Source organism: Rhizobium sp. AAP116, from assembly GCF_001295785.1.
In the GTDB taxonomy this organism is placed as follows: Bacteria; Pseudomonadota; Alphaproteobacteria; order Rhizobiales; family Rhizobiaceae; genus Allorhizobium.
Genome location: NZ_LJIB01000003.1, coordinates 1 through 114,221 on the forward strand (window position 1 = coordinate 1; position 114,221 = coordinate 114,221).

Annotated in this window: 107 protein-coding genes and 2 pseudogenes (1 of these 109 running past the window's edge); 65 read left to right on the forward strand and 44 right to left on the reverse strand. The window is 60.8% G+C overall.

Annotated elements, in window-relative coordinates; translation table 11 throughout:
- The first annotated feature begins 247 nt into the window (after window positions 1–247).
- The 12 genes from tsf (at window position 248) to lpxB (ending at window position 12,448) form a co-directional block, all read left to right on the forward strand.
- Window positions 248–1,174 carry a translation elongation factor Ts gene (gene tsf / locus IP85_RS02075; RefSeq protein WP_054148018.1) on the forward strand — a complete coding sequence of 309 codons (927 nt, stop codon included), beginning with the start codon at window positions 248–250 and terminating at the stop codon, window positions 1,172–1,174.
- A 95-nt stretch (window positions 1,175–1,269) separates the two neighbouring features.
- Window positions 1,270–1,992, forward strand: coding sequence for a UMP kinase (pyrH, locus tag IP85_RS02080; protein WP_054148019.1), 723 nt, complete (start codon window positions 1,270–1,272; stop codon window positions 1,990–1,992).
- 59 nt (window positions 1,993–2,051) lie between these two features.
- Entirely contained in the window at window positions 2,052–2,612 is a 561-nt protein-coding gene (gene frr, locus IP85_RS02085; RefSeq protein WP_054148129.1) for a ribosome recycling factor, read from the forward strand.
- 50 nt (window positions 2,613–2,662) lie between these two features.
- A complete protein-coding gene (locus IP85_RS02090; RefSeq protein WP_054148020.1) occupies window positions 2,663–3,406 on the forward strand; it encodes an isoprenyl transferase in 744 nt (247 codons plus the stop codon).
- Between the two features lie 8 nt (window positions 3,407–3,414).
- Window positions 3,415–4,248: a phosphatidate cytidylyltransferase gene (locus IP85_RS02095; RefSeq protein ID WP_054148130.1), complete on the forward strand. Its 834-nt coding sequence runs from the start codon at window positions 3,415–3,417 to the stop codon at window positions 4,246–4,248.
- 65 nt (window positions 4,249–4,313) lie between these two features.
- On the forward strand, window positions 4,314–5,447 hold the full coding sequence (rseP, locus tag IP85_RS02100) for an RIP metalloprotease RseP (RefSeq protein ID WP_054148021.1): 1,134 nt from the start codon (window positions 4,314–4,316) through the stop codon (window positions 5,445–5,447).
- A 193-nt stretch (window positions 5,448–5,640) separates the two neighbouring features.
- Window positions 5,641–7,995 carry an outer membrane protein assembly factor BamA gene (gene bamA, locus IP85_RS02105; protein ID WP_054148022.1) on the forward strand — a complete coding sequence of 785 codons (2,355 nt, stop codon included), beginning with the start codon at window positions 5,641–5,643 and terminating at the stop codon, window positions 7,993–7,995.
- Between the two features lie 50 nt (window positions 7,996–8,045).
- Complete coding sequence (gene lpxD / locus IP85_RS02110) at window positions 8,046–9,110, forward strand: UDP-3-O-(3-hydroxymyristoyl)glucosamine N-acyltransferase (RefSeq protein ID WP_054148023.1); 1,065 nt, start codon at window positions 8,046–8,048, stop codon at window positions 9,108–9,110.
- A complete protein-coding gene (gene fabZ, locus IP85_RS02115; protein ID WP_006728455.1) occupies window positions 9,103–9,570 on the forward strand; it encodes a 3-hydroxyacyl-ACP dehydratase FabZ in 468 nt (155 codons plus the stop codon). Before lpxD ends, fabZ begins: the two co-directional genes overlap by 8 nt.
- The gene (gene lpxA / locus IP85_RS02120) at window positions 9,567–10,382 is read left to right on the forward strand and encodes an acyl-ACP--UDP-N-acetylglucosamine O-acyltransferase (protein WP_054148024.1); all 816 of its coding nucleotides are present in this window, start codon (window positions 9,567–9,569) and stop codon (window positions 10,380–10,382) included. The genes fabZ and lpxA overlap by 4 nt, the downstream gene beginning before the upstream one ends.
- Before the next feature lie 3 nt (window positions 10,383–10,385).
- Entirely contained in the window at window positions 10,386–11,267 is an 882-nt protein-coding gene (locus IP85_RS02125; protein WP_054148025.1) for an LpxI family protein, read from the forward strand.
- A 5-nt stretch (window positions 11,268–11,272) separates the two neighbouring features.
- Window positions 11,273–12,448: a lipid-A-disaccharide synthase gene (gene lpxB / locus IP85_RS02130; protein ID WP_054148026.1), complete on the forward strand. Its 1,176-nt coding sequence runs from the start codon at window positions 11,273–11,275 to the stop codon at window positions 12,446–12,448.
- A 1-nt stretch (window position 12,449) separates the two neighbouring features.
- On the opposite strand, the gene IP85_RS02135 is transcribed toward lpxB, so the two are convergent.
- A complete protein-coding gene (locus tag IP85_RS02135; protein ID WP_054148027.1) occupies window positions 12,450–13,640 on the reverse strand; it encodes a GTP-binding protein in 1,191 nt (396 codons plus the stop codon).
- A 92-nt stretch (window positions 13,641–13,732) separates the two neighbouring features.
- Window positions 13,733–14,800 (reverse strand): zinc ABC transporter substrate-binding protein ZnuA, encoded by a 1,068-nt coding sequence (gene znuA, locus IP85_RS02140; protein WP_153762134.1) that lies wholly within the window; start codon window positions 14,798–14,800, stop codon window positions 13,733–13,735.
- A 100-nt stretch (window positions 14,801–14,900) separates the two neighbouring features.
- Here znuA and znuC point away from each other — a divergent pair, with 100 nt between their 5' ends.
- The 3 genes from znuC to IP85_RS02155 are packed head-to-tail and all read left to right on the forward strand — an operon-like array spanning window position 14,901 to window position 17,050.
- A complete protein-coding gene (gene znuC / locus IP85_RS02145) occupies window positions 14,901–15,833 on the forward strand; it encodes a zinc ABC transporter ATP-binding protein ZnuC (RefSeq protein ID WP_054148028.1) in 933 nt (310 codons plus the stop codon).
- On the forward strand, window positions 15,826–16,641 hold the full coding sequence (znuB, locus tag IP85_RS02150; RefSeq protein WP_054148029.1) for a zinc ABC transporter permease subunit ZnuB: 816 nt from the start codon (window positions 15,826–15,828) through the stop codon (window positions 16,639–16,641). The genes znuC and znuB overlap by 8 nt, the downstream gene beginning before the upstream one ends.
- 1 nt (window position 16,642) lies before the next feature.
- Window positions 16,643–17,050 carry a Fur family transcriptional regulator gene (locus tag IP85_RS02155; protein WP_054148030.1) on the forward strand — a complete coding sequence of 136 codons (408 nt, stop codon included), beginning with the start codon at window positions 16,643–16,645 and terminating at the stop codon, window positions 17,048–17,050.
- 10 nt (window positions 17,051–17,060) lie between these two features.
- On the opposite strand, the gene IP85_RS02160 is transcribed toward IP85_RS02155, so the two are convergent.
- From IP85_RS02160 to IP85_RS02185, 6 genes are all read right to left on the reverse strand, one after another.
- Window positions 17,061–17,588: a gamma carbonic anhydrase family protein gene (locus tag IP85_RS02160; protein WP_054148031.1), complete on the reverse strand. Its 528-nt coding sequence runs from the start codon at window positions 17,586–17,588 to the stop codon at window positions 17,061–17,063.
- Window positions 17,589–17,604: 16 nt separating this feature from the next.
- On the reverse strand, window positions 17,605–17,877 hold the full coding sequence (locus IP85_RS02165; protein ID WP_054148032.1) for a hypothetical protein: 273 nt from the start codon (window positions 17,875–17,877) through the stop codon (window positions 17,605–17,607).
- Window positions 17,878–17,925: 48 nt separating this feature from the next.
- Window positions 17,926–19,308 carry a D-alanyl-D-alanine carboxypeptidase gene (locus IP85_RS02170; protein ID WP_236759351.1) on the reverse strand — a complete coding sequence of 461 codons (1,383 nt, stop codon included), beginning with the start codon at window positions 19,306–19,308 and terminating at the stop codon, window positions 17,926–17,928.
- A 173-nt stretch (window positions 19,309–19,481) separates the two neighbouring features.
- Window positions 19,482–20,276 (reverse strand): hypothetical protein, encoded by a 795-nt coding sequence (locus tag IP85_RS02175; RefSeq protein WP_054148033.1) that lies wholly within the window; start codon window positions 20,274–20,276, stop codon window positions 19,482–19,484.
- Between the two features lie 207 nt (window positions 20,277–20,483).
- Window positions 20,484–21,092 carry a transglutaminase-like cysteine peptidase gene (locus IP85_RS02180; RefSeq protein WP_054148034.1) on the reverse strand — a complete coding sequence of 203 codons (609 nt, stop codon included), beginning with the start codon at window positions 21,090–21,092 and terminating at the stop codon, window positions 20,484–20,486.
- Window positions 21,093–21,577: 485 nt separating this feature from the next.
- Window positions 21,578–22,189, reverse strand: coding sequence for a PilZ domain-containing protein (locus IP85_RS02185; protein ID WP_054148035.1), 612 nt, complete (start codon window positions 22,187–22,189; stop codon window positions 21,578–21,580).
- A 313-nt stretch (window positions 22,190–22,502) separates the two neighbouring features.
- On the opposite strand from IP85_RS02185, the gene IP85_RS02190 reads away from it, so the two are divergent.
- Window positions 22,503–23,279, forward strand: a complete 777-nt coding sequence (locus IP85_RS02190; protein ID WP_082347555.1) for a rhomboid family intramembrane serine protease — start codon at window positions 22,503–22,505, stop codon at window positions 23,277–23,279.
- Between the two features lie 102 nt (window positions 23,280–23,381).
- On the forward strand, window positions 23,382–23,816 hold the full coding sequence (locus tag IP85_RS02195) for a CBS domain-containing protein (protein ID WP_054148036.1): 435 nt from the start codon (window positions 23,382–23,384) through the stop codon (window positions 23,814–23,816).
- Between the two features lie 48 nt (window positions 23,817–23,864).
- Here the strand turns inward: IP85_RS02195 and IP85_RS02200 are convergent, their stop codons facing one another.
- The 3 genes from IP85_RS02200 to folE all read right to left on the reverse strand — a co-directional run bounded on the left by IP85_RS02200 (window position 23,865) and on the right by folE (window position 25,975).
- On the reverse strand, window positions 23,865–24,821 hold the full coding sequence (locus tag IP85_RS02200; protein ID WP_054148037.1) for a patatin-like phospholipase family protein: 957 nt from the start codon (window positions 24,819–24,821) through the stop codon (window positions 23,865–23,867).
- A gap of 81 nt (window positions 24,822–24,902) precedes the next feature.
- A complete protein-coding gene (gene hisI / locus IP85_RS02205) occupies window positions 24,903–25,355 on the reverse strand; it encodes a phosphoribosyl-AMP cyclohydrolase (protein WP_054148038.1) in 453 nt (150 codons plus the stop codon).
- A gap of 14 nt (window positions 25,356–25,369) precedes the next feature.
- Window positions 25,370–25,975, reverse strand: coding sequence for a GTP cyclohydrolase I FolE (gene folE / locus IP85_RS02210; RefSeq protein WP_054148039.1), 606 nt, complete (start codon window positions 25,973–25,975; stop codon window positions 25,370–25,372).
- Window positions 25,976–26,245: 270 nt separating this feature from the next.
- Here folE and IP85_RS02215 point away from each other — a divergent pair, with 270 nt between their 5' ends.
- The 5 genes from IP85_RS02215 to IP85_RS02235 all read left to right on the forward strand — a co-directional run bounded on the left by IP85_RS02215 (window position 26,246) and on the right by IP85_RS02235 (window position 30,613).
- Window positions 26,246–26,692, forward strand: coding sequence for an iron-sulfur cluster assembly scaffold protein (locus IP85_RS02215; protein WP_054148040.1), 447 nt, complete (start codon window positions 26,246–26,248; stop codon window positions 26,690–26,692).
- Window position 26,693: 1 nt separating this feature from the next.
- On the forward strand, window positions 26,694–27,062 hold the full coding sequence (gene yidD, locus IP85_RS02220) for a membrane protein insertion efficiency factor YidD (protein ID WP_054148041.1): 369 nt from the start codon (window positions 26,694–26,696) through the stop codon (window positions 27,060–27,062).
- A gap of 66 nt (window positions 27,063–27,128) precedes the next feature.
- Window positions 27,129–27,557: a DUF2267 domain-containing protein gene (locus IP85_RS02225; RefSeq protein WP_054148042.1), complete on the forward strand. Its 429-nt coding sequence runs from the start codon at window positions 27,129–27,131 to the stop codon at window positions 27,555–27,557.
- Window positions 27,558–27,673: 116 nt separating this feature from the next.
- Window positions 27,674–29,671: a threonine--tRNA ligase gene (thrS, locus tag IP85_RS02230; RefSeq protein ID WP_054148043.1), complete on the forward strand. Its 1,998-nt coding sequence runs from the start codon at window positions 27,674–27,676 to the stop codon at window positions 29,669–29,671.
- Between the two features lie 102 nt (window positions 29,672–29,773).
- Window positions 29,774–30,613: a lysophospholipid acyltransferase family protein gene (locus IP85_RS02235; protein ID WP_054148044.1), complete on the forward strand. Its 840-nt coding sequence runs from the start codon at window positions 29,774–29,776 to the stop codon at window positions 30,611–30,613.
- Window positions 30,614–30,617: 4 nt separating this feature from the next.
- Here IP85_RS02235 and IP85_RS02240 read toward each other — a convergent pair whose 3' ends face one another.
- Window positions 30,618–31,571, reverse strand: coding sequence for a hypothetical protein (locus tag IP85_RS02240; protein ID WP_054148045.1), 954 nt, complete (start codon window positions 31,569–31,571; stop codon window positions 30,618–30,620).
- Between the two features lie 110 nt (window positions 31,572–31,681).
- Here IP85_RS02240 and IP85_RS02245 point away from each other — a divergent pair, with 110 nt between their 5' ends.
- From IP85_RS02245 to IP85_RS02255, 3 genes are all read left to right on the forward strand, one after another.
- Window positions 31,682–32,266, forward strand: coding sequence for a nitroreductase (locus IP85_RS02245; protein ID WP_054148134.1), 585 nt, complete (start codon window positions 31,682–31,684; stop codon window positions 32,264–32,266).
- Window positions 32,266–32,874: a flavin reductase family protein gene (locus IP85_RS02250; protein WP_054148046.1), complete on the forward strand. Its 609-nt coding sequence runs from the start codon at window positions 32,266–32,268 to the stop codon at window positions 32,872–32,874. The genes IP85_RS02245 and IP85_RS02250 overlap by 1 nt, the downstream gene beginning before the upstream one ends.
- A 146-nt stretch (window positions 32,875–33,020) precedes the next feature.
- Complete coding sequence (locus tag IP85_RS02255; protein ID WP_054148135.1) at window positions 33,021–34,160, forward strand: DUF2336 domain-containing protein; 1,140 nt, start codon at window positions 33,021–33,023, stop codon at window positions 34,158–34,160.
- Window positions 34,161–34,164: 4 nt separating this feature from the next.
- Here the strand turns inward: IP85_RS02255 and IP85_RS02260 are convergent, their stop codons facing one another.
- The 3 genes from IP85_RS02260 to parE form a co-directional block, all read right to left on the reverse strand.
- Entirely contained in the window at window positions 34,165–34,575 is a 411-nt protein-coding gene (locus IP85_RS02260) for a hypothetical protein (RefSeq protein ID WP_054148047.1), read from the reverse strand.
- Between the two features lie 140 nt (window positions 34,576–34,715).
- Window positions 34,716–35,921 (reverse strand): AI-2E family transporter, encoded by a 1,206-nt coding sequence (locus tag IP85_RS02265; RefSeq protein ID WP_054148048.1) that lies wholly within the window; start codon window positions 35,919–35,921, stop codon window positions 34,716–34,718.
- 91 nt (window positions 35,922–36,012) lie between these two features.
- Window positions 36,013–38,067, reverse strand: a complete 2,055-nt coding sequence (gene parE / locus IP85_RS02270; RefSeq protein WP_054148136.1) for a DNA topoisomerase IV subunit B — start codon at window positions 38,065–38,067, stop codon at window positions 36,013–36,015.
- Between the two features lie 223 nt (window positions 38,068–38,290).
- Between parE and IP85_RS02275 the strand changes: the two genes are divergently transcribed.
- The 4 genes from IP85_RS02275 (at window position 38,291) to IP85_RS02290 (ending at window position 42,340) form a co-directional block, all read left to right on the forward strand.
- Window positions 38,291–39,166 (forward strand): alpha/beta fold hydrolase, encoded by an 876-nt coding sequence (locus IP85_RS02275; protein WP_054148137.1) that lies wholly within the window; start codon window positions 38,291–38,293, stop codon window positions 39,164–39,166.
- Between the two features lie 143 nt (window positions 39,167–39,309).
- Complete coding sequence (gene tpiA, locus IP85_RS02280) at window positions 39,310–40,080, forward strand: triose-phosphate isomerase (protein ID WP_054148049.1); 771 nt, start codon at window positions 39,310–39,312, stop codon at window positions 40,078–40,080.
- Window positions 40,081–40,188: 108 nt separating this feature from the next.
- Entirely contained in the window at window positions 40,189–40,569 is a 381-nt protein-coding gene (gene secG / locus IP85_RS02285; protein ID WP_054148050.1) for a preprotein translocase subunit SecG, read from the forward strand.
- A gap of 133 nt (window positions 40,570–40,702) precedes the next feature.
- A complete protein-coding gene (locus IP85_RS02290) occupies window positions 40,703–42,340 on the forward strand; it encodes a CTP synthase (RefSeq protein WP_082347556.1) in 1,638 nt (545 codons plus the stop codon).
- 87 nt (window positions 42,341–42,427) lie between these two features.
- On the opposite strand, the gene glp is transcribed toward IP85_RS02290, so the two are convergent.
- The 6 genes from glp to gltA all read right to left on the reverse strand — a co-directional run bounded on the left by glp (window position 42,428) and on the right by gltA (window position 49,409).
- A complete protein-coding gene (gene glp / locus IP85_RS02295) occupies window positions 42,428–43,642 on the reverse strand; it encodes a gephyrin-like molybdotransferase Glp (protein WP_054148052.1) in 1,215 nt (404 codons plus the stop codon).
- Window positions 43,642–44,139, reverse strand: a complete 498-nt coding sequence (gene moaC, locus IP85_RS02300) for a cyclic pyranopterin monophosphate synthase MoaC (RefSeq protein ID WP_054148053.1) — start codon at window positions 44,137–44,139, stop codon at window positions 43,642–43,644. The genes glp and moaC overlap by 1 nt, the downstream gene beginning before the upstream one ends.
- Window positions 44,136–44,951 carry an indole-3-glycerol phosphate synthase TrpC gene (gene trpC, locus IP85_RS02305; protein WP_054148054.1) on the reverse strand — a complete coding sequence of 272 codons (816 nt, stop codon included), beginning with the start codon at window positions 44,949–44,951 and terminating at the stop codon, window positions 44,136–44,138. The genes moaC and trpC overlap by 4 nt, the downstream gene beginning before the upstream one ends.
- 10 nt (window positions 44,952–44,961) lie before the next feature.
- The gene (trpD, locus tag IP85_RS02310; RefSeq protein ID WP_054148055.1) at window positions 44,962–45,984 is read right to left on the reverse strand and encodes an anthranilate phosphoribosyltransferase; all 1,023 of its coding nucleotides are present in this window, start codon (window positions 45,982–45,984) and stop codon (window positions 44,962–44,964) included.
- 25 nt (window positions 45,985–46,009) lie between these two features.
- Complete coding sequence (locus tag IP85_RS02315; RefSeq protein ID WP_054148056.1) at window positions 46,010–47,899, reverse strand: peptidylprolyl isomerase; 1,890 nt, start codon at window positions 47,897–47,899, stop codon at window positions 46,010–46,012.
- A 220-nt stretch (window positions 47,900–48,119) separates the two neighbouring features.
- A complete protein-coding gene (gltA, locus tag IP85_RS02320) occupies window positions 48,120–49,409 on the reverse strand; it encodes a citrate synthase (protein ID WP_054148057.1) in 1,290 nt (429 codons plus the stop codon).
- Window positions 49,410–49,770: 361 nt separating this feature from the next.
- Between gltA and IP85_RS02325 the strand changes: the two genes are divergently transcribed.
- Complete coding sequence (locus tag IP85_RS02325) at window positions 49,771–52,143, forward strand: ComEC/Rec2 family competence protein (protein WP_197277977.1); 2,373 nt, start codon at window positions 49,771–49,773, stop codon at window positions 52,141–52,143.
- Here IP85_RS02325 and lexA read toward each other — a convergent pair.
- Window positions 52,137–52,853 (reverse strand): transcriptional repressor LexA, encoded by a 717-nt coding sequence (gene lexA / locus IP85_RS02330; protein WP_054148058.1) that lies wholly within the window; start codon window positions 52,851–52,853, stop codon window positions 52,137–52,139. The two genes, IP85_RS02325 and lexA, sit on opposite strands and share 7 nt — an antisense overlap.
- A 209-nt stretch (window positions 52,854–53,062) precedes the next feature.
- Here lexA and IP85_RS02335 point away from each other — a divergent pair, with 209 nt between their 5' ends.
- From IP85_RS02335 to IP85_RS02410, 17 genes and pseudogenes are all read left to right on the forward strand, one after another.
- The gene (locus tag IP85_RS02335) at window positions 53,063–53,611 is read left to right on the forward strand and encodes a DUF1003 domain-containing protein (RefSeq protein WP_054148059.1); all 549 of its coding nucleotides are present in this window, start codon (window positions 53,063–53,065) and stop codon (window positions 53,609–53,611) included.
- Between the two features lie 20 nt (window positions 53,612–53,631).
- A complete protein-coding gene (locus IP85_RS02340) occupies window positions 53,632–54,525 on the forward strand; it encodes a VOC family protein (protein ID WP_054148060.1) in 894 nt (297 codons plus the stop codon).
- Complete coding sequence (gene kdsA, locus IP85_RS02345; protein ID WP_054148061.1) at window positions 54,522–55,370, forward strand: 3-deoxy-8-phosphooctulonate synthase; 849 nt, start codon at window positions 54,522–54,524, stop codon at window positions 55,368–55,370. The genes IP85_RS02340 and kdsA overlap by 4 nt, the downstream gene beginning before the upstream one ends.
- A gap of 214 nt (window positions 55,371–55,584) precedes the next feature.
- Entirely contained in the window at window positions 55,585–56,859 is a 1,275-nt protein-coding gene (gene eno, locus IP85_RS02350; protein ID WP_054148062.1) for a phosphopyruvate hydratase, read from the forward strand.
- Window positions 56,860–56,998: 139 nt separating this feature from the next.
- Window positions 56,999–57,316, forward strand: a complete 318-nt coding sequence (locus tag IP85_RS02355) for a septum formation initiator family protein (RefSeq protein WP_054148063.1) — start codon at window positions 56,999–57,001, stop codon at window positions 57,314–57,316.
- Window positions 57,317–57,465: 149 nt separating this feature from the next.
- A complete protein-coding gene (gene pdhA, locus IP85_RS02360) occupies window positions 57,466–58,512 on the forward strand; it encodes a pyruvate dehydrogenase (acetyl-transferring) E1 component subunit alpha (protein ID WP_054148064.1) in 1,047 nt (348 codons plus the stop codon).
- 15 nt (window positions 58,513–58,527) lie between these two features.
- Window positions 58,528–59,904, forward strand: coding sequence for a pyruvate dehydrogenase complex E1 component subunit beta (locus tag IP85_RS02365; RefSeq protein ID WP_054148065.1), 1,377 nt, complete (start codon window positions 58,528–58,530; stop codon window positions 59,902–59,904).
- 13 nt (window positions 59,905–59,917) lie between these two features.
- Window positions 59,918–61,261 carry a pyruvate dehydrogenase complex dihydrolipoamide acetyltransferase gene (locus IP85_RS02370; RefSeq protein ID WP_054148066.1) on the forward strand — a complete coding sequence of 448 codons (1,344 nt, stop codon included), beginning with the start codon at window positions 59,918–59,920 and terminating at the stop codon, window positions 61,259–61,261.
- A gap of 16 nt (window positions 61,262–61,277) precedes the next feature.
- Window positions 61,278–61,916: an SGNH/GDSL hydrolase family protein gene (locus IP85_RS02375; RefSeq protein WP_054148067.1), complete on the forward strand. Its 639-nt coding sequence runs from the start codon at window positions 61,278–61,280 to the stop codon at window positions 61,914–61,916.
- 111 nt (window positions 61,917–62,027) lie between these two features.
- A complete protein-coding gene (locus IP85_RS02380) occupies window positions 62,028–62,294 on the forward strand; it encodes a YdcH family protein (protein WP_054148068.1) in 267 nt (88 codons plus the stop codon).
- Between the two features lie 75 nt (window positions 62,295–62,369).
- Window positions 62,370–63,815 carry a dihydrolipoyl dehydrogenase gene (lpdA, locus tag IP85_RS02385; RefSeq protein WP_054148069.1) on the forward strand — a complete coding sequence of 482 codons (1,446 nt, stop codon included), beginning with the start codon at window positions 62,370–62,372 and terminating at the stop codon, window positions 63,813–63,815.
- A gap of 76 nt (window positions 63,816–63,891) precedes the next feature.
- Window positions 63,892–64,146 (forward strand): GlsB/YeaQ/YmgE family stress response membrane protein, encoded by a 255-nt coding sequence (locus IP85_RS02390; RefSeq protein WP_054148070.1) that lies wholly within the window; start codon window positions 63,892–63,894, stop codon window positions 64,144–64,146.
- Window positions 64,147–64,186: 40 nt separating this feature from the next.
- Complete coding sequence (gene lipA / locus IP85_RS02395; protein WP_054148071.1) at window positions 64,187–65,182, forward strand: lipoyl synthase; 996 nt, start codon at window positions 64,187–64,189, stop codon at window positions 65,180–65,182.
- A 27-nt stretch (window positions 65,183–65,209) separates the two neighbouring features.
- Window positions 65,210–65,490, forward strand: a pseudogene (locus tag IP85_RS21830) (type II toxin-antitoxin system RelE/ParE family toxin).
- 8 nt (window positions 65,491–65,498) lie between these two features.
- Window positions 65,499–65,795 carry a HigA family addiction module antitoxin gene (locus IP85_RS02400; protein WP_054148072.1) on the forward strand — a complete coding sequence of 99 codons (297 nt, stop codon included), beginning with the start codon at window positions 65,499–65,501 and terminating at the stop codon, window positions 65,793–65,795.
- Window positions 65,796–65,808: 13 nt separating this feature from the next.
- Window positions 65,809–66,378: pseudogene (locus tag IP85_RS22475) on the forward strand (AAA family ATPase).
- Window positions 66,379–66,387: 9 nt separating this feature from the next.
- A complete protein-coding gene (locus IP85_RS02410) occupies window positions 66,388–66,840 on the forward strand; it encodes a type II toxin-antitoxin system RatA family toxin (protein WP_054148073.1) in 453 nt (150 codons plus the stop codon).
- Here the strand turns inward: IP85_RS02410 and IP85_RS02415 are convergent.
- Window positions 66,825–67,331: a CinA family protein gene (locus IP85_RS02415; RefSeq protein ID WP_054148074.1), complete on the reverse strand. Its 507-nt coding sequence runs from the start codon at window positions 67,329–67,331 to the stop codon at window positions 66,825–66,827. The genes IP85_RS02410 and IP85_RS02415 overlap by 16 nt on opposite strands.
- Window positions 67,331–68,539, reverse strand: a complete 1,209-nt coding sequence (locus tag IP85_RS02420; protein WP_156322710.1) for a bifunctional 2-C-methyl-D-erythritol 4-phosphate cytidylyltransferase/2-C-methyl-D-erythritol 2,4-cyclodiphosphate synthase — start codon at window positions 68,537–68,539, stop codon at window positions 67,331–67,333. Before IP85_RS02420 ends, IP85_RS02415 begins: the two co-directional genes overlap by 1 nt.
- Before the next feature lie 173 nt (window positions 68,540–68,712).
- Here IP85_RS02420 and dusB point away from each other — a divergent pair, with 173 nt between their 5' ends.
- From dusB to bchJ, 11 genes are all read left to right on the forward strand, one after another.
- On the forward strand, window positions 68,713–69,714 hold the full coding sequence (gene dusB, locus IP85_RS02425) for a tRNA dihydrouridine synthase DusB (protein ID WP_054148076.1): 1,002 nt from the start codon (window positions 68,713–68,715) through the stop codon (window positions 69,712–69,714).
- Complete coding sequence (locus tag IP85_RS02430) at window positions 69,711–70,844, forward strand: nitrogen regulation protein NR(II) (protein ID WP_006728392.1); 1,134 nt, start codon at window positions 69,711–69,713, stop codon at window positions 70,842–70,844. The genes dusB and IP85_RS02430 overlap by 4 nt, the downstream gene beginning before the upstream one ends.
- Window positions 70,844–72,295 (forward strand): nitrogen regulation protein NR(I), encoded by a 1,452-nt coding sequence (gene ntrC, locus IP85_RS02435; protein WP_054148077.1) that lies wholly within the window; start codon window positions 70,844–70,846, stop codon window positions 72,293–72,295. The genes IP85_RS02430 and ntrC overlap by 1 nt, the downstream gene beginning before the upstream one ends.
- Before the next feature lie 181 nt (window positions 72,296–72,476).
- A complete protein-coding gene (locus IP85_RS02440; RefSeq protein ID WP_156322712.1) occupies window positions 72,477–74,744 on the forward strand; it encodes a PAS domain-containing sensor histidine kinase in 2,268 nt (755 codons plus the stop codon).
- The gene (locus IP85_RS02445; protein WP_054148079.1) at window positions 74,734–76,098 is read left to right on the forward strand and encodes a sigma-54 dependent transcriptional regulator; all 1,365 of its coding nucleotides are present in this window, start codon (window positions 74,734–74,736) and stop codon (window positions 76,096–76,098) included. The genes IP85_RS02440 and IP85_RS02445 overlap by 11 nt, the downstream gene beginning before the upstream one ends.
- Before the next feature lie 49 nt (window positions 76,099–76,147).
- Complete coding sequence (gene trkA, locus IP85_RS02450; RefSeq protein ID WP_054148080.1) at window positions 76,148–77,524, forward strand: Trk system potassium transporter TrkA; 1,377 nt, start codon at window positions 76,148–76,150, stop codon at window positions 77,522–77,524.
- A gap of 13 nt (window positions 77,525–77,537) precedes the next feature.
- The gene (locus tag IP85_RS02455) at window positions 77,538–78,401 is read left to right on the forward strand and encodes a D-amino-acid transaminase (RefSeq protein ID WP_054148081.1); all 864 of its coding nucleotides are present in this window, start codon (window positions 77,538–77,540) and stop codon (window positions 78,399–78,401) included.
- Between the two features lie 112 nt (window positions 78,402–78,513).
- Entirely contained in the window at window positions 78,514–78,765 is a 252-nt protein-coding gene (hfq, locus tag IP85_RS02460) for an RNA chaperone Hfq (RefSeq protein WP_006728386.1), read from the forward strand.
- 67 nt (window positions 78,766–78,832) lie between these two features.
- A complete protein-coding gene (gene hflX / locus IP85_RS02465; RefSeq protein ID WP_054148082.1) occupies window positions 78,833–80,167 on the forward strand; it encodes a GTPase HflX in 1,335 nt (444 codons plus the stop codon).
- An 83-nt stretch (window positions 80,168–80,250) separates the two neighbouring features.
- Window positions 80,251–81,876, forward strand: coding sequence for a magnesium-protoporphyrin IX monomethyl ester anaerobic oxidative cyclase (gene bchE, locus IP85_RS02470; RefSeq protein WP_054148083.1), 1,626 nt, complete (start codon window positions 80,251–80,253; stop codon window positions 81,874–81,876).
- Window positions 81,863–82,600, forward strand: coding sequence for a bacteriochlorophyll 4-vinyl reductase (bchJ, locus tag IP85_RS21835; RefSeq protein ID WP_082347558.1), 738 nt, complete (start codon window positions 81,863–81,865; stop codon window positions 82,598–82,600). Before bchE ends, bchJ begins: the two co-directional genes overlap by 14 nt.
- Here bchJ and IP85_RS02480 read toward each other — a convergent pair.
- The 3 genes from IP85_RS02480 to IP85_RS02490 are packed head-to-tail and all read right to left on the reverse strand — an operon-like array spanning window position 82,500 to window position 85,165.
- Complete coding sequence (locus IP85_RS02480; protein ID WP_054148085.1) at window positions 82,500–83,717, reverse strand: NAD(P)/FAD-dependent oxidoreductase; 1,218 nt, start codon at window positions 83,715–83,717, stop codon at window positions 82,500–82,502. The two genes, bchJ and IP85_RS02480, sit on opposite strands and share 101 nt — an antisense overlap.
- Window positions 83,718–83,723: 6 nt before the next feature.
- Entirely contained in the window at window positions 83,724–84,557 is an 834-nt protein-coding gene (gene mazG / locus IP85_RS02485; protein ID WP_054148086.1) for a nucleoside triphosphate pyrophosphohydrolase, read from the reverse strand.
- Between the two features lie 20 nt (window positions 84,558–84,577).
- Complete coding sequence (locus IP85_RS02490; protein ID WP_054148138.1) at window positions 84,578–85,165, reverse strand: nucleoside deaminase; 588 nt, start codon at window positions 85,163–85,165, stop codon at window positions 84,578–84,580.
- Window positions 85,166–85,433: 268 nt separating this feature from the next.
- Here IP85_RS02490 and cysG point away from each other — a divergent pair, with 268 nt between their 5' ends.
- From cysG to IP85_RS02515, 5 genes are all read left to right on the forward strand, one after another.
- Complete coding sequence (cysG, locus tag IP85_RS02495; RefSeq protein WP_054148087.1) at window positions 85,434–86,876, forward strand: siroheme synthase CysG; 1,443 nt, start codon at window positions 85,434–85,436, stop codon at window positions 86,874–86,876.
- Between the two features lies 1 nt (window position 86,877).
- Window positions 86,878–87,192, forward strand: coding sequence for a DUF2849 domain-containing protein (locus IP85_RS02500; RefSeq protein WP_054148088.1), 315 nt, complete (start codon window positions 86,878–86,880; stop codon window positions 87,190–87,192).
- Window positions 87,193–87,207: 15 nt separating this feature from the next.
- Window positions 87,208–88,881 (forward strand): nitrite/sulfite reductase, encoded by a 1,674-nt coding sequence (locus tag IP85_RS02505; protein ID WP_054148089.1) that lies wholly within the window; start codon window positions 87,208–87,210, stop codon window positions 88,879–88,881.
- Between the two features lie 13 nt (window positions 88,882–88,894).
- Window positions 88,895–89,407 carry a DUF934 domain-containing protein gene (locus IP85_RS02510; RefSeq protein WP_054148139.1) on the forward strand — a complete coding sequence of 171 codons (513 nt, stop codon included), beginning with the start codon at window positions 88,895–88,897 and terminating at the stop codon, window positions 89,405–89,407.
- Between the two features lie 171 nt (window positions 89,408–89,578).
- Window positions 89,579–90,391 carry a ferredoxin--NADP reductase gene (locus tag IP85_RS02515; protein ID WP_054148090.1) on the forward strand — a complete coding sequence of 271 codons (813 nt, stop codon included), beginning with the start codon at window positions 89,579–89,581 and terminating at the stop codon, window positions 90,389–90,391.
- A 48-nt stretch (window positions 90,392–90,439) separates the two neighbouring features.
- Here the strand turns inward: IP85_RS02515 and IP85_RS02520 are convergent, their stop codons facing one another.
- The 5 genes from IP85_RS02520 to IP85_RS02540 form a co-directional block, all read right to left on the reverse strand.
- Window positions 90,440–91,216, reverse strand: coding sequence for a hypothetical protein (locus IP85_RS02520; RefSeq protein ID WP_054148091.1), 777 nt, complete (start codon window positions 91,214–91,216; stop codon window positions 90,440–90,442).
- Between the two features lie 297 nt (window positions 91,217–91,513).
- Window positions 91,514–92,533 carry a betaine--homocysteine S-methyltransferase gene (bmt, locus tag IP85_RS02525; protein WP_054148140.1) on the reverse strand — a complete coding sequence of 340 codons (1,020 nt, stop codon included), beginning with the start codon at window positions 92,531–92,533 and terminating at the stop codon, window positions 91,514–91,516.
- 124 nt (window positions 92,534–92,657) lie between these two features.
- Window positions 92,658–93,710 carry a glycine betaine/L-proline ABC transporter ATP-binding protein gene (locus tag IP85_RS02530; protein ID WP_054148092.1) on the reverse strand — a complete coding sequence of 351 codons (1,053 nt, stop codon included), beginning with the start codon at window positions 93,708–93,710 and terminating at the stop codon, window positions 92,658–92,660.
- Window positions 93,703–94,617, reverse strand: a complete 915-nt coding sequence (locus IP85_RS02535) for a proline/glycine betaine ABC transporter permease (RefSeq protein WP_054148093.1) — start codon at window positions 94,615–94,617, stop codon at window positions 93,703–93,705. Before IP85_RS02535 ends, IP85_RS02530 begins: the two co-directional genes overlap by 8 nt.
- Window positions 94,618–94,837: 220 nt before the next feature.
- Window positions 94,838–95,836 carry an ABC transporter substrate-binding protein gene (locus tag IP85_RS02540; RefSeq protein ID WP_054148094.1) on the reverse strand — a complete coding sequence of 333 codons (999 nt, stop codon included), beginning with the start codon at window positions 95,834–95,836 and terminating at the stop codon, window positions 94,838–94,840.
- A 998-nt stretch (window positions 95,837–96,834) separates the two neighbouring features.
- On the opposite strand from IP85_RS02540, the gene IP85_RS02545 reads away from it, so the two are divergent.
- A complete protein-coding gene (locus tag IP85_RS02545; RefSeq protein ID WP_054148095.1) occupies window positions 96,835–98,289 on the forward strand; it encodes a cobyric acid synthase in 1,455 nt (484 codons plus the stop codon).
- A gap of 42 nt (window positions 98,290–98,331) precedes the next feature.
- Here the strand turns inward: IP85_RS02545 and IP85_RS22605 are convergent, their stop codons facing one another.
- The 12 genes from IP85_RS22605 to IP85_RS02595 all read right to left on the reverse strand — a co-directional run bounded on the left by IP85_RS22605 (window position 98,332) and on the right by IP85_RS02595 (window position 112,983).
- Window positions 98,332–98,457: a hypothetical protein gene (locus IP85_RS22605; RefSeq protein ID WP_256367281.1), complete on the reverse strand. Its 126-nt coding sequence runs from the start codon at window positions 98,455–98,457 to the stop codon at window positions 98,332–98,334.
- 136 nt (window positions 98,458–98,593) lie between these two features.
- Window positions 98,594–98,716 (reverse strand): hypothetical protein, encoded by a 123-nt coding sequence (locus IP85_RS22610; RefSeq protein ID WP_280949597.1) that lies wholly within the window; start codon window positions 98,714–98,716, stop codon window positions 98,594–98,596.
- A 770-nt stretch (window positions 98,717–99,486) separates the two neighbouring features.
- Entirely contained in the window at window positions 99,487–100,134 is a 648-nt protein-coding gene (locus tag IP85_RS02550) for a carbon monoxide dehydrogenase subunit G (RefSeq protein ID WP_054148096.1), read from the reverse strand.
- A 13-nt stretch (window positions 100,135–100,147) separates the two neighbouring features.
- Window positions 100,148–100,966: an XdhC/CoxI family protein gene (locus tag IP85_RS02555; protein ID WP_054148097.1), complete on the reverse strand. Its 819-nt coding sequence runs from the start codon at window positions 100,964–100,966 to the stop codon at window positions 100,148–100,150.
- Window positions 100,967–100,968: 2 nt separating this feature from the next.
- Window positions 100,969–102,156, reverse strand: coding sequence for a VWA domain-containing protein (locus tag IP85_RS02560; protein WP_054148098.1), 1,188 nt, complete (start codon window positions 102,154–102,156; stop codon window positions 100,969–100,971).
- A 1-nt stretch (window position 102,157) separates the two neighbouring features.
- Window positions 102,158–103,039, reverse strand: a complete 882-nt coding sequence (locus IP85_RS02565; protein ID WP_054148099.1) for a MoxR family ATPase — start codon at window positions 103,037–103,039, stop codon at window positions 102,158–102,160.
- A 14-nt stretch (window positions 103,040–103,053) separates the two neighbouring features.
- Window positions 103,054–105,483 (reverse strand): aerobic carbon-monoxide dehydrogenase large subunit, encoded by a 2,430-nt coding sequence (locus IP85_RS02570; protein WP_054148100.1) that lies wholly within the window; start codon window positions 105,481–105,483, stop codon window positions 103,054–103,056.
- Window positions 105,480–105,980 carry a (2Fe-2S)-binding protein gene (locus IP85_RS02575; RefSeq protein WP_054148101.1) on the reverse strand — a complete coding sequence of 167 codons (501 nt, stop codon included), beginning with the start codon at window positions 105,978–105,980 and terminating at the stop codon, window positions 105,480–105,482. Before IP85_RS02575 ends, IP85_RS02570 begins: the two co-directional genes overlap by 4 nt.
- A 10-nt stretch (window positions 105,981–105,990) precedes the next feature.
- The gene (locus tag IP85_RS02580; RefSeq protein ID WP_054148102.1) at window positions 105,991–106,857 is read right to left on the reverse strand and encodes a xanthine dehydrogenase family protein subunit M; all 867 of its coding nucleotides are present in this window, start codon (window positions 106,855–106,857) and stop codon (window positions 105,991–105,993) included.
- Window positions 106,858–107,033: 176 nt separating this feature from the next.
- On the reverse strand, window positions 107,034–108,314 hold the full coding sequence (locus IP85_RS02585) for an MHYT domain-containing protein (protein WP_054148103.1): 1,281 nt from the start codon (window positions 108,312–108,314) through the stop codon (window positions 107,034–107,036).
- 378 nt (window positions 108,315–108,692) lie between these two features.
- A complete protein-coding gene (locus IP85_RS02590; protein WP_054148104.1) occupies window positions 108,693–109,613 on the reverse strand; it encodes a response regulator in 921 nt (306 codons plus the stop codon).
- Window positions 109,606–112,983: an ATP-binding protein gene (locus tag IP85_RS02595; protein WP_054148141.1), complete on the reverse strand. Its 3,378-nt coding sequence runs from the start codon at window positions 112,981–112,983 to the stop codon at window positions 109,606–109,608. Before IP85_RS02595 ends, IP85_RS02590 begins: the two co-directional genes overlap by 8 nt.
- Window positions 112,984–113,311: 328 nt before the next feature.
- Here IP85_RS02595 and urtA point away from each other — a divergent pair, with 328 nt between their 5' ends.
- Window positions 113,312–114,221: the 5' portion of an urea ABC transporter substrate-binding protein gene (gene urtA, locus IP85_RS02600; RefSeq protein WP_054148105.1), read on the forward strand. The gene runs 353 nt beyond the window's last position; the window shows 910 of its 1,263 coding nt (coding positions 1–910); it begins with the start codon at window positions 113,312–113,314; its stop codon lies beyond the right edge, outside the window.

Sequence of the window (114,221 nt, forward strand, 5' to 3'; positions counted from 1 at the left end):
CGGCGGGCTCCCGCCGCTTTTCCCGTCAAGGGAATGGCCGCCTGTGCGCTCTTCGAGCAGCGGGCGGTCTCCGTTCTTCCGGATGCCGCTTGCCATAGGCGAGAGGGCGTCGAAGACGGCCGATTGTTTCCGTGGTGACCTGCTTCATCACGTTGTCATACATCCGGGTACATTTCGTCCCCAACATAGCGGTCCTCCGTTCGCCCAAAGCCACGGATCGTCCGCCTGAACAGACAAGAGGCACACAATGGCTGAAATCACTGCAGCACTGGTAAAAGAACTGCGCGAAAAGTCCGGCGCAGGCATGATGGATTGCAAGAAGGCTCTGACCGAAAACAACGGTGACATCGAAGCCGCCATCGACTGGCTGCGCGCCAAGGGTATCGCCAAGGCCGACAAGAAGTCGGGCCGCACGGCTGCTGAAGGCCTGATCGGCATCAACGGCGCCGGTACCTCGGCCGTCGTTGTTGAAGTCAACTCCGAAACCGACTTCGTTGCCCGCAACGACGCCTTCCAGGACCTCGTCCGCGGTGTGGCTTCGGTTGCCATCGGCACCGACGGTTCCGTCGAGGCGATCGGCGCTGCCACCTATCCGGCCAGCGGCAAGACCGTCACCGACACCATCAAGGACGCAATCGCCCATATTGGCGAGAACATGACGCTGCGCCGCGCCGTCAAGCTCTCGGTCGAAGACGGTGTTGTCGCGACCTATATCCACAATGCCGCCTCTGAAGGCCTCGGCAAGCTCGGCGTTCTCGTCGCGCTCAAGTCGACCGGCAACAAGGACGTGCTTGCTGCCATCGGCCGCCAGGTCGCCATGCACATCGCTGCGACCAACCCACTCGCCATCCGTTCGGAAGAAGTCGATGCCGCTGTTGCCGAGCGCGAGCGCAACGTCTTCATCGAGCAGTCCCGCGCTTCGGGCAAGCCGGACGCCATCATCGAAAAGATGGTTGAAGGCCGCATGCGCAAGTTCTTCGAGGAAGTCGCCCTTCTCTCGCAGGCTTTCGTCATCAATCCTGAACTGACCGTCGGCGACGCGATCAAGGCTGCCGAGAAGGATGCTGGCGCCCCGATCGAAGTGACCGGCATGGCCCGCCTTCTCCTCGGTGAAGGCATCGAGAAGGAAGAGAGCGACTTCGCCGCTGAAGTGGCTGCCGTCGCCAAGGGCTGATCTCAGTTACCCTTCTTCGAGGGAAAACATCGGGCATCGCGTGACAACGCGGTGCCCTTCGTGTATCCGGCACAGAATTGATCTCGGGAGCATTCATGTCAGCCAAGCCATTGTTCAAGCGCGTCCTCCTCAAGGCTTCGGGCGAAGCCCTCATGGGTAGCCAGGGATTCGGGATCGATGTGGCAGTGGCCGACCGGATCGCCGGAGACATCGCCGAAGCCCGCCGCATGGGCGTGGAAGTCGGCGTCGTTGTCGGTGGTGGCAACATCTTCCGTGGCGTGGCCGTCGCGTCGAAGGGTGGCGATCGCGTCACCGGCGACCACATGGGCATGCTGGCAACGGTGATCAACGCCCTTGCTCTCGCAACCTCGCTTCGCAAGCTCGACATCGACACCGTGGTTCTCTCGGCCATCGCCATGCCCGAGATCTGCGAAAGCTTCTCGCAGCGCGCCGCTCTCCATCATCTGGCTCAGGGCAGGGTGGTGATCTTCGCCGGTGGTACCGGCAACCCGTTCTTCACCACCGATTCTGCCGCTGCCCTGCGCGCAGCCGAAATCGGCGCACAGGCCATTTTCAAGGGCACCCAGGTCGATGGCATCTACTCGGCCGACCCGAAGAAGGACCCCGCCGCAACCCGCTTCGACAGCCTGACCCATGATGAGGTCCTGCAGAAGGGCCTTGCCGTCATGGACGTCGCCGCCGTTGCACTGGCACGCGAAAACCATATTCCGATCATCGTCTTCTCGATCCACGAGAAGGGTGGTTTCGGCGAAATTCTGTCCGGCGCTGGCCGTATGACGATCGTTACCGACAACTGATTTCACATGAATGGCGGCGATCTGATGCCGTCGACTGACAGAGCAATGGGAGAACCATGATGACCGCAGGGGTTGATCTCAACGACATCAAGCGCCGCATGGACGGCGCGATCAACGCGTTCAAGAACGACATCGCATCGCTGCGGACCGGCCGGGCCTCCGCCAACGTACTGGATCCGGTCGTAGTCGAAGCCTATGGTTCGCGCGTGCCGCTGAACCAGGTCGCCAACGTGACGGTGCCGGAGCCGCGCATGCTCGGTGTTTCGATCTGGGACAAGTCCATGGTCGGCGCTGTGGACCGTGCGATCCGCGAAGCCAATCTCGGCCTCAATCCGATCGTGGATGGCCAGAACCTGCGTATTCCGCTGCCTGAACTCAACGAAGAGCGCCGCAAGTCGCTGGTCAAGGTGGCACACGACTACGCCGAAAAGGCCAAGGTCGCTATCCGCCACGTCCGCCGTGACGGTATGGACGGCCTGAAGAAGGCCGAAAAGGACGGCACGATTGGTCAGGATGACTGCCGCAGCCAGTCGGAGCGGGTGCAGAAGATGACCGACGAGACGATTGTCGATGTCGACCGCTTGCTCGCGGAGAAGGAAAAGGAAATCATGCAGGTTTAAGGCAGAGTCGTTTCGCTCGAGCACTCTTAACGCCGCCTGGATCCTCGCCAATGTCGACAGTTCAACATCGCATCGTTCCGCAGCATGTTGCGATCATCATGGATGGCAATGGTCGCTGGGCAAACGCCCGGGGCCTGCCCCGGACGTTTGGCCATCGCAAGGGTGTTGAGACTGTCCGCGAGACCGTGAAGGCTGCCGGCGAGGCAGGTGTTGGTTTTCTGACGCTTTTTGCATTCTCCTCGGAGAACTGGCGTCGTCCAGAGGCTGAGATCAACGAACTGTTTGGTCTGCTCAAGGCATTCATTCGCCGCGATCTCGCCGATCTGCATCGGGCCGGCATCCGTATCCGGATCATTGGCGATCGCGTCAACCTGCGTGACGATATCCGTTCGCTGCTCGTGGAAGCCGAAGAGACCACGACCAATAACACCCGCATGACGCTCGTGATCGCCTTCAATTATGGGTCACGTGACGAAATTGCGCGCGCCGCCGCGCGTCTGGCTGCCGACGTGCAGGCGGGCCGGCTTGAACCGTCGCAGATCGACGCAGGCAAACTCAACGACTGCCTGGATACTGCGGGCATCCCCGATCCCGATCTGGTGATCCGCACCAGCGGAGAGGAACGTCTGTCGAATTTCCTCCTGTGGCAGGCGGCCTATGCCGAATTGATGTTCGTGCCGGACTTCTGGCCGGACTTCACGCCGGCACTGTTTGATTCCGTGCTCGAGCGATATGCTGCCCGCGACCGTCGCTTCGGCGGCCTCTCGGCCAAAGCCGTGGCCGTCGGCTCATGACGCTTACGATGTCGCGAGAACTTCAGCTCAGAATCGTTTCCGCCATCGTCATGATCGCGGTGGTTCTCGCGGCAACCTGGTTTGGCGGACTTTCCTTCAAGCTGGTGGCTGCCGGCATTGGCCTGTTGATCTATTACGAATGGTCGACGATCACGCGGCTCGCGGAAAGCAATATCCGGGCGAATGCCTTCGGTTGGTTCTCGATGGCGGTGATCAGCCTCAACATGTTGTTCGGGCAGGCGGAATTTACCGTGCCGCTCTTTGCAGGCCTGGTGGTCACGGCGGCAATCCCGGCCTTTCTGCGCCGTGTGAACTGGTGGCAGCCGGGCGGACTGCTTTACGCGGGGCTGAGCACCATCTCGCTGTCGGCTATCCGCGGCGAAGATTCGCTCGGTTTCGTTGCGATGCTTTTCGTCTTCATCGTCGTATGGTCGACCGACATCCTTGCCTATTTTGTCGGACGGGCGATCGGCGGACCGAAGCTTGCGCCGAAGATCTCCCCCGGAAAGACCTGGTCGGGGGCAATCGGGGGCACGGTGGCCGGCGTCATCGGCGGCGTTCTGATCGCGATGGCACATTTCCAGGATGTCGGGCTTTGGGTTGCGGTCGTCGCCTTCGCCTTGTCGGTCGCAAGCCAGATCGGTGACCTCTTCGAATCATTCATCAAGCGCCGGTTCGGCGTGAAGGATTCGAGCCGCCTCATACCGGGGCATGGTGGGGTCATGGACCGAGTCGATGGCCTTGTATTTGCCTGTTTTGCCGCGTTCTTCTTGGCGATCGGCAGTTCTGCCGGCGGTGTCGGCACCGTCGTCTCGATGGGCGCCTTCCTCTTCGGTCTCTGAGGCGGATGGTGGGCCTCAGGTGACGGGTATAAATTCTCGCTGAAGCGAGTGCAGGAAACGGACAGATGGATCACATCAGCGCAGTCTTCGGCTTTCTCGGCGGATACATCCTGCCTTACATTCTCATTCTGTCACTGCTCGTCTTCATTCATGAGATGGGTCACTATCTGGCCGGGCGCTGGTCGGGAATACGCATTCTGGCGTTTTCCGTCGGGTTCGGTCCTGAGCTCGTAGGCTATACCGACAAGCACGGGACACGCTGGAAACTTTCCGCGGTTCCCTTGGGCGGTTACGTGCGGTTCTACGGGGATGCGGATGCTGCGAGCCGTCCGGACGGCTCTCTTGCAGAAGAGTTGACCGAGGAAGAGCGTGCCCAGACCCTAAACGGCGCCAAGCTCTGGAAGCGCGCCGTCACCGTCGCCGCGGGTCCTCTTGCAAACTTCCTGCTGGCCATTGTCATTTTCGCCGGCATGTTCGCCACCATGGGCAAGCCCGTATCGGATCCTGTCGTCGCCGACATCAAGGCCGGCAGTGCTGCGGAAGAGGCTGGCATCCAGCGTGGCGACGTCCTGCTCGCGCTTGACGGCCGCATGATCGAGACTTTCGACGATGTCGTCCGCTATATCACCATGCGCCCGGAGATCCCGGTGGAAGTGACGGTGAGGCGCGAGGGCCAGGAGATCGATTTCGCCCTGACCCCCAAGCGTGCCGTCACCAGCGATCGATTCGGCAATGAAATGGAAGTCGGCCAGATCGGTATCATCACCGACCAGCAGGCCGGCAATTTCCGGATCGTGGAGCTGTCCCCGCTTGAGGCCGTCTGGGAAGGCGTGCGCCAGACCGGGCACATCGTCACCGGGACCTTCGACTATATCGGCAACATGATTGCCGGCCGCATGAATGCCGATCAGCTCGGCGGCCCGGTTCGCGTCGTTCAGGCCTCTGGTCAGATGGCGACGCTCGGCGTTATCGCTCTGTTAAATCTGGCCGCGGTTCTTTCCGTTTCGCTGGGGCTTTTGAACTTGTTCCCAGTTCCGGTCCTTGACGGCGGCCATCTCGTTCTCTACGCGATTGAGGCAGTGCGGGGGAAGCCGATGGGGCAGGGTGCACAGGAAATCGCGTTCCGGATCGGCATGGCGATGATCTTGTCTTTGATGGTCTTCGCCACTTGGAATGATATCAGCCGGTTGATTGGCTAGGCGGGAGCACGCAGGTCGCGAAAGGATTTGTTTACGCTGTTTCAAATTGATAGTGGCGATTGGGCCACGCGTTGAAATGAAGTAAACAGAAATTAACGCACGCACTTGCTTGTAGGGTAAAACCCGTTAAAACCACACACGGGCCGGAGTCGGGTGCCGACTACGGGGCAATGGAAGAAGGTAAAGTATACACATGAAGGCTGGTTCAAAGTTTTTGAACGCAGTATCGGCGGTCGCGCTGTCTGCTGGTGTCGTGTCTTCGGGCGCAGGTATTGCCGTTCTTGCATCGGCAATTGCTGCCGAAGCCGCAGTGGTTCAGCGTATCGACGTACGCGGAGCTCAGCGTGTTGGGCCTGAGGCTGTGCGCTCCAACCTTTCGATCCAGCCGGGTCGGACTTTCTCCAATGCCGACATCGATGAATCGGTCAAGCGCCTCTACGCGACCGGTTTCTTCTCCGATGTCCAGATCTCCGTTTCCGGCGGGACGCTGGTGGTGACGGTTGCTGAAAACCAGCTGATCAATCAGGTGGTCTTCAACGGCAACCGCAAGATCAAGGACGACAAGCTCCAGGGCATAGTTCAGACGCAGGGCCAGGGTCCTTACAGCGACAGCCTGATCAGCGCCGACATCCAGCGTATCCGCGAAGCCTATTCCGCCATCGGTCGTTCCGATGTCGAGGTGACGACGCAGGTCGTTCCGGTTGCTGAAGGTCGCGTAAACCTCGCCTTCGTCATCAACGAAGGTGAGCGCACCAAGATCAGCTCGATCAACTTCGTTGGCAACAACGCTTATTCCGACGGCCGTCTGGCCGCCGTCCTGCAGACCAAGGAATCGGGCATCCTGTCCTTCCTGACCCGCAAGGACGTCTACAACGAGGACAAGCTGCGCGCGGACGAAGAAGCGCTGCGCCAGTTCTACTACAACCACGGTTACGCCGACTTCCGCGTGATCTCGTCTGAAGCCGTCCTCAACGAGACCGGTAACGAATACACGATCAATATCACTGTTGACGAAGGTCAGCGCTATCGCTTCGGCGCCGTATCGGTCGAATCGACCGTTGATGGCATCGACGGTGCGGAGCTTGAGGGTCTTCTCGAGACCCGCGAGGGTCAGACCTACAGCGCCCGTGAGATCCAGAAGTCGATGGAAGCCATCTCCCGCCGCGTGTCGTCGGCCGGCTACCCCTTCGCTCGCGTCGTTCCGCGCGGTGACCGCAACTTCGAAACAAACACCATCGGCGTGACCTATCTGGTCGACCAGGGTGAGCGCGCTTACGTCGAGCGCATCGAAGTGCGTGGCAACACTCGTACTCGTGACTACGTCATCCGCCGCGAATTCGATATCTCCGAAGGCGACGCCTTCAACCAGGAGACCATCTCGCGCGCCAAGCGTCGTCTGGAAGCCCTTGGCTTCTTCTCTTCGGTCAACATCACGACCCAGGCTGGCAGCTCGCAGGACCGCGTCGTCGTGATCGTCGACGTTCAGGATCAGCCGACCGGTTCGTTCGGTATCGGCGCCGGCTACTCCGTCGGTGACGGTGGCCTGGTTCTCGAAGCCTCCGTCGAGGAAAAGAACTTCCTCGGTCGTGGTCAGTTCATCCGCGTTGCCGCTGGTGGTGGCTTCGATGAGACGCAGACCTACAACTTCTCCTTCACCGAGCCTTACTTCCTCGGTTATCGCCTGGCTGCCGGCTTTGATGTGTTCAAGAGCTCGACCAGCGCGAACTCTTACTACGACTACGAAGAGCAGGGCGGTACCGTTCGCGTCACTGCGCCGATCACTGAAGATCTGGCGACGACGCTGCGCTACACCTACAAGGAACTCGACTATATCAACGACGGTGCCTTTGGTCCGGACGGCCTTGCTACCGGTACTGATAACCGGGTGGCAGCTCCCTACATCGATGCGATCACGGGCAGCACGTGGAAGCAGTCGATCCTCGGTCACTCGATCGTCTACAACACCGTTGACGACCGTCAGAACCCGCACGAAGGCATCTATGCGAGCTTTACGCATGAATATGCCGGCCTCGGCGGTGACTCCGAATACTATAAGGCATTTGTCCGCGCTCGCGCGTTCTACACGCTGTCTGACGAATTCGACATCGTCGGCTCGCTCGCTGGTTCGGCCGGCCATGTCGTTGCCCTCGGTGACAACCTGAACGTCTTCGATCAGTTCAAGATCGGCGGCAAGGAAATCCGCGGCTTCGACAACAGCGGTATCGGCCCGCGCATCAATGGCGACTCGATCGGCGGCACGACCTACTTCACCGCCTCGGCTGAAGCGACGTTCCCGCTTCCGCTCGTGCCCCAGGACCTCGGTTTCCGTGGTGCGGTCTTCGCAGATGCCGGTACGCTCTACGGCAGCGACCTGCGCAACCAGCCGGGCGCCGTCGGTACCGACATGTCGCTCCGTGCGTCGGTTGGTGCAGGCGTGATCTGGAACTCGCCGTTCGGTGCGCTTCGTGTCGACTACGCGGTTCCGGTCGCCAAGGAAGACTTCGACGATACCCAGGAATTCCGTTTCAGCATGGCGAACCAGTTCTAAGACTGGCTGTCCAGAACTGCTGACAGGTTGACGTTCTGGAGCGTTTGCTGATGGACCATAATCATTTCTTTCCGCCCCATGCCGGGGTGACCTTGGCTGCGCTTGCAGCCCAGACGGGGGCGGAATTGCAGGACGAGAGCCACGGCGGACGGATCGTAAGGTCCGTATCGCCGGTCTCAAGAGCGAAGGAAGCGGATGTCTGCTACATCCTTTCCCGTCGCAACAAGGAAGAGCTGGCAACCTGCCAGGCTGCTGCAATATTTTGCGAAAAGCCGCTTCTTTCGCTCATTCCCGCGCATATTCCAGTTCTTCTCGCCAAGAGCGCTCAGACCGCTTTCGCGCTTGCAGGCGCAATCCTGCATCCGACGGCCTTGAAGCCCATCAGGATGACGACGGAGCCGGCTCGGATCTCACCGGCAGCCTATGTCGATCCGACAGCGAAGCTCGAAGATGGTGTCGAAGTCGAGGCCATGGCCGTGATCGGCGCTGATGTCGAAATCGGCAGTGGTACGCGGATCGGCCCGGGTGCGGTGATCGGTCCGGGTGTTCGGATCGGTCGCGACTGCGTGATTGCAGGTGGCGCGACAATCCAGGTCGCTCTCGTCGGAAACAATGTCATCATTCATAACGGTGCCCGCATCGGACAGGACGGTTTCGGCTACGCACCGGGTCCTCGCGGCATGCTGAAGATCGTCCAGATCGGTCGCGTGATCATCCAGGACCATGTCGAGATCGGCGCCAACACCACGATCGATCGCGGCACGATGGACGACACCGTGATCGGTGAGGGGACAAAGATCGATAACCTCGTCCAGATCGGCCACAACGTTCGTATCGGCCGCCACTGCGGCATCGTCAGCCAGGTCGGCATTGCCGGAAGTACGGTGATCGGTGATGGCGTGATGATTGGCGGTGCTGCCGGCATCAACGGCCATATCAAGATCGGCGATGGTGCTCAGATTGCCGCCATGAGCGGCGTTCTGGCCGAGGTGCCGCCCGGTGAGAAATACGGCGGCGTTCCAGCCCGCCCGTTGAAGGATTATCTGCGCGAGGTGGCCGATACGCTCAGCCGCTACGACAGCCGCGCCAAGGAAAAAGGAACCAGCAATGACTGAACTCGCGAAGAGCGAATTGGGTTCGGCTGATATCCTCGAGATCATGAAGCTTCTGCCTCACCGCTATCCCTTCCTGCTGGTGGACAAGATCATCGAGATTGACGGCGACAATTCCGCCATTGGCATCAAGAATGTCACGGCGAATGAACCGCATTTCACCGGACATTTCCCGGAAAGCCCGATCATGCCGGGCGTCCTTCTGATCGAAGGCATGGCCCAGACCGCCGGCGCCATCTGTGCTCGGCTTCAGGGTGAGGGCGGAAATCTCGTCTATTTCATGACGATCGATAACGCGCGGTTCCGCAAGCCGGTCGTTCCTGGCGACCGCGTTGAATTCCATGTCGTCAAGCAGAAGCAGCGCGGCAATATCTGGAAATTCCATTGCGACGCGAAGGTCGACGGAGCTCTGGTCGCCGAGGCCGACATTGGTGCGATGATCATGCGCAAGGATCAGAAATGAGCCAGATTGCCGCAAGCGCCGTCATCCATCCGATGGCCGTGGTCGAAGACGGCGCGGTGATCGGCGAGAATGTCCGGATCGGTCCGTTTTGCCGGGTGGGGTCGCGCGTGACGCTGAAAGACGGCGTCGAGCTCGTTTCGAACGCTGTTGTCACCGGTCTGACCGAAATCGGCGCCGGCACCAAGATCCACCCGATGGCCGTGATCGGCGGTGTCTCGCAAAGTCTGCACGAGGCGGGCGAAGATTCCACGCTGGTCGTCGGTGAAAACTGCACCATGCGTGAAGGTGTGACAATGAACTGCGGCACGGTCGGCGGTGGCGGTATCACCCGCGTCGGCGACAGCTGCCTGTTCTTGGCCAATTCGCATGTCGCCCATGACTGCATTCTCGGCAATGACATCATCCTGTCGAACAACGTCATGCTGGCCGGCCATGTTCACGTCGGTGACAAAGCCATTCTCAGCGGTGGCTGCGCCGTGCACCAGTTCACTCGTATCGGCCGTCAGGCATTCATCGGTGGTTTGTCCGCCGTTGCCTACGATGTCATTCCCTATGGCATGCTGAACGGCAATCCCGGCATTCTCGGCGGCCTGAATGTGGTCGGCATGACCCGCGCCGGTATCGAGCGCTCGGTGATCCACCAGGTTCGTCGCGCCTTCAAACAGATCTTCGAAAGCGAAGGATCGGCCCGTACCAATGCGGCCGCCATTCGCGACGAGTATCTGGATTGCGCGCCTGTGATCGAAATCCTCGACTTCATCGCCGCCGAAAGCGATCGGGCACTGTCCTCGCCCAATCGCGGCAAGAACTGAGTGATGACGGCGGCCGCTCAACCGGACGGCCTGCCACGGACCGGTCGCCTGGCCATTATTGCCGGCAGTGGAAAGCTACCGCTTTTTCTTGCCGAAGCAGCACGGGCAGCCGGCGAAGATCCTTTCGTTCTCAGGCTGAAGAACGAGGCCGATGATATCTGGCAGGGCTTTGAAAACGCCGTCATCGGCGTCGGCGACATGGCCGGCCTGTCGGCTCTTTTTCGCCAGCACGACATTCGCCGGGTCGTCATGTCGGGTGCGGTCAAGCGCCGACCGGCTTTCGGCGAAATCCGGGTCAATCTGAAATCATTGCTGAAGCTGCCGAGGGCGTTGAAAACGCTGTTGGCCGGCGGCGACGATGCTGTGCTGCGCATGGTCATCTCGCTGATCGAAGCACAGGGCTGCGAAGTGCTGGGCGCCCACGAGATCCTGCCGGGATTGCTGGCGACGGTCGGACCGCTTGGTGCCGTATCTCCCGATGCTGATGACGAGCGTGACATTGAAAAGGCGGCAGAGGCCGCCGAAGCCCTGGGCCGGCTGGATGTAGGGCAGGGTGCTGTTGCCGTCGGCGGCCGCATCGTGGCGCTGGAGGGTGTCGAGGGCACCGACGCAATGCTCTCACGTGTCCAGGGTCTGCGCGCAGAGGGGCGAATTTCCAGGCGCCGCAAGGGCGTTCTGGTCAAACTCTGCAAGCCGCAGCAGGATCTGCGGGCCGATCTGCCGACCATCGGCGTCTCGACCGTCGAGAATGCCAAGGCCGCAGGGCTTGCCGGCATAGCGGTTGAAGCCGGCCGCGCGCTGGTTGTCGAGCGTGAGGCGATGATTGCGGCGGCAGATGCTGCCGGTCTGTTCGTCGTCGGTCTGGATCGTTCGCGCAAGGAGTAGGCAATATGTCGGACAAACCTTTGAAGATTGCCGTCATCGCCGGTGAGGTCTCCGGCGATCTCCTGGGTGCAGATCTGGTTGCGTATCTGAAGACGTTGCATTCAGGGCCGGTCGAACTCGTCGGCGTCGGCGGTGAGGCGCTTGAGGCTCAAGGATTGAAGTCACTCTTCGACTTCTCCGAACTCTCGATCATGGGCATTACCCAGGTGCTGTCGAAGCTGCCCCGGCTGATCAAGCTGATCTCCTGGACAGCCGATGCGATTGTTGCGGCCAAGCCGGACTTGCTCCTGATCGTCGACAGTCCCGATTTCACCCATCGCGTGGCCAGGAAGGTTCGGCAGAAGCTGCCGGATCTGCCGGTCGTGAACTATGTCTGCCCCAGCGTCTGGGCGTGGAAGGAATATCGCGCCAAGGCCATGCTCGCCTATGTCGATGCGGTTCTCGCCGTTCTGCCCTTCGAGCCGTCAGTGATGCAGCGTCTCGGCGGTCCGGAGACCCATTTCGTCGGTCATCGGCTCGCAAGCAATGCCGACATTCTGAGGATACGGGAAGCACGCAAGGTGAGGGAAGTGAGAGCTGCGGGCGACAAGCGGACCATCCTTCTCCTGCCCGGTTCGCGCGGTGCGGAAATCACGCAGCTTCTGCCGGTGTTCGGTGGAGCCATGAAGGAATTCGTCGCTCGCAATGGCGAGACGCACTTCGTGCTTCCCACTGTGCCGCGTCAGGAAGCACGTGTCCGGGAGATCACTCAGAGTTGGACATTGAGACCCGAGATCTTGCTCGGAGACGAAGCGAAGTGGCGCGCCTTCGAAGAAGCGGATGCCGCGATCGCCGCCTCAGGGACCGTGATCCTGGAACTGGCATTGGCGCATGTGCCTGTCGTCTCGACCTACAAGGGCGACTGGATCATTCGCATGCTCAGCCACCGTATCAAGATCTGGACCGGTGCGTTGCCGAATCTGATCGCCGACTACGCGGTCATTCCGGAATACTTCAACGATGTCTTGCGCCCTGCAAGCCTCGTCCGTTGGGCGGAACGGCTGTCGGCGGACACGCCGCAGCGCGCCTCGATGCTCGCGGGCTATGACGACGTCTGGCAAAGGCTGCAGACGGAAAGACCGGCCGGTCAAGCCGGCGCGGCCGTGGTTCTGTCTGTGCTTCAAAAGCGCGGCAGGCTCTGACTCAAGCCCATCGCACAAAGGGATCGGCAAGGCTTTCCCAGGCAGAAGGCGTGAAGCTCTTTTCCGCCACCAGACACGCATCGAGCTCGGCTTCGATCCTGCGCTGATCCATTGGATCGGCGCCGATGAAGACGAGTTCCTGTCGCCGGTCGCCCCATTCCTTGTCCAGATAGGGTGCCATCGCGTCGAGGAAGCCAGGATCGTCCGGCCAACGTGACTTCGGCACAGATGCCCACCAGAGCCCCATTTTCGTCGTGCGGACGAGCGGTCCTGCCTGGCTCATTTCGCCGACGTGATGCGGTCGGGTAGCGAGCCAGAAGAAGCCCTTGGCGCGAATGACGCCCGGCCAGGGACGATCGAGAAAGGCCCGGAAGCGTGTCGGATCGAATGGCGCTCGTGCCCGGTAGACAAAAGAGCGGATGCCGTACTCCTCGGTTTCCGGAACATGATCGCGAAAGCCATGCAGTTCCTGGAACCACAGCGGATGCGTCTCCGCCTTGGCGAGATCAAACAGCCCGGTTCCGAGGATGTCCTTTGCCGCCACCTCGGCGAAATCGGTTTCGATCACCCGCGCATCGGCATTGAGACCTGCAATGATCTTGCGTGCCGCGTCGAGCTGATCCGGGGTCGCTGTGCCGACCTTGTTGAGGATGATGACATCGGCGAATTCGATCTGCTCGACAAGCAGATCGACCAGCGTCCGGTTGTCGTTTTCACCAGCCGTCTCGCCACGATCGGCAAGGAAGTCGCTGGAGGAATAGTCTCCGATCAGATTGGCGGCATCGACGACGGTCACCATTGTGTCGAGCTGTGCGATATCCGAGAGACTGCGGCCTTCCTCATCGCGGAAATCGAAGGTGGTGGCGATCGGCAAGGGCTCTGCAATGCCCGTCGCCTCGATCAGCAGATAGTCGAAGCGACCCTGCTCGGCGAGGCCGCGAACTTCGTTCAACAGGTCATCACGCAGCGTGCAACAGATGCAGCCATTGCTCATTTCGACCAGTTGTTCCTGCGTGCGTGACAGGGATGCATCACCGCCGCGCACGAGTGCCGCGTCGATGTTGACCTCGCTCATGTCGTTGACGATGACGGCAACGCGCAACCCGTCGCGGTTCGCGAGTACGTGATTGAGCAGCGTCGTCTTTCCGGCGCCGAGAAACCCGGAGAGAACAGTGACAGGTAGCTTTTTCATGAGGCTCCTATTTAATGTAATAACATAACAAATGTGAATCTGAAAAAGGCGGAACCGAAGTCCCGCCTTTGTCGCCCGGGGGAGGGATGGGTTTACTGAGACAAGCAGGTGCTGATCGACGTCGCCAGATTGCGCATCAGCTGGCCGTACAGGGCAGGCCCCGCTTCCAGCGCACCACCTTCGGGATCGAGAACGCCGGACTTGGCTTCGGTTCCCTCCGTCACGACGCCGATCAGCTTGGGTTCAAACTGCGGCTCGGCGAAGACGCAGGCCGCTCCGAGCTCCTCGATCTTGGCGTGGATGGTGGACAGGCGTTCTGCACCCGGCATGGTCTCCGGGCTCACCGTCACCGAACCGGCCACGCGCACACCGTAGTGCTTCTCAAAATACTGATAGGCGTCGTGGAAGACGATGAAGGGCTTCTCGAGTACCGGCTTCAGCTGGGCGGCGATCTCCGTGTCGAGAGCGTCGATCTCGGCACTGACGGCCGTCAGATTGGCCTCGTAGGTCGCCTTGTTCGACGGGTCGACGTCTACAAGGCTCTTGGTGATCTCCGTGGCCATGGCTTTGGCGTTTGTCGGATCGAGCCAGAGATGCATGTCCATGCCGCCATGCGCGTGGTCGTCGTGCTCATGTTCGTGACCAGCCTCGGCGGCTTCCTGTTCGTGTCCGTGATCATGCCCGTGACCGTGGTCATGATCATGGCCGGCCTCGGCGGCGGTTTCCTCATGGCCATGGTCATCATGCCCGTGGGCATGGCCTTCTTCCTCATTCGCGTCATGGTCATGGCCCTCGAATGCCCCGCCTTCACGGAACGGAAGCTTGGTGATGCCGGGCGCATCTTCCAGTTCGACGACCTTGGCATTCTTTGGCAGCGCCTCGAGCGGCTTTTCAAGGAAGGCCTCAAGTCCGGGGCCAACCCAGAAGACCAAGTCTGCGTTTTCGAGTGCACGCGCATTGGAAGGTTTCAGCGAATAGGTATGCGGCGAAGCCGCACCCTCGACGATCAGCGACGGTTCACCGACACCCTTCATGATCGAGGCAACAAGCGAATGCACAGGCTTGATCGAGACGACGACATCCGGCGCTGCCGAGGCGAGCGTCGGAGACAGAAAGAGAAACGCCGTCGAGGCAGCCAGTCCGAGGCGATAGCGGGTCATGCACAGCTCCTGAGGATGGTTATGTAATAATATTACCCAAGTTGCGTTATGCTATAACGTGTGGCATAGGGGGAGGCAACATCAAAATCTTGAGATCTCCATGAATGCGATGAAATCACGGGAGGCCGCACCGCTGGTGTCCCTCACCGGCGCCGGTGTCTACCGAAACGGACGCTGGCTGGTCCGCGGGGTCGACTTTTCCGTCCGTCCCGGCGAGATCGTGACCCTGATCGGCCCGAATGGATCGGGTAAGTCGACGAGCGCCAAGATGGCGATCGGCGTGATCAAGGCAGACGAGGGCAGGGTGGAGCGCAAAGCGGGTCTCCGCGTCGGATACGTGCCGCAGCGCCTGAGCGTTGACTGGACCATGCCGCTCACGGTTCGCCGTCTGATGACGCTGACCTCCCCCCTTTCGAATACGGAGGTAGAAGAGGCTCTCGAGGCTGTGGGCATCGCCCACCTCGCGGGTGCCGAGGTGCAGCACCTCTCTGGCGGCGAGTTTCAGCGTGCTCTGCTGGCGCGTGCCATGGCCCGCAAGCCCGATATCCTTGTTCTCGACGAGCCCGTCCAAGGTGTCGATTTCTCCGGCGAGATCGCGCTCTATGATCTGATTACTTCCATCCGCAACTCGACGGGTTGCGGCATCCTGCTGATCTCGCATGACCTGCATGTCGTCATGGCTGAAACCGATACGGTCATCTGTCTCAACGGCCATGTCTGCTGCCGCGGGACGCCGGCGGCCGTCAGCCAGAGCCCGGAATATATGCAGCTCTTCGGTGCCAAGGCAGCACGGACGCTCGCCGTCTATAGCCACGACCATGACCATACCCATCTGCCGGACGGGCGCGTGCTCCATGCCGATGGCAGCGTCACCGACCACTGCCACCCGGATGATGGCCATCACGACCATCACGACCACCATGGCCACGATCACGATCATCACGGGCATGATCACCATCATGATGGCCATGATCATCACGATGGGCCGCCTGCCGTGGCGGCGGTGAAGGACCGGGAGCACGGCCATGCTTGATGATTTCTTCGTGCGCGCCATCCTCGCCGGCATCGGCCTCGCCCTGACGACGGGTCCACTCGGCTGCTTTGTGATCTGGCGGCGCATGGCCTATTTCGGCGACACCATGGCTCACTCCGCTCTGCTCGGCGTGGCTCTCTCGCTGTTTTTCTCGCTCAATTTGATGGTCAGCGTCTTCGTCGTTGCCTCGATGGTGTCGCTGATCCTGATCGTCCTGCAGAAGCGTCAGGGACTGTCGGCCGATGCCCTGCTCGGCATCCTAAGTCATGCAACGCTTGCCATCGGCCTCGTGATGGTGGCCTTCATGACCTGGGTGCGCTTCGACCTCATCGCCTTCCTGTTCGGTGACATTCTCGCGGTCACGCCGACCGATGTCGCCATCGTCTGGATCGGCGGCCTGTTTGTCGTCTGCGTCATTGCCTGGCTTTGGCGGCCGCTGCTTGCCGGCACCGTTAATGCAGAATTGGCCGAGGCCGAGGGCATGCAGCCCGAACGTGCCCGACTGATCTTCATGTTGCTGATGGCGCTCGTCATTGCGATTGCCATGAAGATCGTCGGCATTCTGCTGATTACATCCCTGCTGATCATTCCGGCCGCCGCCGCACGGCGTTTCGCCTCGACACCGGAAATCATGGCGGTCCTCGCTTCGCTGATCGGTGCCATTGCTGTTGTCATGGGGCTCTTCGGCTCACTGACCTACGACACGCCGTCGGGACCGTCGATCGTCGTTGCAGCACTTCTTCTCTTCCTCGTCAGCCTTCTGCCGCGTCCTGGCAGCAAGGCTCGCGACCTCAGCACGAGGGCATGACATGACCAAGACCGATCTCACCCGCAATCAGTCGCTCGTCTTCGATGCGCTCATGCAGTCCGACGGGCCGCTTTCGGCCTATACCTTGCTCGACAAGTTGCGCGAACACGGCTTTCGCGCGCCCCTGCAGGTCTATCGCGCGCTCGACAAGCTGGTCGAGTTCGGCATGGTCCATCGCCTCGAAAGCCTGAACGCCTTTGTCGCCTGCGCCCATCCGCATGAGGGCTGCACGGGCCATGGCACCGTCGCCTTCATGATCTGCAACAAGTGCGGTCATGTGACGGAATTCCACGACCACGAGATCGATCACCGCCTGGAAACGATCACCCGTGGGCGCAGCTTCAAGCCTGAAAAGACGACGATTGAAATCAGAGGGTTTTGTGCTGAGTGCACGGAGATCGCGGCCTAGGTAGGCGCTGTCATAGCGGATGCAGATCCCGTGCAAAGCGGCGCCAGTTGCGCACGTAGTTTTCGGCTGACAGCCGAAGTCCCGCAATAGTAGCGGCGTCGAGCTCTCTGATCGCCCGTGCTGGGGAGCCGACAATCAGTGAATTGTCCGGGAAGCTCTTGCACTCGGTAATCAGGGCGTTCGCGCCAACGAGGCAGTTATCGCCGATGCGCGCTCCATTGAGGACAGTTGCTCCCATGCCGACAAGCGAATTGTTGCCGATGGTGCAGCCGTGAATGATGGCGTGGTGGCCAATGGTGCAGCCTTCGCCAATCGTGACACCCTTGCCGGGGTCGGTATGCACCATGACACCATCCTGGATATTGGTGCCTGCACCGATCACGATAGGATCATTGTCGCCACGAAGAACCGCCCCGAACCAGATGCCGACATCCTCTCCCAGACGCACGTCACCGATCACCTGGGCATCGGGTGCCAGCCAGAACCGGTCAGCTGCGGGAAGGACGGGAGCCTTGTCCCCGAGGCGATAGAGCGGCATCTCAGGCGCCTTTCCGTCAACGCAGCCTTAGAATGACGGGGAACCGGCCGGACTGTGCCGAGACATGCAGATGGATGTTGGCCTCCGGCTGCGAATAGCGCCAGGCGCGCGCGCCGTGGCTGAGCAGCAAACCGATCAGATCCTTGGTCTTTGAGCGCTTTTCGCGCAAGCCGAGATCGGCCAGACGATAAGCAGCCTCGTGGAGAGGATGCAGGACGCTGCTCGCGGACGCGAGGCCGCCATTGTCCTGATCCTCGACCAAGCCGTAGTGGAAGTCTTTCGATGCCATTTCATGATCCTCGTAAACAATACAAATCGAGGGTTTTGGGCGATCGTCTTACTGGGCGGCGGCCCAGCAACCGATTCCCTTCTTCTTGAGCGCCTTGCAGGCGTTGACTGCATCCTTCTGTTCGTCAAAGCCACCAAAGCGTGCCCGGAAGATCTGCTTCGAGCCGTCGCCGTAAGCGACTGTGAAGGGGGTGGCGGAACGCAATACCTTTCCGCCTTTCGCCTGCGCGTCACGCAGGAGATCCATGGCCAGTTCCTGATCCGGCGACGTGCCGATCTGCACGACCCAACCGCCGGACGGAGCAGTCGATGCGGTCGTCATGGCGTCGACGTCGGGCGGCGTGGTGGCAGCCGTTGCGACCGACTGCGCCGCGGTTGCCGGTGCAGCTGCCGCACCCTCATTGGGCAGATAGGCCGGGGCAGGCTGCGGTACAGGGACGGGGGGCGCCGACGCCGACGGTGCGGCAGGCATGGTGTTCAGAGCAGCACTTGCCGCATTGCCGGCCGGCGCCGCAGCATAGGCCTGAGCAACACCGGTGTAGCGTACGTCAGGCATGGGGCCGGTCTGCGGCAGTTGCGGCAGGCCACCGGCCGCCCGAGCAGCGGACCCTGAAGGCGCAACCGAGGTGTTGTTCTTGGCGATCAGGTTGCTGCCGCCACGGGTGCTTGTGGCGGCCGGCAGATAACGCTGAACCAGGCTGGTCATCTGCGCATTGCGCCGTGCACCGGATGTTGCACCCAGCACAACTGCGACGATGGAGCGACCACCGAGTTCAGCCGAAGTCGCGAGATTGTAGCCGGCAGCCCGGGTGAAACCGGTTTTGATGCCGTCGACGCCGCGGACCTGGCCCAGCAGTCGGTTGTGGTTTCCGATCGTCTGCTTGCCAAACTTGAAGCTGCGGGTGGAGAAGTAGCCGTAATACTGCGGAAAGTGCTGGCGCAGCGCGACGCTGAGCCGGGCCTGATCGCGAGCAGTGGTCATCTGAGCCGTGTTCGGCAGGCCATGGGCGTTGCGGTAGGTTGTCTTCGTCATGCCGAGGCTCCGGGCCTTGGCGGTCATCATCTGGGCGAAACGCTGCTCGGAACCACCGAGATATTCTGCAAGGGCGGTCGCAACGTCATTGGCCGAACGCGTAACGAGCGAGAGAATCGCCTGCTCGACGGTGACGCTGCGGCCGGTGCCAACGCCGAGCTTTGACGGCGGCTCCTTGGCGGCATTGGCAGAGAACGGAACTTTGCTGTTCAGCGAAACACGGCCCGCCTCCAGCGCCTCAAAGACCATATAGAGGGTCATCATCTTGGTCAGCGAAGCCGGATAGCGCAGGCTGTCGGCATTCTCGCTATAGAGAACCTTGCCCGTCTTGGCGTCGATGACGATGCCGGCATATTTTGGATTTGCCTGGGCAGTGCTGACGGCAGCGACCGTCGCCACGAAGACCGCAAACGCCGCGAGGAAAAGCCGACGCACTGCGGCTGCGAAGTTGGAGCTTCCGAAAACTTTATGCACCACGATACTCTTTGAATCTCACCATTGACGACCGGACGCTCTTCCCCCAATCGCGACCATCTCCCGTGGACCCTACGGAATTAGCCTTACCAAGAGGTTTATGATGAACGGTCGGTTGACGCTTTGGATTGATTTTTAAGCGTCGTGGTTGCGGTTGCGGGGCCCGAACGCCCCGCAACATAGGCCCGAACCGCCGCGTCTATTGATTGCCAATCGTCGAGCATTCGGCTTGAGAATCGATAGAGAACCGTAAGATCCTCTCCAACATGGATGTCGCGCTGGCAATCGCTGCTGGTGGCTTTCTCGGCGACTGAAGGAAGGAGGCAGCGGATCGCATAGGCGGTTCCGTCGGGAGCCGTGGCTGTCAGCAAGCTTTCTCCCTCGTAACCCGTTCCCGCCCTGAAGACGTGGCTCTGCAGTCCGGCGGGCCCCTCGCTGGTCTGTGGCTCGAGGAGGCTCCTGTAGATCGGCTCGACGCGTCCGGACATGTCTCTCGACATCGTGCTTTGCGAGATCTGCAGGAAGACAAGAGACTGTGATAGCGCAAGGTCGTCGAAACGGCGTCGTTCTTTGGCTGAATAGCCGGTCATCTCGGGCCAGAGCAGATACAGGTCTATCCGTTCGGCCAGGCCGCTGCGGCGCTGATGCTCGAAGCGGATGGCGTTTGCGGGAAAGGCGAGCCGATCTCGGCCAATCGTGATGTCGACGATCTCGGTGCTTTCGCTGTGGCCTGCGAGCGAGAGTCGCGCACCGTAAGCACTGCCAAACAAGCTGATGGCAATCGAGGCTGCCGCCAAGGCCAAGATGGTGATTGTCGCGATGACCAGAAAGCGCGTCGAAATGAGCGGTGAACGCTCTTCATCCGCCTGCAGACCGTTATCGTCGCCTCGCATCTCGCCCTGATCCTCTCGGTGCGGCCTTATTGGAATGCGCCCGCGAGATCAGACTTCGGTGAACGTGGTTAAATTCTGGTTAAGGTCGGGTGTCGGCGATGGGGGCAAAAAGAGAGCCGGTCCCGGTTGGACGGGACCGGCTCATTGGCTCCGGTCGGGGGACGGGTAGGCGGGGACAGACCGGGCCAGAAGGCGGCGGCAACGTGATTATTGCGATACGCTGCCGACGAAGCTCGCGCGACCATCCTGGAGCTTGACCCAGCGGGCTGGATGGCTCGAAGACTGGCGCTTCAGATAGGTGTATTCGGTCTCGGACCACAGCAGCACCTTGTTGCGCATGTTGTCGAGAATGAAGTCGCCGTGGTCGGTCCGGACGGTCAGTACGGCATGACCTTCGCCATTCGGCTGCAGGACCACGGTCATCAGAAGGTCGGCGGGGTCGAGGCCGCGATCAACCAGCATCTTGCGCTTGAGGAGTGCAAAGTCTTCGCAGTCGCCGACGCTGCGGGGGTAGGTCCAGCGTTCTTCGACACCATAGATCTCGAGATCGGTCAGCGGCGTGACCGAGCTGTTGACGGTATAATTGACGTCAAGGATGGTTTTCCAGAGCTGCTCTGTCAGCATCATCGGTCCGCTATCCGTCTGGCTGCCCGAGCATTCGCCCTGATAGGTCTGACAGAATTCGTAATGCCCGATCGGCGGATTGGCTTTGCCGACGACCTGCATGTTGGCCGGCATGGCCGACACTTGAAAGGCCAGTGCGCCAGCGATGGCGGCGGCCAGAGTTCCAATACCCAGATTTTTCTTTGTTGTCATTGGTTGTCTCCCGGTAATGGAGATAGCAATGACAGAGATATTTTGATGGCCCACGAATATTAGTGGTAAGATATAAGATTAAATCTATGAAAAAGAGAATCTATATTGAGATTTATTCGAATTATATTTGAATAGAATTCATGACAAGTTTGATGAAAATTTGATCGGTATTCTACCTTTTGATGTGGCTTGGACCGTTGCGAAGGTAAAAAAGCTAGAAAATACAGCGAGCTAATTGATGTGGGGTATTTCAGGTCGGAGGTTGCGATCCTGGATTCTGGGTCGACGAGTGTGGCTTTGCTGACGGCTCCGGATGTCGAAACTTGGTTCGATCATCCACCTTGAGCGCCGTCTCAAGGCCATTTTCGAGCCTGAATTTTTTTGAAAAAAACTGTGCCGGTCTGAGACGATTTTCGTCTCGCGATAGAAAAAGGCGCCTTGCGGGGTCCGCAGGCGCCTTGTCGGGGGAGGAATTCTTAGCCCCCTCAGAGGAATTCCGTGAGTGCTTCCTTGGACTGCAGTGTCAGGAACTCGACGGCGACGCCTTCCATGAAATGGCGAACCACCCGTCCGCGCATGTTGCCGAGGCGAACGGCCGAGCCGATCGGCGGACGAATGTCGATATCGACGGCCGCACCCGAAAGGGACAGGTCCATCAGGCGGCACGGATAGGTCTTGCCGTCTTCGAGCGTGAGTTCTGTTCTCGTCTGGCGCGGCGTCAAACGATCGTGACGACGGTCTTCCGGCAGTCCAAGCTCATGTTTATTGGCGATCCAGGTCAGCTGGGCCGCAAGCTTTTCACGCTTTCGAACGGTGGCGTTGATGGAGATGACGAAACCGTCATCAGTCAACTTGATCACGGTGCCTTCGATGCGCCCGAGATGATCGATATATGCGATCACACGTTCGCCCGGACGCGGCATGCCGGCACACGCGAAGCGCACGTCGCCTGGCGACATGTCGATAACCTTGCAGACATACTCCTCATAGCTGGCAAGCATGAGACGACCCTGCAGGCTGACGGCGACGCGCTGAAAGGCGCGTTGCTGTCCCGGCGAAGCGATCGTGTTCGTATGGCTTGCCTGCGTTGAGTACATCTCGGAGATTCTGTCTGTTTCTCTATGGCTCGACATTAGGGGGCGAGCCGTTAATATAGTGTTTGCTTTTGGGTGCGCTTTTTCCAGACGGAACGATATCGCCGCAGGATTAAGGTTAAGGAAGGCTTTCGGTTGTGGCCCTCGCTTGCTCATGGCATGAGGGTTCTACCAAACGCGAAGGGCTTCCTTCGGCACCAACTCCAGTCGGCGCGACGATCCGCCTAGCGCCAGCAAGGCCACTCGGTTTCCGGGCGGCCTTTTTTTTATCCGCGGCCTGCATTACCTGATGGTTTCGCAACAGAAGGAATTGCAGATGCAGGATGAGACAGGATCTCGAGGCGAGGAGCGCCGGGATAACGACGGCCTTGTGCCCGAGATCGGCGCGCGATCCGAAGAGAACCCGCCCATCTTCAACCTGCCGACCGGCATCCTTGTGGCGCTTGCCCTGATCTGCGGCATCTATGCGATCCAGCAATTCCTGCTGTCGCCGGCACTCAATCAGTGGGTCGCCGTCGAATTCGGTTTTTCGCCAATCCGCTATCTCTATCCGCTCGATGAACAGTCGCTGGCGTGGCTTTGGACGCCGGTGAGTTATTCTTTGCTGCACGGCAGCTTCGAGCATCTCGCCTTCAACAGTCTTTGGCTTGCCGCATTCGGGACACCCGTTTGTCGCCGCATCGGTGAGGTCAGATTTCTCCTGTTCTGGGTGGTGTCATCAGTGGCTGCCGCCGCATTGCATGCATTCGTCAACTGGGGAGAGCCATCCTTGATGGTCGGCGCGTCCGGGGTGATTTCTGCTCTGATGGGTGCCGCCTGCCGATTCGCTTTCGGCGAACGGCAGCGCAGCCTGGCTCGATTGTCCGGATGGCAGCCTCCCTTGCTGTCGGTGGGGCAGGCCCTGGCTGACCGTACCGTCCGCGTCTTCATCATCGTCTGGTTTCTCGGCAATATTGCCATCGCCTTTGGCGTTCCGATGCTCGGGGGTGGTTCCGCGTCGATTGCTTGGGATGCACATATCGGCGGCTTCCTGCTCGGCTTCTTCGGATTTGCAGCCTTCGATCCCTACACGGGCCGTCACACAAGGGCGTGATGCCGGACTTATTGCATTCTCCTTGAATAAAGGGCACCCTTCGTCCTGGCGGTCCAAGGAGGATTGGGCCGCCGCGCGAGTGTTCTATGCGAGGAGGAACTCATGCCTGCATCAGCCAGAAGCATACTCGAACAGAAGGGCCGCGATGTCATCACCATCAGCCCGAGCATCAGCTTGGGCGAGGCGGCCCGGGTGCTGGAAGAACACAAGATCGGTGCCGTCGTCGTCGTCGGCATGGAAAGCCGCATCGTCGGCATCTTCACCGAACGTGACGTGGTTCGTGCGATCGGGACAGGCGGTAAAGATGCCTTCGACCAGCCGGTCTCGGCCTTCATGACCGCAAATGTCTATCGTTGCCGCGAAGAGACCGGCGTCAACGAATTGATGGAGATGATGTCCAGCCGGCGTTTCCGCCACGTGCCCGTCGAGGATAACGGCAAGCTTTCAGGCATCATTTCGATCGGTGACGTGGTGAAGTCGCGCATCCGCGAGATCGAGCAGGAAGCCGAACACATCAAGGCCTATATCGCCGGCTGATTCTCAGATTGTGCGAAGGCCCGTCAGAAGGTGCGGCAGACACTGCGCCTAGCGGAGAACTGCTTCCTGCATGCGGCGGATTTCAGTGACGCGGGCCTTCGCTTCCTCATAGCCGCGATCGATCGCCTCGCCGGCCCGATGAAACTCGGAGAGGCCGATGTCGTTCAGACGCGGATGCAGGGCGAGGTCCGGCGGGTCTCCGGCGAGGCGCGCCCGGGAAATGCGGTCCTGAATGATATTGAAGGCCTGCACCATCACGCCGGTCAGGCCGACCTTGTTTGGTGCCCTGGCTGTTTCTGCGCTCGCCTTGTCCGGCGTTGAAGCCTTGTGCTTAACGACTGCGGACCGTCCGAACACGTCGTAATGCAGATTGACCGCCATCACCAGCGGCTGCTCATAAGCCCTGCAGACGGACACAGGCACCGGATTGACAAGCGCGCCGTCGATCAGCGTTCGATTGTTGCAATGAATGGGTTCGAAAATGCCGGGCAGGGCGTAAGATGCCCGAAGCGCCGTGATCAGGCTGCCGCCGTCGATCCAGACTTCGTGGCCGCTGTTGAGCTCCGATGCGACCGCAACGAAGGGCTTCGGCAAATCCTCGACATTCAGGCCCTCGAGATGCTCCTGCATTCGCTTGGTCAGGCGCATGCCGCCGAGAAGCCCGCCGCCTCCGATGGTCAGGTCGAGCAGCGAGGCAATCCGGCGCATGGTCAGCGACCGGGCGAAGGCTTCCAGTTCGTCGAGTTTGCCAGCGAGGTAACAGCCGCCGACCAGGGCGCCGATCGAGGTGCCCGCGATCATGCCGACTTCGATGCCTTCCTCGTCGAGCGCTCTCAAGACGCCGATATGCGCCCAGCCGCGAGCCGCACCGCCGCCAAGGGCAAGCGCCACTTTAGCCTTTGCGCGTACCTCGGGAACGATCGGACCAGCCGGCGGCGTGCCGACGTCCTTGGACGGTTGCGAAACAGTCGCACCGCCGTTCGAAATCATGCTCCAGTTCAGCATCTCCGCTACCCCATAAGCTGAACACTCAGGGCTCCATTAGGACATCGTCTGCTTACGATTTCGTTATGCAGACGCCAGAGGTCAATGGCCGTAGACGTTATCCGGATCGAAGTGCCGGTGGTCGTCGGCAATCTTGAGAGATGGCTCGCCGTCAACGAGCTGAGCGGTCCGGTAAAAACAGGAGCGGCGTCCGGTATGGCAGGTCGCGTCATGACCGGCGACCTCGACCTTCAGCCAGATCGCGTCCTGGTCGCAGTCGACCTTGATTTCCTTGACCGTCTGAAGGTTGCCGGAGCTCTCGCCCTTTTTCCAGATCTTCGCGCGTGAGCGGCTGTAATAGTGACCGATCCCGGTTTCGAGCGTCAGCGCGATGGCTTCGGCGTTCATATGCGCCACCATCAACAGCTCGCCGTCACGCGCATCGGTGACGACGGCGGTCACAAGCCCATGGTCATCGAACTTGGGGGTGAAGGCGAGACCTTCCTCGAGGATCTTCTTGTCTGCCGAGGGGGCGTCGAACACAAAAGCGGACATGGGCACTCGCAGTCTTAGCGGCTCCGAACCATGGACATGAAGCGGGCCTGTTCGGCCGCATTGTCCTTGAAGGCGCCGGTGAAGGTTGTGGTGAGCGTCGTGGAACCCGTCTTCTGGATCCCGCGCATGGCCATGCACATATGCTCGGCCTCGAGGAATACCGCAACCCCGCGTGGCAGCAGGGTCTCGTCAATCGCCTGGGCAATCTGTGCGGTCATGTTTTCCTGAGTCTGCAGGCGCTTGGCAAACACATCGACGATGCGCGCAATCTTCGAAAGGCCGAGTACGCGGCCGTTGGGGAGATAGGCGACATGCGCCTTGCCCATCACTGGCAGCATGTGGTGTTCGCAATGCGAAAAGAACGAGATATCCCGGACGAGCACCATGTCGTTATAGCCGCCGACCTCCTCGAAGGTCCGGCCGAGTACGTCCTCGATATCAGCGCTGTAGCCGGAAAACAGCTCTTCATAGGCCTTTGCCACGCGTGCCGGCGTATCGAGCAGGCCCTCGCGTTCCGGGTCGTCACCTGCCCAGAGCAAAAGCGTGCGCACGGCCTGTTCGGCCTCTTCGCGCGTCGGCCGCGGGGCTTCGACGGACAGTTTCTTGACGATGGCATCCATGGCCTTGGTCTCCCGGTCCCGCGTGAGGCGAGCCGCTGGTTTGGCTTTGCCGGATTGTAAAGGCGTAATGCGGCTCATAATGCAAGTCCGTTATCGGTGTTTCAGCCGAGAAGATCGTTTCGTCCGTGGCCGGCCTGCGTTTGTCCTGCCTCTGTCAGTCCGATATAGTGTCCTGCGAGAACGACGAAAAGACGGCCGCTGCGACATGATGAAGGCTGCATTGCCAGAACTCCTTCCTATATACGGGAGAGGCGCTGAACCGGATTGACCATGGACGACATCTACAACACCAAGATCCTCGAATTTGCCGGAAACATCGGCCGCATTGGCGTGCTCGCCGAAGCGGATGCCGTTTCGGAAAAGCATTCCAAGCTCTGTGGCTCCAAGGTTCGCGTCTATCTTATGGTTCGCGACGGCGTGGTGACCGATTTCACCCATGAGGTGAAGGCCTGCGCATTGGGTCAGGCCTCGTCGGGAATCATGGCCCGCCATGTGGTCGGGGCGACATCGGCCGAACTGCGGCAGGCACGACTGGACATGCTGGCCATGTTGAAGGAAGACGGAGAGGGACCCTCGGGTCGCTTCGAGGACATGCGCTTCCTGAAGCCCGTAAAGGACTACAAGGCACGCCACGCCTCCACGATGCTCACTTTTGACGCAGTCGTCGACTGTCTGGACCGTCTCGAATCCCCGGCTGCGGCCGCCGAGGCCAGCTAACATGTGCAACAGCCCCGATTGCGGTCACCAGCCGGCGGGCGGTGGACTGAAGAGCCGCAATTGGCAGGGGCCGTTCCGCAAGACCCCGGGCCGGCTGCTCGGCATGGGCTTGATCCGCGTATACCAGCTGACCTTGTCCAGCATTGTCGGCAGCTCATGCCGCCACATGCCAACCTGTTCCGAATATGGCTACGAGGCTGTCGCGCGCCATGGGCTCTGGCGGGGCGGATGGCTGACATTGTTTCGCGTCGTTCGCTGCGGTCCCGGCGGCACCTGGGGGCCGGATCCCGTGCCCGAGGCTTTGACTCAGCGTTTCACCTGGTACGCGCCCTGGCGGCTTTGGACCTTCGGTCGCAAGCGGGCTGCGTGATCACAATTCGAAGGCGGCCGGACTTCGCCCTAGGATTGATATTCCGAATCGCTCGGGAGACAACGCATGCCCATGCCGCTCGAATATCGCCAGGCCTCCGCCGACTTCGATGCCTTCATGAAGGATCTGGTCGCGACCTCGATGCTCACATCGTCGCATCAGGCCTATACGATGTTGCAGGCTGTGCTGCAGGTCTTCCGGCGACGGCTGACCGCTGCTGAGGCCATATCCTTCGCAAATGTGCTGCCGCCCGTCTTGCGCGCCATCTTCGTCAGCGATTGGGATGTCGAATCTCCAAGGGTGCCCTTTGCTCAAAGGGATGCGCTGATGAAGGAAGTCCGCGCCTTCCGCCACGAACACAATCTGTCGACCGAAACCGCGATCGAAGAAGTAACTTCAACGATCAGGCGACATGTCGATCCTGCTGCCTTCGACCGGGTCATGAAGACCTTGTCCGACGAAGCCCGCGGCTTCTGGTCGATGGGATCGGTCTAGCAAGATCCTTTACTCATCAGCACTTTCAGCCTATCAAGCGCCGGTTCGTGGCGAGGTTTTGACCCCGCAATTTTCACCACCCGCATTCGTTGGCGGGACTGGATCAGGAGACGTTTATGTCCGCTTCCGTATCTCTCACTTTCCCCGATGGCTCTATCCGCGAATACGCAGCCGGCACGACCGGCGCTGAGGTCGCTGAGTCCATTTCCAAGTCGCTGGCAAAGAAGGCCGTCGCCATTGCGCTCGACGGCACCCTGCGCGACCTCTCGGACCCGATCGTTGATGGCAAGATCGAGATCGTCACCCGCACGGATCCGCGGGCACTGGAACTCATTCGCCATGACGCTGCCCATGTGATGGCCGAGGCCGTGCAGGAGCTCTGGCCCGGTACGCAGGTGACCATCGGGCCGGTGATCGAGAACGGCTTCTACTACGACTTCGCCAAGGCTGAGCCCTTTACGCCCGAGGATCTGCCGAAGATCGAAAAGCGGATGAAGGAGATCATCCAGCGCAACAAGCCATTCACCAAGGAAATCTGGCCGCGCAACAAGGCCAAGGAAGTCTTTGCCTCCAAGGGCGAAAACTACAAGGTCGAGCTGGTCGATGCGATCCCGGAAGACCAGGATCTGAAGATCTACTATCAGGGCGACTGGTTCGATCTCTGCCGTGGGCCGCATATGGCGTCCACCGGGCAGATCGGTATGGCCTTCAAGCTGATGAAGGTCGCCGGAGCCTATTGGCGCGGTGACAGCAACAACGCCATGCTGAGCCGCATCTACGGAACGGCCTTTGCCGAACAGGAGCAGTTGGACAACTATCTGCATATCCTGGCCGAAGCCGAAAAGCGCGACCACCGCAAGCTTGGCCGTGAAATGGATCTCTTCCATTTCCAGGAAGAAGGCCCCGGCGTGGTCTTCTGGCACGGCAAGGGCTGGCGCATGTTCCAGACGCTGACCTCCTACATGCGCCGTCGACTCGATGGGACCTACCAGGAAGTCAACGCGCCGCAGATCCTCGACAAGTCGCTCTGGGAGACCTCGGGTCACTGGGGCTGGTACCAGGAGAACATGTTCGCCGTGAAGTCGGCGCATGCTTTCATGCATCCGGATGACGAGGAAGCCGACCAGAAGGTCTTCGCCCTGAAGCCGATGAACTGCCCGGGTCACGTGCAGATCTTCAAGCATGGCCTCAAATCCTATCGCGAGCTTCCCGTCCGCCTCGCCGAGTTCGGCACGGTTCATCGCTACGAAGCCTCCGGCGCGCTGCATGGCCTCATGCGCGTCCGCGGCTTTACCCAGGACGACGCCCACGTCTTCTGCACTGAAGAGCAGATGGCGGCCGAATGCCTGCGCATCAACGATCTCATCCTGTCGGTCTATGAGGACTTCGGGTTCAACGAGATCGTCGTGAAGCTCTCGACCCGCCCGGAAAAGCGCGTCGGCTCCGACGAGCTCTGGGATCGCGCCGAAAGCGTGATGATGGACGTGCTGAAGCAGATCGAAGAACAGTCCGGCGGCCGCATCAAGACCGGCATCCTGCCGGGCGAGGGCGCCTTCTACGGTCCGAAGTTCGAATACACTTTGCGCGATGCCATCGGTCGTGAATGGCAGTGCGGCACGACTCAGGTGGACTTCAACCTGCCGGAACGCTTCGGTGCCTTCTACATCGACCAGAACTCGGAAAAGGTTCAGCCGGTCATGATCCACCGCGCCATTTGCGGCTCGATGGAGCGTTTCCTCGGCATCCTGATCGAGAACTTTGCCGGCCACATGCCTCTGTGGTTTGCACCGCTGCAGGTCGTCGTGGCGACAATCACCTCGGATGCCGATGACTACGGTCGTGAAGTGGCAGAACAACTGCGTGATGCAGGCCTGCAGGTCGAGACCGACTTCCGCAACGAGAAGATCAACTACAAGGTCCGCGAGCACTCCGTCACCAAGGTGCCGGTGATCATCGTATGCGGCAAGCGCGAGGCGGAAGAAAAGACCGTCAACATTCGCCGCCTCGGTTCGCAGGACCAGGTGTCTATGCCGCTGACTGAGGCTGTAGCTGTGCTGGCAGGCGAAGCGACCCCGCCGGACGTCAAGCGCAAGCTGGCGAACCGCAAGGTCTGACTAGGATCGACCGTCTGACAGTGTGTTGCCGCACTGTCAGACGGCTGTCATCGAAACGGCATATGACGGTCCGATGACCTTCCGTATCACCGGAGCCTTCCCGTGAAGTTCAAAGAACTCTCTTATGCCAACGAGCGCGACCCTAAGCTCAAGCGCTGGTTCATCCGCTCGATCGAAGGGCTTTCCGGTCGCGACCGCTTTACCCGGCTCTATGAAATCTGGCGCAACGATATCGTCGGCAAGACCGATCGCGTCTTCGGCAAGATGCTCGACCTGATCAATGTCGACCTGAAGATCGAAGGCAACTGGCCGCCGGCGAACATTCCCGAAGGGCCTATTGTCATCGTTGCCAACCATCCCTTCGGCATCGGAGATGGCATCGCTGTCCTTGCGCTGGCTGAACAGCTCGGCCGTCCGTTCCGTGTGCTGATCAATAACGAACTTCTGAAGGTGCCGGAAATGGCGCCTTACTCGTTGCCCGTCTCGTTCGAGGAAACCAAGGAAGCACTTGCCATCAACATGCAGACCCGGCACGAAGCGCTGCGTCTGTTAAAGGATGGTGTGACGGTCGTGATTTTCCCGGCAGGCGGCGTCGCGACCGCCAAGAAAGGTTTCGGGCGCGCCGAGGACCTTCCCTGGAAGATGTTTCCGGCAAAGCTCATCCAGGCTGCGAAAGCCAATGTCGTGCCGGTTTTCTTCGAAGGCCAGAACGGGCGTCTCTTTCATCTCGCCAGCAAGATCTCACTGACGTTGCGCGTGTCGCTGCTGATCCGCGAGTTCCGCCGTCTGTCCGGTTCGACGATCCGAGCACGTGTCGGGGTGATGATTCCGTGGGAAGAGCTGAGCACGCATGCGGACCGCAAGGATCTCTTGGCAAGGCTTTTCGGCGCGGTTTTCAGCATGGCGCCCGTCGAACGAAGCAAGTTTCGCCGCGTCGCTTGAGGCGTCAGGGCTGGTCGAGCATCAGCTCGACATCCAGGTTGACCCCGGCCTTCACCTCGAAATCCCGCTGGAAGAGCTTGTCCTTGTTGCGGGCAACCGCCGTGTACTGGCCCTCAGCCAGCACCATCACCGGGAAGGCGCTGACGCTTTCCGCCACGATGTCACCGCCTGACGTCAGGACGGACCAGGCGGTATCGGCAATCGCTTCACCGCCTTCTTCCGAGACCAGCTTGAAGCCCACCTGGGAAGCGCGGTGCTGGATGGTCGCTTCCGTCAGTTCGCCGGCTTCGACCGTGATGTCGGCGCGCACCACGGCGTTGATCGAGCCGTATTCCGACACGACATGATAGGTTCCGGCGTTCAGACGCACGATGGTGTTAGGCTTTACATCTGCAAGCACTAAGCCGCGCTCTCCGTCCTCGCGGACCTCGGAGGCATAGATGTCGAAACTCAACTGCTTGTCGGGAATATGGGTGTCGGCGCCAGAGATGGCACTCAGCGACATGCCGCCAGCATCAAGCACGAGAACCTGATTGGCAACCTCACCTTCGACCGGCACGTTGAGCTTCTTGGTAGCACCTGCACGCCCGAAGGATACGTTGACGAAATAGTCACCGGGCGCCAGCTGAAACGCGGCCGAACCACCTTCGGCACTGGCAAGCAAGGGCAGCTTGCCGTCGGCCCCGGGAATGGGGCTGAACACGCGCCAGGACAGCCCATGCTGCATCGGTTCGCCCTGGTCGGTCAGCTTGGCATCGAGCTTGACGCTGCGCCCTTGCGTCACATTGGCGATCGCGGCTGCACCCGGAGCCGAAAACGCCTTCAACTTAGGCATCTTGGTCGAGCCGTTCAGCTGTTTGAAGGTCTCAAAGGCTTCCTGAGCAAAAGACGGCGACGCTGCCGCCGAGGCCACGAGTAGCCAGAGCAGCAGTCGGACAAGACCAGATTGGCGTGACATGCGATGCACTGTGTGTTGACTTCCTTCCCAATGCCGGCAACTTCAAACCGAACCGCATGGCAATTTCAAGACCTGCCGCTACCGTAAAGGCCTATGAAGGTATCAAGAAAATGAAAAAAGACATCAAGCTGCTCGATTATCTCGCAGTTCGCCGCTCCGTGCCCGCCTTTCAGATGTGCGAGCCGGGTCCGGACAAGGCGGAAATCGAGTCGATTCTGACGCTGGCGGTCCGCGTTCCCGATCACGGCAAGATCGCTCCCTGGCGCTTCATCGTCTACCGTGGCGAAGAACGGGTCCGCATCGGCGAAGAACTGCTGAAGATGGCGCTGCAGAAGAATCCTGGTCTTTCCGAGGAGATGATCCAGGTCGAACGCGCGCGTTTCACCCGGGCGCCGGTGGTCGTTGCTGTGATCTCGACGGCAGCCCCGCATGCGAAGATCCCGGAATGGGAGCAGGTCATGTCCGCCGGTGCCCTTTGCCTCAATCTGCTGATGGCGGCCAATGCCCATGGCTATGTATCGAACTGGCTCAGTGAATGGTTCGCCTTCGACGAGCGCGCCCATCCGCTTCTCGGCGTAAAGGCCGGTGAGAAGGTAGCCGGATTCATTCACATCGGCTCGACCGAGTTTCCGATCGTCGAGCGTCCGCGTCCGGCGGTGGAAGATCTTGTTTCCTGGCAGGGTGGCGAAGACTGATGTTCTATGACACCGAGACGAATGCCCATGGCATGGCACATGATCCCTTCAAGGCGATCGTGGCGCCGAGGCCCATCGGCTGGATCGGCACGAAGGGCAGGGACGGTATCCGCAATCTTTCCCCCTATTCCTTCTTCAACGCCGTCGGCGACAGACCGAAAATGGTCATGTTCTCGTCCAGCGGCCGCAAGGACAGCTTAAGGAACGTCGAGGAAACCGGCGTCTTCACGGCAAGCTTCGTGAGCCGGACGTTGATGGACCGGATGAACGAATCGTCGGCCGCCGTTGCCTATGAGACGGATGAATTCGAGCTGGCGGGTCTGACCCCCGCACCCGGGAGAATCGTCGACGCTCCCTTTGTCGGGGAAGCCGTAGCGGCGCTCGAATGCCGGGTGACCAAGGTTCTGACCTTGCCCGACATGGACGGGAATGACACCGACAGCCATGCCGTCTTCGGCCAGGTCGTCGGCATCCATATTGCCGACGCGGTGATCCGGAACGGACGATTCGATCTGGCTGTTGCCGACCCGATCATGCGCCTGGGTTATATGGACTATGCCGGCATGGGGCCTGTCTTCGAACTCAAACGGCCGAGCCAGAGGACCTGACATGGCATCTCGACCCGGTCCGCGCGGTGCTGAACCGGGTCGAGTGTTGTGGTTAATGAACGTGGTGAACGTTTCTTAAACACTTTGATCCTACTGTCGAAACACCGAATGTTTCGGGTTTGTACAGGTGGCGAGTGGGTTCGACTTTGATCGTTGCAGCTTTTCTCAGATGGGTCGAAACGGCAAAGACGCAGGATCGGGCGCTTGCAGCAAACGCGCTTGCTCGCGCCTATTTGAAGTCCGACATGGCCCCGGACGAGCGCCAGGCAGCTCAGATGGCGATGACCTATCTGCTCGACGACCCGGCACCACAGGTGCGGCTCGCGCTCGCCGATATTCTTGCCCCGGAAGAGCGGGCTCCACGGGCCTTGATGGTATCGCTGGCCGAGGATCAGCCGGAAATCGCTTCGGTCGTCATTCTGTGCTCGCCGGTTCTGTCAGATGCCGATCTGGTCGACATTGCCGGCCGTGGCACCGTCGAAACCCGTGCCCTGATTGCTGCTCGCAAGAAGGTCAGTGTTGGCGTGGCCGCAGCACTTGCTGAGATCGGCGATGCGGCCGAGCTTGAGGTCCTCCTGGAAAATCCCGGCGCCTGCATCACGGCCTTTACCCTGCGCCGCATTGCCGAGCGTCACGGCCACAGCGAACGAATCCGCGCCCTTCTTCTGGATCGTGACGATCTGACGAGTGGTGTGCGGCAACTCCTCGTCCAGTTCGTCACTGAAGCGCTCGCCGGCTCAGGTTTGGTGATCGGCGCAATCGGCAGTCGTCGCATCGAGCGAATCGCACGCGAAGCTGGCGACAGCGCCACCATCGCCCTGCTTGCCGACGTTCATGGCGACGAACTCGCGCGCCTGACGGAGCAGCTCAGGGTCGCAGGCCGGCTGACTCCCGCCTTCCTGATGCATGCGCTATGCGCTGGCCGGACCGACTTCTTCTCCTGCGCCATCGTTGCGATTTCCGGGCTCGACGAGCGCCGCGTGCGCTCTATCCTCGCAACCGGACGCTTCCACGCCGTACGCGCACTCTTGGAATCCGCAGGTCTCGGCCGCGATGTCAGCCCGCTTTTCGTCGATGCCGTCATGCTGTGGCGCGGGCTTATCCAGTCGGCGAGCGGCTTCGACCTCGATCATATCGCCCATCGCCTGGTGCAGCGTTATCGCGGGGACAGCAATCTCACGGAACCCGCAGGTGTGCTCGTCGACATGATCGAGCGGCTCGCCATCGCCGAGGAGCGGCGTCTGGCGCGGGATTATGCCTCCGGCTTCGCGCTCGCCGCCGCCTGACCCGTCACGGCACGATTTTCTTGGCGACCCATGAATAGCTTTCCGAGACAACGTGGATCGGCTTCTCGAAGATCATCTTGATAGCAGCCTTGCCGGGCAGGACTTCACGGACCGCGTCGATCGCACGATCCTTTAGTGTACGCTCCTGTTCTGCTGTCGGCACCACAATAGCAGCACTGCTGTCCGTCTGCGGTGACTGCGCAGCCAGTGCCTCCATGATCTCTGGTGGAGGCGTCTGGCAGACGGCAACGGCCGTCGGATAGCCGATATTGGTATAGCGCCCCAGGACCTGTTCCGATGCAGCGTTGCACAGCTCGATGGAGACGAATCGCTCGACCGGCGTCTCGACGAACTCGCAATGGCTGACGCTGTCGTCGCAGCCAAGGATCGTCATCATGATCAGTGCAGTCTTCATCGCAGGGGGCTCCCGTCAGGGTCGTTGGCGGTCAGACGAAACAGAATGATTGGAGCCGAAGCAAGGCAGGATACCGTTGCTTCGTCGACGAAGGGCTTCAGGCCAGTACGGGCCGAAAACTCGTGCACCGGCAGATCCCGCTAGGCGATCGAAACCCGCGTGGCTTCACGGCCCGAATCGGTGAAGAGATCGAGTTCCCCTTGCTCGTCCACGGGAAGGACGTCGTCGGAGCGTTCGACCTCGCGGATCCACTCGCGCCAGATGGAGACAAGGAGCGCCATCAGCACCGGGCCGATGAACAGGCCGAGGAAGCCCATGGTTTTCACGCCGCCCACCAGGCCGAAGAAGGTCGGCAGGAACGGCAGCTTGATGGGACCTCCGACGAGGCGCGGACGGACGGTCTTGTCGACGATGAAGAGCTCGACCGAGCCCCAGACGAAAAGGGCAACGCCTTCGAACATGGAGCCGCTGGCGACGAGATAGATCGAAACCAGTGTGAACGAGAGCGGTGCGCCACCCGGAATGAGTGCCATGACGCCGGTGATCACGCCGAGGGTGACCGGGGAGGGCACGCCGGCGAGCCAATACGCGATGCCGAGAATGATGCCTTCGGCGATTGCGATCAGCGTCATGCCTGTGACAGTGGAACTGATCGTCGCGGGAACCACGCGTGAAATCCGTTCCCAGCGGTTGGGCAGAATGCGCTCGCCGAGCAGGTCGAGCTGGCGCGAGAAGTTGGCCCCATCGCGATAGACGAAGAAGAGGGCGATCAGCATGAACAGAAGCGTCAACACCAGATGGAAAAGACCATCTCCTGCGGCGATCACAGCCCGATAGATGTTGCCGATATTGGCACCACTCACCAGTTGGATGAGTTCGCCAATCGCACCTGGCTGCCCGATATGCTCGTTCCATTGCGCAACGAGCCAGTTACCGATGCGTGGCAGGGCCGCAATCCAGGCCGGAGGCGGGGCGCCGGTCTCGTTTGCCTGCACCGCCCAGCTGATCCACTGGCGTATCTCGTCAACCGCATAAGAAATCGCGATGCCGATCGGGATGATGAGGAAGGCCAAGATGGCGATGAGCGCGATCGTTGCGCCGATCGTCGTGTTGCCGCCGATGCGTTCAAGCAGCCGGCGGTAAAGCGGCCAGCTTGCAAAGGCGATGACGAGCGCGGCCATCACAGGCACGACGAAACCGTGGAAAAAGTAGATCGCGGCAATGCCGATCAGTACCAGCAGCCAGCGTGCGACGGAGATCGGTGTAATCAGGGCGATGCGATTTGCCGTTGCCTGACCGAGCCAACGCGGCCCTTTCGACGGGGTCTGAATTTCAGCCTGACTCACGTTCTGGACTATCCCGTTAATGCTGCCCTGCATATGGCGCATTCTCGCGCTGGAAACAAGCGGCGGCCCCGGAAGTGATCGTCACTATGCCTCAGATGTCGAGGTTCTCGGCGAAGGCGGCGCGCTCCTGGATGAAGCGGAAGCGGGCCTCAGGCTTCGTTCCCATCAAGGCGTCTACCGCGTCCCGCGTGCCCTCGAAATCTACGTCATCGATGCCGACCCTGAGTAGCGTCCGCTTGCTCGGATCCATGGTCGTTTCCTTGAGCTGAGCCGGCATCATTTCGCCAAGGCCTTTGAAGCGTCCGATCTCGACCTTCTTGCCCTTGAATACGGTCTCCATCAACTCGGCCCGGTGGGCGTCGTCGCGGGCATAGACCGTCTTGGCGCCCTGGCGAATGACGTAAAGCGGGGGCACCGCGAGATAGAGATGGTTGCCGCGGATGAGTTCGGGCATTTCCTGATAGAAGAAGGTGATCAGCAGCGATGCGATATGTGCGCCGTCGACGTCAGCATCGGTCATCACGATGATGCGTTCGTAACGCAGGTCTTCGTCACGATACTTCGTCCGTGTGCCGCAGCCGAGCGCCTGGATCAGGTCGGCGATCTGTTGGTTGGCCATCAGCTTTTCGCGGCTCGCCGACCCGACGTTCAGGATCTTGCCACGCAGCGGCAGGATCGCCTGATTGGAGCGGTTGCGCGCCTGCTTGGCCGAGCCACCAGCCGAGTCACCCTCGACAATGAAGAGTTCGGCGCCTTCGGCCGTGTTTTGTGAGCAGTCGGCAAGCTTGCCCGGCAGACGCAGTTTGCGCACGGCCGTCTTGCGATTGACTTCCTTTTCCTTGCGGCGGCGCAATCGCTCTTCCGCGCGCTCGATCACCCAGTCCAGCAGTTTGGCCGCTTCGTTGGGATTGTCGGCGAGATAATGGTCGAAGGGGTCGCGCAGCACGTTTTCGACAAGACGCTGGGCCTCGACGGTCGCGAGCTTGTCTTTGGTCTGGCCGACGAACTCAGGCTCACGGATGAAAACCGACAGCATGCCGACAGCAGATATCATCACGTCGTCGGTGGTAATTTCTTTTGCGCGCTTGTTTTGCGTCAGTTCAGCATAGTTCTTCAAGCCCTTGGTCAGCGCAATGCGCAGACCGGCTTCATGGGTGCCGCCTTCAGGCGTCGGGATGGTGTTGCAATAGGAATGCAGAGCCGGGTCACCGCCATACCAGGTGACCGCCCATTCCATCGCACCATGGCCGCCGGTCTTCTCGGTCTTGCCGGCGAAGATCTCGCGGGTGACGGTGAAGTCCTTGCCGAGCGTCGCGGCAAGATAGTCCTTCAGGCCACCGGGGAAGTGGAAGACGGCCTTCTCCGGGATGTCGCCACCCTCGGGCACCATGCCCGGATCGCAGGACCAGCGGATCTCGACGCCGCCGAACAGATAGGCCTTCGACCGGGCCATGCGAAAGATCCGGCCCGGATCGAACTTTGCATGATCGCCGAAGATCTGCGGATCGGGGTGAAAGCGTACCCGCGTGCCGCGTCGGTTGTGCACTTCGCCCAGTTCTTCAAGCCCGCCCTGCGGCACGCCGCGCGAAAAGGTCTGGCGATAGAGCTTGCGGTTGCGGGCGACTTCGACCTCGAGCAGGTCGGACAGCGCGTTGACGACGGAGACACCGACGCCGTGCAGACCACCTGAAGTCTCATAAGCCTTGCCGTCGAATTTGCCGCCGGCATGCAGCTTGGTCATGATCACTTCGAGCGTCGACTTGCCCGGAACCTGCGGATGCAGTTCGACCGGGATACCACGTCCATTGTCCGTGACCGTCAGAAAGCCCTGGGTATCCAGATGCACGTCGATGAAGTTGGCGTGTCCTGCAACTGCTTCGTCCATCGAGTTGTCGATGACTTCGGCAAACAGGTGATGCAGCGCCTTTTCGTCCGTGCCGCCGATATACATCCCCGGACGCATGCGCACCGGCTCGAGGCCTTCGAGAACGCGAATGGAGGACGCGCCATATTCCTCAGGTCCCGCCGTCGAAGCAGGGGCCGCCGGTCGCGCGGCAGGCGTAGGGGTCGGTGTCGGCGTCGTTACGGTTTCCGCCTCGACCTTCTGGGCGAGCGGCATGCCGGAAAAGAGATCGTTGTCGTCCATGGCGTCGTTCGATACTCTGTTGCTGTTCGATGCCGGCTTCGCGGCACCTTCATAAAGCCGCCGCATCAGGCCAGTCGCATCTGCGAATCGGTCGGATTGTGCCAGATAGGCAGGGCAGGCGCGAAGGGCCATAGAGCCGGCGAATGTTGAATTCGGGCCAGCTTTGCGTGGCGCATTTCGCGAAGGCAAGCGTGAGCCGAGAGGAAACCCATCTTCCATGCAGATGTCCACAGCTCATTTCCGCACTGCGGCGATTTCCTGCGTTCTCTTTCCGTTTCTGTTCCTGTCGAGTGCCAGAGCCGAGACCATCGCACCATTCAAGGATGAGCTGTTTTCAAGCCAGACGGTGATGGAAACTGGAGACGGCGGCGATTTCACCCGCATCGATTATGATGAGATGCGCGACATCAACGGTCGCGACAGTATCCCTGAGCGTCGCGTGAAGGATCGCTATGTGTCGCTGAAGGTTCGACGGGTCCAGGAGAACCAGACACTGCAGCTCCCGACCGGGCCGATGGAGGTCGGACGGGTCGGCCGTGATCAGGGCCAGGCCTTCACCGTGATCTTCATTCACGGCAGGGGCGGGGACAGACGCCTAGGGTTGAACGACATCAGCTTCGGTGGCAATTTCAATCGCCTGAAGAACCTCGCCGCCGAAAACGGCGGCACCTATTACGCGCCTTCGGTGAGAAGCTTCGACGACGAGGGCGTCAGCGAGATCGCGTCCCTTGTTGCCTACGCCTCGGCTCAATCCGGTGGCAAGCCGGTGGTTCTGGCTTGTGCATCCATGGGCAGCTTCATCTGCTCGGGCCTGTCGCGGGACCCGGCAACCGTGGCGAAGCTCTCAGGCATGGCGATCCTCGGCGGTGCGCCGGATCCGGCACTGCCGAAGAGTGCCGCAGCCAAGGCCAGGCTTCCGATCTGGTTCACCCATGGCAGCCGCGACAGTGTCTACGCGGCCGAAGGCCAGGTTTCTATCTTCAGGAAGCTCCGCGCAGCCGGTCAGCCGGTACGCTTCACTCTGTTCGAGACCGGATCGCACGGGACGCCGGTGCGTATGTCGGATTGGCGTGCCCTTCTCAATTGGCTGATCCGCTAACGGGTTGGTCTGCCGGTTATCCGGGCGGCCGAGGTTCACATTTTCACCATGTCGCCCGATAAACGGGCCAATCGGATAGCGCAATCTTTCCTTCTGGGCTCAGATTTGCTACTTCGCACAAGCGAAATAGGGGTTGAGACGATATGACACCGGATGTTCGCCCGCTTGTTGCGGGCAATTGGAAAATGAATGGCACGCGAGCCTCGCTCGATCAGATCAAGGCGATTGCTGAAGGTGTCCAGGGACCGCTGTCCGAGAAGGTCGAATGCCTGATCTGCCCGCCGGCAACTCTGCTTTATGTCGCGACCGCGCTGTGCACCGACAGCCCGCTTCAGATCGGCGCCCAGGATTGCCATCAGAATGCGTCGGGGGCCCATACGGGCGATCTCTCGGCCGAGATGATCGCTGACTGCTTTGGCACGCATGTCATCGTCGGCCACTCCGAGCGCCGCACCGACCACGCCGAAACCGATCACCTGGTGCGCGCCAAGGCGGAAGCCGCCTTTGCGGCGGACCTGACAGCCGTGATCTGCATTGGCGAGACGGCAGACGAGCGCAAGTCCGGTCAGACACTCGACATACTAAAGCGTCAGCTTGCCGGCTCCGTCCCGGATGGCGCGACGGCAGAACGCACCGTTATCGCCTATGAGCCGGTATGGGCGATCGGGACCGGCCTGACGCCGACCGTTGCGGACGTGGCGGAAGCGCATGCTTTCCTGCGTGCCGAACTGGTCAAGCGCTTCGGCGACGTGGGCAAGAAGATGCGCCTTCTCTATGGCGGCTCGGTCAAGCCTTCGAATGCGAAGGAACTGATGGCGGTCGACAATGTCGATGGTGCCCTGATCGGTGGTGCGAGCTTGAAGGCAGCCGATTTCCTCGCCATATACCAGGTCTATGAGGAACTCACCGCCTGAGGGGCAAAGCCCCGAAATGCGGAAGAGGGGCTTTCAATGCCCGTTCCTCTCATGTAAAGAGCCGCCAACCTCATTGATTTTGCCCTTATCGGGCAGGATGGACATTCCATGCAGACCGTATTGCTCGTTATCTATCTCATGGTCGTCGTCGCCCTGATCGGCGTCGTCCTTATCCAGCGCTCCGAAGGCGGTGGCCTCGGCATCGGCGGCGGCTCGGGCTTCATGTCGGCACGCGGCACGGCCAATGCGCTGACGCGCACCACGGCGATCCTAGCGACCCTGTTCTTCGTGATCTCGCTGGCGCTCGGTATTCTGGCCCGCCATGAGTCGCGTCCGACCGATATCCTTGACCGCATCCCGGCGGGCAACGGTACGACCCAGGGCGGCGGCAGTGTGCTCGACCAGCTTCCGGGCACGGCACCGGCCCAGCCGACGCCTGCGGCACCTGCAGCGCCTGCAGCAGACCCCAACGCCGTTCCGAACAACTGATCGGAACGACTTCCATCACTCCGGCGGGCTCCAGGGTCCGCCGGTTTTCTTTTGTCCATATTCCGCCATTTCCACGAAAAATGTGGGACAAACCCGATTAGGGCTGGCGGAATCGAATCTGAAACGGTATCCGGTGAAGCCCATGGCGCGATATGTATTCATCACTGGCGGCGTGGTTTCCTCTCTTGGCAAAGGAATTGCGGCCGCGGCACTCGGAGCATTGTTGCAGGCACGCGGTTACCGCGTACGTTTGCGCAAGCTGGACCCCTACTTGAACGTTGACCCGGGCACCATGAGCCCGACTCAACACGGCGAAGTCTTCGTCACCGACGACGGCGCCGAGACCGACCTCGATCTCGGTCACTATGAGCGCTTCACGGGGCGGTCGGCCACCAAGACCGACAACATCACCACCGGTCGCATTTACAAGAACATCATCGACAAGGAACGCCGCGGCGATTATCTCGGCGCAACCGTTCAGGTCATTCCGCACGTCACCAACGAGATCAAGGATTTCGTCATTGAAGGCAATGACGAATACGATTTCGTCATCTGCGAGATCGGCGGCACTGTCGGCGACATCGAAGCCATGCCCTTCATGGAAGCGATCCGTCAGCTCGGCAACGACCTGCCACGCGGCACGGCCGTCTATGTCCACCTGACCCTGATGCCCTACATTCCGGCGGCCGGCGAGCTGAAGACCAAGCCGACCCAGCACTCCGTCAAGGAACTGCAGGCGCTCGGTATCCATCCGGACATTCTGCTGGTCCGTGCCGACCGTGAGATCCCGCAGGCCGAGCGCCGCAAGCTCTCGCTGTTCTGCAACGTGCGTGAAAGCGCCGTGATCCAGGCGCTTGACGTCGCCAACATCTATGATGTCCCGATGGCCTACCACAAGGAAGGCCTCGACAACGAGGTTTTGGCCGCCTTTGGTATCGAACCGGCGCCGAAGCCGCGTCTGGATGCCTGGGAAGAGGTCTGCAACCGCATCCGCACGCCGGAAGGCGAGGTCACGATCGCGATCGTCGGAAAGTATACCGGCCTCAAGGACGCGTATAAGTCGCTGATTGAAGCGCTTTATCACGGTGGCATCGCCAACCGGGTGAAGGTGAAGCTCGAATGGATCGAGTCGGAAATCTTCGAAAAGGAAGATCCGTCGCCGTGGCTTGAAAAGGTCAACGGTATCCTCGTGCCCGGCGGCTTCGGCGAGCGCGGTTCGGAAGGCAAAATCCTCGCGGCCCAATTCGCCCGCGAGCGCAAGGTGCCTTATTTCGGTATCTGCTTCGGCATGCAGATGGCCGTCGTTGAAGCGGCCCGTCATCTTGCCGGAATCGAGAACGCGTCCTCGACCGAATTCGGCAAGACCGAAGAGCCGGTCGTCGGCCTGATGACCGAATGGATGAAGGGCAACGAGCTCGAAAAACGTTCGGCTGTCGGTGATCTCGGTGGGACCATGCGTCTCGGCGCCTACAAGGCCTCGCTGAAGAAGGGCACCAAGATCTCCGAGATCTATGGCTCCCAGGATATCTCCGAGCGTCATCGCCACCGCTACGAAGTCAATGTCGACTACAAGGACCGGCTGGAAGCCTGCGGTCTGGTCTTCTCCGGCATGTCGCCGGACGGCCTGCTGCCGGAAACCGTCGAATATCCTGACCATCCCTGGTTCATCGGCGTTCAGTACCATCCGGAGCTGAAGTCGCGCCCGCTCGACCCGCACCCGCTGTTTGCGAGCTTCATCGGTGCGGCGCTGGAGCAGAGCCGACTGGTCTGAGGCGGCCGACGATAAACAAATGCAAAGACCTGGCCTCGTGCCGGGTCTTCTGCTTTCAATCGCGTTCTAGAGGGGTGTGTGGTGCGCTCAGGGTCGGAGCAGCATAACCGGGACAGTCTCACCCGCTTCAGCAGCCGCCGCATGCGGTGGCCTTACGATCAGGCAGTCCGACTGCGAGAAGATCCGCATCATCGAGCTGTCCTGCTTGCCGAAGCTCTCGACCAAAGGCAGTTCACCGACTCGGTCTGTTAGCTTCGCCCGCACATAGTCCTGCCGCTTGTCATTGGCCGGCAGGGCATTGCGCAGCGTCGCCGAGGCCATCCGCCGGGGGGGCTGCCGATGTCCGAGATGGCACAGCAGAGGCTCCAGAAACAACAGCCCACAGACGAGGCTGGAGACCGGATTGCCGGGAAGTCCCAGGACCTGCATCGCGCCCAGCCGGCCGACCATCAGCGGCTTGCCTGGCCGCATGGCGATCCGCCAGAAGTTGAGTTCCATGCCAGCGGAGACGAGCGTCGATTGCACAAGGTCATGATCGCCGACTGAGGCCCCGCCCAGGGTGACGAGGACATCGACACCGTTGGCGCGCGCTCGCTCGATCGCCTCAAGCAACAGGCCCCGGTTGTCGGCGACGATGCCGAGATCGATGACCTCGGCGCCATTGTCGCGGGCAAGTGCAGCAATGCCAAACGTGTTGGAGCCGATGATCTGGCTTGGGCCGGGGGACGTCCCCGGAGACACCAGTTCGTCACCCGTGGCAAGGATCGCGACGCGCGGGCGACGAAAGACGGGAAGCGTCGCATGGTTCATCGCAGCCGCGAGCGTCAGATGGCTGAAATCGAGCCTGAGGCCCGCAGACAGCGCGACGGCACCCTCGGCAAAATCCTGTCCACGTGGTCTGATATGTCGCCCTTTGGTCACGGCGAAATTGCTTCGGATGCGACCGCCCTCAAGCTTCTCGGCATCCTCCTGAAGAAGAATACTGTCGGCAGCAGCAGGGACGGGGGCCCCGGTAAAGATGCGCACGGCTTCGCCTGAAGCGACAGTTCCAGAGTATCCATGCCCGGCTGCCGATTCGCCGATGACCTTGAGGATGGACCCGACTTCGGTGGCGTCTGCAGCGCGCAGCGCATAGCCGTCCATGGCCGAGGCATCGAAGGGGGGCTGGGTAAGGCGGGCCGTCAGATCGGCCGCAAGCACCCGACCATTGGCCTCATGCAGCGAAACCTGCTGTGTATCGGTCATAGGTCGCGCTGCGGCCAGAAGCCGCGAGAGCGCATCCTCGACCGGCAGCAGTGACATCAGCTTCGCTCCGGATGGCGGAAATCGCCCGATTTGCCGCCGCTCTTTTCCATCACGCGGATCCCACCGATTTCCATCGTCTTGTCCACGGCCTTGGCCATGTCGTAGATCGTCAGGCAGGTGACAGAGACGGCCGTCAACGCCTCCATCTCGACGCCGGTCTTGCCGGTCAGCTTGACGGTCGCCGCGATGCGCAGACCCGGCAGATCCGAGTCCTCTTCGATATCGACAGTTACCTTGGACAGCATCAGCGGGTGACACAGCGGAATGAGATTACTCGTCTGTTTGGCCGCCATGATGCCGGCAATGCGGGCGGTCCCGATCACATCGCCCTTCTTGGCATTGCCCTCGCGTATCGTTGAAAGCGTCTCCGGCTTCATCTTCACGAAGCCTTCGGCGACCGCAATGCGAACCGTGTCGTCCTTGGCCGAGACATCCACCATATGCGCCTCGCCGGAAGCGCCGATATGGGTGAGACGACCGGCGTCGGTCGTCATTCCGCGGCCAGCGCGCCGGTCTTGCCGGTCAAAAGCATGTGTGTTGCCTCGGCAACATCGTCCTTGCGCATCAGGCTCTCGCCGACGAGGAAAGTCGTGATACCCGATTTCTGCAGCCGCTGGCAGTCTTCATAGGTGAAGATGCCGCTCTCGCCGACCAGGAGCCGATCGGGCGGCACCATGGCAGCGAGGTCTTCGCTGACCGTGAGGCTGACGTCGAAGGTCCGCAGATTGCGGTTGTTGATGCCGACGAGAGGCGACTTGAGTTTCAGCGCACGTTCCATTTCCTCGGCATCGTGCACTTCGATCAGTACATCCATACCGAGGTCGAAGGCGACGCTTTCCAGTTCCGCGGCCTCTGTATCAGACAGCGAGGCCATGATCAGCAGGATGCAGTCGCCGCCCCAGGCACGGGCCTCGTAGACCTGATAGGCGTCGAACATGAAATCCTTGCGCAGCGCCGGCAGCGAGCAGGCCTTGCGAGCGGCCGTCAGGTATTCGGGCGCCCCTTGAAAGCTCGGCATATCCGTGAGCACGGACAGGCATGCGGCTCCACCGGCTTCGTAGGCTGCCGCCAATGCAGGAGGATCGAAATCGGGGCGGATGAGACCCTTGGAGGGGCTCGCCTTCTTGATCTCGGCGATGAGGCCGAACCGGCCTTCGTCCCGAGCGCTGAGAAGCGAACGGTAAAAGCCGCGCGGCGCGTCTTGGCTCGCGATCCGGTCCATGAGTTCCGACAGCGAGACGGCAGCCTTGGCGGCCGCGATTTCTTCCCGCTTGTAGGTTTCGATGCGCTTCAGGATATCGGTCATGGTCTGAAGTTTACTCTTGAGCGGCAGAATTGGAAATGGCGATCAGCGTATCGAGTGCCCGTGCTGCACTGCCGGTGTCCAGCGACTGGCTGGCGAGATGCATGCCCTCGGTCACGTCCTTGGCCTTGCCAGCAACGATCAGCGAGGCTGCGGCATTGCAGAGTGCCACGTCGCGATAGGCAGTCTTGGCGCCACCCAGCACGTCGCGCAGTGCAGCTGCGTTGACAGTTCCATCGCCACCCCTGATCGCATCGAGAGAAACGGTTTCCACGCCAAAATCAGCCGGTGTCAGCTCGAAGGTCCGGATTTCGCCGTCCTTCAGCTCGGCCACCTGGCTCGGGCCGGTGGTGGTGATTTCGTCGAGCCCACTGCCATGCACGACCCAGGCACTGGTGAGGCCGAGATCGCGCAAGGCTTCCGCCCCGGGAACGAGCCATTCCGGCGAGTAGACGCCGAAGAGCTGCTTCTTGACGCGGGCAGGGCTGGAAAGCGGCCCGACGATATTGAAGATGGTTCGCGCCCCGAGTTCCACGCGGGCGGGGCCCACATGCCGCATGGCCGGATGATGCAGCTGCGCAAACATGAAGCCGATCCCTGCCTCGCGGATGCAGCGCGAGATCATGTCCGGTTCGATATCGAGCTTGACGCCAAGCTGCGACAGCGCATCGGCCGTGCCTGACTTCGAGCTCAGCGCCCGATTGCCATGCTTCGCAACCGGGACACCCGCGCCTGCAACGATTAGGGCGGCCAGCGTCGAGATGTTGTAGGTGTTGGTCCCGTCACCGCCCGTGCCGACGATGTCGATGGCATCTTCGGGTGCATCCACCGGCACCATCTTCTGGCGCATGATCGATACGGCACCGGCAATTTCGTCGACGGTTTCGCCGCGGACCCGAAGCCCCATCAGGAAGCCGCCGACCTGCGCCATGCTGGCTTCGCCCGACATCAGAATTTCGAAGGCGTCGCTCGCCTCTTGCCGCGAAAGCGGCTGGCGCGTGGCGATCTTGGCGATGAAGGGCTTCAACCCGGACATTTGCAACTCCCCCTTTGGCCGACGGTTATCGGACGATGGCCTGCTGGGCCAGCGCCTGATTGATCGTCACGCCATATTCCGACTGCAGCTGACCCACCATCTGGTCGAGGATGTCGTCGCCTGCGGAGTTCGCGACCTGAGCGATCTGCTCGTCCTCATTGAGCGGCACGCCGCCCGTAGGCTGGTCGCGAACGGCCGTGACCGTCAGCAGGATCTGTGTGGAGGGATCGGCACCAGAGGCAGTCGCGACCGTGCCCTGCGGGCCAGAGAAGGCGGCCGTGATCGCCGTTGCGCCAAGAACTGCGTCTTCGGTGCGGCGGGTGATGCCGGCCTTGCTTTCAACTGCAAGCGCCAGTTCGGCCGCGACCTCTTCCAGATTGCCGCCGTCTGCGATCCGCTGGCGCAGGCTCTCCGCCTTCGCACCGAGCGCGATGCGCTGCTGTTCTGCGGTCCAGTCGGCGATGGCCTTCTCGCGCACTTCGGCCAGTTCGCGCTCGCGCTCCGCCTTGATGTCGGTGACATCGAACCAGATGAAGCCGTTGTTGCCCAGGGTAACCGGCAAGGCTTCGACACCGATTTCGGTACCGAAAACGTCTGCGAGCAGTTTGTCCCGTTCAGGGATCCCGGCAACTTCCGTCTCGCGACTGTCGAGCCCGCGGCGGTCGATATCGGTGACAGTCACCGTCTGAAGCTGCAATTGGTCGGCCGCTTCCTTGAGCGTCGAGCCGCCGGCCCGCAGATCTTCGAACTGGTCGTGGACAGCCGTGAGGTCGGCGATCGCGGCCTGTTCGGCCAGCGCTTCGCGGATCTCTTCCTTAACCTCCTCGAGGCTCTGTGTGCGGCCTTCCTTGATGTTGGTGACGCGCAGGATGACCGGGCCGAACGCACCGTCGACGACACCAGTCGTGCCGCCCTCGGCCGTCACGGCAAAGGCTGCCTCGGCAAGGGTCGGATCAGGCAGGCGATCGCGGGTGAAGTCGCCGAGCAGCACGTCGCCGGCAGTCTTGCCCTGATCCGTGACAAGCTGGTCGAAGCTCGTGCCCTTCTGCAGTTCTTCAAGCGCTGCTTCCGCCATTTCGCGGTTTTCGAAACTCAACTGCTCGATCGTGCGTGTCCCGGCGATCTCGTAGGAAGCTTTGCGGCGCTCGTAGTCTTCGCGGATCTGTTCGTCGGTGATGGAGGCCGTGTCGGCAATGTCGGAGGGTTCCAGCTTCACATAGTTGAAGCTGCGATATTCCGGTGCGCGGTAACCGGACTTCGTCGTCTCGAACCAGGCTGCCAGGGTCGCATCATCGGGTGCCTTGATGAGCTCGATGTTGGCGTTGGTCAGCAGGATGTAATTGATGTCGCGGTTTTCGTAGCGATAGGCCTTGATCGCGTCGATCAACACCTTCGGCGCAACGAAGCCGTCAGCTGTCGCGTCGACGATCTGGCTGCGGATGGCGACCTTTGAGCGCTCCTCGATATAGTCGTCTTCGCGAAGACCTGCATTGCGCAGCCGCGAGGAGAAGAGCGCACGATCGAAATTTCCGCCAGAGTTCTTGAAGGCCGGATCATCGGCAATCAGCTGCGCCAGGCGGTCCTGAGACAGGCCGAGGTTCATGTCTGCGGCCAACTGGTCCAGCGCAGCACCTGCGGCAAGCTGCGAGAACACCTGGGATTCGATACCGAAGGCGCGCGCCTGTTCGGTCGTGAGCTGCATCCCGAACCGGTTGCTCATGTCCGTCACCTGCCGCTGATAGGCGAAGGCGAAGTCGGCAGACGACACTGACTGGTCACCAACGGCGACGACGGTGTCGGACGTATTGCTGAACAGCGAGGCCGACACACCCCAGACGCCGAAGGAGAGGACGAGCAGGAGAAGCAAGATCTTGGCAAACAGGGTTTGGGAAGCTTTTCTCAAGAAGACGAGCATCGGGACGCATAAACCTCATTGTAAATCTTCGTCCGGGACGAAGCAGGTTGACTTCCTTAGAACAAAGCTCCGGGGAATTGAAGGCATCCGACGGCGAAATGCGCGACCATCACGGGGAGTTTGATTGTTGCCTGCGATCCGGGACGCAATCGGCCCTCGTCAAAACGAAAGAAGGCCGGACAAAGCCGGCCTTCTCGATAGTTCAAGATAGACGAATGTCTCAGCGCTCCGAGAGCGCCTTGTAATCGCGCTTCGGCTCGCCGGTATACAGCTGACGCGGACGGCCGATGCGCTGCTGCGGATCCTCGATCATCTCGTTCCACTGCGCGATCCAGCCGACGGTGCGGGCAAGCGCGAAGAGAACGGTGAACATGGTCGTCGGGAAGCCGAGCGCACGCAGCGTGATGCCCGAATAGAAGTCGACGTTCGGGTAGAGCTTCTTGTCGATGAAGTAGGGGTCGTTGAGCGCGATCTTCTCGAGCTCGAGTGCCACCTTCATCAGCGGATCGTCGGCATGGCCGGTCGCTTCGAGGACCTCGTACATGGTCTTCTGCATGATCTTGGCGCGCGGGTCATAGTTCTTGTAGACCCGGTGGCCGAAGCCCATCAGACGGAACGGATCGTTCTTGTCCTTGGCCTTGGCGATGTATTCCGGAATGCGGTCGACCGAGCCGATTTCCTGCAGCATGTTGAGGGCAGCCTCGTTGGCGCCGCCATGGGCAGGGCCCCAAAGGCACGCGATACCGGCTGCGATGCAGGCGAACGGATTGGCGCCTGAAGAGCCGGCGAGACGCACGGTCGATGTCGAGGCGTTCTGCTCGTGATCGGCATGCAGGATGAAGATGCGGTCCATGGCGCGCGCCAGAACCGGGTTCACCTGATACTCTTCACAAGGCACGGCAAAGCACATGCGAAGGAAGTTCGACGCGTAATCGAGATCGTTCTTCGGGTAAACGAAGGGCTGGCCGACGTGATACTTGTAGGCCATGGCCGCGATCGTCGGCATCTTGGCGATCATGCGCAGCGAGGCGACCATGCGCTGATGCGGATCGGTGATGTCGGTCGAGTCGTGATAGAAGGCGGAGAGCGCGCCGACCGTACCGACCATGACCGCCATCGGATGGGCGTCACGGCGATAGCCGGAGAAGAACTTGCTCATCTGCTCGTGCACCATGGTGTGGTGCGTTACGCGATAGTCGAAGTCCTTCTTCTGCGCAGCCGTCGGCAGTTCGCCGTAGAGCAGCAGGTAGCAGACCTCGAGGAAGTCGCCCTTTTCAGCAAGCTGTTCGATCGGGTAGCCGCGATGCAGCAGCGTGCCTTCGTCGCCGTCGATATAGGTGATCTTGGATTCGCAGGATGCCGTGGACGTAAAGCCCGGATCGTAGGTGAACGTACCCGTGTGCTTGTAAAGGGCGCCGATGTCGATGACATCTGGGCCGATCGTGCCGGCCTTGACGCTCAGGTCGACCGTCTTGTCACCGAGTTTCAAAGAAGCGCTTTTGTCCGTCATGCTGATCCTCCGGAATTGGCGGGAAGGCGTCTTGAAAAAGCCGCCATCGGTTAAGCGTGTGATGTAGCTATATGATACCGAAGTTAATGCCAAGCTATCCAAAGGGCAAATTGTGCGTCGCGAAAACAGCAACAATCGAACCGAACGGTTCTAATCGTTTGAAGCCGGGACAGGCGGCGAAAACCCGATTCGTTGCACGCATTGATTGCTGACGGTTTTCGCTTATTTTGTCTGCAGATGGGGTAGATCCGGCCGGGTGTGGCTGATGGGGGAAGTAGCGGAAATACAGGGGGAAGGGCACCTCCGGTCCGGTGGTATACCGGGCCGGCGAGACTTGCCTCGACCACTCGAAAAACGCGCAATGCCCGGTTTGACGACGATCGGCCGTGCTGTCGCCGCTCGCGCTGTTTTGCACCGCATTCTCAGGCAGGTTCGACAGTACGTCTCAGACGAAAGTCGGCACGGGCATTTTTTCCTCTTCGTGCCTGTCTGGCTCGGCGCGGGTGCTGCAATCTGGTTTTCCGTCGGGCAACCACCGCCGGCTATCGTCCTCGGACTGCTCCTTGCTTGCCTGGCTTTTGCACTTTTGCGGGCGATGCGCGACACCGTGGCGCATGTGGTCCTGTGGAGTTTGTGCCTGATCCTTCTCGGCATGCTGATGGCCGAATGGGAGACACGGCGAGCGTCCACCGTGATCCTCGATCAGCCGCTCGTCACCACGGTCACCGGGGTCGTCGAGCGACGGGAGCAGGGGGCGGGCGGTGAATGGCGTTACGTGTTACGCGTAATCCAGACCGCAGAGCCGAGCATTCGCCGGTCGCCGGGACGCGTGTCCCTCCTTGCCCGAAGCAAGCATGTGCCAGCTGCCATCGGCGAGCAATTGAGCGGCCGCGCCCGTCTGTCACCACCGTCAGGTCCGGCTTTGCCGGGATTGAACGACTTTAGCTTCCAAAGCTACTTCGCCGGCATCGGCGCTGTCGGCTTCTTCCTCGGTCCGCCCCAGGCCAAAAACTCCGCTTCATGGGAGGAAAAGGGTCTGTGGGCGCGCTTCGACGCGGCCCTGTTCTCGCTCCGGGATCGCATCTCAAGTCGCATTCGCAGCATCCTGCCCGGAGATCCTGGCGCCTTCGCCGCTGCGATCATTACCGGCGAACGCCGATCGATGTCGGAAGAGGCGACGGAGGCCCTGCGCGTCTCGGGCCTCGCCCATATCACCGCGATCTCGGGTCTCAACATGGCGCTTGCCGCCGGTATCTTCTTCGTCGGATTGCGAGGGCTTCTGAGCCTCATGCCGACTTTTGCGCATCGCTTTCCGGTAAAGAAGATCGCGGCCGCCGGCGCGCTTTTGGCGACGACCGGCTATGTGCTCATTTCCGGCTACCAGGTCTCGGCGCTGCGGGCTTATCTGATGACGGCGGTCATGCTCGGCGCCGTCCTCTTCGACCGCCCGGCGGTCAGCCTCCACAATCTCGCGCTTGCGGCAACCGCGATCCTCGCGGTCCAGCCCTCGACCGTCATGGGGCCGAGTTTCCAGATGTCTTTCGCGGCGACTGCAGCCCTGATTGCCGGTTACGCCGGGTGGCGGGCGCGACCGCGCGCGATCCTGCCTAGGGCCCGATCGCTTGCCATGCGGATTGTGGCCGGGTTTGCCATTTTCGTCGGTGGTACACTGGCGACCTCCTTCATCGGCGGGGTCTCGACCGCAGTCTTTGCCATCAGCCATTTCCACCGGCTGTCGACCCATGGACTGGAGGCAAACCTCGCCGCCATGCCGCTGATCTCGCTGATCGTGATGCCGTCCGGCTTCATTGCCATGCTGCTCATGCCATTTGGCCTCGACGCGCCGTTCTTCTGGATCATGGGCCAGGGCCTGGAAATGGTGCTCATTGTCGCTCACACCGTCTCCGGCTGGGGCGGCGGTTACGTCTTCCCGCGTCTGCCGGCATGGTTCATGCCCGGCGCAATCGCCGGCATGCTCTTGCTGATGCTACTCAGAACCCCGATCAGGCATGTCGGCACGGCTCTCATCGTCGCAACGCTCGCTGCTGCCTTCCTTGCTCCACGACCCCCGGGTGGCGAACTGATGATCAGCGAGGACGCTCGGTTGGTCGCGATTCGGGTCGCAAATGACGACACGTTCATCATTGCAATCAACCGAGCCCGCCCGCCTGCCTTCATCTTCGATCAATGGCGACCCGTGCTCGGCATCGATGAACCAAGGCGCCCGGTGATGCTCGAGACCGCCCCCCTGCCGCCAGCGCCAGAATGGCGTAATGGCCAAACACTGTCGGAGGAGCAGCGCAAACTCGCAGAGGCTGTATTTGATAGCCTACTCAAGGCCGCCGGGAGAGAACAGTTCACCTGCGTAAAGCAGGCCTGTGCCATCAGACTGGAGAACGGCAACACGCTGCTGACGCTGGAACGCCCGGACCTCATCGGCGCAGCCTGCGACCGCGCTGATATCGTGGTTCTGTCGGCGCGCACGCGCGCCAAAACCTGCCGCTCTGGCGCGCTCCTGATTTCCGAGGCGAGCCAGCGCGCAACCGGCTCCCTCGAGGTCGCGGGCCTAGCCACCACCTCACAAGCCATGACGGTCAGGTCAGCGCTCGACGGACCCTCCAGACCCTGGACGGCGCACCGTCTCTACGACTGGCGCAGCGGCCTTTCCGATAACACGCATGAATTTGCGGGTCCGACTAGGAACGTCCGACCGAGGCCGGAGCCCGATCAGTGATAGCGGCGAATGAGGCCCACCAGCTTGCCCTGGATCTTGACGCGATCCGGCGGGAAGATGCGGGTTTCGTAGGCCGGATTGGCGGCCTCCAGCGCAATCGATGCGCCGCGGCGGCGGAAGCGTTTGAGTGTCGCCTCCTCGTCGTCGACGAGCGCCACGATGATGTCACCGGGATTGGCGTTCGAGGCATTGCGGATGATAACCGTATCGCCGTCAAGAATACCGGCCTCGATCATCGAATCGCCCTTGACCTCAAGCGCGTAGTGATCGCCCGCGCCGATCATCTCCGCCGGTACCGTGATGTCGTGAGTGTTGTTCTGAATGGCTGAAATCGGCACACCGGCTGCGATTCGGCCCATGACCGGAACCGAGACGGACGAGCCGTTGTCTTCGACCGGCGGCTTTGTCAGTGCTGGCGCCGGCGGCGTCTTGCCGAGACTGCCCTCGATCACGCTCGGCGCAAAGCCGCGGCGCGGCTGGATGCTTGGCGAATAGGCTTCCGGAAGCTTGATGACCTCCAGTGCACGAGCCCGGTTCGGCAAGCGTCGGATGAAGCCGCGTTCCTCGAGCGCCGTGATCAGGCGATGGATCCCGGATTTCGATGCGAGGTCCAGCGCATCCTTCATCTCGTCGAAGGACGGCGGGACACCCGATTCCTTCATCCGTTCATGGATGAAGAGAAGCAGTTCCTGTTGCTTGCGCGTCAGCATATGCGGTGCCCCCGAGGTGAAACAAATACAGAACAGACACTATATGTTCCAGTTGTGTTCCGCAAGGGGATAAATTTTTGTGAAGAGCCAGTGATAAAATGCGATAGCCGCGGACAAAGGTCTTGAAACTGTCGGATTTTGGCGTGTTGCAGGGGAGAGTGCAGATCCGCCCCCACACATCAGGCAAACCGCCCTCAAGGATGCTGTAAATGCTGAAGGATATCGAGAAGCTCGTTCTGGGGAAGTCGTCATCCGATCTTTCGTCAGCAGAGCAGAAGGTGCTGAAGCGGGCGCGCGAGCGACGCACGGTGTCGACCAATGCCGGCGAGGACTTTCTGGCTCATGCCACGTTCGGCCAGCGGGTCGCTGATGACATCGCACGGGTCGGTGGTTCCTGGGGTTTCATCATCGGCTTCATGCTGTTTTTGGTCGCCTGGGTCATCCTCAATACGGTGATTCTGGCAACAGGTGCGCTCGATCCTTATCCGTTCATCTTCCTGAACCTGCTCTTGTCGATGCTCGCCGCCATCCAGGCACCCATCATCATGATGAGCCAGAACCGCCAGACCGAGCGGGATCGCTTCATGGCGGCGAAAGACTACGAGATCAATCTCAAGGCAGAGATCGAGGTATTGGCCTTGCACCACAAGATCGACGAGGAGGTGGTGAAAGAGCTGCGCGAGGCGCGCCAGGAGATTTATGCGCTGCGCCAGGCGATCGAGACCCTTTCAAGCAAGGCGCACAATTCTCAAAACTGAAGAATTAATCGAGAGCAAACATGTCCAATCCCATTTCCTCAGCCCGCGCCATCGATCATCTCGTCCTGCCGGTCTTCGAGCTCGAAACCGCCCGCGACAGGCTCGGGCGTCTCGGCTTTACCGTTGCGGCGGATGCCCGCCACCCGTTCGGCACGGAGAATGCCTGTGTGTTCTTCGCTGACGACACCTATCTGGAACCGCTGGCGGTCGGCAGCCGAGAGGACTGTCTGGAAGCAGCGCGCATGGGCAATGTCTTTGTCGCTCGCGATCAGGCCTTTCGCTTTCGACGAGGCGAGGGCCTCTCCGCCATTGTCGTGAAGACGCACGACGCGTTGGCTGACGATTCGCAGTATCGCCAAGACGGCATGAGCGCCGGCCCTGTGCTTGATTTCGCGCGCCAGTTTCGTTTTCCGGATGGGCGGACCGCGGAGGGTTCGTTCCGCCTCGCCTTTGCCGCAGACCTGCGCGCGCCTGATTTCTTCGCCTTCGCCTGTCAGCGCATCAATCCTCTCCCGACCGATCGGGGTCCTCTGCTCGTACATGCCAATGGCGCAGCAGGGATTCGAAGCGTGGTGCTGGTCGAAGAGAACCCGAGCGACTTCCAATATCTGCTGGAAATGGTCCTCGACCAGCGCGATGTCACGGCCCATTCCTTCGGCCTCTCCATCCAGGCCGCCCATACGTCCGTCGATGTCCTGACGCCGGAGGGTTTCCGGCTTCACTTCGGACAGGACGTGGCGGTGTCGGAACGGGGGCTCGTCGGGGCAGCCGTGGTTTTCGCGGTTGATGATCTCGGCGTGACAGAAGCCTGCCTCGCTGCTAAGGGCGTCACCTATCAAAAAACGGGCGCACGCCTCGTCGTCGCGCCGGAAGAGGGGCAGGGTGTTACCTTTGCCTTCGAGGAGTTGAAATGAGCGTGTCCCCCAATTCGGAAGTCATCGTTGGCGAAGGCCCGGCCAAGGCCGTCTTCTCCCAGAAGGGCCGTTTTGCCTTGATCGCTGGTCCCTGCCAGATGGAAAGCCGCGACCATGCCTTCATGATCGCCGGCCAGCTCGTCGAGCTCTGCCGCGAACTCGGGCTCGGTCTCGTTTACAAGTCATCCTTCGACAAGGCGAACCGCACCTCGCTGTCTGCTGAGCGCGGCATTGGCCTGGAAACGGCGATGGAAGTCTTCGCCGACATCAAGAAGGAATTCGGCGTTCCGGTCCTGACCGACATCCACACGGAAGAGCAATGCGCCGCCGTTGCCCCGACTGTTGATATCCTGCAGATCCCGGCCTTCCTCTGCCGCCAGACAGACCTGCTGGTGGCTGCGGCGAAGACCGGTCGGGCGATCAACGTCAAGAAGGGCCAGTTCCTGGCGCCCTGGGACATGAAGAACGTCCTGAACAAGATCACCGGTTCCGGCAATCCGAACGTCCTGCTCTGCGAGCGTGGTGCCTCCTTCGGCTACAACACGCTGGTCTCCGACATGCGCTCGCTGCCGATCATGGCGGCCATGGGCGCACCTGTCGTGTTCGACGCCACCCATTCGGTCCAGCAGCCGGGCGGGCAGGGTGGGTCCTCTGGTGGCCAGCGGGAATTCGTCGAAACGCTGGCTCGTGCAGCTGTTGCCGTCGGTGTCGGTGGCCTCTTCATCGAGACTCATCAGGATCCGGACAACGCACCGTCAGATGGCCCGAACATGGTCAAGATCACGGACATGCGTCGTCTGCTCGAAAAACTCATCGCCTTCGACGACATCGCCAAGGCATCCTGATCGTCCTATCGCGGCGCTTCAATCGGTTGAACCGGAAGCGCCGCAGGTCATCGCCGTTTAAATCGATTAGATTTCGTTCGTTTCGGCTCTGATCCGTCATTGTATTTTCCCGATCATCGGATAAGAGAGGATGACTCAACGGGCGGGTCCGCTGGCTTCTGGCTTGCGATCGGCCTACCGAGCCTTGTCCAATTTCCGTCTACAGGGAGCGAACATGACCGCCATCACCGACATCATCGGCCGCGAGATCCTCGACAGCCGTGGCAACCCGACCGTCGAGGTCGACGTCTATCTCGAAGATGGCAGCATGGGCCGCGCTGCGGTTCCCTCGGGCGCATCGACCGGCGCGCATGAAGCCGTCGAGCTGCGTGACGGTGGTTCGCGCTATCTCGGCAAGGGCGTCGAAAAGGCGGTCGAAGCCGTGAACGGCGAGATCTATGATGCGATCGGCGGTCACGATGCCGAGAACCAGATCCAGATCGACAACCTGATGATCCAGCTCGATGGCACGCCGAACAAGGCGCGCCTCGGCGCCAATGCCATCCTCGGCGTCTCGCTCGCCGTCGCCAAGGCTGCAGCCCAGTCCTCTGGCCTGCCGCTCTACCGTTACGTCGGCGGCCCGAACGCCCATGTCCTGCCGGTTCCGATGATGAACATCATCAATGGCGGCGCGCATGCTGACAACCCGATCGACTTCCAGGAATTCATGATCGTTCCTGTCGGTGCCGACAGCATCCGCGACGCCGTTCGCATGGGTTCGGAAGTCTTCCACACGCTGAAGAAGCAGCTCGCTGCCGACGGCCACAACACGAATGTCGGTGATGAAGGCGGTTTTGCGCCGGGTCTCGCCTCCGCGCCTGCCGCCCTCGACTTTATCATGAAGTCGATCGAGAAGGCCGGCTATCGTCCGGGCGAAGACATGCACATCGCGCTCGACTGTGCCTCGACCGAATTCTTCAAGGACGGCAAGTATGTGCTGGAAGGTGAAGGCCGCACGCTTGAGCCGGAAGCCATGGCCGAATACCTCGCCGAGCTGGCTGCCAAGTACCCGATCTTCTCGATCGAAGACGGTATGGCCGAAGACGACTGGGACGGCTGGAAGGCGCTCACCGACAAGGTCGGCAAGAAGATCCAGCTCGTCGGCGACGATCTCTTCGTCACCAATTCGGCCCGCCTGCGCGACGGCATCAAGATGGGCGTGGCCAACTCCATCCTGGTCAAGGTCAACCAGATCGGTTCGCTGTCGGAAACCCTCGACGCCGTTTCGACCGCGCACCGCGCCGCATACACGGCCGTGATGTCGCACCGCTCGGGCGAAACCGAGGACTCGACGATTGCCGATCTCGCGGTTGCCACCAACTGCGGCCAGATCAAGACGGGCTCGCTGGCCCGCTCTGACCGTACCGCCAAGTACAACCAGCTGATCCGTATCGAGGAAGAACTCGGACCGCAGGCCGTTTACGCAGGCTCGTCGATCCTGCGCGGCTGATCTCGGTCGAATTCCTTCGAAGCCCGTGCCGGTTCCCCGGCGCGGGCTTTTTCTTTTGCGCTGCGATTAGGGTCAACGGTCGGTTAAGATCTGACGGTTACTCTTGCGACAAGTTTCGCGTTTCAGGGCATTTGTCGGCATGTGGACCAGGCATCACAAGAAGAAGAAATACGGCCGTCTCATTCTTCCCGCTATCACCGTCGCTTTCCTGTCCTATTTCGGCTACCATTCCATCCATGGTGATTACGGCCTCAGGGCGGGGCAAGAATTCGAGCGCATCCGGCAGGAGCGCGCATCGGAGCTTGAGGCGCTCGTCGCCCAGCGGACCGTCCTTGAAAAGGATGTCAGTCTCTTGAGTGACGGCTCTCTCGATGAGGATATCATCGACGAAAAGGCGCGTTATCAGCTCAACATGTCGCGTCCGGACGAAATCGTCATCTTCAACACCTATTTCTGATTAACCTGAATTGAGTTAATCGTAAATTTTTTAGTCATTACAGTTGCTTGCGGCGAATGTGAGCCATGCATTTATGGCATTGCCGCCGTCCTCTTTCTTCCCTATTCTGTCCCCAACTCTGGACCATAATAAACCCATGGGAGGGATGCATGGCGCCTCGCAAGCCAGCAGCTGCGAACGGTCGGAAGTCTTCGGCCAAGTCGGCCGGCAAGGAATTCACCGGAAAAAACGCACCCGAATTCGGCGCGGATGAAGAGCTTCACGCCTATCGTGAAATGCTTCTGATCCGCCGTTTCGAAGAGAAGGCCGGCCAGCTTTACGGCATGGGCTTCATCGGGGGCTTCTGTCACCTCTATATCGGCCAGGAAGCGGTCGTTGTCGGCATGCAGATGGCGCAGAAGGAAGGTGATCAGGTCATCACCGCTTATCGCGACCATGGACACATGCTCGCAGCCGGCTTGAGTGCCCGCGGCGTCATGGCCGAGCTCACGGGTCGCCGCAGCGGCCTGTCGAAGGGCAAGGGTGGCTCCATGCACATGTTCTCGAAAGAGAAGCATTTCTATGGTGGCCACGGCATCGTCGGCGCGCAGGTTTCGCTCGGAACCGGTCTTGCATTTGCCAACAAGTATCGCGGCAATGACAATGTTGCTGTTGCCTATTTCGGCGACGGCGCTGCAAACCAGGGCCAGGTCTACGAGAGCTTCAACATGGCTGCCCTTTGGCAGCTGCCGATCATCTACATCGTTGAGAACAACCGTTACGCCATGGGCACCTCGACGGCGCGCGCCACGGCACAGTCGAACTATTCGCTGCGCGGCTCCGGCTTCGGCATTCCCGGCGTCCAGGTTGACGGTATGGATGTGCGCGCGGTGAAGGCAGCCGCCGATGAGGCGCTTGAACATTGCCGCTCCGGCAAGGGTCCGATCATTCTTGAAATGCTGACCTATCGCTATCGCGGCCACTCGATGTCCGACCCGGCGAAGTATCGCTCCAAGGAAGAAGTGCAGAAGATGCGGTCGGAGCAGGATCCGATCGAACAGGTCAAGGCTCGTCTCCTCGAGAATGGCTGGGCCTCAGAAGACCAGCTCAAGGCGATCGACAAGGATGTGCGTGACATTGTCGCGGACAGTGCCGATTTCGCCCAGGCCGATCCGGAGCCGGATGTTTCCGAGCTCTACACCGACATTCTTCTGTAATCGGGGAGGGAACCCATGCCGATCGAAATTTTGATGCCCGCCCTTTCTCCGACAATGGAAGAAGGCACGCTTTCCAAGTGGATCAAGCAGGAAGGCGACACCGTGAAGTCTGGCGACGTGATCGCCGAGATCGAGACCGACAAGGCGACCATGGAAGTGGAAGCCGTCGATGAAGGTGTGCTCGGCAAGTTGCTGATCGCGGCCGGAACCGAGAACGTCAAGGTCAATACGCCGATCGCCGTTCTGCTTCAGGATGGTGAAAGTGCCGATGCGGCACCTGCTCCGAAGGCAGCGCCTGCTGCCGCCGAGCCTGTATCCGCACCGGCAGCTGAAGCGCCTGCTGCTGCGGCCGTTCCGGCTGCTCCGAAGGTTGAAGTCGCTGCCGATCCGGACGTCCCGGCCGGCACCGAAATGGTGACGATGACGGTGCGTGAAGCGCTGCGCGAAGCCATGGCCGAGGAAATGCGCGCCAATCCTGACGTCTTCATCATGGGTGAAGAAGTCGCTGAATATCAGGGCGCCTACAAGATCACGCAGGGGCTTCTGCAGGAATTCGGCGCCCAGCGCGTGGTCGACACCCCGATCACCGAGCATGGCTTTGCCGGTCTCGGCGTTGGTGCGGCAATGGCCGGCCTGAAGCCGATCGTCGAATTCATGACCTTCAACTTCGCCATGCAGGCGATCGACCACATCATCAACTCGGCTGCCAAGACGCTCTACATGTCCGGCGGCCAGATGGGTGCCCCGATCGTCTTCCGTGGTCCGAACGGCGCAGCTGCCCGCGTTGGCGCCCAGCACAGCCAGGACTACGCTGCCTGGTACAGCCAGATCCCGGGCCTGAAGGTCGTGATGCCCTACACGGCGGCTGACGCCAAGGGGCTGCTGAAGGCGGCCATCCGCGATCCGAACCCGGTCATCTTCCTGGAAAACGAAATCCTCTACGGTCACTCCTTCGAAGTGCCGAAGATGGATGACTTCGTCCTGCCGATCGGCAAAGCACGCATCCACAAGACCGGCAAGGACGCGACCATCGTTTCCTTCGGTATCGGCATGACCTATTCGGTCAAGGCCGTCGAGGAGCTGGCGAAGGAAGGCATCGACGTCGAACTGATCGACCTTCGGACCATCCGTCCGATGGACCTGCCGACCGTCATCGAATCCGTCAAGAAGACCGGCCGCCTGGTCACCGTCGAGGAAGGCTATCCGCAGTCCTCCGTCGGCACCGAAATTGCGACCCGCGTCATGCAGCAGGCCTTCGACTATCTCGATGCGCCGATCCTCACGATCGCCGGCAAGGATGTTCCGATGCCTTATGCGGCCAATCTTGAAAAGCTGGCACTGCCGAGCGTTGCCGAAGTCGTTCAGGCCGTCAAAACCGTCTGCTACAAGTAAGGGGGGCAAGGTCATGCCGATCAATATCACCATGCCGGCCCTGTCTCCGACGATGGAAGAGGGCAATCTGGCCAAGTGGCTGGTCAAGGAAGGCGACAAGGTCAAGTCCGGCGACGTGATCGCCGAGATCGAGACCGACAAGGCGACCATGGAAGTGGAAGCCGTCGATGAAGGCATCGTCGCAAAGATCGTTGTTCCCGCCGGCACAGAGGCCGTGAAGGTCAATGCGCTGATCGCGATCCTTGCTGAGGAAGGCGAGGACGTCGCAGCCGCTGCTGCTGCTGGTGGCGGCTCGTCCGCGCCGAAGGCTGAGGCGGCTCCTGCTCCGAAGGCGGAAGCAGCACCTGCGCCCGCCACGGCTGCAGCTGTAGCGCCGGCTCCTGCTGCCGCGTCGGCTGCTCCGGCAGCGTCGAGCGGGGAACGGGTCTTTGCCTCGCCGCTCGCCCGTCGCCTCGCCAAGGAAGCCGGTCTCGACTTGAAGGCAGTCTCTGGCTCCGGTCCGAAGGGCCGCGTCGTCAAGAGCGACGTCGAAAAGGCCGTCAGCACCGGTGGTGCAAAGGCTGCCCCGGCGCCAGCAGCAGCGGCAACTGCCGCAGCTGCCCCGGTTATGGCCAAGGGCGCCTCGGAAGAAGCTGTTCTCAAGAACTTCGCCGAAGGCTCCTACGAGCTCGTGCCGCATGACGGCATGCGCAAGACGATCGCCAAGCGCCTGCAGGAATCCAAACAGACAATTCCGCATTTCTACGTCTCCGTGGATTGCGAACTGGATGCGCTGCTGGCACTTCGTGCCCAGCTCAATGCAGCAGCCCCCGAAAAAGACGGCAAGCCGGCCTACAAGCTCTCGGTCAACGACATGGTGATCAAGGCACTGGCTCTCGCGCTGCGCGACGTGCCAGATGCCAACGTTTCCTGGACCGACACCAACATGGTCAAGCACAAGCATGCCGATGTTGGTGTGGCGGTCTCGATCCCCGGCGGCCTGATCACTCCGATCATCCGCAAGGCGGAGGAAAAGAGCCTGTCCACCATCTCCAACGAGATGAAGGACCTCGGCAAGCGCGCCAAGGACCGCAAGCTGAAGCCCGAGGAATACCAGGGCGGCACGACTGCCGTGTCCAACATGGGCATGATGGGCGTGAAGAGCTTCTCGGCCGTGGTCAACCCGCCGCATGCAACGATCCTTGCGATCGGCGCCGGCGAAGAGCGGGTCGTGGTCAAGAACGGCGAGATGAAGATCGCCAATGTCATGACCGTGACGCTCTCGACCGACCATCGCTGCGTCGATGGCGCGCTCGGGGCCGAACTGCTCGGTGCCTTCAAGCGCTACATCGAAAATCCGATGGGTATGCTGGTCTGAACCGGGGGCGGTTAAGATGAAGACCGTTCTCGCTTACGGCGACAGCCTGACATGGGGATATGACCCGGTGAATCTGGGTCGCCATGCCTATGAGGTCCGCTGGACGAGTGTCTTGCAAAAGGCGCTCGGCCACGGGGTCAGGGTGATCGCCGAGGGCTTGAACGGTCGTACCACCGCCTATGACGATCATCTGGGCGATTGCGAGCGCAACGGAACCAAGCTGCTTCCGACGCTTCTCGCAACGCACAAGCCGATCGATCTTGTGATCATCATGCTGGGGACGAATGACCTCAAGCGGGGCATTCAGGGCACGGCCATCGGCGCGACCAGTGGCGTCAAGCGGCTGGTCAAGCTCGTTCAGAAGCACGACTGGGGTTTCGAGTTCGACGAGCCCGAAATCCTGATCGTCGCGCCGCCGGCGATCCGCGAGACGGCCAATTCGGTGTTCGGCGCCATGTTCAACCACTCGGTGGACGAAGGCGCCATGCTCGCTAGCATGTACCGCGATGCAGCAGACGAATCGGGATGCGCCTTCTTCGACGCAGGATCGGTCGCAGAGACCACGCCGCTCGACGGCATCCATCTCGATGCGGAAAACACCCGTGCGATCGGTCGCGGTGTTGAGCCTGTCGTCCGCATGATGCTTGGACTTTGAAGAAAGACCGCATCCTGCATCCTCTGGCAGGGCGCGTTGATCAAAATCAAGGAGGTCTTGTGCGCTGCGTCTAACTTGTACCCATCAACCCCGACAAGAGGAGATGGGATCATGTCGAACACACCGCACGAACTGGCAGTGGAATTCCCGGAACACGTCGCGCTGATGCGTCATCTGAAGGAAACGGATGGTCATTTCGCGAGATTGTTCGAAACCTATCATGAGGTGAACCGGGCCATCCACCGCGCTGAAACAGACGTCGAGCCTGCAGACGACTTCCATGTCGTGGAAATGCGCAAGAAGCGGATGCAGCTCAAGGATGAAATCTACGGGATGCTGGTTCGTCATGAACCGGAGGCCGAGACACCCGCAGCCTGAGGGTCTCGCTTCCAGTCCCGAAACGGGCCTCCGCCTGAGCGGAGGCTCGCAAGAAACCGAGGAGTGGAAGCACCTATGTCGAACGCTTACGACGTCATCATCATCGGCTCCGGCCCCGGCGGTTACGTCACCGCCATCCGTGCGGCCCAGCTCGGCCTGAAGACCGCGATCGTCGAACGCGAGCATCTGGGCGGCATCTGCCTCAACTGGGGCTGCATCCCGACCAAAGCGCTGCTGCGCTCAGCCGAGATCCTCGACCACGCCAACCACGCCAAGGCCTACGGTCTGACGCTTAACGGCACGATCACTGCCGATGTCAAGGAAGTCGTCGCCCGTTCGCGTGGCGTCTCGGCACGCCTCAACGGTGGAATCGGCTTCCTAATGAAGAAGAACAAGATCGACGTCATCTGGGGCGAGGCCAAGCTTTCGAAGCCCGGCGAAGTGGTCGTCGGCAAGATGTCGAAGCCCGTCGTCGAACCGCAGAACCCGGTTCCGAAGGGTGTGCTGGGTGAGGGCACCTACACCGCCAAGCACATTATCGTTGCGACGGGTGCGCGTCCGCGTGCCCTCCCTGGCATCGAGCCTGATGGCAAGCTGATCTGGACCTATTTCGAAGCGATGAAGCCGGACTTTATGCCGAAGTCTCTGGTCGTCATGGGATCGGGTGCGATCGGTATCGAATTCGCCTCCTTCTATCGCTCGATGGGTGTCGACGTCACCGTTGTCGAGCTGATGGCCAACATCATGCCGGTCGAGGATGTGGAGATTTCCACCTTCGCCCGCAAGCAGCTGGAAAAGCGCGGCCTGAAGATCATTACCGAAGCCAAGGTCTCCAAGGTCGAGAAGGGTGCAAACTCCATCACTGCCCATGTCGAGACCAAGGACGGCAAGATCCAGACCATTACCGCTGACCGCCTGATCTCAGCCGTCGGCGTCCAGGGCAATATCGAGAACCTCGGCCTCGAAGCGCTGGGTGTGAAGACCGATCGCGGCTGCATCGTCATCGATGGCTATGGCAAGACGAACGTGCCGGGCCTCTACGCGATCGGCGACGTCGCCGGTCCGCCGATGCTCGCCCACAAGGCAGAGCATGAAGGCGTCATCTGCATTGAGAAGATCGCCGGTGTTCCGGGTGTGCATCCGATGGACAAGGCCAAGATCCCGGGCTGCACCTATTGCAACCCGCAGGTCGCTTCTGTCGGCCTGACGGAAGCCAAGGCGAAGGCTGAGGGCCGCGACATCCGCGTCGGCCGCTATTCCTTTGCCGCCAACGGCAAGGCCATCGCGCTCGGCGAAGACCAGGGCATGATCAAGACCATTTTCGACAAAAAGACCGGTGAACTCCTCGGCGCCCACATGGTCGGTGCGGAAGTCACCGAACTCATCCAGGGCTTCGTTGTCGCGATGAACCTTGAGACCACGGAAGAAGAGCTGATGCACACGATCTTCCCGCACCCGACCCTGTCGGAAATGATGAAGGAAAGTGTGCTCGACGCCTATGGCCGGGTGCTGAACGCCTGAAGTAAGGTTGTGAAACGGGACCTCGCCGCCTATATGGGCGGCAGGTTCCAAATTGACGATCCAAAGGGAGTTCGACGTGGCAGGGTTTGAAGTCGGCATTATCGCGACGATCTTCTTCGGCGGCCTCGCTGGCTGGCTTGCCGGCAAGCTGATGGACATGCGCTTTGGCGTCTTCATGAACATCGTGATTGGCATTGTCGGCGCGGCAATCGCAGCGGCGATCTTCCGTCGCCTCGGCATCTTTGTCGAGGGTGACTGGCTCGGATACCTTATCACCAGTTTCGTTGGCGCCAGCCTCCTTCTCTTCATTGCCCGGCTTGTCCGGCGGTAATCTCGATTAGCCGCACCAGCGGCGGGATAGGGTTTTGACCATGGTCACCATTCTCGACAGGACCAATCTTTCGAACGCGGCACCCCTGGCGCCTGCAGACGAAAAGCGTGTGCGCCATCCGGAAAAGGCCCACAAGCCCGACACCGAGGTATTGCGCAAGCCGGAATGGATCCGCGTCAAGGCGCCGACATCCAAGGGCTATCACGAGACCCGCGAGCTCGTCCGCTCCCACAAGCTGGTAACGGTCTGCGAAGAAGCCGGCTGCCCGAATATCGGCGAGTGCTGGGACAAGAAGCACGCGACCTTCATGATCATGGGCGAGATCTGCACCCGCGCCTGCGCCTTCTGCAATGTCGCGACCGGCAAGCCCAACCCGCTCGATCTTGACGAGCCCGCCAATGTGGCCAAAGCCGTCCGCCAGATGGGTCTGCAGCACGTTGTCATCACCTCCGTCGACCGTGACGACTTGGCTGATGGCGGCGCCGAACATTTCGAGAAGGTGATCTGGGCGATCCGCGAAGCATCGCCCGAGACGACGATCGAGATCCTCACCCCTGACTTCCTCAAGAAGCCTGGTGCCCTTGAGCGAGTCGTCGCGGCCAAGCCCGACGTCTTCAACCACAACATGGAAACCGTGCCGGGCAACTATCTGACGGTCCGTCCCGGCGCCCGCTATTTCCATTCCGTTCGCCTGCTTCAGCGGGTGAAGGAACTCGACCCGACCATGTTCACCAAGTCCGGAATCATGGTCGGCCTCGGCGAAGAGCGCAACGAAGTGCTGCAGTTGATGGACGACCTGCGTTCTGCCGACGTCGACTTCCTGACCATCGGCCAGTACCTCCAGCCGACCCGCAAGCACCACAAGGTCGAGCGCTTCGTCACGCCAGAAGAGTTCAAGTCCTACGAGGACATCGCCTACACCAAGGGCTTCCTGATGGTCTCGTCGAGCCCGCTGACCCGCTCGTCGCATCATGCCGGCGATGACTTTGCCCGGCTGAAGGCGGCGCGGGAGAAGCTGCAATTGGTTCGGGCCTAGGCTGCCTCTGTCGGTTTGGGTGAAATCATGATACGAGATTTCAAAGACAAACTGACGGAGCAGCTTTTCAGAACATCGAACGTCCGAGGATTTCCGCCAGACGTAACCGAGCGTGCCCGGCGAAAGCTGATGGCGATCCACGCAGCTCATGTCGTTTCGGATTTGCGCGTGCACCGAGCAATCGGCTTGAAGCGCTCAAGGGAAATCGCGAGGGACAGCATTCGATCCGCATCAATGATCAGTGGCGGATCTGCTTCCGATGGGCCAACGGGGACGCGTTTGATGTCGAAGTGTGCGACTATCACTGAGGTGCGCAATGCTGCATGTGACTGAAGAACCAATCCATCCCGGTTGCGTGTTGTTTGACGACTTCATCGCTGACTTCGGCCTGACATTTGACCAGGTTGCCGCTGACACCGGTATCGAAAGGGCTGCGCTCGACGGCCTGCAATATGGCCATGGTGCGATAACGGCCGAAATTGCTCTGCGGCTGGCCCGCTATTTTTCGACCACACCGGAGTTCTGGCTCAATCTTCAGCGCACCTACGACCTCGCCCTGGCCAGCAAAACAGCGACCGGGATCGACCAGATCAGGCCTGTTGCGGCAGCTTGACGGACTGCTCCAAATGCGTGAATTGGAGCCGTTTAGTGCTGCTGCACAAGCCCTGCGCCAAGCCCGCCGCATCTGCGTGATTGGATCGTCTGGCAGCGGAAAAAGCACTCTGTCGCAGAAGCTCGCGAGCGCTCTGGGCCTGAGCTATGTATCCCTGGACAGGGATGTGCGCTGGCTGCCCGGTTGGCAGGAGCGTAGCAGGTAGGAGCAGCGTGAGCGACTGGGCGCCTTTGTCAACGGCGACGGCTGGGTCATCGACGGCAGTGGTTCGTCATCATTCGATATCAGGCTGCCGCGCACAGATCTCATCCTTTGGTTGCGAATTCCCCGATGGAGATGTCTGCTGGGCGTTGCAAAGAGGGTTTGTCGTTTCAGGGGTACGGTACGGCCGGATATGGCGGAAGGCTGCCCCGAGCCCTTGCCCGATCGCGATTTCCTCTCTTACATCTGGAATTTTGGGCGTCGCTATGCCCCGCGGATCATCCAGGAAATCGAGCGTCACGGACCGAACGTGCCGGTCGTGACCCTGAAATCCCATGGCGAAATGGCGCACCTGCTTGATCTTGCGGGGCTTCCTCATTAAGTCGCTGGCATGCCACAGTTTGAAACCCGCCGCCTCGTCAAGCACTCGCCCGAACGTATGTATGCCCTCGTCGCCGACGTCGAGCGCTATCCGGAATTTTTGCCGCTCTGCGAAGCGCTAACCATTCGCTCGCGCCGCGAACGCGACGGGAAGGAATTGCTGCTCGCCGACATGACCGTGGGCTACAAGGCGATCCGCGAGACCTTCACGACGCAGGTTTTGCTGACGGCCGCCGAGCGCGCCATCGATGTCAAATACATCGAAGGTCCATTTCGGTATCTCGACAATCGCTGGCGCTTCGAAGACGCAGGCGAGGGCACCTGCTCGGTCCATTTCTACATCGACTACGAATTCAAGAACCGCATCCTCGGGGCTCTGATGGGGTCAATGTTCGACCGTGCCTTCCGCATGTTTTCGGAAGCCTTCGAGGAGCGTGCCGACAAGATTTACGCTGGCAGCTGAGCCGCGCGCGCCAGCATGTCGAGTGCTGTTCTGACAGTGGCGAGCCGCACTTGATCGCGGCCGATATCACTATAGCGCATTTCCCTGTGCTCGACTTCCCCGCTGCGGCTTCTCAGCGCCAGATGCACAAGCCCTACCGGTTTCTCCGCCGATCCTCCACCTGGCCCGGCAATGCCTGTCACAGCGACCGCCACCTTGGCATCAGAACGCATGAGTGCTCCATGCGCCATCTGCAATGCGGTCTCCTTCGAGACGGCTCCGAAAGCTTCAAGCGTTGCGCTCGAAACGCCGATCAATTCCATCTTCGCTTGGTTCGTATAGGTGACGAAACCGCGATCAACGACCGCCGACGAACCGGCAATCTCTGTCAGCGCACCGGCGATCAGGCCACCGGTGCAGGATTCGGCCGTCGCAATCATCCAGCCGAGATCCCGATAGGCCGCGATGATCGCTGCGGCCTGCTGCTCGATATCTCCCGGATAGAGCCCCATCAGTCCGTTCCTCGAAAGACGACGGTTGCCGTGGCGATGGCGGCGATGCCCTCGCGACGACCGACGAAGCCGATCTTCTCGTTGGTCGTCGCCTTCACCGAGCAGCGATCGAGCGAGATGTCGAGGATCTCGGCGAGCTTCTCGCGCATTGCCTGACGATGTGGCCCAATCTTAGGCTCTTCGGCAATTAGCGAAATGTCCGCATTCATTATCGTGCCGCCAGCACCGCGCACGACCCGCGCTGCGTGTTCGAGAAAGATACGCGACGGCGCGCCCTTCCACTGCATGTCCGACGGCGGAAAATGATCGCCGATATCGCCGGCGCCGCAGGTGGCGAGCAATGCGTCTGTCAGGGCATGCAGCGCGACATCGGCATCGGAATGGCCTTTCAGCTTCTGATCATGCGGAATGAAGATGCCGCAGAGCGTGACGCCGTCGCCGGGCTCGAGCTGGTGCACGTCATAGCCGTTTCCAGTGCGAACGTCGGGGAGGGCGCTAGCCCTCAGTTTCTCGTCGGCCATGGCGATATCTCTCTTTACGGTCAGTTTCACATTGTCGATTGATCCCTCAACCAACTGGACGGGGATGCCAGCCCATTCCGCGATCGAGGCGTCGTCCGTGAAGTCTGCGGCTTGCTCGGTCGCGGCGCGCTCGTGGGCGGCGAGAATGGTTGCGTAGTGAAAGCTCTGTGGTGTCTGCGCCGCGTAAAGATCCTTGCGCGGCACCGTGCCGGTGATGAGGCCTGCGGCGTCGCCGCGCTTGATTGTGTCCGACAAGGGGATGGCGGGCAACACGGCCGGTTTTCCCGCATCGAGTTCGGCGGCGATCCGGTCGAGAAGAGCCTCGTCGACAAAGGGGCGCACACCGTCCTGGATCATCACGTGTCTAATGCCCCGCTCGTGCAGCGCCTGCAACCCGTTGAGCACCGAGGCCTGGCGGGTGGCGCCGCCCTCGACCACGATCAAGGAATCCCGGGGAGACAGGTCGACAATCGCAGTTTCCAGCAGTCCATGATCTTCCGGGTGAATGACGAGGACGATGGGGCCACTTTTGGGCCAGTCGAGAAAGCGTTTCAGCGTATGCCAGATGACGGGCTTGCCGCCAATGCGCCTGTATTGCTTCGGCCCTTCGACGGAGGCTCCGGCGCGTTCGCCACGGCCGGCGGCAACCACGACAACACCGATTGTATCGCTCAGCTCTTGCTCCATCGTCCCGCCTGGTCCATGACACATTTCCTTCGCAACCGTGCTCTATCGGCTCGCTATCGGCTTTTCCAGCATTTGCACGAATTTTTGTCGAACGGTGAGCTTTGCCTCTTGGCAAGCCGGACAACGCTGGCTAAAAATAGTGCAAATTCGCCCTTTGCCTGAAAGATAATCATTTGATTTCCGTCGCGTTGGACACGCCCTTCAGCATTGGCCCGGTTCCTGTTCGGAACCGTGTTGTGCTTGCGCCGATGTCGGGCGTCACGGATCTGCCGTTCCGCCAGCTCGCCTTCCGCTTTGGCGCAGGCCTCGTGGTCACTGAAATGGTGGCGAGCCGCGAACTGGTCTTCAACGCAGCCGAAAGCTGGTCACGTCTGAAGGGCGCGGATCTCACCCCGCATATGGTGCAGCTGGCCGGGCGAGAAGCAAAATGGCTGGCCGAAGCCGCAGTTATCGCCGAGGCCAATGGCGCCGATATCATCGATATCAACATGGGCTGCCCGGCCAAAAAGGTCATCGGCGGTTATGCCGGTTCGGCCCTGATGCGCGAACCGGATCATGCCTTGTCTCTGATCGAGGCGACCGTCAAGGCGGTAAAGATCCCGGTGACAGTCAAGATGCGCCTCGGTTGGGACGAAACCTCGATCAATGCGCCCGACATCGCTGCACGCGCCGAAGCCGCCGGTGTTCAGCTGATTACCGTGCATGGCCGTACCCGAATGCAGTTTTACGAGGGTAAGGCGAATTGGGACGCGATCGCCGCCGTTCGCAACGCCATCCGGATTCCGCTGATCGCCAACGGCGACGTCGAAACCGTCGAGGATGCCAACGAGATCCTTCGCCGCTCCGGCGCCGACGCGGTCATGATCGGTCGCGGTTGCCAGGGCCGCCCATGGCATGCCGGCGTTCTCGCAGGTCATGCCGCCCCCGCTGCATCTGAGATATCCGATGTCGTCGTGGACCACTATCGGGCGATGCTGGATCACTATGGTGCCGAAGTCGGCGTGCGCCACGCCCGCAAGCACCTCGGCTGGTATCTCGATCGCCACGCGCCGGATCTCGCACCGGAGGCGAAGGCATCCATCATGACATCGAAAGATCAGGGCTTCGTTGTCGGGGCCTTGCAGCGGGCACTCTCGGAGAACGATGGCGCGCGCGCCAGACAGGAGGCCGCATGACGGCGAATGACAAGAGCGGTGGCCTCGCCATGGCCGTGCTCAACGCCATCCAGAACCCGGTGGTGATGGTGGATGCCAATGGGCATATCGCCTTTGCCAATTGGGAGGCCGAGGCCTTTTTTGGCGCGAGCGCCACGCATCTCGCCCGCTACCGTATTTCGACATTCATCCCTTTCGGCAGTCCGCTGCTGTCGCTGATCGAACAGGTGCGCGAACGCCGCGCGCCGGTCAACGAATACCGCGTCGATTTGAGTTCGCCGCGTCTCGGCCAGGAAAAGCTCGTTGACCTCTATGTGGCACCGGTCCTCAGCCAGCCCGGCAATGTCGTGGTCGTTTTCCAGGAACGGTCGATGGCCGACAAGATCGACCGCCAGCTGACCCATCGCGCAGCGGCCCGCTCGGTCACCGGCCTTGCCTCCATGCTGGCGCATGAGATCAAGAACCCGCTCTCCGGCATCCGTGGTGCTGCGCAGCTGCTCGAGACAGCCGTCACAGACGAAGATCGGGCGCTGACCCGCCTGATCTGCGACGAGACGGATCGTATTGTCTCGCTTGTCGATCGCATGGAGGTCTTTTCCGATGAGCGGCCGGTCGATCGTCAGTCGATCAACATCCACTCTGTCCTCGATCAGGTAAAGGCCGTGGCGAAAGCAGGCTTTGCCCGCAACATCAGGATCACCGAGAATTACGACCCTTCGTTGCCGCCGGTCTATGCAAACCGGGACCAGCTGGTGCAGGTCTTTCTGAACCTGGTGAAGAACGCATCCGAGGCCATCGGCGAGCGCTCCGACGGCGAAATCCAGCTCACCACGGCCTATCGACCCGGCATTCGCCTCTCGGTCGCTGGCTCGCGCGAAAAGATCTCCCTGCCACTGGAATTCTGCGTCCATGACAACGGGCCCGGCGTACCATCAGACCTTCTGCCCCATCTCTTCGATCCCTTCATCACGACGAAGACGAACGGCTCGGGGCTCGGTCTGGCGCTCGTCGCCAAGATCATCGGCGCCCATGGCGGCATCGTCGAGTGTGACAGCCAGGCGAGCCGCACCACCTTCCGGGTCTTGATGCCCATGTCGAAAGAGACGGCGCTCGAAGATGCGCCTCTGCCAAAATCCACGGGAACGAACTGATGACAGCGACGATCCTTGTTGCAGATGACGATGCTGCGATCCGCACGGTCCTGAACCAGGCGCTGAGCCGCGCGGGTTACGACGTCAGGATCACCTCCAACGCGGCGACCCTCTGGCGCTGGATTTCGGCGGGCGAGGGCGACCTCGTCGTCACCGATGTCATCATGCCCGACGAAAACGCCTTCGATCTGTTGCCGCGCATCAAGAAGGCGCGGCCGGATCTGCCGGTGCTGGTCATGAGCGCCCAGAACACCTTCATGACCGCCATCAAGGCGTCCGAGAAGGGCGCCTATGACTACCTGCCGAAGCCCTTCGACCTCACCGAACTGATCGCCATCATCGGCCGCGCGCTGTCGGAGCCGAAAAAGCGTCCAGCCCGTCTCGACGACGACATGCAGGATGGCATGCCGCTCGTCGGCCGCTCTGCAGCCATGCAGGAAATCTACCGCGTGCTGGCGCGCCTGATGCAGACGGACCTGACGCTGATGATCACCGGCGAATCCGGTACCGGCAAGGAACTGGTCGCCAAGGCGCTGCACGACTACGGCAAGCGTCGGAATGGTCCTTTCGTTGCCATCAACATGGCGGCCATCCCGCGGGACCTGATCGAATCGGAACTCTTCGGCCACGAGAAAGGTGCCTTCACCGGCGCGCAAAACCGTTCCACCGGCCGGTTCGAACAGGCCGAAGGCGGCACGCTCTTCCTCGATGAAATCGGCGATATGCCGATGGACGCCCAGACCCGTCTGCTTCGCGTGCTGCAGCAGGGCGAATACACGACCGTTGGCGGGCGCACCCCGATACGCACTGATGTCCGTATCGTCGCGGCGACCAACAAGGATCTGAAACAGTCGATCAATCAGGGCCTCTTCCGCGAAGACCTCTATTACCGACTGAATGTCGTGCCGCTGCGCCTGCCGCCGCTTCGCGACCGCGCCGAAGATATCCCCGATCTGGTCCGACACTTCATTCAGCAGGGCGAAAAAGAAGGCCTCGATGCCAAGCGTTTCGACCACGAGGCGCTCGAGGTGATGAAGGCCTATGCCTGGCCCGGCAACGTGCGCGAGCTGGAGAACGTGGTACGCCGCCTGATGGCGCTCTACCCACAGGACGTGATTGCCCGTGAAATCGTCGAGCAGGAACTGCGCGCCGATGTCGCCGACAGCCCGATCTCCAAGGTCGGCATGCCCTCGGGCACGATGACGATCTCCCAGGCCGTCGAAGAAAACATGCGGACCTATTTCGCATCCTTCGGTGAAGCGCTTCCGCCGTCGGGTCTCTACGACCGGGTCCTGACCGAGATGGAGTATCCGCTGATCCTTGCCGCCCTGACTGCCACCCGAGGCAACCAGATCAAGGCGGCCGATCTGCTCGGCCTGAACCGCAACACGCTGCGCAAGAAGATCCGCGAGCTCGGCGTGTCGGTTTACCGCAGTTCCCGCTCGGCTTGACAAGGCTCAGGCCGCCGTTGCAATTTCGCCACAATGCGTTGCTCAAAAGCCACGTTGCTTCGACGCCTGACGCGCTCTTGGCGCGAGGCAGGTTCGTCGGAGCTTTGAAGCATAGAGATTTGCCGCGATCGAGAGGTCGCCGCATCAACGAGATCCGGTTTCGCGGATCCGGGGGAAAATGATGGCACGCGTGAGGACTGCCTCCGCAGCAGACGTCGACAGCGCATTGGCGCAGGATCGGCGCGCATCCTTCGCACTGCCGGGCCTTCTCTTGGCTGGCGGCGCGCTCCTGTGTGCATCACTGACGCTGCCGATCTTGCTGGGCCTTACGGCAATCGAGCCGACCTCGGAGGTCCTCATTGCGTCTGCGGTCATCAATTCGCTGTTCATCGTCGGCTTGATGTTCCTGATCGGCCGCGAGGTTATGCGTCTCTTCAAGGCGCGCAACCGAGGGCGTGCCGCCGCGCGTCTGCATGTGCGAATCGTCGCCTTGTTCTCCATCATTGCGATCACGCCGGCGATCCTGGTGGCGATTTTCGCGTCGATCACGCTCAATGTCGGCCTAGACCGTTGGTTCTCGATCAGAACGCAGTCGATCGTCTCCTCGTCGATGAACGTCGCCCAGGCCTACATGCTGGAAAGCGCAAGCTATCTGCAGGGCCAGACGATCTCGATGGCCAACGACCTGGAACGCAATCGCGCCCTCTTCTATCTCGACCGCCAGGGCTTTGTGGATCTGATGACGCGCCAGGCCCGGGGCCGCGGCATGCTCGGTGCCTTTCTGGTGCGCGAGGACGGATCGGCGATCACACAGGCCGATATCGATACGGACAAGCCGCTTCCAGCGATTCCGCGCGATGCCCTTGGCAGCGCCGCTTCCGGCCAGCCGACGCTGATCCCACCCGGCGTGACCAACCTCGTCGGCGCCATCATCAAGCTGGAGAGCATTTCCGGCACATTTCTCTACACCATACGCGCCGTCGATCCGAAGGTGATGCAAGCCATGCGCCTGATGGAGGAGAACACCGCCGAATACCAGTCAATGGAAGATGGCCGAACAACGCTGCAGATCGCCTTCGCCATTCTCTATCTCGGCTTCGCGTTGATCGTTTTGCTCGCGGCCATCTGGACGGCGATTGCGGTTGCCGACCGGATCGTCAGACCGATCCGGCTGTTGATCGGCGCGGCGGACAGCATCGCCTCGGGCAACCTCAGCGTCATCGTGCCGGTTCGCGCCGCCGATGGCGATGTCGGCAGCCTTTCGCGGACCTTCAACAAGATGGTCTCGCAGATCCGTTCGCAGCGTGACGAGATCCTCGAGGCCAAGGATGAGGTCGATGACCGTCGCCGCTTCATCGAGGCCGTATTGTCCGGTGTCACGGCCGCCGTCATCGGCGTCGAGGACGACGGCATCATCACAATCGTCAATCCATCGGCCGAATATTTCCTGGCGCTGCCCTCCGAGCAGCTGATCGGGCAGAAACTTGCTCTGGTGGCGCCGGAAGTGGATCGCGTTCTCGCAGAGGCAGCCGTGCGTCATCGCGGTGGTTATCGCGAGCAGATCAACATGATCCGCGGCGGCAAGGAGCGAACGCTCAACGTGCAGGTCACACGCGAGGAGACACGGGGCTCTGTCGATTCCTACGTCATCACCCTCGATGAGATCACCGACCTGGTTGTGGCCCAGCGCTCGACGGCGTGGGCCGACGTCGCACGGCGTATCGCGCATGAAATCAAGAACCCGCTGACGCCGATCCAGTTGTCGGCCGAACGCCTCAAGCGTCGCTTTGGCAAGCAGATTGCCGAGGATGACAAGGCCGTCTTCAACCAGTGCACCGATACCATCGTCCGTCAGGTCGAGGACATCGGCCGCATGGTCGACGAGTTCTCGGCCTTTGCCCGCATGCCGAAACCGACCAAGCAACGCTCCGACCTCCGCGAGATCCTGACGGACGCCGTCTTTCTGCGCGAAATCGGCAGTGCTGAAATCGAGTTCCAGCGGGACTTTGGCACCGAGCTGCTCGAAGGAAACTTCGATGCACGCATGCTGGCGCAGGCGGTCGGAAACATTGTCAAGAACGCCGTCGAAGCGATCGAAGCCGTGCCGAAGGACGAACGTGGCGAGGGCGGCAAGATCCTGGTTCGGTCGGCCTTCGACGGTGACCAGGACCGGTTCATTGTCGATGTCATCGACAATGGCCGCGGGCTGCCGAGCGAGAACCGCCATCGGATTCTCGAGCCCTACATGACGATGCGCGAGAAGGGCACCGGCCTTGGACTCGCGATCGTGAAGAAGATCATTGAAGAGCATGGTGGGCAGCTTGAACTGCACGACGCGCCGGCCGATTTCGACCGGGGCAGGGGCGCGATGATCCGCATCATCCTGCCGCGAGCAGACGCTACCGCCATCGAGACTGAAAGCGACAAGGAAAAGGTCCATGGCCTCTGATATTCTCGTAGTCGACGACGAAGAAGACATTCGCGAGATCGTCTCCGGCATCCTGAGCGACGAAGGGCATGAGACCCGGACGGCGCACGACGCAGATAGCGCTCTGGCCGCCATTTCTGATCGTGTGCCGCGTCTGGTCTTCCTCGATATCTGGATGCAGGGCAGCCGCCTCGACGGCCTGTCACTGCTCGACGAGATCAAGCTGCGCCATCCTGACTTGCCTGTGGTGATGATCTCGGGGCACGGCAATGTCGAGACAGCAGTCTCGGCGATCAAGCGGGGCGCCTTCGACTTCATCGAGAAGCCCTTCAAGGCGGATCGGCTGATCCTGATTGCCGAGCGCGCGCTGGAGAATTCCAAGCTGAAACGCGAGGTCTCCGAATTGAAGCGCCGAACGGGTGACGCGATTGAACTCATCGGCACCTCGGTCGCCGTCTCGCAATTGCGCCAGACGATAGAAAAGATTGCGCCGACCAACAGCCGCATCATGATCTTCGGCCCCTCCGGTTCGGGCAAGGAACTCGTCGCACGCATGATCCACAAACGATCGGCCCGCTCAGGCGGACCGTTCGTCTCGCTGAACGCGGCAGCGATCACGCCTGATCGCATGGAAATGGCATTGTTCGGCACCGAGGGCACACCTGGCCAACCGCGCCGGATCGGTGCGCTCGAAGAGGCCCATCGCGGTATTCTCTATCTTGATGAAATCGGCGAAATGCCGCGCGAGACGCAGAACAAGATCCTACGCGTGCTCGTCGAACAGCAGTTCGAGCGTATCGGCGGGTCCAAGCGCGTCAAGGTCGATGTGCGCATCATCTCGTCGAGCGCCTACAATCTGGAAAGCCTGATCGCCGAAGGCCGTTTCCGCGAAGACCTGTTCCATCGCCTGGCCGTGGTCCCGGTCAAGGTACCGGCACTTGCCGAGCGCCGCGAGGATATCCCGTTCCTGGTCGACATGTTCATGCGTCAGGTTTCCGAACAGGCCGGCATCCGCCAGCGCAAGATCGGTGATGACGCGATGGCGGTTCTGCAGGCCAATGACTGGCCGGGCAATATCCGCCAGCTGCGCAACAACATCGAGCGGTTGATGATTCTGGCTCAGGGCGACAGTCCTGACTCGCCGATCAGCGCCGAAATGCTGCCGCAGGATCTCTCCGACATGCTGCCGAAGGTGTCCGCTCGAAACGACACGCACATCATGACGCTGCCGCTGCGCGAAGCGCGCGAGATGTTCGAACGCGACTATCTGATTGCCCAGATCAACCGCTTCGGTGGCAATATTTCGCGGACCGCGGAATTCGTCGGCATGGAACGCTCGGCCCTCCATCGCAAACTGAAATCGCTTGGCGTATAAGCGGGCGAAACGAATCCGGTAGACGCGAACCTGGGGCAGGAAGCTTGCCATGAAAGTCATCATCTGCGGCGCGGGCCAGGTCGGTTACGGTATCGCCGAACGCCTCTCCCAGGAGGGCAACGATGTCTCGGTGATCGACACCTCGGCGTCGCTCGTCTCGCACATCACCGAGACCCTCGATGTCAGCGGTTATGTCGGGCACGGCGCCCATCCGGACGTGCTGGCGCGCGCCGGCGCAGACCAGGCCGAAATGCTGATCGCCGTCACGCTTTATGACGAGATCAACATGACGGCCTGCCAGGTCGCGCATTCGCTCTTCAACGTGCCGACCAAGATTGCCCGTATTCGCTCGCAAAACTATCTGCGTCCCGAATATTCGGACCTTTTCAGTCGCGACAACCTGCCGATCGACGTCACGATCTCGCCTGAGATCGAGGTCGGGAAGATGGTGCTGCGCCGGATTTCCTTCCCCGGCGCCACCGATATCGTCCGTTTCGCCGACGACCATATTGCGATGCTTGCCATCGAGTGCATGGAAGATTGCCCGGTGGTGGATACGCCGCTCAATCAGTTGAGCGAACTCTTCCCCGATCTGATGGCCACCGTCTGCGCCATCTGGCGCAACGGTCGCCTGCACGTCGTTCGCTCGCAGGACCACCTGCAGGTCGGCGACCTGGCCTATGTCATCTGCCAGCGGGACCACGCCCGTCGAACCCTTGGCCTTTTCGGTCATGAAGAACAGGAAGCCGCCCGTATCGTCATCGCCGGCGGCGGTAACATCGGTTACTACGTCGCCAAGTCTATCGAGCAGATGCAGCCCAAAACGCGTCTGAAGATCATCGAGAACGACCGCGAGCGCGCGCTATCAGTATCCGATCAGCTGCAGGACGGCATCGTGCTGCATGGCTCGGCGCTCGATCAGAACATCCTCCAGCAGGCCGACATCCAGGACGCCGACTTGATGGTGACACTGACCAACAATGATCAGACAAACATCCTGAGTGCCGCCATGGCCAAGCGCCTGGGCTGCAAGTCGGGTATGGCGCTGATCAACAGCCCGTCCTTCCATGATCTGGCGACGTCGATTGGCATTGATGCTCACATCAATCCGCGTGCCGTGACGATTTCGCGCGTACTCCAGCACGTGCGCAAGGGCCGTATCCGCGCCGTCTATGCGGTCCAGAAGGGCAAAGCCGAGGTCATCGAGGCTGAGGCGCTTGAGACCTCGCCGCTCGTCGGCAAGCCCTTCCGTGAACTCGAGCTTCCGCCCGGTCTGCGCGTGGGCGCAATCCTGCGCGACAAGACGGTGATCCGCCCGAATGGTGAAACCAAGATCAAGGCCAAGGATCGCGTCGTGATGTTTGCCGCTGCCGACGCCGTGCGCCACGTCGAGCAACTCTTCCGCGTTTCGATCCAGTATTTCTGAAGGTCCCAACCCCATGCCACGCATCGCCTATGTCAATGGCCGTTACCTGCCTCATGCCGACGCGGCGGTGCATATCGAGGATCGCGGCTATCAATTCGCCGATGGCGTCTACGAGGTCTGCGAAATCCGCCATGGTGTGATCGTCGATCTCACCCGACATCTTGATCGCCTTGATCGTTCGTTGTCCGAACTCCAGATGAAGTCCCCGATGAGCCGCGCGGCCCTGACCCAGGTCATCCGTGAAGTGGCACGCCGCAATCGTGTGAAGAATGGTCTCTTCTATCTCCAGGTGACGCGCGGTGTGGCCCGGCGCGACCATGTCTATCCCTCAGCCGACACGCCGCCGAGCCTGGTGATCACAGCCAAGATCACCGATCCCTCTGTGATCGCGAAGAAGAATGAGACGGGTCTGAAGGCGATCACTCTGCCGGACAACCGTTGGGACCGCGTCGACATCAAGACAGTCGGCCTTTTGCCCAATGCCATGGCCCGTCAGGCGGCCAAGGAGAAGGGTGCGCAGGAAGCCATCTATGTCGATTCGCGCGGCATGGTGACGGAAGGGGCGGCGACCAATGTCTGGATCGTCGATAAGGATGGGGTGCTCGTCACCCGTCCCGCCGAACACGGCATCCTGCGCGGCATCACGCGCACAGGCCTGATGGACGTAACGGACAGGTTGGGGATCAACGTGCAGGAGCGAGAGTTTTCCCGCGAGGAAATGCTCAATGCGCGCGAGGTCTTCATCACCGCCGCCACCAGCATCTGTTTTCCGATCGTCGAAATCGACGGCCAGCCGATCGGAAACGGCCATCCCGGCGCCATGGCCGAGCGCATCCGTTCGACTTTTTTCGACGTTGCGGAGAAGACGGTGATTTGATACCACGTTTTTTCGGCGAAGGGACGAGGGGCATTTTCCCGACGCTGATCAGTTAACAAACAATAATCACACCGGTCGACAAAGGACCGGCAAGAAAGAAAGAAGCGGCGCCATGGCGGAACGTTCTCAGAACCTGCAGGATCTCTTCCTCAACACCGTACGAAAGCAGAAGATTTCGCTGACGATCTTCTTGATCAACGGCGTGAAGCTGACCGGTGTTGTGACATCCTTTGACAATTTCTGTGTTCTCCTGCGACGCGACGGCCATTCCCAGCTGGTCTACAAGCACGCCATCTCGACCATCATGCCCGGCCAGCCGATGACGATGTTCGAGAACGACGAAGCCTCTTCCGGACAGGACTGAGATCATCACAAGCCGAGATACAAAGAACGAATCGATCATCCCGGAGGACGAAAAGCGCCGGGATGACATGCGGGCGCTCGTGCTCGTGCCCGTCCTGAAGCAGGCGAAGGCGCAAGCACTGCCTGAAGGGGCCCCGCCGGCCCCGAGCCGGTCCAACGAAGCACGTCTCGAAGAGGCGATCGGCCTTGCCCGTGCCATCGACCTCACCATCGTTCAGGGTCTGATTGTTCAGGTCAACCAGCCGCGCCCGGCAACGCTGATGGGATCTGGCAAGATCGCCGAAGTGAAGGCACTGCTCGACGAGTTCGACGCGGGTCTCGTCATCGTCGATCATCCGCTCACCCCGGTTCAGCAACGCAATCTCGAAAAGGAATGGGGCGCCAAGGTCATCGACCGTACGGGCCTGATTCTTGAGATCTTCGGCCGCCGCGCCTCCACCAAGGAAGGCACGCTGCAGGTCGAGCTCGCCCATCTGAATTACCAGAAGGGCCGTCTGGTCCGTTCCTGGACCCACCTTGAACGCCAGCGCGGTGGTGCTGGCTTCATGGGTGGTCCGGGTGAAACCCAGATCGAAGCCGACCGCCGCCAGCTGCAGGACAAGATCATCAAGCTTGAGCGCGAGCTCGAACAGGTGGTCCGGACCCGCCAGCTGCACCGCGCCAAGCGCCGCAAGGTGCCGCATCCGATCGTGGCACTTGTCGGCTACACCAATGCCGGCAAGTCGACGCTGTTCAACCGCATCACCGGTGCGGGCGTGCTCGCCGAAGACATGCTTTTTGCCACGCTCGATCCGACGCTCCGCCGGATGAAGCTGCCGCATGGCCGCACCGTGATCATGTCTGATACCGTCGGCTTCATCTCCGACCTGCCGACCCACCTCGTCGCCGCCTTCCGCGCGACGCTGGAAGAAGTGCTGGAAGCCGATCTGGTCCTGCATGTCCGCGACATGTCGGACCCTGACAACGGCGCCCAGTCTGCCGATGTCCTGCGCATTCTCGACGACCTCGGCATCGACGAGAAGGAACGCGCCGAGCGCATCCTTGAAGTCTGGAACAAGATCGACCGCCTCGATCCCGAGAACCACGACGGAATCCTTCAAAAGGCGGCCGGCCGCGAAAACGTCCTGCCCGTCTCTGCCATCAGCGGGGAGGGCGTCGACACCCTTCTCGACGTGATCTCGCAGCGCCTCTCCGGCGTCCTGACCGAGGCGACGATCACCATTCCCGCCGACAAGCACGCGGTGATCTCCTGGCTTTATGAAAACGCCGTCGTCAGCGACCGGGAGGACCATGAAGACGGCTCCGTAAGCCTCGACGTACGCCTGACCGACCGCCAGGCCCAGGAACTCGAACGCAAGCTCGGGGCCCAGAAGCCAACCGAAAAAGAAGATTGGGAGCGCTGAGCCCCCTCTCAACCCATTGATCCAGGTCAACAGATCGCCTCGCCACATGTGTCAACTTTTGTTTACACACATGGGAGGTGGTCATGCGCGTCGTCTTCATTCATCCGAACTATCATTCCGGCGGCGCCGAGATTGCCGGCAACTGGCCACCCGCCTGGGTCGCCTATCTCGGCGGGGCGCTGAAGTCCGCGGGCTTCACTGACATCCACTTCCTCGATGCCATGACCAACGACATGACCGAAGACCGGCTGCGTGACGAATTGCGCCGCCTTCAGCCGGATTTGATCGGCTGCACCGCGATCACCCCGTCGATCTACATGGCTGAGCGCTGCCTCGAGATCGCAAAAGAGGTCTGCCCCAAGGCGCTCCGGGTTCTCGGCGGCATCCATGCCACCTTCATGTACCAGCAGGTCTTGACCGAGGCGCCCTATATCGACGTCATCGTCCGTGGCGAGGGCGAGGAGATCATCGTCGAACTTGCCCGCGCCTTTGCCGCCGGCAACTGGAAGGAGGCGAGGGCAGGGATCAAGGGCCTCGCCTATGTCACCGACGACGGCAAGATGATCGCGACGCCAGCGGCTCCCACCGTCAAGAACTTCGATGCCGTCGAGCCGGACTGGACGCTGCTCGAATGGGAAAAATACATCTATGTGCCGCTCGGCGTGCGCGTCGCGATCCCGAACATGGCGCGCGGCTGCCCCTTCACCTGCTCGTTCTGCTCGCAGTGGAAGTTCTGGCGCGACTACCGCATCCGCGATCCGAAGAAGGTGGTCGACGAGATCGAAAAGCTGGTCAACGACCATCAGGTCGGCTTCTTCATCCTCGCCGACGAGGAACCCACCATCAATCGCAAGAAGTTCATCGCCTTCTGCGAAGAGCTAATTGCCCGCGGCCTGCCGGACAAGGTGAAATGGGGCATCAACACCCGCGTGACCGATATCATCCGCGACGAGGAATATTTGGCCCTCTATCGCAAGGCCGGCCTCGTGCATGTCTCGCTCGGCACGGAAGCCGCCGCGCAGCTTAAGCTCGACCGCTTCAACAAGGAAACCAAGGTCGCCGAGAACAAGAAGGCGATCCGTCTTCTCCGCGAAGCCGATATTTTCACCGAGGCGCAGTTCATCGTTGGCCTGGAAAACGAGACGGCGGAGACGCTGGAAGAGACCTATCGCATGGCGCGCGACTGGAACCCGGATCTCGCCAACTGGGCGATGTATACGCCCTGGCCCTTCTCGCCGCTTTTCCAGGAACTCGGCGACAAGGTCGAGATCTTCGACTTCTCGAAATACAATTTCGTAACACCGATCATGAAGCCGGATGCCATGGACCGCGCAGAACTGCTCGACCGCGTCATGAACAACTACCGACGCTTCTACATGATCAAGGCGCTCTTTCATTACCCCTGGCGCGGCAAGGGCTTTCGGCGGCGCTATCTTCTCGGCTGTCTCAAGGCCTTCATGAAAGCCGGCTTCGAACGAAAATTCTACGATCTCGGCAAGCACAATTACTGGGGGCCACAATCCAAGGATAAGGTCGATTTCGGCTTCGACATGACCCGCAAGATTTCACCGGCCCAGATCGACGATTGGCAGGCGGCCTCCGACAGAGCAAGCCAGCTGCGCGCACGCAAGGCTGGGGCGGCGGAAGAGGCGCGCACCCCGGTCTTGGCCTGTGGCGGAGGGCCGGAGAGCCACGATGCCCACGTCTGACAGCAGCTTGGCGCGACTGTACAACGACGATGTCGCAGATGATGTCCCAGAAGCCAGGCCGCCAGCCCGGATCGGGCCGAACAGCCTGATCCAGACGGGACAGGCGCTATCGGCGCTGTTTGGCGAAGAAACGGCCCGCCAGATCTTTGATCGCGCGGGCATCGGCCATCGTTACGCCGATCCACCCGGCACGATGCTGGATGAACGCGAGCCGCAGCGCCTCTTCGCCGTACTCTGCGACACCTTGTCGGATCAGGACGCCACCCGCGTCCTGGCGGAAGCGGGACACCGTACCGGCCACTATCTGCTGGCCCATCGCATCCCGAAACCGGCCCGCCGCCTGTTGCCGCACTTGCCGGCCGCCGTCTCGGCTCGCTTGCTTGTCCGTGCTATCTCGGCCCATGCCTGGACCTTTGCCGGGAGCGGCCGGTTCTCAGGTGAGGTCCGTGGCTGGCGCCAACCGGTCGTGCAGCTAGCAATCCAGGAAAACCCGCTGGCGACGCCCGGCTGCCCCTGGCATGGCGCCGTCTTCGAACGGCTCTTCGCCACCTTGACCGCAACCCAAGTCTCGGTCCTGCATCCTCGCTGCCAAGCCAAGGGCAATGACTGTTGCGAATGGACGATTACGAGTGCGACCGGGCCTCTGCGTCGCGCCCGAATGTCTCGGAGAGCCGCAGCCGACCGACGGGGTCGAGAAGATCGCCCGTCACAAGCGTCGAGATGATGGATCGCACGCCCGGCAAAGTCGTCACTGGCGCGATCAGATGATCCCGCAAGGCAGGCAGCAGGCGGCTGTCCGATTGGTAGAAGGGCGTCAGCACCCGACTGAGGAACTGGTAGCTCCGCACATGCATCTGCCTTTGCCGCAGATGCCGTGCGATCGCCGCTTCGACGTCCTCTGCATCAACCAGTGCGGAGGTGAGCGATGCAGCGTCAAGCAGCGCCATGTTCGCGCCCTGGCCGAGCTGTGGGCTTGTCGCATGCCAGGCATCACCGATCCTCACGACATGCCGCCCGATCATCGGCGGGCGCGTCTGGTGACGATAGCGGGCATGAACCGGCTCCGCGACGGCAGCGAGCGGAAGCGCAGCGGGCCAGAGCTTGGCCACCGCCTCCAGCCAAGCGTCGCGTCCAGCCTTGACCCATTCGGGATGGTCAGCCGTTCGCAGGCTCCAGAAGAAGGTCGCCATGGCGGGCGCCCCTTCGCGGGCGGTCCCGACCGGCAGTACACCTGCCATCAGCGAGGCACGGTCGTAGCGCTGTTCGAGCAGGTTCTCTTGGAATGGCCCGCCATCGGGGAAGGGCACCGTGGCCCAGAGTGCGCCATAACTGAGTTCGCTATCCGGGCGACTGCCGATCGGGGAATTGGCACCCATGGCATCGATCACAAGATCTGCCGGCAATGAACGCGCACCGTCCTGAAAGACAAGGCGGGGAGGTGGCCCCAGCTCAACGCCGCGGACCCGCGCCGATGCCTCGAAAGTCACGCCGGCCGCGCGCGCCGCCTCAAACAAGGTGTCGAACAGCGCCACCCGCTGGACAGCGATCCCGAACTCGCCCGACCGGTAGCGCACGTCGAGCACCGGCTTGCCGCCGTCTTTCAAGCGTCCGACCATCCGGTCGATGCGTCGCCCGCGTGCGGCGACTATATCGAGAAGCCCCATGGCCGCAAGAATCTGAGCCCCCGTCGGCTGCAGCACGAAACCGGAGCCAACTGGACGGGGCGCATCCATCTGGTCGTAAAGTGTCACGGAGGCGCCGAACCGGGCGAGCATGGTGCCGAGCGCCAATCCCCCGACGCCAGCACCTGCAATGGCAACATCAAGTCCCGTGAGCTTCATGCTGGTTCAACCAATTTGCCGCTGGATGCCTTTTGCCGCCTGCCACAGCTCTTCCATCCGTTCGAGCGGAGCTGCTTCCAGCGTCTCGCCTGATGCATGAAGAGATGTTTCTATATAGCTGAAACGATTACGAAACTTCGTATTCGTCCCACGCAGGGCCTGTTCCGGTTCTGCCCCCACATGCCGACCGATATTGACCAATGCGAAAATCAGGTCGCCGAGTTCGTCCTTGACCTTGTCCGGCTCGTTCCCGGCCAGCGCCTCGCGCAATTCGCCGATCTCCTCCTCGATCTTGTCGAGGATGGGGGCAGCCTCCGACCAGTCGAAGCCGACCTTGGCTGCCCGCTCCTGCAGTTTCAATGCCTCTGTCAGCGCAGGAAAGGAGCGCTGCACCGAGCCGAGATAGCCGGTGTCGGGATCGGCAGCCGATCCACGGGCAGCGCGGCGTGCGAGCCGTTCCGCCTTCTCCTGTTGCTTGATCGTGTCCCACTGCGCCTTCACGGCTTCCGGCGTATCGGCATCCGAGCGGGCGAAGACATGCGGATGACGACGGATCATCTTTCGGCTGATCGCCTCGACCACGTCGCCGAAGGAGAACAGACCCTGTTCCTCCGCGATCCGCGCATGAAAGACCACCTGCAGCAAGAGATCGCCCAGCTCCTCGCAGAGATCATCCGGATCCTTGCGCTCGATGGCATCCGCCACCTCATAGGCCTCCTCGATCGTATAGGGCTTGATCGTCTCGAAGGTCTGGACGATGTCCCAGGGGCAGCCCGTCTCGGGCTGGCGCAGCGCCGCCATGATCTCAAGCAGGCGGTTGATGTCGGTGGAGGCTTCCATTGTAATCCCGTATGGCTCGCTCAGTTGAGCGGAATGTCATTGTCGCCCTTGGACGACTGGTAGGTTTCCGACAACAGGTCATATTCCGCCTTGATGCGGCTCACCTGTTCAAAAAGGGCAGGGCGATCGGCATCGCTGGCGGAGGCCACCATTTCGATCATCGCATGGCTTAGCCAGAAGGCGTTCTGCCGCCGATAGCCACCGGGTTCGAGGCCGAAAACCTCCTTCAGGATCTTCAGATCATGCGGGATGGCAAAGGCGTCGCGGCTGTCTTCATGGCTGAAGAAATAGTAGAAATTGTCGAAGCCGGCCCAGGTGATCGCCGACATGCACATCGTGCAGGGTTCATGGGTCGAGAGAAAGATCAGGTCCTTGGTATCAGGCCGCTCGCCCTGTTCGTAAAAGCGTTTGAGCGTATGCACCTCGCCGTGCCAGAGCGGGTTCTCGAGTTCATTGTTGGTCTCGGCGAGAACGAGAGACAGGTCCGACTTCCTGAGGATCGCGGCGCCGAAAACCTTGTTGCCGGCTGCAACACCTTTGGCCGTCAGCGGCAGGATGTCATGTTCGATCACGTCGAGAAGGCGACGGGTGAGCTCCGGTGTGGTCAAGGTGATACGCTCCGCAATGTTGTGCAATGCGATCCTAGCGCTTGCCGAGCGCCAGCCGAAAGGGAAATGATGCGCTGAGTTCGGTTTTTCCCGCCATTTGCTAGAGGTCGACGGGATCGCGATGGAGTGTGTGCAAGCCGGTGCATTTTGCTCGCAAGGGCTGGGGGACTAGGACAGAAATACCGCAGAGTGGGGGCGAAGGGATTCCTGTTTCTTCAATTCTTAAGGCCAAAACGCGATGATGCGTTCGACGTTGAACGGATGATTCATGGTGCAGCAGGACAAACAGCTTTCGGTCTTTCCGGCCTTCTTCAAGGTCGAGAATGAGGTTACCGCCGTTTTCGGAAACGGCGACGAGGCCTATGCGAAGGCACGCCTGCTGAAAAACACCGAAGCACGCATCATCGCCTATGCCGATGCCCCGGAAGATGACTACGCTGCCTTTCTCGCCCAGCACGGCATCGAACAGGTGGCTTTGCCCTTCGAGCCCTCGCAGGTTGACGGTGCGCGCCTGGTTTTTGCTGCAACGGGTGAGGGTTCTCTCGACCGCGAGATCGTGGCCGCCGCCCGCGCTGCCCGCATTCCCGCCAATGCCGTCGACCAGCCCGACTACTGCGATTTCTATACGCCCGCCCTCGTCAACCGCGCACCAATTGCGGTCGCCATCGGCACCGAAGGCGTAGGCCCGGTTCTCGCGCAAATGATCCGTGCCGACATCGACCGTCTCCTGCCGCGTTCGCTTGGCAAGCTCGGTCGCCTCGCCAATTCCTATCGGCGCGCCGTCGATCGCCTCGTGCCGCGCGGTGCGCCGCGCCGGCTGTTCTGGCGCGATTTCTTCAAGGGCAAGGTCGCCGACCACGTCGAATCCGACGAGATCAGCCTCGCCCGCCGCGAGGCGACACGTATTCTGAAGGGTGTCGCTGCCGACCGCGTCGAGGGCCGCGTGTTTCTCGTCGGTGCAGGCCCGGGTGCCGAAGATCTGCTGACGCTCCGCGCTCATCGCCTGATGATGGAATGCGACGTGATCGTCTACGATGCGCTGGTGCCGCGCGAAGTGGTCGATATGGGCCGCCGCGACGCTGAGCGCATTCCCGTAGGCAAGCGTAAGGGCTGTCATTCGAAGTCGCAGAGCGAAATCAACGCGCTGCTGGTCGAACTCGGCCATGCCGGCAAGCGTGTCGTCCGCCTGAAGTCCGGCGATCCGCTGGTCTTCGGTCGTGCCGGAGAAGAGATGGCAGCACTTCGCGACGCCGGCATCGCCTACGAGATCGTGCCGGGCGTTACCTCGGCACTCGCCGCCGCCGCTGATTTCGAACTGCCGCTGACGCTGCGCGGCGTGTCCTCGTCGCTGGTTTTCACGACCGGCCATGATCTTCAGGGCAATGTGCTGCCGGATTGGGCGCGTCTCGCGCTGTCCGGCGCGACCGTTGCCGTCTATATGGGTCGCACAGTGGCGGCCTCGGTCGCCGAACGGCTGATGGCAGGCGGGCTCGCTGAGGACACGACGGTCGCCGTCGTCGAAAATGCTGGACGCCGCGACAGCCGCCTGCTGCATGGCACATTGAAGGAATTGCCAGGCCTGGAGGCTCGCACCGAGCTCACCGGTCCGGTCATGGTCATCATCGGCGACGCCGTCGCCGGCGCCGATTTCAGCCGCTCCGAACCTTTGGGCGCGCGCGTGACGGCTGAACTGGAAACGCAGAGGAATTGACATGGTAGACAAGGTTCTGACCGCAAACCGCCTGACCGACGGCATCGCCGTCTGGCTCGACGCAAATGGCCAGTGGACCGAGCGTCTGCAGGAAGCCTTCATTGCCCGCCATGCCGAGGCTGTCGAAGCGCTGGAAACCGCCGGCAAGCAGGCCTTTGCCAGCAATCTCGTTGTCGATGTGAACGTCATCGAGATCGAGGAGAAAGACGGCAAGCTGCGCCCCTTGCGCCTGCGGGAACGTATCCGGGCGGAAGGCCCGACCATTGCTTATGCCGAGGGTCACGGTTATGCCGACCCGGCATTCATCGCGGCTTGAGGCCTGAGGTAAGACATGTATCGTTATGACGAATTCGACCACGCTTTTGTGTCGGCCCGCGTAGAACAGTTCCGCGACCAGGTCGCTCGCCGCCTGTCGGGTGAGCTTGCCGAAGACGCATTCAAGCCGCTGCGCCTGATGAACGGCGTCTATCTCCAGCTGCATGCCTATATGCTGCGCGTCGCCATTCCCTATGGCACGCTGAATTCCAGGCAGATGCGCATGCTGGCGCATATCGCCCGCAAGTACGACCGCGGCTATGGTCACTTCACCACCCGCCAGAACATCCAGTACAACTGGCCGAAGCTCTCGGACACGCCGGCCATTCTGGAGGATCTCGCAAGCGTCGAGATGCACGCCATCCAGACGTCCGGCAATTGCATTCGCAATGTGACCGCCGACCATTTCGCTGGTGCTGCCGCCGACGAAGTCGCCGACCCGCGCCCCTATGCCGAGATCCTGCGCCAGTGGTCCTCGCTGCATCCGGAATTCTCCTTCCTGCCGCGCAAGTTCAAGATCGCCGTGACGGGTGCCGAAAAGGACCGTGCCGCGATCCAGGTGCATGACATCGGCCTGCATCTGAAGAAGAACGAAGCCGGCGAACTCGGCTTTGCCGTCTATGTTGGCGGTGGCCAGGGCCGCACGCCGCTGATCGCCAAGAAGATCCGCGACTTCCTGCCGGAGGCCGATCTTCTGACCTACATCACCGCGATCGTGCGCGTGTATAACCTGCATGGCCGCCGCGACAACAAGTACAAGGCGCGCATCAAGATCCTGGTCCACGAGACGGGCGTCGAGGAACTGACGCGTCAGGTTGATGCCGAATTCGACCAGATCCGTGACGGCGAATTGAAGCTGCCGGAAGGCGATATCCGCGCCATCGAAACCTATTTCGCCCCGCCGGCGCTGACAGAGCGTCCGGATGGCTGGGAAGCACTCGCCCGTGCCCAGAAGGCGGATCCGGCCTTTGCCGCCTGGGTCAAGCAGAACGTTCAGGCGCATCGCCATCCCGATTATGGCATGGTCACGATCTCGTTGAAGCCGATCGGCGGCACGCCGGGTGATGCCTCCGACTCACAGATGGATCTGGTCGCCGACCTCGCCGAGCGTTACGCCTTCGATGAGATCCGCGTCAGCCACGAGCAGAACCTGATCCTGCCGCATGTCGCCAAGGGCGATCTCTATCCGCTCTATCAGGCACTGGAAAAGGCCGGCCTGGCGACCGCCAATTCCAACCTGATCACCGACATGATCGCCTGTCCGGGCTTGGACTATTGCGCGCTCGCCAATGCGCGCTCCATCCCTGTCGCCCAGGCGATCTCGGAACGCTTCGGTTCCCAGGCCCGCCAGGAAGAGATCGGCGAACTGAAGATCAAGATCTCCGGCTGCATCAATGCCTGCGGCCACCACCATGTCGGCCATATCGGCCTGCTGGGTGTCGAGAAGAAGGGTGCCGAACTCTACCAGATCACGCTGGGTGGTTCCGGTGACGAGAACTCCTCGATCGGCGAGATCATCGGTCGCGGTTTCGAGCCGGAAAAGGTAACCGACGCCGTCGAGACGATCGTCGATACCTATCTCGGCCTGCGCCTCGATCCGAAGGAGACCTTCCTCGAAGCCTATCGTCGTGTTGGTCCGAAGCCGTTCAAGGACGCGCTCTATGGCGCAGCCCCAGTTGAAGCCGCGTGAGACGGAACGAGAGATGACCAAGATCTGGAAAGAAACCGGTTTCGTTGTTGGCGATAGCTGGGTGACCGAAACGGAAGAGCGCAAGGCAGGCGAGGGGGAGAAGGCCATTCTATCGCTGGAAGCCTTCGTCGAAGCCGCTGGCGAAACCAACGACGTCGGCCTCGGCGTGCTGATCGCACCGGCGGACGACGTGACGAAGCTCGAGCCGTATCTAGACCGCATCGCGCTGATCGCCGTCGCCTTCCCGGCCTTCAACGACGGTCGAGGCTTCAGCCATGCAACGCTGCTCCGCGAACGTCTGGGTTATACCGGCGAGTTGCGCGCCGTCGGTGATGTGCTGATCGACCAGGTGCCGCTGATGCTGCGCACCGGCTTCGACAGTTTCGCAGTCACCAATCCGGTCGCCCAGCGCCGTCTGGCCGAAAACTGTCTCACGGGCGTTGCCCAGCGTTACCAGCCGACGGCTCGGGATTCCGAGGAAGTTGGCGGCTTCAGCTGGCGTCGCCTCGGCTCCACCGGCGCCTGAGACATCAATAAATCGCAATGTGAGGGCGGCGAATTGACCTCGGTCAAGGATGCCGCCTTCGCTTTCCTGGATATCTCGGCTGCGAAATCTGCATGCCGGCTGAATTGTGGAATGGGACGGTCTGGATTATAGGCTTGATCCCAATCGACTGAACGATAGGACCGACAGCCTATGAATGCTCCTGTGAAGACCGACAATGCCGAACTGATCGTGCCCGAGGGCGTCTATGCCGAAACGGTTCTGAGCGTTACCCATTACACCGACCATCTTTTCCGCTTCCGCATGACCCGGCCGGCCGGCTTCCGCTTCCGCTCCGGCGAGTTTGCGATGATCGGCCTGATGGTCGAGGGCAAGCCGATCTACCGCGCCTATTCGATCGCAAGCCCTTCCTGGGACGAGGAACTCGAATTCTTCTCGATCAAGGTGCCGAACGGTCCGCTCACCCAGCACCTGCAGCGCATCCAGCCGGGTGACAAGGTGCTGATGCGCAAGAAGCCGACCGGCACGCTGGTGCTCGATGCTCTGACACCCGGCAAGCGCCTCTACATGTTTTCGACCGGCACCGGCATCGCACCCTTTGCGAGCCTGATCCGCGATCCTGAGACCTACGAGAAGTTCGAGGAAGTGATCCTCACCCATACCTGCCGCGACGTCGCCGAACTGAAATACGGCTTCGACCTCATCGAGGAAATCAAGAACCACGAATTCCTGGCAGAGGTGGTCGGCGACAAGCTGAAGCACTACGCAACGGTCACCCGCGAAGACTACCCCTTCAAGGGCCGCATCACCGACCTGATCGAAAACGGCAAGATGTTCTCCGACCTCGGCGTGCCGGCACTTGATCCCGCAATCGATCGCGGCATGATCTGCGGCTCGACTGCCATGCTCAAGGACACCAAGGAACTCCTGGAAAAGGCGGGCCTCACCGAAGGTGCCAACAACAAGCCGGCGGAATTCGTCATCGAACGCGCCTTCGTTGGCTGATTGAAAACGCAGTTCCGACTGGATGCCCGGCCATTGCGCCGGGCGTTTTCATTTTTGCAGGTTAACAGTCGATCTTTGGCCGTTCGCCAATTCAAGTTTGACTGTGCCATCGCCGGCCGGACTCATTCGTTGGATGGGTGAGGGGACCGGCCATTCCGCGGCTATTTTGGCGCGTCCTTGGCGAAAGGAAACTGCGACCAACCGCGTCCTGTCCAGCGAGGGCAGAACGATCTCCATGCTGCCGTCGCCGTCCAGGTCTGCAACATTCGAGAGGTCCAGATCCCGACTACCATTGATGTGGTTTGTCACACCGTCAATGCCGCCCAGATTGACCAGCCCTTTGCCCTCGATGCGATAGAAGCGCAGCGATCCGCTCAGATGGGGCGTGACAACTGCGGCGATGAGCGGCTCGCCTGAGCCGCTGAAGTCGGCAATGCCGACGGGATTGAGCCAGCGGTTCCTCTGGCCGATAGGCTCACTTTCCGCCATCAACTCGATCTCGTCTCCCTTGATTGTGTATAGGGCAAGGGACGCGCCCTGTGTCAGATCGGCCCGAATGATCAAGGCCTCCGGACTGCCATCGCCATCCACATCGGTCAGCCGAACACGCCGATCTTCATAGACCTGATCCGCCGGTAGCCGATGGGAGAGAGGCGATCCGTCTCGCTCGATGACGAAGCCTTCCGCCTCAATGGCGTCCCCCAGAGCCGCATGGCGATAGATATCTGTCGGACCAACCAGCCATGCGGAATAGCTGCCAAAGCGGGTTATCTCACCATCCGGCAGTCTGCTCATATCTTGGGCGGAAACGAAGCCTGCAGTCATGCTGACTGCGAGCCAAGTCAAAAGGCCTGATTTTCGCACAGTGATGTCTCCTTGATGCAAAGCCGAAGCCTTGAGGACCCGTCCAATAGCCGGACTGTGTCGAAGGGCGCTCGAAGTTACATCTCACGTTTAGGTGACGCGCGGGATGGCGATCTCGAATGTCTGTTTGGCTGCCTCGGCGCCATCAGCCCCAACTCTTCGTCATCTGCGGCTTCGTCGGCCGATCCCCTCGGCTTACCGTGGAAACAGAAAGGGCGCCCTGTGGCGCCCTTTTCCATTTGCGTTCGTTTGGCTGTCTCAGTTGCCGCGACGGCGGGGGCGACGGCTGCTTTCCTGCGCGCCGCTCTCGTCTGCGGTCTTGTTGCGCAGCGGCCCGATGCGATCGACGATGACGTCGAGCGTCGGGCGCGGGCCGGGCGTATAGTCGTCAAGCGCCTTGCGCATGGCGGCGAGATGATCGCAGGAAGTCCCGCAGCAGCCACCGATAATCTTCGCGCCGGCATCGCGGGCGAGGCGTGCATAATCCGCCATCAGCGGCGGCGTGCCCGAATAGAAGATCTCGGTTCCCCTGAATTCCGGAATGCCGCAATTGCCCTTGACGATGACAGTCGCCTCCGGATTGGCCCCGGTCATGTCGAGCAGGCTCTGCAGGATGTCGGAGGCGCCGACGCCACAATTGGCGCCGACAGCCAGCGGACCGGTCCCGATGTCGGGCGCAACACCATGAATGTCCTTCGGGTGAAGACCCATCATCGTCTTGCCGGCCGTGTCGAACGATCCGGTAAAGGTATAGGGCATGCCGACCTTGACGGCGGCCTCGGCAGCCGCGCGGATTTCGTCCGCCGAGGACATGGTCTCGATCCAGGCAACGTCGGCACCGCCCGCTTTCAGGCCTTCCATCTGCTCGACAAAGGCAGCAACAGCTTCCTCGTAAGACATCGCACCGAGTGGGATCAGCAACTCGCCGGTCGGGCCGACAGAGCCGGCGACGATCACCTTGCGCGGTGCCTTGTCGGCAACCGAACGAGCGATCTCTGCGGCCTTCTTGTTCAGTTCATGAACGCGGTCCTGGGCATGGTGCAGCTTCAGGCGATGGCGCGTGCCGCCGAAGGAATTGGTCAGGATGATGTCGGCGCCGGCATCGACGAAATCCTGATGCAGCTTGACGATCTTTTCCGGCTGCGCCTCGTTCCAGAGTTCCGGCGCCTCACCGGCCTCGAGGCCCTGAGCGAAGAGGTTGGTGCCGGTCGCGCCGTCGGCGAGCAACACGCCCTTTTCGGCCAGAAGTTCGGAGAGCGGATTGGAAGGGGTTGCCATGGCGGATCCTTTGATTGACATGCCAATCATATAAAGAAGTCTTTATATGGTTTCAATCTCGAAAAAGAGAGCGGCCCCGCGAGAGACGGGGCCGTATTGTAGAAGACATCGATTGGTATCGTCGCTATTCGGCGGCGATCTGGTTGTCTTCGTGACTCTTCGGCGTGACCATGGCGGCAATGATCTGCTGGAGATCGACGCGTCCGATTGGCGTGCCGCCGTCGTTGGTGACCACTGCGCTCGATTGCCGCGCATCCGTCATGGTGCGGGCTGCAGCCTCCAAGACCGTTGCGCCCGGCATCGCGAGACCTTCGGCAGTCCCGGTCAGAGGCCCCATGATCGTGTCGAGACGGATGACACGGCCGCGGTTCACTTCCTTGACGAAGGCCGAGATGTAGTCGTCGGCCGGCTGCAACACGATGTCCTGGCCGGAACCCTGCTGAATGACCTCGCCATCCCTCAGGATCGCGATCTTGTCACCGAGACGCAGCGCCTCGTCGAGATCGTGGGTGATGAAGACGACAGTCTTTTTCAATTCCTGCTGCAGATCGAGCAGAACCGTCTGCATATCGACGCGGATGAGCGGATCGAGAGCCGAATAGGCTTCGTCCATCAGCAGAATGTCAGCATCGTTGGAGAGCGCCCGGGCAAGCCCCACACGCTGCTGCATGCCACCCGAGAGTTGGTTCGGATAATGCCCCTCGAAGCCCGAGAGCCCGACGCGGTCGATCCAGCGGCGACCGATCTCCTCGCTCTTTGAGCGTGGAATGCCCTGGATGTCGAGACCATAGACGGTGTTTTCGAGCACGGTGCGGTGTGGCAGCAGTGCGAATTTCTGGAACACCATCGCCGTCTTGTGGCGGCGAAACTCTCTAAGCTCCAGCGGGTTCATCTGACAGACGTCGACGCCGTCATAGAGAACTTCGCCCGACGTCGGCTCGATCAGCCGGTTGATGTGGCGGATCAGTGTCGACTTGCCGGAGCCCGACAGGCCCATGACGACGGTGATGCCGCCGCCGGGCATCTCGATGTTGATATCCTTGAGGCCAAGCACATGTCCGTGGGTCTCATTAAGCTCCGACTTCGACATGCCGGCCTTCACCTGGTCGATGAAGGCACCGCCATTGGGGCCGAAGATCTTGTAGAGATTGCGGATTTCGATGTCGTGACTAGCCATGGACCACCTCCGTGTGGCGCTGAAGGCGCTTGCCGTAAGCCTGGCTGGCGCGGTCGAAGATGATGGCGATGGCAACGAGCGCAAAACCGTTGAGGAACCCGATCGTCAGGAACTGGTTGGAGATCGCCTGCAGCACGTTCTTGCCGAGCCCGCCGACACCGATCATCGAGGCGACGACGACCATGGCGAGCGACATCATGATGGTCTGGTTGATGCCGGCCATGACGGTCGGCAGCGCGAGCGGGATCTGCACGTTCATCAGTTTCTGCCGCGGTGAGGACCCGAAAGCATCTGCCGCTTCCAGCACTTCGCGATCGACCAGTCGGATGCCGAGATTGGTCAGGCGGATCATCGGCGGAACGGCATAGATGACAACGGCGATGACGCCCGGAACCTTGCCGATGCCGAAGACCATGACGACCGGAATGAGGTAGACGAAACTCGGCATCGTCTGCATGACGTCAAGGATCGGATTGATGATGGATTGGGCTCTGTCTGACCGCGCCATAAGGATCCCCAGCGGGATGCCGATGATAATGGCGAGCAGAGTGGACACGGTGACGATGGCCAATGTGATCATCGTATCTTCCCAGAGACCGACGAAGCCGATGAACAGCATGCCGATGATCGTCAAACCTACGATCCGCATGTTGCGGCTGGCGTAATACACAATCAGGACCATGACCGCCAGAAAGATGAACCAGGGCGTGCTGACGAACAGCGCTTCAAGCCAGTTCAGGAAGAGCTGTAGTGGATGGGTCACCGCGTCGATGACATTGCCATAGGCACGCACGAAGCCCTTGAAACTGTCGTCGATACTTTTTCGCGCGACGCGCATGACGGTATCGTCGATTTCTGGAAACCTGCACAGCACTTCGGGCAGGTAGTTACATAAAGTCGAAGCCATCTCGTTCCCCTTGTCGACCCTCGCACTTTATGACGTGTGAAACGCTGCGATGGGCCCCTGACGGCGATGCCATATTCCCGAGTGAGAGGCTAATTGAGTTCCGGAAGGGAATTCATGCCGTCTGCGACGTCGGGAGTCGTTGAATGGCGTGATGCGGCATGCCGCTTCGCAGAAAGCGCGGCGGGCACCAGGGCCCGCCGCAGTTAGTCGTCGATCTTGCTTACAGAGACGCCTTGACCTTTTCGGCGACCTCAGGGGCGACCCAGGTCGTCCACATGTCCGGATAGGTTTCGAGGAAGTGCTTGGCGCCGTCTTCGTTGGTGCCCTGGTTTTCTTCCATCCAGGCGAGAACCTTGCCGACGGTCGCGTTGTCCCATTTGCGGGTCTTCACGTAATCCATGGCAACGCCTGCCTTTTCGGCAAAGCCCTTGGTGACGACGGTGTAGACGTCGGAAACCGGATAGGCATTTACCTTCGGATCAGCGCAGTCTGGAACGGCGGTGCACGCATCCCAGGAGGCCTTGTCATGTTCAACGCCGAAGGAGAGCTTCACCATCTCGTACTTGCCGAGAATTGCGGTCGGAGCCCAGTAATAACCGAGCCAGCCCTTCTTGTTTTCGAAAGCGTTGGCGATCGAGCCGTCAAGGCCGGCAGCCGAGCCGGTATCAACCAGCTCGAAACCCTTCTCCTTGGCGCCGAGTGCACGATAGAGATTGGCGGTCGAGACCTGGCAGTTCCAACCCGAGGGGCAGTTGGTCACTGCAGCCTTGGATGCATCTTCCGGCGCCGGGAAAAGCTCCGGACGGGCAAGCGCATCTTCGACAGTCTTGATGTCCGGATTGGCATCGGCGATGAACTTCGGAATCCACCAGCCTTCCACGCCGCCATCCGACAGCAACGGAGCGGCCTGGATCAGACGACCTTCGGCAATGGCTTCGTCAAGCGCGGTACGCACGGCATTGACCCAGAATTCCGGAGCCATGTCCGGCTGGCCTTTTTCATTCATGGAGGCGAACGTCGGCATCGTGTCGCCGGTGACGACCGTCACCGAGCAGCCATAGCCGCTTTCTAGGATGATCTTGTCGACATAGGCGGCGACACCGGCCGACGCCCAGTTCATTTCGGCAATCGAAACATCACCGCATTCGGCAGCCTGGGCAGAGCCGGCAACTGCGTAGAGACCCGCGGCGAGAATGGTGGAAGCAATCAGCTTCTTCATGGAGTTAAGACCTCCCAGTCTTATCTTGCAGCGTTCATCGGGAAGGGCAGGGGCGGCTACTGCGGACCGCGCTGCCAATTTTGTCTTCATGCGCATGAGCGCCCGGACGCGTCTGGCCGGTGCGTCATCCAGTGGACCAGGCCTTGTCTTAAGGGGCGTTGTTGCCCGTCGACCTCGTGTCACGACACTAAGCCTACGTCTTTGGTTTCGAAAATCAACCTCTCGCGACCCCTGTGATCAGCGGCGGCAGCGGCGCCAAGCTATTGTTGCGACTGATTTTGCCGCATTTCGGCCTCGGCGCGAGGTCAATGCGCCCAACGGACGAGCAGTTGTGTCGGGCGGAACAGAAGCGTGGTTTGGCTGCAATCCAACGTGAGACCTAACTTGTCCCAACTGCGTCAATATGACAGGCGCGAAGGCGCGCGCGTGCAGGCACAAAAAAAATTGAAAAAATGTCGCCCGCGGCGGCGGGCTAACGATCCGGTAACATCTACAGCGGTAGATGAGAGGGCCGACGCGTTACTGTCGGTTGCGCCCCGGATCGAGTATTGCGTCCCGGGGCGTTTTGTTTTTCAGGCTCGACCGATAGTCAGAGTGACTTCGCAAAAGGTGCAGTCACCGATCGGCCGCCTGCTGAGAATCAACCCTTGCGAAACGAGATCGGATTGCGCACTTCCCAGCGTGCGATGGTCTTGTGCTGCGGCGCACGGCCGTTCCAGGCGATAGCCAGGCTATTGCGGTTCTGCAGGATGTAGAGCATGGGTGTTTCCTAGATTGCCGCGCTCTTGAGGGCGCTGGTTTCGAGCCGCAGATAATCACTGCGAAGTCTCCGCACCAGCGCGCAAACCGTCATTGAATGTCGCAAATGATCAACTGCTGAGCTATCGGCCGCGACAGGCTGCCGCAGTGTCGCATTTGCATCAACTTTGCCGGCGAGATCGCTGCAAGATCATGAAAAATAGGCAGACAATGCCGCGGCGGAAACGGGACAGGACACGATGACACGAGCGATCATGTTGCAGGGGACAGGATCGGATGTCGGAAAGACGATACTTGTGGCCGGACTGTGCCGTCTGGCTGCGAACAGGGGGCTCAAGGTGGCGCCCTTCAAGCCGCAAAACATGTCCAACAACGCAGCCGTCTCCGATGACGGCGGGGAGATCGGCCGTGCGCAATGGCTCCAGGCGCTCGCCGCCCGCACGCCGTCATCCGTTCACATGAATCCTGTTCTGCTCAAGCCCCAGAGCGAAACTGGCAGCCAGATCATCGTCCAGGGCAAGGTCTTCGGCCAGGCCAAGGGTCGTGACTACCAACGGCTGAAACCGCAGCTTTTGGGCGCCGTCCTTGAAAGTTTTGAAACTGTCTGTGCGGGTAAGGACCTCGTCATCGTCGAAGGCGCCGGCTCGCCCGCCGAAATCAACCTAAGGGCGGGCGATATTGCCAATATGGGCTTTGCCACCCGCGCCGGCGTGCCTGTAGTGCTTGTCGGAGACATCGATCGGGGAGGGGTGATCGCCTCCCTCGTGGGCACGCATACGATACTGCCGGACGAGGATCGCGCCCAGATCATCGGCTACATCATCAACAAGTTCCGTGGTGACGTCACGCTGTTCGACGACGGTCTTTCGGCGATAGGCACCTTTACCGGCTGGCCCTGCTTCGGCGTCATCCCCTGGCTGAAGGCCGCCGCGCGCCTGCCGGCAGAGGATTCCGTCGTCCTGGAACGCCTGGTCAAGGGCACCGGCGGCGCCTTGAAGGTCGCCGTGCCCGTCCTGTCGCGCATTGCCAATTTCGACGATCTCGATCCGCTCGCAGCCGAACCGGAGGTCGATCTCGTTTATGTCCGCGCAGGCGAACCCTTGCCTGTCGATGCTGGTCTGGTGGTCCTGCCTGGCTCCAAGTCCACGATCGCTGATCTGGAGGAACTACGTAGCCACGGCTGGGACCGGGATCTTGCAATGCATGTCAGGCGCGGCGGACGCGTGATCGGAATTTGTGGCGGCTATCAGATTCTGGGTCGCAGCATTGCCGATCCCCTCGGCCTCGAAGGCGCGCCACGCACAGTTGACGGACTTGGCCTGCTCGACGTCGAAACCGTGATGGCGCCGGAAAAAACGGTCCGCAACAGCGAGGCCCACTCTCTCGAACACGACGTCGCTCTCGCGGGTTACGAGATCCATCTCGGGGTGACACAAGGACCGGATACGCTACGAGCCCCGATTCGCATCGACGGACGGGCTGACGGTGCGGGCTCCGCCGATCGGCGCGTTATCGGAACCTACCTGCACGGGCTGTTCTCGAGCGACGCCTATAGACGCAAGCTTCTCGAGAGTTTCGGGGTTCATGGCGGCGGAACGAACTATCGGGCGAGTGTCGACGCGGCCTTGGACGATCTGGCGACGGAGTTGGAAACACGCCTGTCGCGTGAATGGCTGGATGGCCTTCTAGGCTGACGGGGCGGCGCATTCTGAGCCGCCGGATGAACGGTTGTGCAATCAGGTTTCCTGCGACACATCCATCGGCGATGCCATCAGTTCGCCGCCGCCGAGCGAATTGTTCGCATATTTTAAGGCGAGTATGCTGAGCACCGAGGCGATCAGCAGGATGAAAATGTATCTCATGGTCTTTGCTCCTGCCTGGCGATCCTCAACGAGATTGCGGCAAAACCGGTTCCTCTGAGGCCGCTTTCAAGCTGGAAATACATCGAAAGACAGCAGGCTGTGGTCGAAAAGCCACAACCCCGGTCGTCTGAGAAGATCAACCTGCGGAAACATCGGTCGCAGATGCCGTCAACCGTCCGCCACCGAGGGATTGCTCGGAACATTTGATCGCCAGGATGCTGAACACCGCCGCGATCATCAGGGCCACCGTCACACGCATGAAACCAATCCTGCCAACCTGCCTTGATCCAGAATAGGACACGGGCGTTGGTGATCGGCTAAATCAATGATTACAATCTGATCGATCTTGCGGAAAAAACAGAGCTCCACCCTGGCGCGGCACGCGAAATCCTTGCGGGCAGGTCCGGAGGGCAACCGCCGTAGGGCGTACTTCAGGTTCGGGGGAGGGCACCGTGGATCCGGCGCGAGCGATCACGGAAGTCTTCGGTATGGACATTTGTGTTTCGTGGCGGACCGGGTGTCTGCCTACCGTTGAGTCTCGATCGATCTACTTTTGGCTCGTATCGTATTGAACGCACAACACAAAATGTAAATTTTGCCATCTTCCACACTCAATTTCGTCGCATGTCTTCGCGCCGAATTTCAGTGGTTGTGGCGGGCCAAATGGCGGGCTAGGCCGGATGCATGCGATGCGAAATGAAGTGATTTTTTGATGTTGGGCGACGCCAAGGCCAGGCGGTTGAAACCGGACGACAAGCCAGTATCGGATGGAACGATCACAGGTCTCTAATCTGGTTCCCGCAGGCAAAGTCGGGACTGGAAATCTCATTTGCGTGCTGTTCACGCACACCTGCACTGTATTCCTGAAACGCTTGTGATCTGGGACCAGAGCCGCAAGGCATCGTGAATCGGAACAGCTTGGTGGATGTGAACGCCTCAAAAGCAATATGGACGAAAACCAGATTCTTGGGAGAAATGCCTCAAGTTTTCCTGCGCACCGCTTACACGCAACGAAAGGACTGCAGGTGTTCAGAGCAACCCTGGCTGCTCTGAACAGATCGAGGACATCATCATGTCTTCTCCCATAGCCGAATGATCGCCGGCGATGCAGCATAGGCCCGGCGTGAGGGCGAGAATGAGGAAGGCTGTGGTGCTGGTACCGAGGATGCGGCTCATCCACCCCTTGCTGGCCTTCTCTTCAGAAGGTTCTTCGACAGCAAGCGGCTCTACGACAGCCGGTTCGCCGACAACCGCGCCGAATTTCTCAAAGAAGTCGCCCGCCAGTTTCTTCGCCGTGCTGTCGATGAGCCGGCTGCCCATCTGCGCCAGCTTGCCGCCAATTTCGGCTTTCACGACATAGTGCAGAATTGTTGCATCGCCATCCGGTTCGAGCGTGACATTGGCGCCCCCCTTGGCAAAACCGGCCATGCCGCCTGACCCCTCTCCAGAGATCGTATAGCCATTCGGCGGATCCAGATCGGACAGGGTGACAGTGCCGGCAAAGCTCGCCTTGACCGGGCCGATGCGCAGCGTCACCTTGGCGACCATCTCGGTTTCGGACGTCTTTTCGATGGATTCGCAGCCGGGTATGCACTGGCGCAAGATGTCCACATCGTTCAGAGCCGCATAGACGGCTTCGCGCGACGCTTCTATGCGTTGTGATCCGTTCATGTCCATGATTGTTCTCCCATTATGCGTTTCTTTGGCCGCGTCGCCTGATCTCGATCATTTCCGCGACGATCGAGAAGGCAATTTCGTCTGGTGTAATCGAGCCGAGGTCGAGACCCGCCGGCGAGTGAATGTCGTCCAACGCTCTGGCATCGATCCCGTCGCCTTCCAGGTCGCGTCTCAGCGCCGCAAATTTCTTGCGCGAACCGACGAAGCCGGTATAGCGGCTTTGGATTCCAAGAACCGCCTTCAGCGCTGCGCTATCACCGCGTCCTTGGGTCGCAATGACAATATATCCTTGCTGTGAGCCGTCGGTTGGGAGGTCGAAACCATCGACCATCCGGTCCGTGATGCCAAACGCTGCATGATCGGCCTTCGGTGCGCAGATTGTGACGAAGAACCCCATGCGCCGGGCGATATCGGCAAGGGCCACAGCCACCGGAGAGGCGCCAAGAATAGCAAGGTGCGGGCGCGGCAGGACGGGTTCGACGAACACATCCATCGTGCCCTGGCTCGGGCACATGTTGCGGGCGTAGAACACGCCGTCCTTCATGTCGCCGGGTTTGACCTGTTGCACCTCAAGCAGGTCTTTCGGCTGGATGCTGATCAGGCGAGGCTGACCGTCGCGGATGGCCTCAGCCGCAGCCTTCAGCACGGCACCACGGGCGCAACCGCCGCCGATCCAGCCGGCAGAAATGCTACCGTCTGCCAAGACCACAGCCTTGGCACCCGCCTTGGCAGCCGTAACCGAGACGGTGCGGACGACCGTTGCGATGGCAAAGGGCTCTCCACGCGCCTTGGTCTGACTGACCAGATCGAGAATATCGGAGGTGTCCTGCATGCTCAGATCCTCGCCAGATAGGGTTCGAGCGCCTTGAGGCTCTCCAGGTTGTGAGCCGGCGCAAAGAGATCGACGTAAGGAAGCGCCGCCTTCATACCGGCCGCCTCCGGGGCATAGTCCTGCCAGCCGATCATCGGGTTCAGCCATGCGATCCGCCGGCACCGCCGCCGGAGCGCCCGCATCTCGTCGCTCAGCCGTTCGGCCGGCCCCGTGTCGTAACCATCAGACACGATCATGACGCAGGTCCGCGAATGGATGCAGCGTTTCGCATGCCATCTGTTGAAGGTTGCAAGACTGTCGCCGATGCGGGTTCCGCCGCCGGTTCCCTGACCCATCAGCGCCATCCGCTCGACGGCACGCTGCGGATCGCGCTCCCGCAGCGCCGGCGCGATATGAACGAGGCGCGTGTGAAAAAGGAATGCCTCGGCCTCGCGAAATGCATCGAGCACGCCATGCATGAAGCGCAGGAACACCGCCGAGTAGAGGCTCATCGAGCCGGAACCGTCGAGAAGCACGACCAGCCGCAGCGGTTTTTCCCGCCGCTTCCGAAACACCAACTGTATCGGCGTGCCGCCATTCGCGATGCTCTTGTGGATCGTGCGCCTGAGATCAAGCCGCTGGCCTTGGCGCCGCGCCCGCATGCGCCGCGTGATGCGCGCACGCATCGAAACGGCGAGGCGTTCAGCCAGGCGATGCGCCTCGGCGAGATCGTCCGGATGCGTCAGGTGCCGGAAGTCGGTCTTGCCGATGAACTCGGCGCGGGACGCGCCCTCACGCCGGGTTTCGCCGGTCTCGAAAGCCTCTTCACCCTGACCACGCTGGACATGATCCGCGTGTTCTTGGGCCCCCTGACCGCGCGCTCCGGACGCGGCCGCCTGCACCCCGTCAGGGGCCTTTTGCGGTGCGCCCGACATCCGCGTGGCAGATTTCATGCCCCGTTTCAGCCAGAAGGCATCAAAAATCTCATCGAACATCGTCCAATCGGAATGTCGGCTGCAAAACAGCGATCTGAGCGCCGGGCGCAGCCGCGAAGGCCGGCTGGCACTGTCGCCGCTCATCACAGTGAGCGCGTCGCGATATTCCGCAAGACCGACAATGAAACCATTGTCGCGCAGCGTCGCAACGAAGCCGGAGAGCTTCGTCCGCATCAAGTCGCCCAGATCTGGCTCGGCCATCCGCAGCGCGCTCATCTCACGCCACCCTTCCGAGCAGTCGCTCGGTAACCTGGCGCGACATGCGGGCCTTGTCCTCCGCTGTCTTGATCAGACACATCAAGGTCTCATGCACCGCCTCGGGCTCGTCATGCAGATGCCGGATATCGAGGCCGGCAAGCGTTGCGGCCCAATCGAGCGTTTCGGCGACACCCGGTGTCTTGCGCAGGTCCTCCTTGCGGATGAGGCCGACCATCGAAGCGATCTGCAAGGCCAGCGCCGCATCAATGCCCGGCAGTCGCGACAGGATGATCCGCGCCTCGCGGTCGACATCAGGAAAATCGACGTAGTGGTAGAGGCACCGGCGCCTGAGCGCGTCGGACAACTCGCGGGTTCCGTTGCTGGTCAGGATAACCCGCGGAATGGTCGTCGCCGTAATCGTCCCGAGTTCCGGTATCGACACCTGGAAATCCGATAGAAGCTCCAGAAGAAAGGCCTCGAACTCCTCGTCTGCCCGATCAACCTCGTCGATCAGCAGAACCGGTGCCTTTGCCTGCCGGATGGCGGCCAGCAGAGGCCGCTCAAGCAGGTATTTTTCGGAGAAGATCGCCTCTTCGACCTCGTCGGCATTGAGGACTTCGCGCGCCTTGATCGCCAGCAACTGCCGCTGGTAATTCCATTCATAGAGGGCCGAACTCTGGTCCAACCCTTCATAGCATTGCAACCGGATCAGTTTTGTTTCATGCGCCAGCGCCAGGGCGCGTGCGACCTCCGTCTTGCCGACACCTGCCTCGCCTTCCAGAAGCAGCGGCCGTGACAGGCTGTCCATCAGCCATAGCGCGGTCGACAGGTCGCGATCGGGCACATACCCGACCGCGGCCATCTGCGCGGCAATCTTCTCCTGAGGAAGTGTCACTGCCATCGACTGATCCGTACTTACCCGTGCAACCCGAGACGTTCGCCGACCTTCCACAGCCGCCAGGCATCATGCGGCATCTGGATATGGCCGGCATCGAGGAAGGCATAGGCGTCGTTGACCGCATTGGAGAAGCACGGCACGCCGCCGACATGCGGGCTTTCACCGACGCCCTTGGCACCGATCGGATGATGCGGCGAGGGCGTGACGGTAAAGTCCGTCTCCCAATGCGGCGTCTCGACGGCGGTCGGCAGGAAGAAGTCCATGAAGGACGCCCCCATGACATTGCCCATCTCGTCGTAGCGGATCTCCTGGCCCATGGCACAGGCAAAGGCTTCCGTCAGCCCGCCATGCACCTGTCCCTCGATGATCATGGGATTGATGCGCGTGCCGCAATCGTCCAGCGCGTAGAAGCGTCGCGTCTTGGCCACACCCGTATCGACATCGATATCCATGACGCAGAAATAGGCGCCGAAGGGATAGGTCATGTTGGGCGGCTCGTAATAGTTGACCGCCTCCAGACCGGGCTCGAGGTTCGGCGGCGGGGCATTATAGGCCGACCAGGCGATCTCCTTCATCGTCTTGAACTTCTCTGGCAGGCCCTTGACGCGGAAGCGGTCGATATCCCACTCCAGATCGCCCTCATGCACTTCGAGCATATGGGCGGCGATCATCTGGGCCTTGGCCTTGATCTTGCGGGCAGCCACTGCGGTTGCAGCGCCGGCAACCGGGGTCGATCGTGAGCCGTAGGTGCCGAGACCGTAAGGAGCCGTATCGGTATTGCCTTCCTCGATCATGATGTCGTCGGCGGGAATGCCAAGTTCGGTGGCGATGATCTGGGCATAGGTCGTCTCGTGCCCTTGCCCCTGGCTCTTGGTGCCCATCCGGGCAATCACGGAGCCGGTTGGATGGATGCGGATCTCGGCAGAATCGAACATCGCGATGCCGAGAATGTCGCAGTTCTTGGCCGGTCCCGCGCCGACAATTTCGGTGAAAAACGAAATGCCGATGCCCATCAACTCGCGCGTTTCGCCGCGCTTGAAAGCCTCGCGTTTTTCCGCCTGTTCGGCACGCAGGGCCTTATAGTCGATTGCGTCCATCGCCTTCTTCATGGCGGTGTGATAGTCGCCGCTGTCATATTCCCAGCCGAGCGCCGAGTGATAGGGAAACTGCTCGGCCTTGATGAAATTCTTGATCCGCAACTCCGCGGCATCCATACCGAGCTTCTGGGCCAAGACTTCGATGGCGCGCTCGATGGCAAACACCGCCTCGGTTACCCGGAACGAACAGCGATAGGCGACGCCGCCGGACGCCTTGTTGGTATAGACACCATCGACGGCCAGATGTGCCACCGGGATGTCATAAGAGCCTGTGCAGATATTCATGAAGCCGGCCGGCCATTTGGACGGGTCGGCGCAGGCATCGAAGGCACCGTGATCGGCCAGCACATGCACCCGCATGCCGAGGATCTTGCCGTCCTTGGTGGCGGCCAGTTCCGTGGTCATGTGATAGTCGCGGGCAAAGGATGTGGTGGAGAGGTTCTCCATCCGGTCTTCCACCCATTTGACCGGCACGCCCAGCACGATCGAGCCGACGACAGAGCAGACATAGCCGGCATAGGCGCCGACCTTGTTGCCGAAGCCACCGCCGATATCCGGCGCGATCACGTGGATCTTGTGTTCCGGCAGGCCGGAGATCAGCGAGACGACCGTGCGGATGACATGCGGTGCCTGGAAGGTACCCCAGAGCGTCAGTTCGCCCTTGACCTTGTCGAACGAGGCGACCGACTGGCAGGTTTCGAGCGGCGACGGATGGGTGCGGTGGTCGACCAGCATTTCCTTGATCGTCACATCCGCCTTCGCAAAAACATCGTCTGTCGCTTGTCTATCGCCGATCTGCCATTCGAAGATGTGGTTGGGATGTTTGCGCGGTCCGTGGGCGCCAACCATCTTGTCCTTGATGTCTTCGCGCAGGATCGGCGCATCCGGCAGCATGGCCTTGAACGGATCGACGATGCAGGGCAGCGCTTCGTAGACGACATCAACGAGTTCGGTCGCATCAGAGGCGATGTAGCGATCCTCGGCAATGACGAAGGCGACTTCCTGGTTCTGGAACAGCACTTTCTCTTCAGCCAGAACCGCCTGGACGTCTCCGGCAAGCGTCGGCATGTAGTGCAGGCCAAGCGGCTTCAGATCGGCAGCTGTCAGCACCGCAATCACCCCCGGCAGCGCCTTGGCGCGCGACGTGTCGATGCTGACAATGCGCGCATGCGCATGCGGCGACCGGACGAAATCGCCGAACAACATGCCCGGCAGTTTCAGGTCGTCGACATAGGAGCCCTTGCCTTGCGTAAAGCGGATGTCCTCGACGCGCTTACGCTTGCACCCCATGCCCTGCAGCTTTTCGGTCCGCTCGGCGCGATCGGTGTCAATTTTGACTTGCTCGTTCATTCCGCGGCCTCCTGAAACGGTGTTCCATTGATCTTGGCCGCCGCATACTGGATGGCCTTGACGATGTTCACATAGCCGGTGCAGCGACAGAGATTGCCGGCGATGCCGTAGCGGATTTCCTCCTCGGTCGGATTGGCGTTTTCCTGAAGAAGGCGATGGGCGCGCAAGATCATGCCCGGCGTGCAGTATCCGCATTGCAGGCCATGCATCATGCGGAAGCCCTCCTGCAAAGCGCTGAGCGTTCCGTCCGGATTGGCCACACCTTCGATCGTGGTGATGCTGGCGCCGTTGGCCTGGACTGCGAAGGTCATGCAGCTCTTCACCGACATGTCGTCCATATCGACCGTGCAGGCGCCGCAATGGCCGGTGTCGCAGCCGATATGGGCGCCCGTCAGGTTCTGCTGCTCGCGCAGGAAGTGGATCAGCAGCGTGCGCGGCTCGACGAGAGCCTCGACAGCCTTGCCATTGATCGTGACTTTGATATGCGATTTTGTCATTGTTTCCCCCTCAACCCTTGGCGCGGGTCTGTGCCCGCTCGAGTGCCCGGCGCAGCATGATACCGGCCATCTTGGTGCGGTATTCGGCAGGCCCACGCATATCGGAGGCCGGATTGGTGATGGCCTCGGCCGCAGCGACTGCCGCATTGACGGTTGCCGCATCGAGCGTGCTGCCAACCAGAATGCCAGCGGCCTCGGACGCCCAGAGCGGCGTTTCGGACACATTCGTCAGGCCGATGGAGGCACTGGTGCAGGTGCCTCCCGCCATGGTGATCACCACTGCCGCCGCCGCCGTCGCATAGTCTCCAACCTTGCGCTTGAGCTTTTCATAGCCGTAGCCATGACCGGCAGGCGGCACCGGAATGCGGATCTCGGTCAGGATTTCGCCAGGTTTCAGAGCGGTCTCATAGGCACCGAGATAGAAATCCCGCGCCGGAACCTGGCGGCTGCCACCGGTGCCGGTCAGCTGGTAGCTGGCTCCAAGACACTGCATCAGAGCCGGCATGTCATTGCCGGGATCACCGTTGGCGCAATTGCCGCCGATCGTGCCCTTGTAGCGGATCTGTGGGTCGGCAATGACGAGGGCTGTCTCGCGAAGGATTGGAACGAGGTCTGCGAGCAAGGTGCTGGTGATGACCAAATGCTGTGTTGTCATCGCCCCGATGATCACATCAGTGCCGACCACTTCCAGGCGACGCAACCCCTCGATAGCGGTGAGATCAACGAGATGCTCAGGCGCTGCCAGCCGTGTCTTCATCAGCGGTATCAGGCTGTGACCGCCGGCCAGCGGCCGGGCATCCTCGCCGAGTTGCAACAACAATGCGACAGCGCTTTCGACTGTCGTTGGCCGATGGTAATCGAACGTGCCAGGTATCATCCGTCGCTCCTCCCAAAGCTTCGTCTCGCATCGTTAAAGGCCGAACCTCCTTGGCCTTTGTCGAGTCAGCACAGCAGGCGATGAATGTTGCCGCCAAACAATGGCAAGCGCACCAAAACGCCTCCATTTGCACGAAATGCAGCGAGTTGCGCACGAAATGCGGCAGGGGAATTGACCTAACGCAAGTCGGGGGTGATGCCGCTTCTCGATGCTTTGAAGGCGGCGAGCTCAGACCGAAAGCCTGTCAGCCTCGACCGACTGACAGGCACCGTACGCCTGATCGGCGTATCCAGTTCGACCACGCCCGAGTCACCGGTCTTCTTGATGCGGACAACGAATAAGAGGTTCACGATATAGCTGCGATGGACCCGGGAAAAAATCGTCTCGGGCAGGCGCGCTGCGATGTCGGAGATCGACAGTGGGCAGAAAAGGTCGTCACGACCGTTGAAGATATAGGTGTAATGCGCGTTGGAATGAACCGAAACGATGTCATCTGCTGCAATGTGAAAACGCTTGCCGTTCCTTTCGATCGGCAGCAGGAGATCGTCTGCGGACAGAATTGGGGCAGGCGACGCAGCGACTGCGGCCACCACCGGGCCGGGTTCGGTCGCGGTCTGCATGAGGTGCTGCTCGGCCGGATTTAGCGAGATCGTTGGGGTAATGTCCGATTGGGGGCCTTCCGGTGGGCGCGCGTCTGGCACAGCATGTGCCGCGTTCCAGGCGTTCTCGCCGCGCGTATCTTTCGGCTCTGTTGGGACCAGCGCCAGCATGAACACGGCCGAGATGCTACAGGCGACCACGCTCACAATGGCTGCCAGTATGTCGCCGGACATCAAGGATGTCGTGTTTGCCACCTCTGCAGCGGCCAGATGCAGTGTCGTTCCTGCCATCGCCATATAGTGCATACCCGATACTGCGCAGCCGAGCACCACGGCACAGAGAAACAGTGGCGGTCGCCTGTCGGCGGAAAAGGCGAGCCAGAGCGCAAGGCCGGACGCAGCGATGGCAATCGCTATACTGGCCAGAGCGTAGGCGGGATCGTGCGTGAGATGAAATACCGAATGCACGGCCGTCATGCCGACATAGTGCATTGTGGTGATGCCAATGCCCATGAGCAGTGCGGCGATCACTAGCAGGCGCTGCGATCGCAGGCTCGCAAGGTAGATCGCGACGCCCGTGACAAGACAGCAAATGAGGAATGAGAGAAGCGTGGGTACGACGGCATAGTCGATCGCGACGGCGGTGGTGATCGCCAGCATGCCGATGAAATGCATGCTCCAGATGCCGACTGAGAGCGTCATCGCCGAGCCTGCGATCAGGAGGCGGCGTCGGTTGGCAAAGGCGGCTGGTATGAGAAGCGCGAGACTGATGCCGACGTATCCCGCCTGGATTGCCACCACCACTGAAAGAGCGACGAGGACCGGGCTATAGCTGAACGATGTGGTGAGTTCCGTCATAGCTGTCTTTGCAACCTTCGGACATTCCTATGCAGCGCTCATGCGATGGCACGAGCGATCGATACTGCGGCTTTCACTTATCTGCGTTCGGCTCGCCTCCCAGCCGCCTGGCCTCACACTATCCACACGCCGGACAACTTGTCGAGCCAGATGGCAGTGGTTGACTGAAACGCGGGTCACCTTTTGAACATCAGGATCATGAGGTCTGCGCAACACTGACCCCAGGTTCTCGCGGCAACGTCACGGCTTCAAGCTTGGACTCACGGGGTGAGTATTCATCTTTGCATTCATGCTCTCCGGGTTCAGCAGCAACGCTTTAGCCCGATGTCCATGAAACCGGCAGCGGGCCAGTTTGATGGCACTCATGTCGCTCTTTCATCATTCCCGCCACAGCACTCGCACGGCCAGAGTGGCGGCGGAGGTCCGCTTCTCAACGGCGAGTTTGTTGAAGATCTGCTCCATGTGCTTGTTTACGGTGCGCGGTGACATGTCCAGGATATCTGCAATTTCCTTGTTTGACTTTCCGTGGGCCACCCATAGGAGAACCTCCGCCTCACGCAGTGTCACGCCGAAGGCCCTTGCAAGCTGTTCCTCGTCGGCGCCGCGACGACGGTCGACAAGCCGCAGCAAAATCTCGTCGTCCCCGCTGTCCGAAAGGCGCCGAAACTCAATGTCGTGGCCAAGCCGCGCGTAATGAAAGACGTTCGGATTGCCGCCAACATCATTGCAAGCGCCGTCCGCCAGCCAGGAGAGGATCTCGAGCGGCAGATAGCTGTTGGTGTCTGCCCTTATGCCAACCTTGGCCAAGAGATCCGATGCCTGGGGTGTCGACCAGGCGATCAGCCCGTTCGTGTCGCAAGCGACAATCCAGCGACCCGTAGAATCGAGAGCATGACGGGCCGACCGCGCGCGCTTAGAATTGCTCAGATGGACACGCATGCGGGCAAAGAGCTGATCGAGCCGGATCGGCTTGACGACAAAGTCGACGCCGCCTGATGCAAGCGCCTTCACGACATGCTCATTCTCGTTATACCCGGTCATGAAGATTACCGGCAGGTCTTCGAAGCCGCGGGCCGCCTTCAGAATCCTGCAGGTCTCGAAACCGTCCAGTCCAGGCATCATCGCGTCCATCAAGACGATGTCAGGCACTTTGAAATTGGCCATGGAAATGGCTGATCTTCCGCTGCTTGAGGTGTGCACCTCAAGGCCCTCAAGGCTGAGGGCGTCCGAGAGCATGGCGAGCGCCTCGCTGGAATCGTCTACAATCAGAACACGGTTGCCATCGAATGCGTCAGGCATGGCTCTTGGTATCCTCAATAATCGCCAGGAACTCGCGGAGGCGATAGTTCGTGGCCAGTTGGCGCATATGCCTGCAGAAGCGCTCTGTTCCAGGGGTGGAGATTTCCAGATCGTTGAGCATCGCTTCTATCGAACGGACGAAGCCTGTCTCGCCCAGCGTTTTGAGCTGCTGTAGCTTGCGCGGCTCGGGCAGTTCCTCCAGCGTGAAAGAAGGTCGTTGGGAAGCCTCGACGTGAACGCCGTCATCGAGAATCCATGTCAGCGGAATGAGGGTCGCCAGACGTTCGAACAGTCCTTCGAAATTGAAGGGCTTGATCAGGTAGGAATCAAAGAGCGGGACATATTCGGGCTTGGTGCGTTCGTTTCCGGCATCGGCCGACAGGATCAGTATGGGAAGATCCCGGCCGTAACGTTGGCGGATGCGCTTGGCCACGTCCCACCCGGACATGCTGGGCATCGCAAGATCGAGAATGACAATATCCGGGCGATGGAGAGCGAGCGTGGAGAGGCAGGCCGGACCATCATTCACCGTTACCACCGAGAAACCGAGCGGGGTCAGAACCTCCTCCATCAGCGCCCGCTGGGTCGTATCGTCATCGGCTATCAGGATCATCCGGCGGCGTCCCTCATAGCCGGCGACGGCCAGAGCCGGCGCCACCATGTCCTCAGGCCTTTGCGCCTCGGAGAGCATCAGCCGGATGGTGAACTGTGTGCCCTTACCCGGGCGGCTTGCGAGCTTCAGGTCTCCGCCCATGATCTCGACCAACAGTCTCGTGATCGTGAGCCCAAGCCCCGTTCCTGGGGGCTGGGCCTGGCCGTGTGGTTGCTCCGCGCGTTCGAACGGCAGGAAGATCCGCTCCAGATCCTGCCGCTTGATGCCGACGCCGGTATCCTCGATTTCAAAGGTGGCCACTTGGCCGCGATAGGATAGCGTGAAGCAGACCTGCCCGCGATGGGTGAACTTGATGGCGTTTGAGAGCATGTTGATCAGCACCTGTCGCAGGCGCTTCTCGTCGGCGAACACATAATCCGGGATGGGGGAGGTGGCGCGGAACTCGAAGCCAATACCCTTGGCCTGGGCTTGCAGGCTGAACATATCGACAATCTGGTCGAGGAACGGACCGAGCGCGATTTTGTGGCGGTAGATCTCGAATTTGCCGGCCTCGATCTTGGAGATATCAAGCAACCCCTCGATCATGTCGGCGAGATGCTCTCCGCTGCGCTTGATGGTCCGGGCGGCATTGTGGACGATGTTCGGCATGCCCTGCTGACGCTCAAGCACCTGGGCATAACCTAGGATCGCGGTCAGCGGCGTGCGCAGTTCGTGGCTGAGGCCAACAACATATTTGCTCTTGGCAAGATTGGCCGATTCCGCCGCCTCCTTCGCCTTCTGCAGCAGCCGGTCGGTTTCTTCATGCGCCCGGATTTCGTCCATGAGCAAGCGGGTGTGGCGACTGGCCTCTTCCTCTGCGAAGTCACGGCTCTCCTGTGCCAGAACGAAAAGCCAGGTGACGATGCCGGCCAGGATGAAGAGGATAATGTAGAGCTTCCAGAGCTCGAAGCCGATCAGTTCCGCAGCATCCGGATATTCGATCGTGCTCTGGAAGTGGATGAGCCAGAAGACGCTGCCCATAAAGGCGTTCACGACTGAGAAAAGCGCCAGATAGCGCATCACGCTGCCGTTCACCGCCTCGGCCACTCCGGCCGGCAGCCAGGACTGGGCAAGTGACTTCGCCTGCTGGCTGAACCGCGCATCGGACTTGCAAATGTCGTGGCATCGTGCGTCCAGTGAGCAGCAAAGTGAGCAGATCGGTCCCGAATAGGCTGGGCAATGCGCCATGTCCTCCCGGTCGAACTTCAGTTCGCAGATCGAACATCCGGTATGCCCCTGGGCGTCGGCCTCAACGCAGCTCGTTCTGGCGATGTAATAGCGCCCGCCCGTCGCCTTCGCAATCAAGGGTACGAGCAGGAACGGCAAAGCGAGTGCGACGTAGACATAAATCTTCGTGGCGAGCTCACCCATCAGCCCGCCATAGGCGGCGAAGGCCGCGAGCACGGCGATCGTCATCGAGCCGAAGCCAACCGGATTGATATCGTAGAGATGGGCCCGCTTGAATTCGATGATCGGTGGCGACAGGCCGAGAGGCTTTGCGATCATCAGGTCGGCGGCGATCGAGGCGGTCCAGGCGATCGCAACAATAGAATAGAGGCCGAGCACGGTCTCCAGCGCCTTGTAGATGCCGAATTCCATCAGCAACAGGCCGATCATCACGTTGAACACGAGCCAGACCACACGGCCCGGATGGCTGTGGGTCAGGCGCGAGAAGAAGTTCGACCAGGCGATGGAGCCTGCATAGGTGTTCGTGACATTGATCTTGACCTGGCAGATCACAACAAAGATGCCGGTGACGCCGAGCGCAAATTCGGGTGAGCCCAGCATTTGGCTGAACACGGTCAGATACATCTGCGTCGGGTCGGATGCATCCTCGAATGCAACCCCATTGCGGAAGGCGTAAAAGGCGAGGAAGGAGCCGGCCAGAATCTTCAGCCCGCCGATCACGATCCAGCCGGGACCTGCACTGAGCAGAGCGACCCACCACTGGATCCGGTTCTTTTCGGTTTTACGCGGCAGGAAGCGGAGATAGTCCACCTGCTCGCCGATCTGTGCGGCCAGCGAGAAGACCACGGCCGAGCAGAGACCAAAAAGCGCAACATCGAAGCTGTGGTCCATCGGGCCGAGGAGCCCGGTATAGCCGGTCCAGTCCCGCACCGGCTGCAGCCCCTGAGATGCTATGAAGACAAAGGGAGCAAGCTGCAGCACCACCCAGAAGGGCTGCGACCAGGCTTGAAACCGGCTGATGAACGTCACGCCGTGGGTGACCAGCGGAATGATCGCGACTGCACTGACGATATAGCCGATCGAGAGCGGCAGTCCTGTAATCAACTCCAGCGCCTTGGCGATGATGGCGGCCTCAATGGCGAAGAAGAGGAAGGTGAAGCAGGCATAGATCAGCGAGGTGACCGTGGAGCCGAGATAGCCGAAACCGGCACCGCGGGTGAGTAGATCGATATCCACCCCGTAACGGGCGGCGCTGTAGGCGATCGGGATGCCAATCACCAGCATGACCGAGCATGCGACCAGAATCGCAAGCGTTGCATTGGTGAAGCCGTAGCTCAGGGTTATAGCTCCGCCGATCGCCTCCAGCGCCAGGAATGAAATGGCGCCCAGTGCCGTATTGGCGATCCGCCCCGGCGAGAAGCGACGCACCTCGTGTGCGGTGAAGCGGAGGGCATAATCCTCCAAGGTCTGGTTGGCGACCCACTTGTTGTAGGTCCGCCGAATTCTGGGAATCCGCTCGGCCTGGTTCAATTCATCCCCCTGCGACCGGCGATGGCCGATCACGCTGTACGCCCTCTCGCGAAGCAATTCTCGTACCAGTCAAAGAACGAGCGTTTTCATATCCCTACAAAAGACGGATGCGGGTCAAATGGACGGGTGACGCAGGCCCTTGGTTTCTCTTTGTTTCTCGGTCGGATTGCCTCAACTGGATACGACCTTAAGGGACAAAGACCCGGGTGGGTATACGTCAAACGCTCCATTGTTGCGTTGCACCAATTGCGACGAGGTTACCTCCAGTTGGCCGGTTCCCTCGCTGCTGGCCCTGCTGCAACCCTCCACAACGATGAAGAGGCACGCCATGTCTGACGACCCCAAAATCCCACCGCTGAGCATCAGTCGCCGAGCCCTGCTTGCAGGCGTGGCGTCGTTCCCGCTGTTGACGGCGCTGAGCACGCCGATCTTCGCGCAGGACACATCCACTGCAGTCGTCAATGCCACTGGCCTGGCTGTGACCGACGACACCGTGAAAGTGGGCATCCTGCATTCTGTTACCGGCACCATGGCGATTTCCGAGACCGGCTCGGTTCAAGCTGAAAAGCTCGCCATCGAACAGATCAATGCCAGTGGCGGCATTCTTGGTCGCAAGATCGAGGTGATCCAGGAAGACGGTGCCTCCGACTGGCCGACCTTCGCCGAAAAGGCGAAGAAGCTGCTCGTTGAGGACAAGGTCGCGGCCGTCTTCGGTTGCTGGACCTCGGCTTCGCGCAAGGCTGTTCTGCCCGTATTCGAGCAGTATAACGGCATGCTTTACTATCCGACATTCTACGAAGGGCTCGAGCAGTCGCCCAACGTCATTTACACCGGTCAGGAAGCAACCCAGCAGATTCTCGCTGGCATTGACTGGGTGGTAAAGGAGAAGGGCGCAAAGAGCTTCTATCTGCTCGGCTCTGACTATATCTGGCCGCGCACGTCCAACAAGATCGCCCGCAAGCACATCGAGAAACTCGGCCTCGAAGTTGTCGGCGAGGAATACTACCCGCTCGGGCATACCCAGTTCAATTCGGTGATCAACAAGATCAAGCTGAAGAAGCCCGATGTCATCTATGCGATCGTCGTCGGCGGTTCGAATGTCGCCTTCTACAAGCAGCTGAAGGCTGCCGGCATTGATATGACCAAGGAGAAGCCGCTGCTTCTCACGATCTCGGTCACCGAGGACGAGATCCTCGGCATTGGCGGCGAGAACATGGTGGGCGCCTATGCCGCCATGA

Excerpts from the sequence above, each read along its gene's own strand:
- IP85_RS02090 (WP_054148020.1), top strand. The coding sequence starts at position 2,663 with ATGTCGACAGTTCAACATCGCATCGTTCCGCAGCATGTTGCGATCATC.
- mazG (WP_054148086.1), bottom strand. The coding sequence starts at position 84,557 with ATGGAAGCCTCCACCGACATCAACCGCCTGCTTGAGATCATGGCGGCG.
- eno (WP_054148062.1), top strand. The coding sequence starts at position 55,585 with ATGACCGCCATCACCGACATCATCGGCCGCGAGATCCTCGACAGCCGT.
- lipA (WP_054148071.1), top strand. The coding sequence starts at position 64,187 with ATGGTCACCATTCTCGACAGGACCAATCTTTCGAACGCGGCACCCCTG.
- tpiA (WP_054148049.1), top strand. The coding sequence starts at position 39,310 with ATGACACCGGATGTTCGCCCGCTTGTTGCGGGCAATTGGAAAATGAAT.
- IP85_RS02275 (WP_054148137.1), top strand. The coding sequence starts at position 38,291 with ATGTCCACAGCTCATTTCCGCACTGCGGCGATTTCCTGCGTTCTCTTT.
- yidD (WP_054148041.1), top strand. The coding sequence starts at position 26,694 with ATGTGCAACAGCCCCGATTGCGGTCACCAGCCGGCGGGCGGTGGACTG.
- IP85_RS02125 (WP_054148025.1), top strand. The coding sequence starts at position 10,386 with ATGACGGCGGCCGCTCAACCGGACGGCCTGCCACGGACCGGTCGCCTG.
- pyrH (WP_054148019.1), top strand. The coding sequence starts at position 1,270 with ATGTCAGCCAAGCCATTGTTCAAGCGCGTCCTCCTCAAGGCTTCGGGC.
- IP85_RS02420 (WP_156322710.1), bottom strand. The coding sequence starts at position 68,539 with ATGGAGCAAGAGCTGAGCGATACAATCGGTGTTGTCGTGGTTGCCGCC.
- secG (WP_054148050.1), top strand. The coding sequence starts at position 40,189 with ATGCAGACCGTATTGCTCGTTATCTATCTCATGGTCGTCGTCGCCCTG.
- IP85_RS02180 (WP_054148034.1), bottom strand. The coding sequence starts at position 21,092 with ATGACAACAAAGAAAAATCTGGGTATTGGAACTCTGGCCGCCGCCATC.
- bmt (WP_054148140.1), bottom strand. The coding sequence starts at position 92,533 with ATGGCAACCCCTTCCAATCCGCTCTCCGAACTTCTGGCCGAAAAGGGC.
- trkA (WP_054148080.1), top strand. The coding sequence starts at position 76,148 with ATGAAAGTCATCATCTGCGGCGCGGGCCAGGTCGGTTACGGTATCGCC.
- znuA (WP_153762134.1), bottom strand. The coding sequence starts at position 14,800 with ATGACCCGCTATCGCCTCGGACTGGCTGCCTCGACGGCGTTTCTCTTT.
- lpxD (WP_054148023.1), top strand. The coding sequence starts at position 8,046 with ATGGACCATAATCATTTCTTTCCGCCCCATGCCGGGGTGACCTTGGCT.
- IP85_RS02325 (WP_197277977.1), top strand. The coding sequence starts at position 49,771 with ATGCCCGGTTTGACGACGATCGGCCGTGCTGTCGCCGCTCGCGCTGTT.
- IP85_RS02430 (WP_006728392.1), top strand. The coding sequence starts at position 69,711 with ATGACGGCGAATGACAAGAGCGGTGGCCTCGCCATGGCCGTGCTCAAC.
- IP85_RS02580 (WP_054148102.1), bottom strand. The coding sequence starts at position 106,857 with ATGATACCTGGCACGTTCGATTACCATCGGCCAACGACAGTCGAAAGC.
- IP85_RS22605 (WP_256367281.1), bottom strand. The coding sequence starts at position 98,457 with ATGAGATACATTTTCATCCTGCTGATCGCCTCGGTGCTCAGCATACTC.
- bchJ (WP_082347558.1), top strand. The coding sequence starts at position 81,863 with ATGCCCACGTCTGACAGCAGCTTGGCGCGACTGTACAACGACGATGTC.
- IP85_RS02565 (WP_054148099.1), bottom strand. The coding sequence starts at position 103,039 with ATGGCAGTGACACTTCCTCAGGAGAAGATTGCCGCGCAGATGGCCGCG.
- cysG (WP_054148087.1), top strand. The coding sequence starts at position 85,434 with ATGGTGCAGCAGGACAAACAGCTTTCGGTCTTTCCGGCCTTCTTCAAG.
- znuC (WP_054148028.1), top strand. The coding sequence starts at position 14,901 with ATGAATGCGATGAAATCACGGGAGGCCGCACCGCTGGTGTCCCTCACC.
- IP85_RS02440 (WP_156322712.1), top strand. The coding sequence starts at position 72,477 with ATGGCACGCGTGAGGACTGCCTCCGCAGCAGACGTCGACAGCGCATTG.
- thrS (WP_054148043.1), top strand. The coding sequence starts at position 27,674 with ATGTCCGCTTCCGTATCTCTCACTTTCCCCGATGGCTCTATCCGCGAA.
- fabZ (WP_006728455.1), top strand. The coding sequence starts at position 9,103 with ATGACTGAACTCGCGAAGAGCGAATTGGGTTCGGCTGATATCCTCGAG.
- IP85_RS02155 (WP_054148030.1), top strand. The coding sequence starts at position 16,643 with ATGACCAAGACCGATCTCACCCGCAATCAGTCGCTCGTCTTCGATGCG.
- lpxA (WP_054148024.1), top strand. The coding sequence starts at position 9,567 with ATGAGCCAGATTGCCGCAAGCGCCGTCATCCATCCGATGGCCGTGGTC.
- IP85_RS02240 (WP_054148045.1), bottom strand. The coding sequence starts at position 31,571 with ATGTCACGCCAATCTGGTCTTGTCCGACTGCTGCTCTGGCTACTCGTG.
- parE (WP_054148136.1), bottom strand. The coding sequence starts at position 38,067 with ATGGACGACAACGATCTCTTTTCCGGCATGCCGCTCGCCCAGAAGGTC.
- IP85_RS02380 (WP_054148068.1), top strand. The coding sequence starts at position 62,028 with ATGTCGAACACACCGCACGAACTGGCAGTGGAATTCCCGGAACACGTC.
- IP85_RS02410 (WP_054148073.1), top strand. The coding sequence starts at position 66,388 with ATGCCACAGTTTGAAACCCGCCGCCTCGTCAAGCACTCGCCCGAACGT.
- IP85_RS02370 (WP_054148066.1), top strand. The coding sequence starts at position 59,918 with ATGCCGATCAATATCACCATGCCGGCCCTGTCTCCGACGATGGAAGAG.
- lpxB (WP_054148026.1), top strand. The coding sequence starts at position 11,273 with ATGTCGGACAAACCTTTGAAGATTGCCGTCATCGCCGGTGAGGTCTCC.
- moaC (WP_054148053.1), bottom strand. The coding sequence starts at position 44,139 with ATGACGACCGACGCCGGTCGTCTCACCCATATCGGCGCTTCCGGCGAG.
- IP85_RS02355 (WP_054148063.1), top strand. The coding sequence starts at position 56,999 with ATGTGGACCAGGCATCACAAGAAGAAGAAATACGGCCGTCTCATTCTT.
- trpC (WP_054148054.1), bottom strand. The coding sequence starts at position 44,951 with ATGACCGATATCCTGAAGCGCATCGAAACCTACAAGCGGGAAGAAATC.
- IP85_RS02570 (WP_054148100.1), bottom strand. The coding sequence starts at position 105,483 with ATGAACGAGCAAGTCAAAATTGACACCGATCGCGCCGAGCGGACCGAA.
- IP85_RS02165 (WP_054148032.1), bottom strand. The coding sequence starts at position 17,877 with ATGGCATCGAAAGACTTCCACTACGGCTTGGTCGAGGATCAGGACAAT.
- IP85_RS02445 (WP_054148079.1), top strand. The coding sequence starts at position 74,734 with ATGGCCTCTGATATTCTCGTAGTCGACGACGAAGAAGACATTCGCGAG.
- glp (WP_054148052.1), bottom strand. The coding sequence starts at position 43,642 with ATGTCACTGCTGCCGGTCGAGGATGCGCTCTCGCGGCTTCTGGCCGCA.
- IP85_RS02505 (WP_054148089.1), top strand. The coding sequence starts at position 87,208 with ATGTATCGTTATGACGAATTCGACCACGCTTTTGTGTCGGCCCGCGTA.
- IP85_RS02175 (WP_054148033.1), bottom strand. The coding sequence starts at position 20,276 with ATGCGAGGCGACGATAACGGTCTGCAGGCGGATGAAGAGCGTTCACCG.
- znuB (WP_054148029.1), top strand. The coding sequence starts at position 15,826 with ATGCTTGATGATTTCTTCGTGCGCGCCATCCTCGCCGGCATCGGCCTC.
- IP85_RS02480 (WP_054148085.1), bottom strand. The coding sequence starts at position 83,717 with ATGAAGCTCACGGGACTTGATGTTGCCATTGCAGGTGCTGGCGTCGGG.
- IP85_RS02510 (WP_054148139.1), top strand. The coding sequence starts at position 88,895 with ATGACCAAGATCTGGAAAGAAACCGGTTTCGTTGTTGGCGATAGCTGG.
- hfq (WP_006728386.1), top strand. The coding sequence starts at position 78,514 with ATGGCGGAACGTTCTCAGAACCTGCAGGATCTCTTCCTCAACACCGTA.
- bamA (WP_054148022.1), top strand. The coding sequence starts at position 5,641 with ATGAAGGCTGGTTCAAAGTTTTTGAACGCAGTATCGGCGGTCGCGCTG.
- pdhA (WP_054148064.1), top strand. The coding sequence starts at position 57,466 with ATGGCGCCTCGCAAGCCAGCAGCTGCGAACGGTCGGAAGTCTTCGGCC.
- IP85_RS02160 (WP_054148031.1), bottom strand. The coding sequence starts at position 17,588 with ATGCCGCTCTATCGCCTCGGGGACAAGGCTCCCGTCCTTCCCGCAGCT.
- IP85_RS02400 (WP_054148072.1), top strand. The coding sequence starts at position 65,499 with ATGCTGCATGTGACTGAAGAACCAATCCATCCCGGTTGCGTGTTGTTT.
- IP85_RS02375 (WP_054148067.1), top strand. The coding sequence starts at position 61,278 with ATGAAGACCGTTCTCGCTTACGGCGACAGCCTGACATGGGGATATGAC.
- IP85_RS02315 (WP_054148056.1), bottom strand. The coding sequence starts at position 47,899 with ATGCTCGTCTTCTTGAGAAAAGCTTCCCAAACCCTGTTTGCCAAGATC.
- ntrC (WP_054148077.1), top strand. The coding sequence starts at position 70,844 with ATGACAGCGACGATCCTTGTTGCAGATGACGATGCTGCGATCCGCACG.
- IP85_RS02195 (WP_054148036.1), top strand. The coding sequence starts at position 23,382 with ATGCCTGCATCAGCCAGAAGCATACTCGAACAGAAGGGCCGCGATGTC.
- IP85_RS02185 (WP_054148035.1), bottom strand. The coding sequence starts at position 22,189 with ATGTACTCAACGCAGGCAAGCCATACGAACACGATCGCTTCGCCGGGA.
- gltA (WP_054148057.1), bottom strand. The coding sequence starts at position 49,409 with ATGACGGACAAAAGCGCTTCTTTGAAACTCGGTGACAAGACGGTCGAC.
- IP85_RS02515 (WP_054148090.1), top strand. The coding sequence starts at position 89,579 with ATGAATGCTCCTGTGAAGACCGACAATGCCGAACTGATCGTGCCCGAG.
- IP85_RS02540 (WP_054148094.1), bottom strand. The coding sequence starts at position 95,836 with ATGAAGAAGCTGATTGCTTCCACCATTCTCGCCGCGGGTCTCTACGCA.
- IP85_RS02200 (WP_054148037.1), bottom strand. The coding sequence starts at position 24,821 with ATGCTGAACTGGAGCATGATTTCGAACGGCGGTGCGACTGTTTCGCAA.
- IP85_RS02340 (WP_054148060.1), top strand. The coding sequence starts at position 53,632 with ATGTCCAATCCCATTTCCTCAGCCCGCGCCATCGATCATCTCGTCCTG.
- lexA (WP_054148058.1), bottom strand. The coding sequence starts at position 52,853 with ATGCTGACGCGCAAGCAACAGGAACTGCTTCTCTTCATCCATGAACGG.
- rseP (WP_054148021.1), top strand. The coding sequence starts at position 4,314 with ATGGATCACATCAGCGCAGTCTTCGGCTTTCTCGGCGGATACATCCTG.
- lpdA (WP_054148069.1), top strand. The coding sequence starts at position 62,370 with ATGTCGAACGCTTACGACGTCATCATCATCGGCTCCGGCCCCGGCGGT.
- IP85_RS02550 (WP_054148096.1), bottom strand. The coding sequence starts at position 100,134 with ATGGACATGAACGGATCACAACGCATAGAAGCGTCGCGCGAAGCCGTC.
- kdsA (WP_054148061.1), top strand. The coding sequence starts at position 54,522 with ATGAGCGTGTCCCCCAATTCGGAAGTCATCGTTGGCGAAGGCCCGGCC.
- IP85_RS02520 (WP_054148091.1), bottom strand. The coding sequence starts at position 91,216 with ATGACTGCAGGCTTCGTTTCCGCCCAAGATATGAGCAGACTGCCGGAT.
- IP85_RS02225 (WP_054148042.1), top strand. The coding sequence starts at position 27,129 with ATGCCCATGCCGCTCGAATATCGCCAGGCCTCCGCCGACTTCGATGCC.
- folE (WP_054148039.1), bottom strand. The coding sequence starts at position 25,975 with ATGGATGCCATCGTCAAGAAACTGTCCGTCGAAGCCCCGCGGCCGACG.
- hflX (WP_054148082.1), top strand. The coding sequence starts at position 78,833 with ATGCGGGCGCTCGTGCTCGTGCCCGTCCTGAAGCAGGCGAAGGCGCAA.
- IP85_RS02555 (WP_054148097.1), bottom strand. The coding sequence starts at position 100,966 with ATGCAGGACACCTCCGATATTCTCGATCTGGTCAGTCAGACCAAGGCG.
- IP85_RS02575 (WP_054148101.1), bottom strand. The coding sequence starts at position 105,980 with ATGACAAAATCGCATATCAAAGTCACGATCAATGGCAAGGCTGTCGAG.
- hisI (WP_054148038.1), bottom strand. The coding sequence starts at position 25,355 with ATGTCCGCTTTTGTGTTCGACGCCCCCTCGGCAGACAAGAAGATCCTC.
- IP85_RS02500 (WP_054148088.1), top strand. The coding sequence starts at position 86,878 with ATGGTAGACAAGGTTCTGACCGCAAACCGCCTGACCGACGGCATCGCC.
- IP85_RS02250 (WP_054148046.1), top strand. The coding sequence starts at position 32,266 with ATGTTCTATGACACCGAGACGAATGCCCATGGCATGGCACATGATCCC.
- bchE (WP_054148083.1), top strand. The coding sequence starts at position 80,251 with ATGCGCGTCGTCTTCATTCATCCGAACTATCATTCCGGCGGCGCCGAG.
- IP85_RS02135 (WP_054148027.1), bottom strand. The coding sequence starts at position 13,640 with ATGAAAAAGCTACCTGTCACTGTTCTCTCCGGGTTTCTCGGCGCCGGA.
- IP85_RS02545 (WP_054148095.1), top strand. The coding sequence starts at position 96,835 with ATGACACGAGCGATCATGTTGCAGGGGACAGGATCGGATGTCGGAAAG.
- IP85_RS02260 (WP_054148047.1), bottom strand. The coding sequence starts at position 34,575 with ATGAAGACTGCACTGATCATGATGACGATCCTTGGCTGCGACGACAGC.
- IP85_RS02455 (WP_054148081.1), top strand. The coding sequence starts at position 77,538 with ATGCCACGCATCGCCTATGTCAATGGCCGTTACCTGCCTCATGCCGAC.
- IP85_RS02095 (WP_054148130.1), top strand. The coding sequence starts at position 3,415 with ATGTCGCGAGAACTTCAGCTCAGAATCGTTTCCGCCATCGTCATGATC.
- IP85_RS02365 (WP_054148065.1), top strand. The coding sequence starts at position 58,528 with ATGCCGATCGAAATTTTGATGCCCGCCCTTTCTCCGACAATGGAAGAA.
- IP85_RS02590 (WP_054148104.1), bottom strand. The coding sequence starts at position 109,613 with ATGCCTGACGCATTCGATGGCAACCGTGTTCTGATTGTAGACGATTCC.
- IP85_RS22610 (WP_280949597.1), bottom strand. The coding sequence starts at position 98,716 with ATGCGTGTGACGGTGGCCCTGATGATCGCGGCGGTGTTCAGCATCCTG.
- IP85_RS02190 (WP_082347555.1), top strand. The coding sequence starts at position 22,503 with ATGCAGGATGAGACAGGATCTCGAGGCGAGGAGCGCCGGGATAACGAC.
- IP85_RS02585 (WP_054148103.1), bottom strand. The coding sequence starts at position 108,314 with ATGACGGAACTCACCACATCGTTCAGCTATAGCCCGGTCCTCGTCGCT.
- IP85_RS02530 (WP_054148092.1), bottom strand. The coding sequence starts at position 93,710 with ATGGCTAGTCACGACATCGAAATCCGCAATCTCTACAAGATCTTCGGC.
- trpD (WP_054148055.1), bottom strand. The coding sequence starts at position 45,984 with ATGTCCGGGTTGAAGCCCTTCATCGCCAAGATCGCCACGCGCCAGCCG.
- IP85_RS02535 (WP_054148093.1), bottom strand. The coding sequence starts at position 94,617 with ATGGCTTCGACTTTATGTAACTACCTGCCCGAAGTGCTGTGCAGGTTT.
- tsf (WP_054148018.1), top strand. The coding sequence starts at position 248 with ATGGCTGAAATCACTGCAGCACTGGTAAAAGAACTGCGCGAAAAGTCC.
- IP85_RS02245 (WP_054148134.1), top strand. The coding sequence starts at position 31,682 with ATGAAAAAAGACATCAAGCTGCTCGATTATCTCGCAGTTCGCCGCTCC.
- frr (WP_054148129.1), top strand. The coding sequence starts at position 2,052 with ATGACCGCAGGGGTTGATCTCAACGACATCAAGCGCCGCATGGACGGC.
- IP85_RS02215 (WP_054148040.1), top strand. The coding sequence starts at position 26,246 with ATGGACGACATCTACAACACCAAGATCCTCGAATTTGCCGGAAACATC.
- IP85_RS02415 (WP_054148074.1), bottom strand. The coding sequence starts at position 67,331 with ATGGGGCTCTATCCGGGAGATATCGAGCAGCAGGCCGCAGCGATCATC.
- IP85_RS02335 (WP_054148059.1), top strand. The coding sequence starts at position 53,063 with ATGCTGAAGGATATCGAGAAGCTCGTTCTGGGGAAGTCGTCATCCGAT.
- IP85_RS02560 (WP_054148098.1), bottom strand. The coding sequence starts at position 102,156 with ATGAGCGCGCTGCGGATGGCCGAGCCAGATCTGGGCGACTTGATGCGG.